This window comes from Pseudomonas lundensis (genome assembly GCF_015377145.2).
GTDB classification, from domain to species: domain Bacteria; phylum Pseudomonadota; class Gammaproteobacteria; order Pseudomonadales; family Pseudomonadaceae; genus Aquipseudomonas; species Aquipseudomonas lundensis.
Genome location: NZ_CP062158.2, coordinates 1,084,432 through 1,199,774, shown reverse-complemented (window position 1 = coordinate 1,199,774; position 115,343 = coordinate 1,084,432). Strand labels below are relative to the sequence as shown.

Sequence of the window (115,343 nt, the reverse complement as noted above, 5' to 3'; positions counted from 1 at the left end):
ATGAAATGGCTGAAGGGAACTGGGCAGGACACCACTGCAAGGTGTGTTACGAGCAAGCGATGAAGGAAAAGGCGCGTCTAGAAGCGTTATTGCGCGCAAAACGGAACCGGCAATTGGTCGAGCCACCACCACGCCCAGAGCCTCCCCCTCCAGTAAAAAAAGCTCCCTCGCCCTTACTCAAGGGCTGCGTCTTCGCCAAGTCGTGTGCGTTGCCCGATGGAATTATCAACTACAGCAACCCGAACGGATTTGTACCGGTCGAGTCGCTCAGCCAGTATGGCGCGTATTCGGTGCTGGGCATGGGGACGGCGGTTTCTACGGCCGGGACGGCGCTGGAGTGGATTGGCGGTTCTGGCAGCGCCATCGAGCTGGCCAAGCGTTTGGGGGGCAGTTTGTCGACGCTGGCCCCGCCGAATGTGAAAATAATCATTGGCATGGTGCTGCCAAACACGACCTCACCCGACAGCGCGTTCTACACGTCCGAGCAATACGCACAGCTCAGCGAAGGCAATACGCGGGTGCGAGTGAACATTAAACACCTCCCGGATGGCTCCGTGAGCGTATACGGATTCTATACCGGGACAAAACGGGAATGGCAGCGCGTGCCAGTGATCGCGGCGCAGGCGCGTGGCGAGCAACTTGTTGCGGATATGGGAGATGGGATCGAGGTCATCTGGACTCCCGCCGCCGATCCCAACGCTGTATTGGGTATTCCGGCTCTGGAAGGTGCCTCGCTGCAACCCGCTGCGTGGGTGTATCCACCGACCGAGCAGGCCGATCGTATCCTGATCAATCCGGTGCACCCGCCCGATTACCAGGACGCGATTATCTGGTTCCCAAACACCGGAATTCAGCCGATTTACATCTCGCTGAGCGTGTCAGGATCTGGCTATCATCCAAAACCTGACTCCTTGCCAGCGTTTCCGGACGCAAAATGGGCCAAATCAAAAACTTCAGTTCAAGGTGGAGGAGGCTTACGTCCACGCTGGAAGAGCAGAGACGGCACAATCTACGAATGGGATTTCCAGCATGGTGCAGTTGAGAAATACAATAAACGAGGCAAGCACCTCGGCGAGTTTGATCACAAAACGGGCACTCAAAACAAAGCAGCAGACCCGACAAGGAAAGTAGAACCATGAAGCATGTGATTATGGGAGTCCCTGAAGGTGAGGACTTCGCGTCTTTTGAAAAGGAAATTCCAGTTTCTGTCGCAGATCTTAAACTGATAATGGGCTGGGAAAAAGACGATGATTACGTATACGACTACCGGCTTACTTCGGAGCAAATTAGCGCTATAGAGCAGCTTTGTTCGTTGGAACTACCCAGAGATCTGGAGCTGTTTCTAACGTGCAACGCCTGATACTTGGTGGTCGCAAACCGTACCAACGCTCACCACAGACGCCCTTAAGAGAATCACGCGTTATCGTCGGGATTACGCAGTGGCCGCAACTCCCCACGAGCGACCTCTTCCGGTACCGCGAAGGAATAGCGGCCGAGCATGTTGATATGCTCGAAGATCAGCGGCGACAGCCGAGCCAGATCCTCGTCCAGCACCGGTTAGCCGTGCTGCTTTAGCCGTTTCACGGCTGCCGACATGTAGAGGGTGTTCCACAGCACGATAATGTTCACCACCAGACCCAGGGCACCGAGTTGATCTTCTTGGCCTTCGCGGTAGCGCTGGCGAAGCTCGCCACGTTTGCCATGGAACACGGCACGAGCCAGGCTGTGCCGGCCTTCGCCGCGATTCAACTGGGTCAGAGTAGCCCGGCGTTTGGACTCATCATCGATGTAGGTCAACGTGTGCAGGGTTTTCTCGATCCGCCCGAACTCGGCCAGTGCCTGGGCCAGGCGGGTCGGACGATCACCTGTCTGTAGAGTGCGCATGATACCGGTCGCCGGTACTCGACCGAGTTTGAGTGAGCCAGCCAGGCGCAGCAGGTCATCCCAGTGTTCGGCGATAAGGTCGAGCTTGACCGACTGCCGAGCCAGTCCGTTGAGTTTGCCGTAATCCGCATCAGGGCGTGTGCGCCAGAAGCGGGTACCACCGACATCCGCCAGACGCGGGCAGAAGTGATAACCGAGCAGACGGAACAACCCGAATACCATATCGCTGTAGGCGCCGGTATCGGTCATGATCTGTGTTGGCTGCAATTCGGTCTGTTGTTCCAGCACAACCGCTAGCAATACTAAGCTGTCACGCAAAGTGCCGGGCACCGTGATGGCGTTCAGGCCGGAGAACTGATCGGAAATCAGGTTGTACCAGATGACGCCCCGGCCGGTACCGAAATATTTCGGGTTGGGGCCAGCATGCACCGTACGTACCGGTACGACGAAACGCATGCCATCGGCGGAGGCCACTTCGCCGCCGCCCCAGATCTGAGCCAGTTCCAGTTGGCTTTGTGCAGCCACCAGAATGGTATTGGCTGCTGACAGGGTGTCGTCGCGTAGATAGTTCTGGCTAACCCAGGACAGTCGATCACGGCGTAGCGCTTGGTTGTCGTTGCGGATTAATGGTTCCAGGCCGGTGTTACAGGCTCCCCCCAGGAGTACGGCACACAGGCTGATCACCAGGTTATCGGCCCGCGCATTGCGTTCGGACACATGGGTGAAGGCCTCAGCGAAGCCGGTACGAGCGGCGATTTCCAATAGAGTTTCCGGCAGATCGACACGCGGCATCAAGTCGGCCACTGCCGCACGCAGTTGCAGTAGCGAGTTCGGTTCCTCCAGCTTGTCCAGCGCTCCGAGGGACAGCTCAGTTTCGCCATCAGCGCTCTCGCTCAGTTGGATGGCAGGGTTTTCGGGCAAGCGGGCGGCGACTGCCTGCCACGTTGCATCTAGCTCGACAGACAAGGCGTCCAAGGTGGTTTTGGCATCGATAGTCAGGCCCAGCGAGCGGCAGATGATCGGTCGTGCCATCAGCCATTCAGCACCATCGAGCAGGCCGATACGCGGGTCGGCATAGCGCCAACGGGGTGAAACAAAGACATCGCGGCGGCGTAAGGCCGTGCGCAGCGCATCAAGCGTACAGAAGACATAGGCGCCCATGTCGAGGGAGCCGTCTTCGCGAGTGATGTGCTGCTGCCAAGCCTTGGCCACGATCTCTTGCGGTGCATCATCTTCCGGTTTCCTGCGAGGTAGGTTCAGTTGCAGCCAGTCCAGACTCGCTGCCACGCCCTTGCCTGCCGGACTGAAGCCGAAGCGAACATGCTTCAATAGGTCGGGAAGGAAACGGCGCACGCTGCGGTAGCGCTCCTCCAGGGCGAGGTAATACACATCGTTGGCCGGACGGATCAACGCGGTGGCCTCTTCGAGGGCTTTCTCCAGCGTGATACGTGGTAGGTCGTTGAACAGCCGGGCACGGACGTTGTCATCACTGATTGAGCTATCCAGTACCACCTTGCATGCGGCAGCGAGCGTTGCCGCCGAGCGATCCAGGTCTTTTAGACTGCGCAACCGAGCTTTTTTGTCGGCCCTCTCTGCGTTGCTGAATAGGTCGCGCAGTAAGGCTTCCAGCACTTCTAAGGCGTCATCATGCGCAGTCGCCTCCAGACAAAGCGCAAATGCCACCAGCGTTGCCATCCGCCGTGATGCCGGCAGCCGGTTGATCGCGGTGACCTTGGCCGTGTTGGCAAAGCGTGCCAGGGCCGCGATTCGGCTGGGTGGGATATGGGCCGCTGCGTGCAAGGTGATGCCGATGCCTCGCACGTCATCGAGTCGTCGTAGCGCACGAATCAGTGCGGGCCCACTGATCATCACCGGGCCTGAGCGCAACTGATCCAGGCGGGAGTAGCGGTTACCTTCGACCACTACCAGCAATTCTTGCAGGTGCTGTCTCTGTTCATCAGTCACGCTGCGGCCTAAGGTGAGCCAGAGGCGCTCTTCGACCCGACTGCGCAGTTGGGCGATAAACCGCTCCAGTACCGTTACGCCAGGCAGTAAAACCTTATGCGTCAGCAACCAAGTCGTCGCCCGATTGAACAGCTCACCAGGACGATCTGTCCCTGGCCAGCAGAGCGCATATAACCAGCGAGCAAGTCGCAAGCCGACGCTGGAGTCAGCAAACACCCGATAGCCATAACGCTCCTGAATCTCGCCAGCATGACGTTGACGCTGGCGGGTTTCAGCATAGGCCAGGATGCACGTCGGATCATTGATGCCTAGTTGACGACTGAGCACTTGCAGAACCTCATCCGGAATGACTGAAAAGTCTTCAGGGAAGGTGCCCAAGTAACGGACGCTGGTCAGTTGCGTGGCGTAGCCGAGACGGTTGTATTCGCCGCGTAGCGGCAGGAGGGCTTTGTGGTCGTCATCGCTCAGGTGGAAATAGCGCTCCAGCTCTTCGCGGCTAGGAGGATCGACATAGCGACCAAAGCCGTCGCGTTGCTCCTGAGTCATCGTAGTGTCGATATCGGGACGTATCAGAAGAGCGAACAAACGCGGGGTCAGCAGCGCAATGTCGCGTCACCTGCAGAGTCGGCCATTGAACGGGTTGCCACCATTACGTTGCGTTTGGCGGTGGAGAACAACAGCAAGTTCGTGCGCGGTCGAAAGAGGGCCAAGGAGAACATTGAGCGCTATTGCCTAGAGCCATTCGGCGTGAAGCGCCTGGAGTCGGGAAACTATGAACTGACAGTTCCCTATCAGAGCGACGAGGAATTGGATAAGGAGGTGCATGACTTGCTCGGCGAGATCAGCCAGGAAGCCGAGATGCGCAACTGCTTTATCGAGGCGGATGCCTGGGAGGAAGCTACTGAACGACGCTGGTAGGGCTTAAGTGCACTTTCTGTTCCGTTGCTCCCCAAATCCCTTTAACACGGTTGCACAGGCGCAGCGCGGCGTTTCAGCATCGACTCCACCCGCCCCAGCCATGCCATTTATTTTTTTCGACTCATCTGTAACAAAACCCGAGGTCGCTTCTCTAGTGGGGTAAGCCGGTCGCCATAACGCGCTGGCCACACTAAAAACTCAACCTCGGAGAATCACCATGTCTAACCTAACCACTCGCACTGTGTCCGCCACCGCCTTGGCGCTGGCCCTGGGTTCAGCCTTGAGCATGGCCGCCCTGCCCTCCACCGCATTCGCGTCGGGCGACATGGAAAAATGCTTCGGTGTTGCCATGACTGGCAAGAACGATTGCGCCGCTGGCGCTGGCACCACCTGCGCGGGCACAGCCAAAACCGACCATCAGGCCAACGCGTGGAAACTCGTCCCTAAAGGCACATGCGAGCGCACTGTCAGCAGCACATCACCGACCGGCTTCGGTCAGTTGACTGCTTATATCGCCAAATCCTGACAATCGTCATCGAGCCATGATGATGCACAGCCCGACTGCTTCGCTCATCGCGCCTCGTGCGCCCCAGCTTTCGCCACGTGCGGGGCTGGGGCTCAAGGCCGAGCACTTCAAGGACGTTCTGGAGACCCGACCCGATGTCGGGTTCTTCGAAGTCCATGCCGAAAACTACATGGTCGACGGAGGCCCTTTTCACCACTACTTGAGCTTGATTCGAGAACACTACCCGCTATCAATCCACGGTGTTGGCCTGTCCATTGGCAGCGAGGGACCGCTGGATCAAGCACATGTGTTGCGCTTGCGCACCCTGCTCGACCGTTATCAGCCGGAACAATTCTCTGAACATCTGGCCTGGTCCACACACGGTCCGTGGTTTCTCAATGACCTGTTGCCTCTGCGCTATGACGACTCGACGTTGACCCGCGTCTGTGAGCATATCGATCAGGTACAAAACGCCCTGCGACGGCCCATGCTGCTGGAAAATCCGGCGACCTACGTCGAGTTCGATCAGGCCGATTACGAAGAAGCGGCGTTTATTCAACACGTGATCCAGCGCACGGGCTGTGGCCTGTTGCTGGATGTGAACAATGTGTACGTGTCCTGCATCAATCATCGCCGCGATCCCATGACCTACATCGAGGCCCTGCCATTACAAGCCGTCGCCGAACTTCATCTGGCAGGTTTTGCTGAAGATACCGACAGCCAGGGTCAGCGCCTGCTGATCGACAACCATGGTTCAGCCGTGGATGACGCCGTCTGGGCCCTTTATCAGCAGGTACTCATGCGGATCGGCCCCATGGCGACGCTGATTGAACGGGACAATCACGTCCCCGCCTTGAGCGAGCTGCTCATCGACGCGCAGCGCGCTGATCACTGTCTACAGACCTCAAAGGTGCGCTCATGACCATGCAACAAGCCTTCAGCGCCGCCCTGTTCGATCCGCAGCCGAGTTGCCCGCAGGGCGTGATCTGCCCGGAGGGCAGTGATGCGGCGAGCCGGTTTTCCGTGTACCGAAACAATGTACAGAGCGGTTTGATCAACGCGTTGGGCAGCAGTTTTCCGGTGGTCGCCCAATGGGTGGGCGAGGCGTTTTTCCATGGCATGGCCCACGTGTTTGTGCAGAAAAACCCGCCAGACCATCCGGTCATGAGCCGCTACGGTCGTGGCTTCCCGGACTTCATTCAAGGCTTTGCTCCGGCCAACAGCCAGCCGTACCTGGCAGATGTCGCACGTCTGGAATGGCTCTGCGTGCAGGCGTATCACGCCGCCGATGCCCTGCTCCTGAACCCGCACATACTCGCGCGCGCAGTAGCCACACCCGAGACGCTTGAACACCTGCGCATGACCCTGCACCCAAGCGTCGCCACCTTGCACTCTGCGTATGCCGTGGCCGCCTTGTGGATCGCCCACACACAAGACGGGCAACTTCAGGGCCTGGACCCGCGTCACCCGCAAAGTGCGTTGGTGCTGCGCCATGGTCTGAACGTGGAAGTGTTCGCCGTCAATTCAGGCTGCGTGGCGTTTATTCGACTTTTGAAAACCCGCTGCCCTCTTGGGCAAGCTGCTGACTACGCCCTGCAAGCCGACCCAGAGTTTGACTTGAGCCAGTGCCTGGCGCTGCTCATCAGCAAAGGCGCAATCACTGACGTGCAGTCCGTCCACGAGGTAAGGCCATGAGCACATTGACAGGTTATGCCTGCACGTTAGGTCATTTTGTGGCCAGAACAACGCAGGCTCTGCAACGCATTCCCCACTCCCTGATAGCGTTCATCGCGCGCTTCTCCATCGCCGCCGTGTTCTGGCAGTCCGGGCAAACCAAAGTCGAGGGCTTTGCACTGGACTTCGTGTCCGGCACGTTCGAGTGGGGCACCCCGCACCTGGCCGATTCAGCCCTGTACTTGTTCAGCCACGAGTACAAGGTGCCACTGCTGCCTGCGGAGTTCGCCGCTTACGCGGCGACCGTTTGCGAACACCTGTTCCCGGTGCTGATTTTGGTGGGCCTGGCGACCCGCTTTTCAGCGTTGGCGCTGCTGGGCATGACCCTGACCATTCAACTGTTCGTTTACCCCGATGCCTACGCCACGCACGGGACGTGGGCCACGATTTTGCTGTACCTGATGGCGCGTGGACCGGGCACCCTTTCCATCGACCACTGGCTGGCGCGCCGTTATCGTCAAGGCTGATCGCAGGTCGACGCAGTGCGTTGAAACCAACTCATGAGGTCATCCACCTATAAGTGCGTGCGCTTGAGGTCATGACGCAAACGCACGGCACAAGCGCATCAGGCCGATCGGTATTGAGCACGCTGGCATAGGGGGAGTAATAAATTACAAGCGGCCATCGAATAAATGTTGGCGGCGACAAACACCGTCCACAGGGCATAACCAAGAGCCCATGATGTCAGCAAGACGTCGACATTCACGCACAACACTTTAGGTACACGTCTATTTTTGAGACAAAAAACGCCGAGTTTTTTCTCGACTTGGGATGCAAACGGCTTGAAGCACAGCACTTATAAATGCGACCCATCGGACGATATAGTTACCTTCAATAATGACCTTGGAAGAAGGAAAGAAATAAATATAACCATGGCGCGCTACATTTAATTGAACCATCCCCCAAAGCATGGCCAGTACAAAAAACAACCAGAACCCGGCCACTTTAAACCTTCGCCCCGATATCGCTCTGGACGTCGCAAAAAAAACCAAAAAAACAACAACCGAAGCAAACAAATAGAGCATCGACACAAGGAGCGCGTTATTCATCATTATCTCTGGCACCCGGGTACATAGATTCTATTGTCACGCCATTCGATAACACTTCAAATGACAACGCCGTTTTACTCGCATTTTCATACCCTCGCACATAATCGGTGCGCACATACCTGAACAAGCGCCATGCATCAGGCTTTAATACCAACCGACCGACGCCGTAGGCGGAAAGTCCCAACTCCAAAGTCCCATAAGCTATATCACCCTCGAAAGCGCTGCCCCCCATTAGGCTAGCCAGCTTCTGATACCCCTTTCTAAGTGGCCCCTGTGTATCAGAGCGTCCTTCCCATAAATTTCGCCCGTTTTCATACACATTGTTGGCCCCATGAGCCATCAACGGTCCTCCAGCAAAGACACAGAGCGTACCAGCTGAGGCATAGCACATCCCGGCACCCGCAGCGATCTGAAGTGCCCCTGCGATTGCGGCAACACCTTTTTGAGCGACTTCCAATGATTGACTAAGGAGGCTGCTCTGTTCGTTTTTTATGTCCTGCAGACCCTCCTCAGGGCTCTTATTTCCCAAAGCAACATCGTTAACAATACCTCGTGCGTAATAGGCGACCTCCCGATTGAATTGAATACGCAGTGTGCCATCTTGAATGTGACGAGCCCCAAGTGTGCAGGCTTGTTTTGCCAAATTCGCAGCGGCCTGACTGACGATCCAGTAATCGCAACTGTCGGGAAAACAGCCATCCTTTGAAGGGCTCATTCACTCATCTCCCCATGAGCTGTACCCGCTGGTCCCTGCCAAATGGTGAGTCCAAGTAATGTAGCGGTATCGAATCGCAAGATGCTCTTGGGGCTCGAAGTCATTTTGTAAAACGGCATGGGGCATGTCGAGTGTGAGATCGACAACAACACCGCCTTTGATTTCAACGGTGTAAAATTTTTCCTGCAATCCAAATGAAGAAATGCGATAAAAGTGAATAACGCCATTTATTTCCTCTCTATTTGAGAGCGCTTGAGCGAGTAAAGGCGACGATTTATCAACGTTCTTTGTAATCAGAATGGGTTTATGTGTTGGCCTGTCAATATTCCCCAAATTAGCCATATTGTGATTGTAAGAAAGCACCATAATTTCATCGGCGTGTGCCGACTGGCATTTATTGCCAATCGATTCTTGGGTTGAACACCCCGCCGAAATAAGGCCTTGCGCCTTGCCGATAATGGTCATGTAACCTTGGTTAGCCATTCACGCCACTCCTTCAAGTAAGCTGAACAGGCTAATTCAAGGGCTTAAGGCGACTTGTAGGACTTCTCCGAAATTTAAAAAGTGGTGTATTCAAGAGCAGTGCCACCCAATAAATCCCTGTTCAGAAGGGGTCATCTGCCAAGCCCCCCCTCTACCGTGTCAAGGCGGTTCCGCAAAAGCCGCCGCTATCAACGTGTGAACTCGGTCAGCCCCACCGTACTGGAAGAAGCCATGGATCATTACGCTCCTTTCTTCCGCGGGTTCAAACCGGTTCCGGCCGCGGAGGTGGCACTGGCCTACGCAAAAAGTGTTGAAGGTTTGCACACCGGCCAGACCTATCAGGTCGGCTAAACACTTGTGATGGCAGGCGAGCCTGAGTAACGTGGCGGCACTTGTCAGGAGACCCGAAGATGCGTGCTGCCCGTTCCTTAGTTTTAGTCGCCCTGCTCCCCGTATTCGCGGGCTGCCAATTGTTCAACAGCAAACCCGTGGACAGCCATGCGGGTTTGTCGCGTCTGCAAGGCCAGTTGGTTTCGACCAACGGTGAGCTGGTCTTCCAGCCCTGTGTCGGACAACAGCGTTACGTGGTGCGTGACAGCGAAAACACCACGCTCGTACAAGATGCCGCAGACATGCCCATCAAGCCCGAGGCCCTGTTCGCGGACATTCGCGGCCAATTTATCGCCAGCAAAACCGCCGGTTCGAATGGCGAGGTCAACGTCAAACAGCTCTATCGTCTTGAGCGCAGCAGTACGGCCTGCCAAGACCCGAACTTCAAGCAATTGACCGTGCATGCCAACGGCAACGGCCCGGCGTGGGAAGTCCGTGCGGGCAGTAAGGGCCTGGAGTTGACCCGTGAAGGCCAACCGCCCCTGGCGCTGCCGTATGTGGAAGAGCAAGTCGGTGACGGGCGCTTTTACCTGTCCACCGAAGCCAACCACCAACGCATTGAGCTGTGGGTGGCCCCGCAACGTTGCACCGACAGTGTTAATGGCAGCGTGCAACATTTAGGCGCCGAGCTGCGGGTCAACGGGCAGGTGCAGCGCGGTTGCGGCTATTTCGGTGGCGCGCGCAACGACTAATCGACGACTGTTACTGAACATTGCCGTTTAAGCCTGACGGATTTACCCCGAAGCAGCCTATAATCGCCGGTCTATGGCTGCCGGGGTAAACCTGGCCCCAATACTGGACCACCGTCATGTTACGAATTACCGAACTCAAGTTGCCAATCGACCATCCCGAAGAAGACCTGCGCCCTGCCATCGTGCAGCGCCTGGGCATCGCCGATGATGACCTGCTCGATTTCACCTTGTTCAAGCGCAGCTACGACGCGCGCAAAAAAACCTCCGAACTGTGCTTTATCTACACCATCGACCTGTCGGTGCGTGATGAAGCGCCGTTGCTGCTCAAATTTGCCGATGACCGCAACGTCAACCCTGCACCGGACGTCAGCTACAAGGTAGTCGGTCAGGCCCCACAGGATCTGAGCGAACGCCCGATTGTGGTCGGCTTCGGTCCGTGCGGCATTTTTGCTGGCCTGTTGCTGGCTCAGATGGGGTTCAAGCCCATCATTCTTGAGCGTGGCCCGGAAGTGCGTCAGCGCACTAAAGACACATGGGGACTGTGGCGTAAAAACGTGCTGAACCCCGAATCCAACGTGCAGTTTGGTGAGGGCGGTGCCGGTACGTTCTCTGATGGCAAACTGTACAGCCAGATCAAAGACCCGCAGCACCACGGCCGTAAAGTGCTGCACGAGTTCGTGAAAGCCGGTGCGCCTGAAGAAATTCTCTACGTCAGCAAGCCGCATATCGGGACGTTCCGTCTGACGGGCGTCGTGGAAAACATGCGTCAGCAGATCGAGGCCTTGGGTGGCGAAGTCCGCTTCCAGCAGCGCGTAACCGACGTGTTGATCGACAACGGCCAATTGACCGGCGTGATACTGGCCGATGGCGAGCAATTGAACGCACGCCACGTCATCATGGCGCTGGGCCACAGTGCCCGTGACACCTTCCGTATGCTGCACGGACGCGGTGTGTACATGGAAGCCAAGCCGTTCTCGGTCGGTTTCCGCATCGAACACCCGCAATCGCTGATCGACAGCGCACGACTGGGCAAATATGCCGGGCACCCGAAGCTGGGTGCAGCCGACTATAAACTGGTGCACCACGCCAAAAACGGGCGTTCGGTGTACAGCTTCTGCATGTGCCCTGGCGGTACGGTCGTGGCAGCCACCAGCGAACCTGGCCGTGTGGTGACCAACGGCATGAGCCAGTACTCGCGTAACGAACGCAATGCCAACTCTGGCATCGTGGTCGGCATCACCCCCGAAGACTACCCGGGCGGACCATTGGCCGGTATCGAGCTGCAGGAGCGCCTCGAAGCCCACGCGTACGTGCTGGGCGGCAGCACGTACGAAGCACCGGCACAGCTGGTTGGCGATTTTATTGCCGGCAAACCCTCCACCGCGCTGGGCAGCGTCGAACCGTCGTACAAGCCGGGCGTTTCGCTGGGTGACCTGGCGCTGGCCTTGCCGGATTACGCCATCGAAGCCATCCGCGAAGCCTTGCCAGCGTTCGAGAAGCAAATCAAAGGCTTCTCGATGCATGACGCGATCCTGACCGGGATCGAGACTCGCACCTCATCGCCCTTGCGCATGACCCGCGACGCCTCGATGCAAAGCCTGAACGTCAAAGGCCTGTACCCGGCAGGTGAAGGCGCCGGTTATGCAGGCGGCATTCTGTCGGCAGGCGTGGACGGTATCCGCATCGCTGAAGCGGTCGCCCGCGATTTGCTGGGCATCGACGCTTAAACCAGGCATGGCTCGCACAGGACTGCCCGACCGTTCTGCGCGAGCCATCAAAAACAAGGGGCCCTGCGACCCTATCGCCGCCTGGCGATAGCATTTTCCTTCAACTGTTTGAGCCCTTTTCCTCGGGCTTTTACGGCTAATTCGCGACTCACTTTGATACACAACTGCTAGGCTTTTGAGCGGTGTGATTTCGCGCGCCGGCTTATAACAAAAAAGAATATAGTTTTTGTTTTAACAACTAACCTCTCAGGTTAGGGTGTTGCACCCTTTCACTCACCGATGGAGAGCGACCTTGCCTCTGCGTAGCACTTTCACTCGTTTCTTTCAGTTGGAAGCTGCCAGCGGTCTGCTGTTGATTGCCGCAGCCGCTCTGGCTTTGATCATTAACAACTCACCGCTTTCACACTTCTACACCGCCTTTCTGGACGCGCCCGTGGCCGTGCAAATCGGCGCCCTGCAAATTGCCAAACCTTCGCTGCTGTGGATCAACGACGGCCTCATGGCGTTGTTTTTCCTGCTGATCGGCCTGGAAGTCAAACGCGAGCTGCTGGAAGGCCAGTTGTCCAAGCCATCGCAGGTGGTGCTGCCCGGTGCCGCAGCGATTGGTGGCATGGTGGTGCCCGCGCTGATCTACTGGTTCATCAACAAGGACTACCCGGATGCGCTGGGCGGCTGGGCAATTCCCATGGCCACCGACATCGCGTTCGCGCTGGGTGTCCTGGCGCTGCTGGGCAAGCGGGTTCCGGTGTCGCTCAAGCTGTTCTTGATGACGCTGGCGATCATCGATGACTTGGGCGCGATTGTGGTGATTGCCCTGTTCTACTCCAGCGAACTGTCGGGCCTGTCCCTGATTCTGGCCGCTGCGTGCCTGCTGGTGCTCATCCTCATGAACCGCATGGGCGTGGTGAAGGTCGCGCCGTACATGATTGTCGGCCTGATTCTGTGGGTGTGTGTGCTCAAAAGCGGCGTTCACGCCACGCTGGCGGGCGTCACACTGGCGTTCTGCATCCCGTTGCGCACCAAGAACTCCGAGCCCTCGCCGCTCATGACCATTGAGCATGCATTGCACCCGTGGGTGGCATACGGGATCTTGCCGTTGTTTGCCTTCGCCAATGCGGGCGTGTCGTTGGCGGGCATTACTCTGCACAACTTCGTCAGCCACGTGCCAATGGGGATTGCCGCAGGCTTGCTGATCGGTAAAACCGTGGGTGTATTCGGCCTGACCTGGATCGCCATCAAAACCGGCATGGCAGCGCTGCCAGCAGGCGCAAACTGGGGGCAAGTGTTTGGCGTGGCCATCCTGTGTGGCATCGGCTTCACCATGAGCCTGTTTGTTGGCTCTCTGGCGTTTGTGGCCGGCAGCAGTGAGTACGTCGGCATGGACCGCATGGGGATCCTCACCGGTTCGATCCTGGCAGCGTTGATCGGTTATGCCGTGACCGCCATGGCGAGCCGCAAACCGACAGCCATCTGATCTGCATCAGCCGTTGCTGCCTGAGGCCCAACGCCTCAGGTAGCCTCCGGGCAGACACAAAAAAACCCCGGCCAGTTCGCCCTGGCCGGGGTTTTGTTTTGGCGCCGGGTCTTAGTGTGCTACGCGGCTGGTGCCATCAACGGTCATGATGCGCACGCGCTCACCGGTACGGAATATCTCGTTCGGCTGAACCTGTTGCACATAGGCACGGGTGCTGCCGTCGTCTTCACGGACAGTGATTTCAACACCCTGGGTTTTGGTCAGGCCCGATTCAGCAGCCGACCCCAGCAGACCACCTGCAACTGCGCCAATCACAGCTGTCACGATACTGCCGCGACCGCCACCAATGGCGCTACCGCCCACCCCGCCCACAACAGCACCGGTTGCGGCGCCGATCGGGGTTTTGGTGCCTTCAATTTGTACCGGACGCAGGGCAACAATGGTGCCCATGCGGACTGTCTGCACGCGACGCGCTTCTTCACGCGAGTAAGAGTCGCCGGTCAAGTTGGAGGTGCAGCCGCCCAACAGGACTGTCATGGTAGAAAAAGCAGCAATTAACAGTACGGACTTACGCATTAGATCAACTCCAAAAGATCAGGGATTCATTAAACTCCGCTGCCACCACCCTGTCACGGCCGTGTGCGGAAAAACTGGCCTTTATTCAGCGGCTGTACAGCCAGATAAATGCCTTCAATCAGGTCGAAACGTCAAGCAAGGGTAGCGGGTAATCCTTCGTCACGCTGCGTTCATCACAGGACAGATATGGACTATTTCATCATTTTCATCACCACAGCCGCCGGCCTGTATTTCCACTGGTGGCTGTATGTGCGCATCAAACGCTGGATGGACAGGGATCTGGCGTTGTCGCTGGCAGGTGACGATCCGGCCCGCAGGGCGTTTATGGTGCAACGTCTGGAAGAGGCTCGCCAGCAGAAGATCAAACGCCGCGACTTGCCCCAATGGTTGCAGGCCGCGGCGTCCGAATATGCCGTCAGGGCGCCAGACGCTCGCGCGCCCAGTCAGTCCCGCACAGCCGATAGTTGAGGCGGTCATGCAAGCGGCTGGGACGGCCTTGCCAAAACTCGATGCGCTCAGGTAACAACCTGAAACCGCCCCAATGCTCAGGGCAATGGGGCTGCGTATCCGTGAAACGCTCCTGTGTGACACGAAGCAGTTCGGTCAGTTCTTCACGCCCTGAAATGACCTGGCTTTGCGGCGACGCCCACGCCCCGATGCGGCTGCCCAGCGGACGAACCTGGTAGTAAGCGTCCGACTCTTCAGGCGTCACTTTGACCACACGCCCTTCAATGCGCACCTGACGCTCCAGGGTGGGCCAGAAAAACGTCATCGCCGCAAAAGGGCGTGCCGCCAGTTGCTGGCCCTTGGCACTGGTGTAATTAGTGAAGAACGTAAAACCTTGTGCATCCAGCCCTTTGAGCAGCAGCACCCGGCAATGCGGACGCCCGTCTTCATCCACCGTTGCCAGGGTCATGGCATTGGCTTCAACCGGCGGTTGCTCGGTTTTAACCGCGTCTGCAAACCATTGATGAAACAGCGCGAAAGGCTCCGCCGGGGCCTGAGCCTCGGCGAGTCCGTCACGGGTGTAGTCGCGTCGCATATCTGCCAGCGCTTGAGTCATGCCGCCCTCCCGTTCATCAAACCAATCAGTTTTTGGCTTGAGTGTTGCTCACGTCCTTTTTGGCTGCGGCGGTTTTGGCAACCACGGCTTTCTTGGCCGGAGCAGCTTTGACCGCTTTTTTGGCCGGGGCGGACTTCTTGGCTACAACGGCTTTTTTCGCCGGGGCCGCCGCTTTTTTAGCGGTGACGGCTTTGGAAGGCGCAACGGCGGGCTGTACCGCGACCAGTTCAGCAGGCGACAGGGCGGGCTGGCTGTATTTGCTGACCAGCGCCAGCATGGTGTTTTGTGGTGTCATCAGGATTTCGACACGGCGGTTCAATGCACGACCTTCGTTGCTGTCGTTGGCCGCACGCGGCATCACCGAACCCATGCCACGCAAGGTCAGGCGGTTAGCCTGCAAGCCGCTCATGCGGAAAATCGCCGCCACCGAACGCGCACGGTCGAGGCTCAATTTGGTGTTGGCAGCCATTGCGCCCGTGGTGTCAGCGTGGCCGAGCACCAAAACAGCGGTTTTCGGATCACCTTCAACCACTTTGGCGACGCGGGTGAACGGACCGAGCATGGACGGCTTCAACAAGTCCGGGCGCGTTGGTTTGAACGCACTGTCCGCAGACGCCACGATCACCAGCAGGCTTTCACGACGTTCAAGTTGCAGGTTGGTGTCTTTAATCGCTGCACGCAGGCGTGGCTCATATTCGTCCAGCCAGGCCTGGGTCACTTTAGGGTCAGGCATCGGCACGACATGAGCTGCAACCGGCTTGGCGTCTTTAGCAGTGCCACCAAACGGCCACCACCAGTTTTTCTCGGTGCTTGACGCTGGAGCAGCGGCGACCGTTTTTTCTTTAGCGACGGGTTCGTCTTTCTTCGCGCGGTCCGAACCAAAAGGCCACCAGCTGGAATCGCTGTCTTTTTTGGCCTCGGTCGCGGCCGGAGCCGTTTTGGCGACAACAGGCTCAGCCTTCTTTTTGTCTGCCGGCTTGGCTGCCGGGGCATCGGCTTTGTCAGCCGGGGTTGGCGCTGCGGCTTGATCGGATGAGCCCAGCTGCCACCATTTGTGGCCGCCTTCAGCGTCATTTTGTGGAGTTTGTGCGCAACCTGTGATTGCCAGACAGAGGGCCAGAGCAAGGGTCTTATTAGATGACATTGAATATCCACACAATGAATTAGAAATAATTGGACGCGATATACGTATAAAAAAGCGTATTAAGCGCATTAAAGCCACAGGCATCCGACCTACGGCCTACAAAACAGTCTTACAAACAGGTTGCTAATACCCGCACCAGCTTTTGCGCACGGGGATCCATCAAGACATAGGGCCCCAGCGTGTTGGTGACAAACCCAAACGCCACATCCCGTTCCGGGTCAGCAAACCCGATGGAACCGCCCGCTCCTGGGTGGCCAAAGGCCTTAGCGCCCAGACCAAACGTCGCGTTCGCCACTTGCGGCTGATCCAGCATGCAACCCAGTCCAAAGCGTGTTTGGGTGCGCAGGGTTTTGTCTTCCCCAACGCTGTGCTCGCGGGTCAACTCGGCGAGCATTTCGGACTCCAGCAACTGGCCGTCCAGTAATCCGTTGTAAAAGCCGGCGAGGCTGCGGGCATTGCCATGGCCATTGGCCGCAGGTTGCTCCATACGACGCCATTGCGGCTTATTGGTGCTGGTCATAATAGACGGTGGATTGGTAAATGCCCGGGTGCTCATGGACGTGGGCTCGTTCATCATCGCCTTTAGCAAGCGCTGGGCAGAGGCATCACCCACCGTGCCTTTGCTGCGAGCGATGTGCGCGACCCGGTAAAACTCGTCATCCGCCAACCCGACGTGGAAATCCAGCCCCAGCGGCAGTGCCGTACGGGCCATGATCGATTGACCCGGGCTGCGCCCATCGGCGCGGCGTATCAATTCGCCCAGCAGCCAGCCATACGTGATGGCGGCATAGCCATGACCTTCACCCGGCGTCCACCACGGCGCTTCAGCCGCCAGCGCGTCCACCATGGTTTGCCACTCATACAGCGCCTCAGGCGGCATAGGCTCACGCAACGCAGGCAAGCCTGCCCGGTGACTCAGCAGGTGACGCAAGGTGATGGACTCTTTACCGGCGGCGGCAAATTCCGGCCAATAACGCACGACCGGAGCATCCAGCGCCAGCTTGCCCTCTTCCACCAGTTGCAAGGCCGTCACGGCAGTGAAGGTTTTGGTACAGGAAAACAGATTGGCGATGGTATCGGTGTGCCATGCCTGTTCACCGTCTTTATCCGCCGTACCGCCCCACAGGTCTATGACCGTTTCACCGCCGACCTGAATACACAGTGCGGCGCCACGCTCTTGGGGATCGTTGAAAAGCTCGGCAAATGCTTCACGCACCGCCTCGAACTTGAGGTCGTGAAAACCCTGAATCTGCACCCGCCCCTCCTGGATCACGCATGGCTCTACAAGGCGTGCATTGTTCCAGTCCCGATCAAATTTTGAAACACACTAAACGGATCTAAACGCACAATTTTTGAGCATTCAAAAATCGAGGCTGAAGGTAAACGCATCAAGGTGGATTTTTTGTGAAAACACCACACGCCCGGGCAAGGCTAGAGCGAACCTGCCCTTAACAGGCAAGCTCGCTTGCGTCAGTGTTACAGCGCTGCGGCTACCGCCCTGGCCAATGCTTGCACCCGCTGATCCGAGAGAACATGCCCGCCCAGGGTATTGGTCACAAAGGCAACCGTTACGTCACGTTCTCCGTCGGCAACCCAGGTCACTCAGTGCCCTTGCCCCGAATGCCCGCCCGCATGGCCCGCACCCGAGCCGCCCTCGCTGCCCTCCTGAGGGGCGTGACGCGGTGCTTTGACGTCATTTTTAGCGTCAGCTTGTGCCTTGGCGGCTTCTTGGCCGAGTTGATCCAACGCTTGTAAATTGGCTTTGCGCACGCTTTCAACAAACCCGGTAAACGGTAAGTCGGTAATGCCGACCATCCCGAAATGACCATTTTCGCCATCCAGCAACCGCCCGGTCACGGGTTGGTCCAGGTACTGGAACCAGTGCACACCGACAATCGACGGCTCTGACACCGCCTGTTTGAGGAATTTGCTGTACGCCGGGCCACGCGCCTCTTCGTTGGCCACTTCGGTCACGCCGCCCCAGAACGGGCCGCGATCACGGGAGCCAAAGTTGAACTCGGTGATCATCACCGGCTTGTCGAGTTCTCGCAGTTTGGCGAAGTCATAGCCGTCCTGCGGTTGCAGGGTGTAGAAGTTGAAGCTCAGCACATCGCAATACTGCGCGCAGGACGCTACCGCTTCAGGGGTGCTGACGGCAAACCGGCCACCCAGCAGCAAATGGTTGGGGGCATGCCACTTGAGCGAGTCAGAGATGGTCTTGAAGTAGTTGTCGGCAAATACTTTCTGGAAGTATTGATAGTCGACTTCGATTTCCGGGTGCTCAGGGTTGGGCAACGGCGCTTCGAATCCCGGGTCTTCAAGCAGCTCCCAGGCCGGGATGTCGACACCCCAGGCTTTGGAAAGGCCTTGCTGGTTACGGTATTTGTCCCGCAGTTGCTTGAGGAACGCGCGCTTGGCAGGCACATCGGTGGTCAGGCGCAGCGTGCCGAAAGCCAGTGCGTAACGGCTTTTTGCATCGGTGCCGGGGCCCGCCCACGCCAACTCATTGTCGGCAAAATACCCGATCAGCCACGGATCATCGCGGTGATCTCGGGCGGCGATGGCAACTGCGCGCTCGGTGGCCATGGCAAAGCGCGGGTCAAACGGGTCAGGCATGCCGCCCCACCAATCGGAGCCGGTGCTGATGCTGGCGTAATCGCCCACGATCGACAGCGGTAAGGTGTATGGCACACGCTTGCTCTCGGCCAGCACCGGGTCGCTCCAGTTGCCGATGGTGTTAAAGCCCCAGGCTTGCAGGCGATCCAGCGTGTGGGCTTGCCAGCGCTGTGCATCAAAGGCTTCGGGGGCACACGGGGTCACCGCTTCAGCGCTTTGTGCCGCGTTGCCGGTGGTGCAGGGCTGACCATAAAGACGTTGCAGGTTGGCGCCATAAAAGTTGTACCAGCGCCCCGCGTCAAAGGCTCGCCCGCGGCTGGCGCCGTTGTCGCTGTTATGGTCCGAGCTGCCGTAATAGGCATGCAATGGCTCGCCCTTTTTAGGGAGTGCGCTGAACATCCATTCGCGGCCCGCCACGTAGGTTTGGCTGTCACGGGCGGTCACGGCATTCAGGCCCAAGGAATAAAACGGATGCCCTTGCGGGGTGATCAGGTTCCAGCGCCCGTCACGTTTTTCGGTGCGGAAAAAGCCCGAGGCTTCGAAGGGTGCGCCCTGGATCCAGCCTCCGTATTTATCCTGATCGCCGCGCTTGGCCAGCCAGCCCTTGAGTTGCTGGTGTTCCCGGGCGGCTGCGGCCTTGAGCTGCTCGTCATTGGCCACACGTTCGGGCCATCGGGCGCGAGTCGACTGTCCATATTCGTCCACAATCGAGCTGTAGACCGCTTTGATCACCCCGTCGCCGTCTTGCACACCAAAGCGCTCCAGCAAGATGCTTTGCGCTGCGTTGGGCTGCGGGACCGACAGCGTTACCGACACCACCTGGCTCAGGTCAATTTCGCCTTGGCTGGCAGCCAGCAAGATGCGCTGACCGTCGAGGGTCATCGGCATCGGCGGCCCGGCGCGCATTCCCTGACTGTGCGGGGTATTGGCCTTCAACGGCAGTAATAGCGTCTGTGCCGGGCCTGCCGGGAGGGCGACGCGGCTGGTCAACGTTTTGCCGTTGCTGCTTTGCAGGGTGACGTCGAGGGTCAGCGCCCAGTTCATGGCGTTTTGAATACGTAACGTCATCATGCCCGACTGCGACCAGTCCCAAACACCGGTCTGGGGCTTGAGTATCAGGCTCGGGGCTGTCGCCGGGTTGAAGGTCACACGACGCAACACCTCACCTTCGGCCGTTTGTTCCGCGTTGTACTGCGGCAAATACGCATCCACGGTCGCCACCTGCACCACATCGGCGGGGCGAACGAAGTTAAACAACGTTTGTTGTCCGGCAGGCGCCGCCAGTAGCGGGGTCGAAACCAACAACGCAAAAACAGCAGACAGGGAACGGCGAATCATAGGAATGTGGTTCTCCCTAACGACCGAAAAACGGTCTGTGAGGTGGTAAAAGTCAAAGCATAGACAGCAAAGTCGGCGAGATCGCCGACTTGCACTCAAGAAATTTCGCGCCGGAAAGGGGGCAAGGCATTCAGGATCGCCTTGCCATAGCGCTGGGTGACCAGGCGCCGGTCCAGCAAGGTGATGGTGCCGCGATCCTGCTCGGTGCGCAGCAGACGACCGCAGGCCTGCACCAGTTTGAGCGACGCGTCGGGAACGGATATTTCCATGAACGGGTTGCCGCCACGGGCTTCGATCCACTCCGCCAGCGCGGCCTCGACGGGGTCGTCAGGCACCGAGAACGGTATTTTAGCGATCACCACGTGCTCGCAGTACGCGCCGGGCAAGTCCACACCTTCGGCAAAGCTGGCCAGCCCGAACAACACGCTGGAGTCGCCACCATCCACCCGGGCCTTGTGTTTATTGAGGGTTTCCTGCTTGGACAAGTTGCCCTGGATGAACACCTGCTTGCGCCAATCACGCTCCAGACCGTCGAACACGTCCTGCATCTGTTTGCGCGACGAGAACAGCACCAGCGTGCCCTTGGACCCCTCAACCAGACCCGGCAGGTCACGAATGATCGCCGCCGTGTGCGCCATCGCGTCCCGTGGGTCGGCTTTAAGGTCGGGCACCCGCAGCACGCCCGCGTCGGCGTGGTGGAACGGGCTGGGGACGACGGCCGTCACCGCCTTTTTCGGCAACCCGGCACGCATGCGAAAACGATCGAAGGTGCCCAAAGCCGTAAGCGTGGCCGACGTGACCAACGCGCCATAGGCAACGTTCCACAAGTTACGGCGCAGCATTTCTGCCGCCAGAATCGGGCTGGCATTGACCTCGATATCAAACAGCGAACCGCTTTCAGCCAAGGTCAGCCAACGGGCCATGGGCGGGTTGTCTTCCGGGTCTTCGGTGGTAAAGGCGGTCCACAATTCCCAGTTGCCCTGGGCACGGGACAGCAAGCTGCCAAACAGCGGATACCACTCTTCGGCCTGATTGCTGGTGATGCCGATATTGACCTCACCGTCCATGCCGTCTTTGAGAATTTCAGTCAGCCGGGTAAACAAGTCTGTAAGGCGCGAGAACCCTTTTTTCAGTTCGATGCCCATTTCCCGCATGTGATCGGGAATAAGCCCACCGACAAATCGGTGCCGCGGGCGCTCGCGCCCTTCCGGTTCTTCACCGACCTTGAAGTCAGCGATCTGCTCGCACGTGGTGAACATGAACTGCTGCTGCGCCTTGATCTCCTTCGCAAGCTCCGGCACTTGCTCCAGCAAACGGCCCAGGTCACCCGGCAGCGGGTGTTGCGCCAGTAGTTTGGTGAGGTTCTTGGCGGTTTGCTCCAGCCAGTCGGCGGTGGAACGCAGGCGCGTGTAATGAGCAAAGTGGCCGATGGCCTTGTCCGGCAGGTGATGACCTTCGTCGAACACATACAAGGTGTCACGCGGATCGGGCAATACGGCGCCGCCGCCCAGCGCCAGGTCGGCCAGCACCATGTCGTGGTTGGTGACGATCACGTCTACCTTGCCCATGCCTTCGCGGGCTTTATAGAAGGCGCATTGGCCAAAATTCGGGCAATGGCGGTTGGTGCATTGGCTGTGGTCGGTGGTCAGGCGAGCCCAGTCCTGGTCTTCCAGCGCCTGGGGCCAGCTGTCACGGTCGCCATCCCACTTATTGCCTGCCAGTTTCTCGATCATGCTGGTAAACAGCTTCTGGCTGGCTTCATCGACCTCGATCTTGAACCCTTCTTCTTCGAACAACTGGGCTGTCGCGGTTTGCGCGTGGCCTTCTTGCAGCAGCATGTCGAGTTTGGACAAGCACATGTAGCGCCCACGGCCTTTGGCCAGCGCGAAGCTGAAATTCAGCCCGCTGTTGCGCATCAGGTCGGGGAGGTCTTTGTAAACAATTTGCTCCTGCAGCGCGACGGTGGCGGTGGCAATCACCAGCCGCTTGCCTGCGGCCTTGGCCGTTGGAATGGCCGCCAGGCTATAGGCCACGGTCTTACCGGTGCCGGTGCCTGCTTCGACCGCCACCACGGCCGGTTCGCCGCTGCGATGGCCTTCTTCGTCGGTGTCGATGTCGCCGAGCACCTTGGCCACTTCAGCGATCATCAATCGCTGGCCATAGCGGGGCTTGAGGCTTTTGGCTTCGAGAAAACGCGAGTAGGCGCCCTGGATCTGGGATTTGAGTTCGTTACTAATCATGGTTCTTCGGGCGCGAGAAACGCTGGATAAATTTTCAGTGGTTCGAATGGCCGCTATCATACCCCGCTAATTCATCCCGCGCCGAACGGAGTACCTCATGACCGCCTTTGCCCTTGCCTATACCCTGCATGTTTTGGCCGCCCTGATCTGGGTGGGCGGGATGTTTTTTGCCTGGATGATCCTGCGCCCGGCCAGCGTGGCCGCCCTGGAAGGCCCGGCCAGGTTGAAATTATGGGTTCAGGTATTCCCACGGTTTTTTATCTGGGTATGGTTCGCCGTGCTGATTTTGCCGATAAGCGGCATTGGCCTGCTACAGATGCGCTTTAACGGGTTTGAGACCGCGCCGCGTTATGTGCAGGTCATGATGGGGTTGTACATCGTGATGGTGGCGCTGTTCATTCGTATCCAGTCGTTACAACTACCGGAGTTGCGCAAGGCGGTCGAGGCTGAACAGTGGGCGGCCGGAGCGGCGGCCTTGGGGCGGATTCGTCGTCTGGTGGGCTGTAACTTGATCGTCGGGCTGGCAGTGGTGGCCATTGCGGCGGCACGCCCCCTGTTGTAAAGCCTTGAGCAGTGACAGGACGACGCATTGGTCGTCCTGTCACCGCTCGCAGCCTTCGCAACAGGCGTTTTTACAGGAAGGGTTACAAACGCTGGATGGTGACGGCGCCAGCAGAACCGGTTTCACCGGGTTCCCCGGCCAGCCCTGGCTTGCCTGACTTTGCACCGTCGGTGCGGTATACCAAGCATCCCTTGGATTTGCCGCCAGACCCCGCACGCCCTGCTGCGCCGGGCTTACCACCCGCGCCGCCGTCCACACGCACCTTAATCAGGTCATCGGGAAAGTCTCGCGGCAGCTCAACCCGAACCTGCGCGCCAGCAGCGCCTTGCTGACCGTTGCCACCGTTTTGCCCATTGTGGCCTGCGCTCGCGGAACCCCACGTGCAACCCGGCGCGTCACCGTTGCCGCCATCCAACCCGACAAAACCCGGCGCACCGGTTCCGCCACGGGCATCGACCGACAGCTCATTGGCTTGCAGGGCATCAAAACGCAGGGTCAGGTCACGCGCCGGTCGCGCCGGTTTTTCGTAGGTGCCCGCCGCGCCGCGGGCGTTGATCTGACTGCCTTCTTCCAAGTTGGCGTAAGCGGCGTGCAACTCAATGGCACGTTCAGCCGGGACGATGGTGATGCGCGCCTCACGCCCCAAATGCAGTTGGTCAATCTTGACCTGAGTCACACCGGGCGGGATCAGCAACGTGCCGTAGTCCGCCACGTCCAGCTGTTCGAGTTGCAAAACGCTGGTATTGGCGGGTAAACGCATCAGCGTGTTGGGATCAACCTTGACCGATTCGGCATGGACAAACGGGCTGCACAGGGCGACCAATAAACCTAACTTACGCATGGTGAGCGCCTTGTTCAGAAGTAGAGCGAAGGGTTTGCAGGTGAAAAATGCCAACCAGAAGGATATGCAGGCGATCACGCCAAGGATTGGGGCGGTCTTTGATACTGCCGTTGAACAGTAGCAGTTCAAGCAAGTGGGTCAGCAGCAGCAAACTGCCAGCGAGGTTGACCAACACATCAAACGGGTTAATCAACGGATTGAACACATTGATCACCACAACCACCCAGAACATAAGGGTCAAGACCTTCCCCAGCCCCCAAAGCACCTTCATAGCTCCCCCTGATCGTTATGTTTTTTCTTTGGATGCACCTTAACGGGTGGCAGGACAGCTGCGCCAGAGGTCCCGACAAAAATACCTGCACGCCTCATTCAGATAACTGAGGCCGCTTACGCCTGCTGAAGCTCAGTCCGGTGTACGTCCCTTTCGCCTTGCTTGAGCTGACCCACTAGGCCGCAGGGTCAGGGCAGGCTAGTCTTGGGCGCTTAGACAGAGGACTTGAGATGAACGCCGGCATTTCCACCCGCACGCCCCAGCAAGCGTTGGCAGCCTTGCTTGATCGTTACGCCCCACAGCGCCTGCTGGTGGTCGGCGCCAGTCAATTTCCGGCGCTGCACGCCTTTCAACAGGCCCACCCTGACGCCCGGATCTCACGGGCCGCCCCCGGCGCGCTTCCCGAAGACTTGGCAGGCCAACGCTTTGATTTAGCCCTGGTGGTGGATTGCCTTGAGCACATGCCCAAAAAAGCCGGGCTTGAATTGCTGGGCGGGATTCGCAACCTGAACGCCAGCCGTCTCGCGGTACTCGCGGATCTGACGGCATGCGACTGGAAAGAAACGGACTTTTTCGCTTTAGCCCTACAAAACAACGAGAGCTTTCAGCGTGACGACCAGATACTGACGCTGTTCACCTATGATCTACGCGAGTACAAAGACGTGCCCGACTGGCTGAATGCCAGGTTCTGGGCCAACCCGGAAAACTTTGGCAAGTATTGGTGGTAACACGATGAGCACATCTATTTGCCCGTGTGGCAGCGGCAACCTGCTCGACGCCTGCTGCGGGCATTATCACGCGGGGACAGTGGCCCCAAGCGCCGAAACCCTTATGCGCTCACGCTACAGCGCCTATGTGCTGGGGCAGGTGGATTATCTGGTGGCCACTACACTCCCGGTGCAGCAAGCCGGTCTGGACTGTGAGTCGATGAAGAGCTGGAGCGCGCAAAGTACCTGGCTCGGGTTAGAGGTTGAACACAGTGAAGTGTTTGGTGGTCAACCTGAACATGCGTTCGTCACCTTTACCGCGCGCTGGCATGACGCCAACGGCGAACACAGTCATCGGGAAAAGTCTTCATTCGTACAAAGTGCCGGTCGCTGGTACTTCATTGATCCAACCGTGCCGCTCAAAATGGGGCGCAATGACCCCTGCCCTTGCGCCAGCGGTTTCAAATTCAAAAAATGCTGCGCCGGCTATTTCGCCCAATAAGCTGAACTGACGTGGCTGATAAGGAGCAAGGAATGGATGTTCGGGCACTTATTAAACACACCGCCGCCCTGTTACTGATAGCGGGCCTGTCGGGGTGTGCCTCGTGGTTTGAGTCCTCGGACAAAGACCCCGAGGTGCGTCTGGAACGCGTCGAACTGGTTCAGGCCAAACTGCTGGAGCAGCGCTTCAAGCTGCATTTCAGGGTCAATAACCTCAACGATTCGACCCTCACAGTGCGCGGCATCAGCTACAAAGTGTATTTGGGGCCGGTTCTGTTGACCGAAGGCGAACACAGCCAATGGTTCAGCGTCGACCCCAACGGCACTGCCGAGTACATCGTTCCCGTGCGCACCAATATGTGGCAACACATCAAACCCCTGGTCAAATTGCTGGAGTCGCCCGACCAGCCCATCCCTTATCGGCTTGAAGGTACGCTGGAGACCGGTCTGTTCTACGGTAACGACGTGCACGTGATGCGCAAAGGCGAGATAATCCCCGGCGATTTTATTCCAGAGTGATTGAGCAATGACCCAACAACCCCACGTTCACGGCCCGGACTGCAACCACGATCATGACCAGCATGATCACGCCCATGACCACGGCAACGGCCACGTGCATGGCCCGAACTGCGGTCACGCCCATCAGGAGCCTGTGCGCAATGCGTTGAAAGACGTTGGCCGCAACGATCCTTGCCCGTGTGGCAGCAGCAAAAAATTCAAAAAGTGTCACGGCGCCTGATCCTGTCAAAAGCGCCCGACCAGCGCCGCATCTGCCTTCGGGCCGGTGCGGCGTTTGTGTTTTTATCGCCTGAAAGTTGCGACCAGATCCTGCGAGGGCACGTTTCCCCTTCACAACAGAAGGCGTAAAACTGACAACTGCGAGTGAACTGCTACCTTTGCCGGGCATCAGTTTCAACGTGAACATTCCCTTCTGGAGCCCTTCATGATCGATCTTTACTACTGGACCACCCCAAACGGCCACAAGGTTTCACTGTTTCTCGAAGAAGCTGGCCTGCCGTACAAGGTCCACCCGATCAACATCAGTAAAAATGAACAGTTCGCGCCCGCCTTCCTGAAAATCTCACCGAACAATCGCATTCCGGCCATCGTCGATAACACCCCGGCGGACGGCGGTGAGCCGCTGTCGCTGTTCGAATCGGGCGCCATCCTGCTGTACCTGGCCGAAAAAACCGGTCAGTTCCTGCCCAAGGATTTACGAGGTCGGCAAATGGCCCTGCAGTGGCTGTTCTGGCAAATGGGCGGGCTGGGGCCGATGGCGGGGCAAAACCATCACTTCAATCGTTTTGCGCCCGAGAAAATCCCCTACGCGATCAAGCGCTATACCGACGAAACGGCCCGCCTCTACGGCGTATTGAACAAGCAGCTGGAAGGCCGGCAGTTCGTAGCAGGTGACGAGTACAGCATCGCGGACATGGCGATTTACCCGTGGATCGTACCGCACGCCTGGCAAGGCCAGAATCTGGATGACTTCCCGGCGCTGAAAAGCTGGTTTGCCCGGGTCAAGGCCCGCCCGGCCACCGAACGGGCTTACGCACTGGTGGCCAAGATCAACCCGCCGCAGTAAACACGCCTCACCGCTGCAAGCGTCATAACGCTGGCGCTGCAGGCCGATCACGCGAGGCGGCGAGTCGCGCCTCGCGCCGTTCGGTCTCGATCAGACGGCACTCGCCCATTCACGCGGCTCTCGCCCTGCTATGCCCTGCAAATCCTCAACGCTCAGTCTGCGTGAATCGGCGGCCTGCAGCGCCTTGGCTTTTCGCCAGATAGCCCTTGCGTGCCCCCGTGCGCGTCACTAACGTAGCGCCTTTCGTTGACATCCCCCCTTCGCAGGAGCTTTGCCATGGCCTCGCCAGCCTTCATTCATTTTTTACCCCGGTTCGGCGTTGCCGCGGCAGTGGTCGGCGTGTTGAGCCTGACCGGTTGCCAGATGAACAACCACGCCTCACAAAGCCTTGTGCCGACGTCGGGTGTGCAACCGCTCAAAGGGCTGGCGCAGAACGTGTCGGTGCGCCGTAACGCGCAAGGCATGCCGCTGATTGAAAGCAGCAGTTTCCATGACGCGCTGTTCACCCTGGGCTATGTTCACGCCAGCGACCGCATCAGCCAAATGGTGCGCCTGCGCTTGCTCGCTCAGGGCCGTCTGGCCGAGCTGGACGGCGCCGATGCCCTGCCCACCGACCGCCTGATGCGCAGCATCAACCTGAAGAAAAACGCCGGTGAGCTGTACAAAAGTGCATCGCCGCGCCTGAAAAAACTCTTTGAAGTGTATGCGCGGGGCGTCAACGCTTACCTGTTCCGCTACCGCGACAAGTTGCCCGAAGATTTGGCCCGGGCAGGCTACAAGGCCGAGTACTGGAAACCCGAAGATTCGGCCCTGGTGTACAGCCTGCTGAGCTTCGGCATGTCGACCAACCTGCAAGAAGAGTTGAATGCGCTGGTGCTGGCGCAGAAAGTGGGCAGCGACAAACTGGCCTGGCTGATGCCGACCTACCCCGGGGAAGCGTTGCCCACCAGCGAGGCCGACAAGCTCAAGGGCTTGAACCTTGGCACTCAGTTACAAGGGCTGGACAGCGTGACGCAAGCCCTTGAACAGGTCACGCACATGAGTCTGCCGGGGGTGACGGCGTCCAGTGACTGGGCGATTGGCCCGGCACGTAGCCGTTCGGGCAAAAGCCTGTTGGCCAACGACATTCATCAGCCCATCGGCATCCCTTCGGCTTGGAGCTACGTGCAAATCCGCGCGCCCAAGTACCAGGCTGCAGGGGCCACGATTGCCGGGCTGCCGACCCTGTTTGCCGGTTTCAACGGCAACGTGGCGTGGGGCATGAGCATGGCCATGGGCGACAATCAGGACGTGTTTGTCGAGAAGCTCAAGCGCGAGGGCAATCGTCTGTATTACCTGTCCAACGGCAAATGGTTGCCCGCCAGCGTGCGCAACGAAACGTTCTTCATTAAGGGGCAGCGCCCGGTACGTGAGGCGGTGTATGAAACCCGCCACGGGCCGTTGCTCAACAACCCGCTCAACAGTCACTTGGGCCTGGCCCTGCAACTGCCGGACTTCAAGGGTGACAGCACGCTGGATGCGTTTTTCAACCTGTCCCGGGCGCAAACCAGCGAAGCCGCCTCCGACGCCAGCCGTGAAATCCGCTCGGTCGCGCTCAATTTGCTATATGCCGACGCCCGGCACATTGGCTGGCAAGTGACCGGTCTGTACCCCAACCGCCGCGAAGGGCTGGGCCTGATCCCGTCGCCGGGCTGGGACAGTCGCTACGACTGGGACGGTTATGCCGACGCCATGCTGCACCCTTACGATCAAGACCCGGCTCAGGGCTGGCTCGGCACGGCCAACCAGCGCACGGCGGCCTTTGGCTACGGCATGCAACTGTCTAACTCGTGGCTGTCGCCCGAACGCAGCGAGCGCCTCGCGCAATTGGCTGGCAGCGGCAAACAGGACGCGCGCAGCCTGATCGCCATGCAGTACGACCAGGTCACCCTGTTCGCCCCCAAACTCAAGGCCATGCTCACCGCTCCCGGTATGGCGCAGCCCCTGAAACAAGCCATTGCTGCGCTGCCCGCTGCCGAGCAGTCCAAAGCCCGCGAGGCCCTGAGCCGGTTGCTGGCCTTTGACGGCAAGCTCAATGCGACCTCCGCCGACGCGGCGCTGTATGAATTGTTCCTGCAGGCCAGTACGCAAGTGACGTTCCTCGACGCCCTTGGCCCCGAAAACAGCGCCAGCTGGAAGGCGTTTATCAGCAACGGCAACCTGTCGTACTCGGCTCAGGCCGATCACTTGCTGAGCCGCGAAGACAGCCCGTTCTGGAGTGACGCCCGCAATGGGCAACAGCGCGACAAACCGGCCGTCTTGGCCCGCAGCCTGGTGGCGGCCGTCGAGGCGGGTGAACGCCTGATGGGCAGCGATCACAAGGCCTGGCAATGGGGCACGTTGCACCATTACGTGTGGCGCAATGCCCAAGGCCAGACCGTGCGCGGGCCGATTGCGGCGGGCGGGGATCACACCACGCTGAACATGGCCGCGTATCGCCTGGGGGATTCGAACTTCGACACCACGCTGATCCCGGCCATGCGCATGATCGTCGATTTCGGGCAAACCGAGCCGATGATGGCGCAGAACAGCAGCGGGCAATCCAGCAACCCGGCCAGCCCGCATTACGCCGACGGCATCGATCCGTGGCTCAAAGGGCAGTACGTGAGCTTCCCGATGCAACCGCAACATTTCGACAAGGTGTACGGCAACACCCGCCTGACGCTGACACCGGGCAGGTAACCCCCTCAGACTGCCGCGCAGGGCGCGTTCATAGAACTCACCTTGCGCGGCCGTGTCAGCCCCGCACCTTTTTCGAACTTCCCGCCCTGCCCTCGCCTCCTACATAACAAGCCCATTGCCACGGCATGCCCATGGACCTTGTTATCGCGCGACCTGAAGGTTTGTACTGCCCGCCCGGGGATTTTTATATCGACCCGTGGCGCCCTGTCGAACGCTCGGTGATTACCCACGGCCATGGCGACCATGCGCGCACGGGCAACACCCATTACCTGGCCGCCGAACCTGGCGCGGGCATCTTGCGTGCACGGCTTGGCCAAGACATCAGCCTGCAAACCCTGGCCTACGGTCAGCCCCTGAAACACCACGGCGTCACCCTCAGCTTTCACCCGGCGGGCCATGTGCTGGGCTCGGCGCAGGTTCGGCTGGCGTACAAAGGTGAAGTGTGGGTGGCCTCCGGGGATTACAAAGTGGAGCCCGACGGCACCTGCGCGCCGTTCGAGCCCGTGCGCTGTCACACGTTCATCACTGAATCGACCTTCGGCGTGCCCATTTACCGCTGGCAGCCGCAAGCGCAGATTTTTGCCGAAATCAATCAGTGGTGGCGTGCCAATCAGCGCGTGGGCAAAGCCAGCGTGCTGTTCTGTTATGCCTTCGGCAAAGCGCAGCGCATTTTGCACGGGATCGACGCCAGTATCGGCCCGATCGTGACCCACGGGTCGGTGGAGCCGCTGAACCGGGTGTACCGCGACGCGGGCATTTACATCCCCGAAACCCTGTACGCCGGGGACCTCAAAAAGACCGACCCCTTGCTACGACAGGCCTTGATCCTCGCGCCTCCCTCTTCGGGCGGCAGCACCTGGATGCGCCGCTTTGGCGATTACAGCGATGCCTTCGCCAGCGGCTGGATGCGCCTGCGCGGCCCGAGGCGACGTCGGGGGGTGGACCGCGGATTTATTCTGTCCGACCACGCCGACTGGCCCGGATTGTTGTGGGCCATCGAGCAGACCGGCGCCGAACGGGTCATGGTGACCCATGGCTCGATCGGCACGCTGGTGCGGTTTCTGCGGGAAAAGGGCCTGGATGCCCAAGGGTTTGTCACCGAATACGGCGATGACGAAGAAGCAACGCCCCCGCCGGAGCCCGCCTCATGAAGGCCTTCGCGCAGCTCTATGGTCGACTCGACGCCACCACCTCCAGCAACGCCAAACTGGCCGCGCTGCAAGACTATTTCAGCCAGGCCCAGCCCGCCGATGCCGCCTGGGCGGTGTACTTTTTGGCAGGCGGACGCCCACGCCAACTGGTGCCCAGCCGTGTATTGCGCGAGATTGGCATGCAACAGGCCGCCCTGCCTGAATGGTTGTTTGAAGAAAGCTACCAAGCCGTCGGCGATCTGGCCGAAACCCTGTCGCTGCTGTTGCCTGAATCCCTGCACAGCAGCGAGGCCGGGCTCGCTGACTGGATTGAGCATCATCTGTTACCGCTGCGCGGAGCGTCGCCAGAAGACTTGGCGCAGCGCCTCCCGGCCCTGTGGGCGCAACTCGATCAACAAAGCCTGATGGTCTGCATCAAGTTGATTACCGGCAGTTTCCGCGTGGGCGTCTCCAAACTGCTGGTGACCCGCGCCCTCGCGGCCCTGGCCGGGGTCGACAGCAAGCGCGTGGCCCAGCGGCTGGTGGGTTATACCGAGTTGTCGCGCAAGCCTTCTGCGGCCGACTACCTGAAACTGATCGCCGAACCGTCAGCCGATGAACACGCGCAACGGGGCGGGCAACCTTATCCGTTCTTTCTCGCGCACCCGCTGCAACTGCCGGTCGAGCAATTCGAGGCCCAGCTGGGCCCACCTACCGAGTGGCAAGTGGAATGGAAATGGGATGGTATCCGCGCCCAACTGGTCAAACGCGACGGGCAAGTATGGCTGTGGTCGCGGGGCGAAGAGTTAATCAGCGAACGCTTCCCGGAGCTGCTGGAAATGGGCGCTGCCCTCCCGGACGGGAGCGTCATCGATGGCGAAATCGTGGTCTGGAATCACGCACCGCAAATCGGTCCCCGCGTGCAGCCATTCGCCTTGTTGCAGCAACGTATTGGCCGCAAGACGCTGAGTAAAAAGATCCTTCAAGAGATCCCGGTGGTGCTGCTTGCCTACGACCTGTTGGAGTGGCAAGGCCAGGATTGGCGCCAGCACCCGCAACACTACCGGCGGGCGCAACTGGAAGCCGCCGTGGATCAGGCCAACCAGCCCGCGTTGCAGCTATCCCCCCTATTGCAAGGGCGCGACTGGTCGGACTTGGCACAACAACGCACCGCGTCTCGGGCCTTGGGCGTGGAAGGGATGATGCTCAAAGCGCGCACGGCGCACTACGGCGTCGGGCGCACCAAGGACGTGGGCGTGTGGTGGAAATGGAAAGTCGACCCGTTCAGTGTCGACGCCGTGCTCATCTACGCCCAACGCGGGCATGGTCGGCGTGCCAGCCTCTACAGCGATTACACCTTTGCCGTATGGGACGGACCGCCGGAAAAATCGGATCGTCAATTGGTGCCCTTCGCCAAGGCTTATTCAGGGTTAACCGACGAAGAAATGCGCAAAGTCGACGCGATCGTGCGTAAGACCACTGTCGAGAAGTTCGGCCCGGTCAGCAGTGTGACCCCCAGCCTGGTGTTCGAGCTGGGGTTTGAAGGCATTGCTCTGTCAAAACGCCATAAAAGCGGGATCGCCGTGCGCTTTCCGCGCATGTTGCGTTGGCGACAGGACAAACCCGTGGCTGAGGCCGACAGCCTTGAAACCCTGCAAGCCTTGCTGGGCTAAAGGCCAACGCCTGTGCGGGAAACGCGGTAGGGGTGCTTTTCGCGAGCCAGCATCGCTGCCATTATTCGGACCTGTGTGACCTCATTGGCCGGAACGCTGCAGGCTGGCGCTCCCTGACCTGGCTCATCGGGACTTTTGCATGCGAACAGAGCGACATCAAACTCACACCTTGCTGGCCCCCGTGCCCGGCAGTGAACGCCAGCTTCATAGTTTTCACTATGGCCCTGAGCAGCCGCAGGGCAAGGTCTACATTCAGGCCGCGCTGCACGCGGATGAACTGCCGGGCATGCTGGTGGCGTGGCACCTCAAGCAGCGGCTGACCGAGCTGGAAAGCGAGGGCCGGTTGCGCAGTGAAATCGTGATCGTGCCGATGGCCAACCCCGCTGGCCTGGAACAAGTGCTGATGGACGTCCCCCTGGGCCGCTTTGAATTGGAAAGCGGGCAGAATTTCAATCGCCTGTTTCTCGATTTAAGCCTTGAAATAGGGGATGCCGTTGAAGGGCTTTTAACCGATGACCCCACTCATAACCTGCATCTGATTCGCCATCATTTGCGTGAAACCCTCGCTCAGCACGTGCCCGTGACCGCGCTGCAATCTCAGCGCCTGACCTTGCAAACGTTGGCCTGCGATGCCGATATCGTGCTGGACCTGCATTGCGATTTCGAAGCCGTCCCTCACCTTTACACCACCCCCGATGCCTGGCCCCGTGTCGAACCGTTGGCGCGTCGCATCGGCGCACAGGCAAGCCTGCTGGCCACCGATTCAGGCGGACTGTCCTTCGACGAATGCCTGACGCTTTTGTGGTGGGAGCTCAAGCAACGCTTCGGGCACGTCGCCGCCATCCCCCAAGGTTGTGTGTCAGTCACCGTTGAGTTGCGCGGTCAGCATGACGTCAACCACCCCATGGCCAAGGCCGACTGTGAGGCGTTGCTTGATTATTTGATCGACCTGGGGGCCATTGCTGGCGACCCGCCACCTGCCCCCGCGTTGTTGTGCCCCGCTACGCCGCTGGCCGGGGTTGAACCGGTGACGACGCCCGTCGGGGGGCTGCTGGTGTTTTGCGCCCGCCCGGGCGAGAGACTGCGCGACGGCCAACTGATCGCCCAGGTCATTGACCCGCTCAGCGACCGCGTCACGCCCATTTACAGCGCCACGCAAGGCGTGTTGTACGCCCGTTCGTTACGGCGCATGGCCACGGCCGGCATGGTCATCGCGCATGTGGCGGGGGCCGGGGAGCACCGCAGCGAGTACCTGCTGTCGCCTTGAGGCGAGCGACAATTTTTGGCACTAACCGGCAGCGCTCGCGGTCTCTGAATCAAGCCCCCTCAGAGCATTGCCCGCGCGTATGGCTGACTCCAATAACTTCGCGAAACAGTGGTTCAGTGCTCGACAGTGGGTGCCGTTCGCTTTTCAGAAAAAGGTCTGGGCGGCGGTCAAGCGCGGTGAGTCCGGTCTGCTGCATGCCAGTACCGGCGCCGGCAAAACCTATGCGGTGTGGTTTGCAGCCCTCAACCGCTTTGCCCGTGCCGCGCCAGCCAAACCGCTGACCCCGCCCAAATCACGCAAACCGGCCAGTGCACCGCTGACGGTCCTGTGGATCACCCCCATGCGCGCGCTGGCAGCGGACACTGCGCGAGCGCTGGATGCACCGCTGGCAGAGCTGGACATTCCGTGGAACGTTGGCCTGCGCACGGGCGACACCAGCAGCAGCGAACGCGCCCGACAGGGTCGACGCCTGCCCAGTGCGCTGGTGACCACCCCCGAGAGCCTGACCTTGCTGCTGACCCGTGCCGACGCAAAGGCACAGATGTCCAACCTGCGCATGCTGGTGGTGGATGAGTGGCACGAGTTGATTGGCAACAAGCGCGGGGTGCAACTGCAATTGGCGTTGGCACGATTGCGCAAGTGGAATCCACAACTGATCGTGTGGGGTATTTCTGCAACCCTCGGCAATCAGGCCCACGCCCAGGATGTGCTATTGCCGCAAGGCGGGGGCGCCAGTGTCCAAGGCAACGTCATCAAGGATTTACAGGTCGACACCCTGCTGCCGCCCTCCATCGAACGCTTTCCCTGGGCCGGGCATATCGGACTGCGCATGCTGCCCGCGGTAGTGGCCGAAGTGGACAGCAGCGCCAGTTGCCTGATTTTCACCAATACCCGCGCGCAATCCGAGATTTGGTATCAAGCGTTGCTGGAAGCACGTCCCGACTGGGCCGGATTGATTGCCCTGCATCACGGCTCCTTGGCCCGAGGCGTGCGGGACTGGGTTGAGCGCAGCCTTAAGGAAGGCACGCTCAAAGCGGTGGTTTGTACGTCGAGTCTGGATCTTGGGGTGGATTTTTTACCGGTTGAGCGGGTGCTGCAAATCGGCTCGGTCAAAGGCATCGCCCGCTTGATGCAACGTGCGGGTCGCTCGGGTCATGCGCCGGGGCGGCCTTCGCGTGTGACGCTGGTGCCGACCCACAGCCTGGAGCTGGTTGAAGCCGCTGCCGCCAAAGCCGCCGTGGCCGCCCGTTTGATTGAACCCCGCGAATCGCCCCACTGCCCGCTGGATGTGTTGGTGCAACATCTGGTCAGTATGGCGTTGGCCGGTGGCTTCACGCCTGATGAGTTGCTGGACGAAGTGCGCAGCACCTGGGCTTATCGCGACCTGAGCGAGGCTCAATGGCGCTGGGCGCTGGCGTTTGTCCATCATGGCGGCGACACGCTGACCGCGTACCCGGACTACCAGCGTGTCGAACCCGATGCCGACGGCGTGTGGAAAGTCCCCAGCGCACGCCTGGCCCGACGCCACCGCATGAGCATCGGCACCATCGTCAGTGACGCCAGTATCCAATTGAAGTACTGGCGCAAAGGCGGCGGCGGGCAATCGCTGGGCAGTGTCGAAGAAGGGTTTATTGCACGGCTCAAACCGGGTGACGGTTTTCTGTTCGGCGGGCGCTTGCTGGAATTGGTGCGCGTCGAAAACATGGTGGCGTACGTCAAACGTACCTCGGGCAAAAAAGCCGCCGTGCCGCGCTGGAACGGTGGGCGCATGCCGCTCTCCAGCGAGTTGGCGCATGCGGTTGTTGCGCAACTGGATGCCGCTCGCCAGGGTCAGTTCACAGGCCCGGAAATGCAGGCGATCAAGCCCTTGCTGGAGGTGCAACAGGCGTGGTCGGCCCTGCCCGGCACCCACACGCTGCTGGCCGAAACCCTTAAATCCCGTGAAGGGTGGCACCTGTTCCTGTATCCCTTTGCCGGGAGGCAGGTGCACCTGGGGCTGGCCAGCCTGTTGGCCTGGAGGATCAGTCAACAACAACCGCTGACGTTCTCGATCGCGGTGAATGACTATGGTTTTGAACTGCTCAGTGCGACCGCGGTGGACTGGGCGTCCCTGCTCAAGGCGGGCCTGTTTGATGAAGCCCACTTGCTGGAAGACATTCTTGCCAGCCTCAATGCCGGTGAACTGGCCTTGCGGCGCTTTAGGGAAATAGCGCGTATTTCGGGACTGGTGTTTGGCGGTTACCCCGGCGCGCAGAAAAGCACGCGCCAGGTTCAAGCCTCCAGTGGCCTGTTTTTTGAAGTCTTCAAGCAATACGACGCCAACAATCTGCTGTTGACCCAAGCCCAGGAGGAAGTATTGCGCCAGGAGTTGGATATTCAGCGCCTGGAACAGACCTTGAGTGACATGCGCTCACTGACGCTCGACGTGCATGCCATCCAACGGGCGACTCCGTTCGCGTTCCCGCTGTTGGTGGAGCGTTTTCGTGAAAGCCTCAGCTCTGAAAAACTGGCGGATCGTATCGCACGCATGGTCAAGGACCTGGAAGCCGCTGTCCTGAAAGGAACCAAATAGCATGAAAGTGGTGGTTGAACTGGCGGGTGAAGAGCTATGGCTGTTGGCAGAAAAGGCCATCTATTGGCCGCGCCGACACACCCTGTTGATTGCTGACGCGCACTTCGGCAAAGCGGCAGCCTATCGAAAACTGGGCCAGCCGGTGCCGACCGGCACGACTCAAACCAATATCGATGTACTGAATCGATTAATGCGGCGTTATCCCTGCACAGAGGTGATTTTTCTGGGGGACTTCCTGCACGCACCCGAATCCCACGCGCTCAACACCTTGGTGGCCATTGGCACGTGGCGCGAGGCGCATGCTGATGTGTCGATGAGGTTGATCAGGGGCAACCACGACCGGCGTGCCGGGGATCCGCCTGAGGCGTTGAAGATTGAGGTGGTAGCCGAACCGTGGTTGGTGGGGCCCTTTGCCCTGCAGCATGAGCCGCAGCCCCATGCCACTCACCATGTACTGGCCGGCCATGTGCATCCCACTTTCCGCTTGCGCGGTAAAGGTCGGCAAAGCGTACGTGCGCCCTGTTTCTGTCTCGGCCCAAGGATCAGTTTGCTACCGGCGTTCGGTGCATTCACAGGGGGGATGAACGTCAGCCCTGCGCCCGGTACGCGCCTGTATCTGGTAGCAGATGAAGGCGTGTGGCCACTGACGCATGACTGACTGAATATTCACGCCACTGGCGCAGGCGGTGGCTCGTCCGGAATTGTCGGGACGCCCGGTTCAGTGGGTTGCGGGGTATCGGGGTCAGGCTGGCCGGGGATGCCGCCTGCTTGCATCGGAGGGTGTGCGAGCAGCGACCAGGCCAACATACCGACCTGATTCGGTTCAAGGCTGGCCAGTTGGGCGCGGATACTCGGATCAATCTTCATAGGGGCACTCCTGAGCGTGGATCCGGCGCGCTGGGTGCATCACCGGAAATACACCCAGTAGAGTGTATTTTCGCTCAGGAATTCCCTCGGTTCGTCAGGTACGCGGCAAGGTCACGCCACGTTGGCCCTGATATTTACCGCCACGGTCCTTGTAGGAGACTTCGCATTCCTCGTCGGATTCGAAGAACAGCATCTGTGCGACGCCTTCATTGGCGTAGATTTTCGCTGGCAAGGTCGTGGTGTTGGAGAACTCCAGCGTCACGTGGCCTTCCCACTCCGGCTCAAGCGGCGTCACGTTGACGATGATGCCGCAGCGGGCGTACGTGCTTTTACCCAGGCAGATCGTCAGCACGTTGCGCGGAATACGGAAGTACTCGACGGTGCGCGCCAGCGCGAAAGAGTTGGGCGGGATGATGCACACGTCACTGGTGACATCGACAAAGCTGCCTTCATCGAAGTTTTTCGGATCGACGGTGGCGGAGTTGATGTTGGTGAACACCTTGAATTCGTTCGCGCAGCGCACGTCATAGCCGTAGCTCGACACACCATAGGAGATCAGACGGTCGGCGCCTTCGCCACGCACCTGGCGCTCAACGAAGGGTTCGATCATGCCGTGCTCTTGCGCCATGCGGCGGATCCACTTGTCTGATTTGATGCTCATGGCGGGGTGTCCTGAATAGCGAGGTGGAAAAATTCTGTTCGGCATCTTACCGGGGCGAGGTGTCAGGTTCAAAAGCCTGAGACAGATTTATTGAAAATAGCTGTAGCGACCGGGAATACAGGCTGTGAGGCCAACCGCCAGTCACGTTTTTAGAGAAACCTTCGCAAAGACCCTTTGCACGTTCCTGAAAAAGGGTTAAGGTGGCGCCACTGTGTTGCTTGTGTCACTGAGAATCTCTACACGATGTTGAATTTCGATCCAACCATCTCCAAGAATTTTTCCTGCTCTTTGCACTCAGTCTCGGCCAGGGCTTTTCCTGAGTCGCAGTTATCTTTGTCCAAGGAGTTACACCATGTCTAATCGCCAAACTGGTACCGTTAAGTGGTTCAACGATGAAAAAGGCTTCGGCTTCATCACTCCACAATCCGGTGACGACCTGTTTGTTCACTTCAAAGCAATCCAATCCGACGGCTTCAAAAGCCTGAAAGAAGGCCAACAGGTTTCTTTCATCGCTACTCGCGGTCAGAAAGGCATGCAAGCTGAGGAAGTTCAAGTTATCTAACTTGTACTGATCCAGTAAAAAACCCCGCCCTCAAAAGCGGGGTTTTTTTATGCCTGCCGTAAAAGCAACACGCGCCCCGGACTTCAAGAGGGGGCGAGCCAGCCCGCCCCGCTGCCGAATTTCAATCGTCGCTGGTGGTGATGGTCGGCATGGCTTGTGATGCGGCTTCGTGCAAGACGATGCGTGCACCCACATGCCGGGCCAATTCCTGATAAATCATTGCGATCTGGCTGTCGGGTTCGGCAATCGCCGTCGGCTTGCCGCTGTCCGCCTGCTCGCGAATGGCCATCGACAGTGGCAGTGAGGCCAACACCTCAACACCATATTGCGTCGCGAGCTTCTCACCCCCACCCTCGCCGAACAGATGCTCCGCGTGACCGCAATTGGAGCAGATGTGGACCGCCATGTTCTCGACAACCCCCAATACCGGGATATTGACCTTGCGGAACATTTCGACACCTTTACGCGCATCCAGCAATGCCAGGTCTTGAGGCGTGGTCACCACGACAGACCCGGTGACCGGAACTTTCTGCGCCAGGGTCAGCTGGATGTCCCCGGTGCCCGGCGGCATATCAATCACCAAGTAGTCCAGATCATTCCAGGCCGTCTGCGTCACCAGTTGCAACAGCGCGCCAGACACCATCGGCCCGCGCCACACCATCGGCGTGTTGTCATCGGTCAAAAAGGCCATGGACATCACTTCAACGCCGTGGGCCTCAATCGGCACAAACCATTTCTGGTCACGGATCTTCGGCCGTGTACCTTCCGGGATACCAAACATTACCCCCTGGCTCGGCCCATAAATGTCGGCATCCAGAATACCGACACGCGCACCTTCGCGCGCCAGTGCCAACGCAAGGTTTGCGGCCGTGGTGGATTTGCCCACGCCCCCCTTGCCCGAGGCCACCGCCACAATGTTTTTTACATTGGCCAGCCCCGGGATTTGCGCCTGGGCCTTGTGCGCTGCAATCACGCAGTTGACCTCAACCTTGGCAACTGACACGCCATCCATGTTTTCAATGGCCATTTGCAGCATCTGCGCCCAGCCATTTTTGAACAGACCGGCGGCGTAGCCCAATTCCAGTTGCACGCTGACGCGATCGCCCTGGACATCGACATGACGGACGCAGCCGGCAGACACAGGGTCCTGATTCAAGTAAGGGTCGGTGTACTGGCGAAGGACAGCCTCCACCGCTGCGCGATTGACGGCGCTCATGGGCAACTCCCGAAAAGATCTGATTAAAACAGGCCGCTATCCTAACCTTCTGAAGCGACCAAAGCAGGCTTTTAAAAGCCTTGAAACCACCATAAACCCTCAGATACGTGTCCACGGGGTGAAATATATCGCCCGGCGCTTTATAGTGGCCGACCACCGTCTCATCAAGTAGCCGAGCCCCATGTCCGAGCCACGCAAGATCCTCGTCACCAGCGCCCTGCCCTATGCCAATGGTTCAATCCACCTTGGCCATATGCTTGAGTACATCCAGACCGATATGTGGGTGCGCTTCCAGAAGCAACGCGGCAACCAATGCACGTATGTTTGCGCAGACGACGCCCACGGCTCGGCAATCATGTTGCGCGCTGAAAAAGAAGGCATCACGCCAGAGCAACTGATCGCCAACGTCCAGGCTGAACACAGCGCCGACTTTGCCGACTTCCTCGTTGACTTCGATAATTTCCACTCGACCCACGCCGAAGAAAACCGTGAGCTGTCGAGTGCGATCTACATCAAGCTGCGCGAAGCGGGCCATATCGCAACTCGCTCAATTACTCAGTACTTCGACCCGGAAAAGAAAATGTTCCTGGCCGACCGCTTCATCAAGGGCACCTGCCCGAAATGCGGCACTGAAGATCAATACGGCGACAACTGCGAAAAATGTGGTGCCACCTACGCACCTACGGATCTCAAGAACCCGAAATCAGCGATTTCCGGTGCCACGCCGGTTCTCAAAGAGTCGCAACACTTCTTCTTCAAGCTGCCAGACTTCGACGCCATGCTCAAAAGCTGGACCCGAAGCGGTGCCTTGCAAGATGCCGTCGCAAACAAAATTGCCGAATGGCTCGATGCGGGTCTGCAACAGTGGGACATCTCACGCGATGCGCCCTACTTCGGTTTTGAAATCCCCGATGAGCCCGGCAAATATTTCTATGTGTGGCTGGATGCACCCATCGGCTACATGGCCAGTTTCAAGAACCTCTGCGCACGCCGTCCTGATCTGGATTTCGACGCCTACTGGGCCAAAGACTCCACCGCCGAGCTGTATCACTTCATCGGCAAGGACATCGTGAACTTCCACGCCCTGTTCTGGCCCGCCATGCTCGAAGGCGCAGGTTATCGCAAGCCAACGGCCATCAACGTGCACGGCTATCTGACGGTCAACGGCCAGAAAATGTCCAAATCCCGCGGCACCTTTATCAAGGCCCGCACGTACCTGGACCACCTGTCGCCTGAATACCTGCGTTACTACTACGCCTCGAAACTGGGTCGCGGGGTCGACGACCTGGACCTCAACCTCGAAGATTTCGTGCAAAAGGTCAACTCTGACCTGGTCGGCAAAGTGGTGAACATTGCCAGCCGCTGCGCAGGCTTTGTCCACAAGGGCAATGCGGGCGTGTTGGTTGAAGGCAACGCAGCACCTGAGCTGACCGATGCATTTCTGGCGGCCGCTCCGAGCATTGCCGAAGCCTATGAAGCACGCGACTTCGCACGCGCCATGCGCGAAATCATGGCATTGGCCGACCGCGCCAACGCCTGGATTGCCGAAAAAGCCCCATGGGCCATGGCCAAGCAGGAAGGTAAACAGGACGAAGTCCAGGCGGTGTGCGCACTGGGTATCAACCTGTTCCGTCAGTTGATCATTTTCCTCAAGCCCGTGTTGCCGGTACTGGCCGCCGATGCAGAGGCATTCCTCAATGTGGCGCCGTTGACGTGGGACGATCACACCACACTGCTGAGCAATCATCAGTTGAATGCATTCAAACCACTGATGACCCGCATTGATCCGGTAAAAGTACAGGCCATGACTGACGCATCGAAAGAAGACCTGGCTGCGAGCCAGACCGACACTGGCTCTGCCGCCCCCAAAGGTAACGGCGAACTGGTCAAAGAACCTCTGGCAGCCGAGATCGACTTTGACGCTTTCGCCGCCATTGACCTGCGCGTGGCCTTGATTCTCAAGGCAGAAGCCGTGGAAGGTGCCGACAAATTGTTGCGCCTGACCCTCGACATCGGCGACGAACAGCGCAACGTGTTCTCCGGGATCAAAAGTGCCTACCCGGACCCGGCCGCACTCGAAGGTCGCCTGACGATGATGATTGCCAACCTCAAGCCGCGCAAAATGCGTTTCGGCATCTCGGAAGGCATGGTCATGGCGGCAGGCCCGGGCGGTGAAGAAATTTACCTGCTGAGCCCTGACAGTGGCGCCAAGCCGGGTCAACGCATCAAGTAAGACACCGCGCCTCACATTCGCTGACGACCTGCGGGTCGTCAGCGAACGTTCTACAGTAGCCTCCCTTCCTGCCTTGTCGGATAATCAGCACCCTCGCTTGACGGCGACCATGACTGACCTGACATTCACGCGTTACTACCAAGCCCGTTTCGATGATTCCCTGATCATGAGCGCAGCGGACGGCTTGCTGTCGTTGGAAACATCACACAATGAGCCTGATACAACAGATCGATGCCTTATTGCCGCAAACCCAGTGCGGAAAATGCGGCCACCCGGGCTGCAAACCTTATGCACAAGGGATTGCGCAGGGCGAAGCGATTAACAAATGCCCTCCTGGTGGTGAAGAAACCCTTCATGCCCTCGCACAGTTGCTCCAGGTGCCTGTCATTGCCCTCGACGCAGAGCGTGGATCTGCTGCAGCTCAAGTTGCCTACATCCGCGAAGCTGAATGCATCGGCTGCACCAAATGCATTCAGGCTTGCCCGGTTGATGCCATTCTCGGCGCTGCCAAGCTGATGCACAGCGTAATCGTGGATGAATGCACAGGCTGCGACCTGTGTGTTGCGCCCTGCCCGGTAGACTGCATTGAAATGCGCCCACTCCCCGAGAACGTCATTGCGGTGATTGGTGGGCTTGCACAGCGTACGGACGAGTACCAAGCCCGCGCACAAAAACGGCAACATGCACGTTTTCGTTATGAACAACGTGAAGCCCGCCTCAAGCGTGAAGATGACATCAGGCAAGCCGCACGCGCTGCGCGCTCCCAACCTGTTGCGGTGGGCCACCCGACAACGCGCGAATCCGACGTGCAATCCATCTCCGGCACACCCGGCAGCGATGAAGCGGCGCTTAAAAAGGCCAAAATTACCCTGGCCATGGCCCGTGCTCAATTACACAAATCACTCAAAGCCTTTGGCCATCCTCCTACAGCGCAACAGCAAGCCCAACTCAACGTGCTCGGGCAACAATTTGAATCTGCCGAACAGGCATTGGCGACACTTGAAAAAACACCTCAGCCCTTGGCGCCCACAGCCAGCAACCAGGGCGCCGATCTCAAGCGCGCAAAAATTCAATTGGCACTGCGCCGGGCAGAGCTGAACAAAGCCATCAGCCTGAATCGCTCAACCGAAGAGTTGGCGCCATTAAAAGATGCCGCGGATCGGGCAGAACGGCTGATCATTTCGTTGAACGACGCTAGCGCTTGATATTTTTCAGTTCGATACACATTTTCTACCGCGCATAAACCGACAGCCCATCAGGAAACGCCACTACTCATGAACGCCGCAAAGCGCCTTGAAATATTTCGTCGATTCCACGAAGACAATCCTGAGCCCAAAACGGAGCTGGCTTACTCATCGCCCTTCGAACTGTTGATCGCGGTTATTTTGTCCGCACAGGCAACCGACGTGAGCGTCAACAAGGCTATGGCCAAATTGTTTCCGGTCGCGAATACGCCAGAAGCCATCTACGCTCTGGGAGTGGACGGCTTATCGGCGTACATCAAGACCATCGGCTTGTATAACAGCAAGGCCAAAAACGTGATTGAGGCTTGCCGGTTACTGATCGAGCGACATGACAGCCAAGTGCCGCAGACACGGGAAGCGCTCGAAGCACTTCCGGGTGTCGGCCGCAAAACGGCGAATGTGGTGCTCAACACCGCGTTCAGGCAGGTTGCCATGGCCGTCGATACTCATATTTTTCGTGTAAGCAACCGTACCGGCTTGGCGCCGGGCAAAAATGTGGTGGAGGTCGAAAAGCAACTGATGAAGTTCGTGCCCAAGCCCTACCTGCTGGATGCGCACCATTGGCTCATCCTCCATGGGCGCTATGTGTGCCAGGCGCGTAAGCCCAGATGTGGGAGTTGCCGAATAGAAGACCTGTGCGACTTTAAGGAAAAGACGTCTGACGATTGAGCGATAGCGATTTTATTCACTGATCGATTGAGAAAATCTTTTTTACCCTGGCGATGTTTGTCGCTATAAGGGGCGCCAATAGCTGTCTTGGTCTGGAGTGAGCAGAATGAGCACTGGCAAAGAAGAACTGGATGTAGACGAAGAGCTTGTGTCAGACGAGCAGGAGGAAGAGGTCGTCCCGGCTCCGGAGGTGGCGAAGACCAATCTCGCCAAACGCAGAACCATTGATAATCTTCTGGAAGAAAGAAGACTCCAGAAGCAGCTTTCGGACTATGACTTCGATCTCTGACCAGCTGGAAAGCCTCCTGCACAAAGAGGCTTTTTTTCTGGGAGCCAGAGCGTACGGCTATCTCGCTACACACGCGAGATAGCCGTCTAAAGGTGAAACGTAATGGCGCCGCCGTTCACACCAAGCCGTTTCGCTGAGCAAGCTCAATCAGATCAACCAAGGATCGGGCATTGAGTTTCAGTAACAAGCGCGTTTTGTATGTACTGACTGTCTTGTTACTCAAGAACATCCCGTCGGCAATGTCCTTGTTACTTTTCCCTCGCGCTAATTGCTGCAGTACCATCATCTCCCTGCCCGATAACCGATTAACCATATCGGCCTCACTGGCATTGCCGAGACTGGTACGCACTGAGTGCAATGCTTGGTTAGGAAAGTAACTGTATCCCGACAACACTGCTTTTATTGCACTGAGCAACTCTGTCAGATCCTGCTGCTTGCATACATATCCCGCCGCCCCGGCTTGCATGCAACGCATGGAAAAATGTCCCGGCGCCTGTGAAGTTAAAACCAGTACTTTCACAGGCAGCGCCGGAGTTGAAAGACGAGCAATCACTTCCAGCCCGTCCAGCTTAGGTATCCCTATGTCGAGTATCACAATATCCGGCGCATGTTCACGCGCAAGTTGTAATGCATCCACACCGTTATCCGTCTCAGCAACGACTTCATAGCCATGTCGTTCCATGAGCATACGTACAGCAAGACGGATCACGGGATGATCATCCACGATCAGCACTTTATTCATGGGTAATTCCAATTTTCGCTGTTCGAATTTTTAGAGTCAGCACAATAGCCTAGTCGTAACACCCTGGGCATAGCGCCCCCCCCCGAGCACTAACAACCAAAGACATCACCTACATAAAATAACGATTTTCCCTACAAAAAACTGCTCTAAAGAAAAGCTTCCCGCTTGTCAAAGCGTGGACATCCTCACGAAATAAAAACCGTATCCCACAGCATGTACGGACACACGATTAATCAAACGAGTGTTTTATTGCAATTCCATCGCACCTACGCAAGCGACACTTTGACGTAACACCATACATGTCATTTACTTCCTGAGATCCCTCCCTTATGTGGATTGACACATGCACCTGCTGCGTTTCAAAACAGCCATACACTCATTTACTTGTGACAAACCTTATATCAATGATATTCGTTGTGACAACACGTACAGACATGAAAATTCGTCTGAAGACTGTGGATACACATAAATATCACTACAAAATATTCTTAAACTATGCAGGCGAACCACACTAGCACGCTCTTATGTGCCGCCACACAGGTTTAATCGCACCCGGTAAAATCTACTCTTATTTCTCAAGAAAGTATTTCAAATTATCACTTAAGGAAAGGTACTACAGATCATTCGGAAAAATATGCAAGAATCATTTAACTCATATTTTTACAGGACTCGCCATAACGCTGAAAACAGACACATCAATGACGCATAAAACATCAGTGCGAGAAAGGATTAATCCTCGTAAAAACTCCTTCTTCGACTTGCGATCAGGACTACATCCAAAAAAATTTCAGGCACAAAACATTCACAACCTATCGTCCACTTCAAACAACGTTAAACTTGCACATTCAAAACCCCACGTCTAAGTTTATAAATAGACACACTATTAAAAACGCCTAAGACCTCTTAATAGCATCGGAAAATAATTTCCATCCGACCACTCTTACTTTCCTTCATTAATCGAGGTCTTTTCAGACAAATAGGTTCCCTTATGCTTAAGAGCACACCCACCACCAAAAATCCGCTGACGGTGATTGCCATTTTCTCAATACTGACGCAAGCCTCAGCCTCCGTGTCCCTGCCTTACATTAACAAGGAGAATCAGGAGATCTACGTTTGGTTTTTAGTCGCTTTCCCGATTGCGCTGGTTATACTTTTCTTTATAACTTTAAATTTCAATAATAAAAGACTCTACTCGCCCTCGGATTTCTCAAATGAAGAAAACTTTATAGAATCCAACATTCACGCAATACAACCAGGCAAAGAATGTCATGACAGTCTGCCTGCACGCTCGAAATCAGCGCCAAAAAAAATAACCGATCACCCAGACATCAGGTTTAGCTTTTGCACCCCGCACAACCTCATACTGCTGCCTCAAAGCCAAACACATGCCCAACAAGCCCACCTTAAACAAAGCACCAAAAAAACGCTCACAGAGGCTGGCAAACGGCATAAAGAAATGGATTCAGCCAAACACAAAACCTTTCGAAGGGCCATTACAGAGGGGTTGCACGTTGCCAACCTGACACGTTCGGACAAACACTTGATGAACAAACATGAACTTGAAGAAGTGCTGTCATTAATTTACGAAACCATGACCTCAGCAAGAAACTCGGCCGACAAAAACAAGGTGCTTATCCTATTAATCAATAGCCACGTCAACGCACTGATAAACAAACACCCTTTACCCCCCCTGATTTATAAAAAATTTCAGCTATGGGAGACAACCACTATTTTCACTTACAACACTGAAACAGACGCATTGAGCACAACCTATTGAACATATAGTCATGCCTAAACACTCACATAAAAAAAAGCCCCGACCAGTGGCCGGGGCTTTTTTCGAAAGCCGCTCTTAATCAGAAAAAGCTACGACCCTTGTTCGCCGCAATGCGCATGCGCAGTGCGTTTAGCTTGATAAAACCAGCTGCATCGGCCTGATTGTAAGCACCACCATCTTCTTCAAAAGTTGCAATATTTGCATCAAACAACGATTGATCGGACTTGCGGCCGGTAACGATGACATTACCTTTGTAGAGTTTCAGACGAACAACACCATTCACGTGGGTTTGAGAGGCGTCAATCATCTGTTGCAACATAACGCGCTCCGGGCTCCACCAGTAGCCGGTGTAAATCAGGCTGGCGTATTTAGGCATCAACTCATCTTTCAAGTGCGCCACTTCGCGGTCCAGCGTAATCGACTCTATCGCCCGGTGAGCACGCAGCATGATGGTGCCGCCCGGGGTTTCGTAGCAACCACGGGACTTCATGCCAACGTAGCGGTTTTCAACAATATCCAGACGGCCAATGCCGTTTTCCCCACCAATGCGATTCAGAGTGGCCAAAACCGTCGCAGGCGTCATTTCAACGCCGTCCAACGCCACGATGTCGCCATTGCGATAGGTCAGTTCCAGATACGTCGGGGTGTTCGGCGCATCTTCCGGGGACTTGGTCCAGCGCCACATGTCTTCTTCGTGCTCGGTCCAGGTGTCTTCCAGCACACCGCCTTCGTACGAGATATGAAGCAGGTTGGCGTCCATGGAGTAAGGGGATTTTTTCTTACCATGACGTTCGATAGGGATTGCATGCTTTTCAGCGTAATCCATCAACTTTTCACGCGAGAGCAGATCCCATTCACGCCACGGCGCAATGACTTTTACGCCGGGTTTCAGTGCGTAGGCCCCAAGCTCGAAACGCACCTGGTCGTTACCTTTACCGGTAGCACCGTGGGAAATGGCATCAGCGCCCGTTTCGTTGGCGATTTCAATCAGGCGTTTGGCAATCAGCGGACGAGCGATGGAGGTACCCAGCAGGTACTCACCTTCGTAAACAGTATTGGCGCGGAACATCGGGAACACGAAGTCTCGAACAAACTCTTCGCGCAGGTCGTCAATATAGATTTCCTTGACGCCCATGGCTTGCGCCTTGGCACGTGCAGGTTCGACCTCTTCACCCTGACCCAGGTCAGCGGTAAAGGTTACGACTTCACAGTTATAAGTATCCTGCAGCCACTTCAGGATCACCGAAGTGTCCAGGCCGCCCGAATAAGCCAGAACGACCTTGTTTACGTCCGCCATGCCATCACTCCACGGGTTGTTCGAAAAGCCGAACAGTCTACCGCTCAAGTTGCAGAAATTACAGAGGCGCGACAGCTTAAGACGACAAAGCGACAGTTAGTTTCAATAGCGCGACGACGGTGACTGCTTTAAGAGACGCTTGCAGGGTTTGTGGTGCCTACAGGGGAAGTGGTTTTTTCCGGCGCGGGGACCCGTTCAAGCCGCACGCTGACACGGCGATTTTTTGCCCGATTCGCAGCGTTGGAATTGCGCACCAACGGGTACTGTTCTCCGTGAAACCGCAGGGTAATTTGCGACTCTTGAATCCCGTTTTCTTTGAAGAAATCCATCACGGCCAAGGCTCGGCGCCGGGACAAATCACGATTGGTCAGACGATTGCCGGAGTTGTCCGAGTGCCCATCCAGCGTGATGTGGTTTACCGAAGGATCTGCCTTCATGTATTCCACCATGACCTGCAAGTTTGCCCGCGCCTGATTGTCCAGATCGATCCCTCCCCCGGGAAAACCGATCTGGCTTTGACGTACCTGTTCAAAGTTTTTGGGTAACAGTTTGGTCGTACAGGCTTCGTAATCGCTGTACGCCTGACGAAACTTGACGGGGAGCAAACGAACCTCGGACGTTCCGCTGGTCGAGGAATAATGCCTGACCAAGGGAGTGCGCCCCTCCAGCAAACCGCGCACCAGGCTTGCGGCCTGTGCCTGGGAACTGTTGAACAATACCTGACCCCGACCAATCCGTACCGAGCCAAGGTTGATATCTCCGCGCCCCGGCTGCCAGGGAGCTGCGGCAGCCAGCAACGTGGCAGAACCCTCACCGAGCATGGCGTTGAAGGCATTCAGGCGAAAAATGGCCTGTTCACCCGCACGGCGCACGAAAACCCCGGAACCGAAGTCCGTGATGGGCTGAATCAGACGGCACTCGAATTTGTCACCTTCCACCTTCCACTCGATATTCTCCAGACGGGTCTGGAAAGTCAGGGCCATGGCAGGCAGGCTGGCAAACATACTGAGTAGGGCTAGATAACGCTGGCGCACGGGCGGCTCCACAGGCTTGTACTGCAAAAAAACAGCAAACAGATAGACGACATTCTCAAAAGATATCGGTTAAGCGCCGCAAAACTTGATAGCGAGTGCCTGACTGAGTGTTTTCCGGTAGGATTCGCCTCAGTTTGACCCGCCTGGAATCCCCAATGTCCGACCGCCTGACCCTTCTGCGTCCCGATGACTGGCACATACATCTTCGAGATGGTGCTGTGTTGCCTCACACTGTCGCGGATGTAGCGCGCACTTTTGGCCGCGCCATCATCATGCCCAACCTGGTGCCTCCGGTGCGTAACGCAGCCGAAGCTGATGCCTATCGCCAGCGCATTTTGGCCGCTCGCCCTGCGGGTAGCCGCTTCGAGCCGCTGATGGTGCTCTATCTGACCGATCGCACGCAGCCTGAAGACATTCGCACAGCCAAATCCAGTGGCTTCGTACACGCTGCAAAGTTATATCCTGCAGGCGCAACGACCAACTCCGACTCTGGCGTCACCAGTATTGACGCTATTTTCCCGGTGCTGGAAACCATGGCTGAAGTCGGTATGCCCTTGCTGATTCACGGCGAAGTGACACGCACCGATGTGGATGTATTTGATCGCGAGAAAATCTTCATCGACGAGCACATGCGCCGTGTTGTAGAGCGTTTTCCGACGCTCAAAGTGGTGTTCGAACACATCACCACTGCGGATGCCGTGCAGTTCGTCAACGAAGCGTCCAGTCAAGTCGCCGCAACGATTACTGCTCACCACCTGCTTTACAACCGCAACCATATGCTGGTGGGGGGGATACGCCCGCACTTCTATTGCTTGCCGATCCTGAAGCGCAATACTCATCAGCATGCCCTGCTCGATGCAGCAACCAGCGGTAGCGAGAAGTTCTTCCTGGGGACCGACTCCGCACCGCATGCCCAGCACGCCAAAGAAGCGGCCTGTGGCTGCGCCGGTTGCTACACCTCCTACGCAGCTATCGAGTTGTACGCCGAAGCCTTTGAACAGCGTAATGCGCTGGACAAGCTGGAGGCTTTTGCCAGCCTCAACGGACCTCGCTTCTACGGACTGGCACCCAGCACCGAACACATCACACTGGTTCGCCAGGAGTGGACTGCCCCAACCAGCCTGCCGTTCGGTGAGCTGACCGTAATCCCGCTGCGCGCCGGTGAAAAACTGCGCTGGCGCCTGCTGGAGGAACAGCTGTGAGTGACGACCATTTCGACGATGAACATGAAGGCGGGCATGGCGGCCCACGTCACCCCATGGCTGAGCGCTTTCGCGGTTACCTGCCAGTGGTAATCGATGTTGAAACCGGCGGTTTCAACAGCTCAACCGATGCATTGCTGGAAATCGCAGCGGTCACGATCGGCATGGACGAGAAAGGCTTCGTGTTCCCTGAACACACGTATTTCCACCGCGTGGAACCGTTCGAAGGCGCCAACATTGAACCGGCTGCGCTGGAGTTCACCGGTATCAAGCTGGATCACCCGTTGCGCATGGCTGTCAGCGAAGAAACAGCCCTGACTGACATCTTCCGCGGTGTGCGCAAAGCCTTGAAAGCCAATGGCTGTAAACGCGCCATCCTGGTTGGCCATAACAGCAGTTTTGATCTCGGCTTCCTGAACGCTGCCGTTGCTCGACTGGACATGAAACGCAACCCGTTCCATCCGTTCTCGAGCTTCGACACCGCCACACTGGCTGGCCTGGCGTACGGCCAGACTGTACTCGCCAAAGCCTGTCAGGCTGCTGACATCGACTTCGATGGGCGGGAAGCGCATTCGGCGCGTTATGACACAGAAAAAACAGCAGAGCTGTTCTGTGGCATCGTCAACAGCTGGAAGCAAATGGGCGGTTGGAAAGATTTCGACGACTGAGTCCGGGACTTTCTCTCCTGCATAAAAAAACCGGACATAACGTCCGGTTTTTTTATGCCCTCAACCGACGCTTACAGCTTGTCAGCATTTTCGGACAGGTAAGCCGCTACGCCCGCGGTGGAAGCCGTCATGCCTTTGTCGCCTTTTTTCCAGTTCGCAGGGCACACTTCGCCGTGCTCTTCGTGGAATTGCAGGGCGTCAACCAGACGCAGCAGCTCGTCCATGTTGCGGCCCAGAGGCAGGTCATTCACGATCTGCGAACGAACGATGCCCTTGTCATCGATCAGGAATGCGCCACGGAAAGCGACACCGCCTTCAGATTCAACATCGTAGGCTTTGCAGATTTCGTGCTTCATATCGGCTGCCATGGTGTATTGCACCTGACCGATACCGCCGTTGTTTACCGGCGTGTTGCGCCATGCGTTATGGGTGAAGTGAGAGTCGATGGAGACTGCCACCACTTCTACGTTACGGGCTTTGAACTCAGGAATGCGGTGGTCCAGAGCAATCAGCTCGGACGGGCAAACGAATGTGAAGTCCAGCGGGTAGAAGAACACCAGGCCGTATTTGCCTTTGATCGCGGTGGACAGCGTAAAGCTATCAACGATTTCGCCATTGCCCAGAACGGCGGCGACGGTGAAGTCAGGGGCTTGTTTGCCTACGAGTACGCTCATGGATATCTCCTGATGTGCAGCGTGGTAAACGGGAGCTGGCCAGTCATGGGTAATGACACGGTTAACAATCAGCTCGCGCATGAAAAAAGATCGGCCATCATACACCGCTCGTCGGGTCCGGCCTCCCCCCTTTTTTAAAGCCACCCGGGTTAGGCGTGGCACCGTTCGTCAGCATCAGGCATTAAACCTGCAATCGAGACCTAAGTTGCTTTGACAATCATTCTCGTTAACATTAAGATCCTTCGCATTGAATCCCAACCAGCGATGGTTCTTATTTATGTACGTTTGCCTCTGCACTGGCGTCACTGATGGAAAAATCCGAGACGCAATCTATGAAGGTTGCTGCAGCTACCGTGAAGTTCGCGAAGCGACCGGTGTTGCCAGTCAATGTGGCAAATGTGCGTGTCTGGCCAAGCAAGTGGTGCGCGAAACCCTGTCTTCCCTGCAAGCCAGCCAGGCAGCCATGAGTTACCCGGCAGAATTTTCAGTCGCCTGATGTAGCCATTTAAAGAGAACCGGACATGATGTCCGGTTTTTTTATGCCTTTAATTCAAGTGCTTAGGGCCTAGACGCGGAATACAAACATTCTTATTCCGATTAATTTTCATTTATTATTCAAATACTTAGGTTTGACAGGTGTAAGTGTGCAGATCAAACTCTTGCGCATATACAGTTCATTAAGGCAGGCCCTCGCGATGAAAGGCGACATTTCAGTCATTCAGCACCTCAACAAAATTCTCGGCAACGAGTTGGTCGCAATCAATCAGTACTTCTTGCATGCGCGCATGTATCAAGATTGGGGCCTGGAAAAGTTGGGTGCTCACGAATACCACGAGTCCATCGATGAGATGAAACACGCGGATAAGCTGATCAAACGCATTCTCTTCCTGGAAGGCCTGCCTAACGTGCAGGACCTGGGCAAGCTGCACATCGGCGAGCACACCAAGGAGATGCTTGAGTGCGACCTGCGCATTGAGCGCACCGGCCATGCCGATCTGAAAGCAGCCATCGCACACTGCGAAGTTGTGGGCGACTTTGGTAGCCGAGAACTTCTAGAAGACATTCTGGAGTCTGAAGAAGAACATATTGACTGGCTGGAAACTCAGCTTGGCCTGATAGATAAAGTGGGTCTTGAGAACTATCTGCAATCGCAGATGGGTGAATAAACCAAACCTCAGCCAATAAAAAACCCCGCCCTGTCTAAACAGTGGCGGGGTTTTTAATGCGCGCTAATTTATTCAAACTCGCGCGCAAAGACCCTTAGGCTTCGGTCTTGGCGGCTGCGGCTTTAGCGGCGGCATCCTTGATCAGGGTTTGCAGCTCACCATTGGCAAACATCTCCGCCATGATGTCGCTGCCGCCCACCAGCTCGCCACCTACCCACAGTTGCGGGAAGGTCGGCCAGTTAGCGTACTTGGGCAAATTGGCACGAATCTCTGGGTTCTGCAGGATGTCCACGTAAGCGAACTTTTCACCACAGCCCATTACGGCCTGAGCAGCTTTGGCCGAAAAGCCGCACTGCGGGGCATTCGGTGAGCCTTTCATGTAGAGCAGAATGGTGTTGTTGGCAATCTGTTCTTTGATCGTTTCGATGATATCCATGGAGCACCTCGGCTGAACTTTCCGACTCAGTTGTCGGCACGGTGGCGCATTGTAACGGAAACCCAGGCACCACGCTCGGTCTCCCCCACCGACGATAGTCTGCATCTGCTGCCCATCAATTGCCAACCCATGGCAGGGCAGTGTACAAATGGGTCGCTGAGGGCAGGTAATCCACCCATTAGTGCTTAAAGTGCACGCGCTCATGCCGCGTACACAGCGCCTGAAACCTCCCAAACAACACCCTTATTGGCAAGACGCGACATTTCCTTATAAGATCGCGCCTTCCCCTATTTCGTCGCCACGTGCGGCTAGCGCCGCAGGTCTCGCCCGTTTTTCTGAAAAACCTGGCTTTGAGCATCTGCAGTCGTTGCAAAAGAAGGTAGTTAATGATGAGCGCAAGGCACTTTCTCTCCCTGATGGATTGCACGCCCGAAGAGCTTAGCAGCGTGATTCGTCGAGGCATCGAGCTCAAGGACCTGCGCAATCGCGGCGTGCTTTTCGAACCGCTGAAAAACCGTGTACTGGGCATGATTTTCGAAAAATCGTCCACCCGCACCCGTTTGTCCTTTGAAGCGGGCATGATCCAGCTCGGCGGCCAGGCGATCTTCCTGTCGCCGCGTGACACCCAACTGGGGCGTGGCGAACCCATCGGCGACTGCGCAATCGTCATGTCACGCATGCTGGATGCCGTGATGATCCGTACCTTCGCCCACAGCACCCTGACCGAATTCGCAGCCAATTCTCGCGTCCCAGTGATCAATGGTCTGTCAGACGATCTGCACCCGTGCCAATTGCTGGCCGACATGCAAACGTTTCTGGAACACCGCGGCTCGATCAAAGGCAAGACCGTGGCTTGGATCGGGGACGGCAACAACATGTGCAACAGCTATATAGAAGCAGCCATCCAGTTCGACTTCCAGCTGCGCATCGCCTGCCCTGAAGGCTATGAACCGAACCCCGAGTTCGTGGCCCAGGCAGGCGAACGCGTCACCATCGTACGCGCCCCGCAAGACGCAGTAACCGGCGCCCACCTGGTCAGTACCGACGTCTGGACCTCCATGGGTCAGGAAGAAGAAACCGCCAAGCGTCTGAAGCAGTTCGCGCCTTATCAGGTCAACAAGGCACTGCTGGATCTGGCGGCCGACGATGTGCTGTTCATGCACTGCTTACCCGCGCACCGCGGGGAAGAAATCAGCGAAGACCTGCTGGACGATCCCCGCTCCGTTGCGTGGGACCAGGCTGAAAACCGTTTGCACGCGCAAAAAGCGCTGCTCGAATTCCTTGTACAACCGGCGTACCACCACGCATGAGTCAACCTCTTCTGCTGAACCTTCGTGATCTGGCCTGTGGCTATCAGGGCCAGAGCGTAGTGCAAAACCTCAACCTGCACCTCAACGCCGGCGACATCGGTTGCCTGCTGGGCTCTTCAGGCTGCGGCAAGACCACCACCCTGCGTGCAATCGCAGGCTTTGAACCTGTGCATCAAGGTGAAATCCAGCTGGGCGGCGAAATCATCTCCAGCGCAGGCTTCACCCTCGCGCCGGAGAAACGTCGCATAGGCATGGTGTTTCAGGACTACGCACTTTTCCCTCATCTGAGCGTGGCCGACAACATTGCATTTGGTATTCGCAAACTGCCGAACAAAGACCGTATCACTGAAGAACTGCTCGAACTGGTCAACCTGAAAAACCTCGGCAAGCGTTTCCCCCATGAGCTTTCGGGTGGCCAGCAGCAACGTGTGGCGCTAGCGCGCGCCTTGGCGCCTGAGCCACAGTTGCTTCTGCTGGACGAGCCGTTCTCCAATCTGGATGGCGAGTTACGTCGCAAGCTGAGCCACGAAGTGCGGGATATTTTGAAAGCCCGCGGCACCAGCGCGATTCTGGTGACACACGATCAGGAAGAAGCCTTCGCTGTTAGTGACCACGTTGGCGTGTTCAAAGAGGGCCGGTTGGAACAGTGGGATACGCCTTACAACCTCTACCACGAACCGCTGACCCCTTACGTGGCGAGCTTCATTGGTCAGGGTTACTTTATTCGCGGCCAGTTACTGAGCCCGGAGTCGGTGCAAACAGAGCTTGGCGTCCTGCAGGGCAACCGCGCCTACACATGGCCAACGGGCGGCGCCGTCGACGTGCTGCTGCGCCCCGACGATATCGTCCATGCGCCGGACAGCGACCTGAAAGCCAGAATCATCGGCAAGACCTTCCTCGGCGCATCGACGTTGTATCGCTTGCAACTACCGACCGGCAGTCAGCTGGAATCCATCTTCCCAAGCCACGTCGATCATCTTCCAGGCGCAGAAGTTGGCATCCGTGTGGCGGCTGAGCACCTGGTGATGTTTCAAACCAGCGGCAGCACCGCTGCGCAAATCCCCCACACCGACTCAGGTGTAAGACGTTTGAGCAGCGCTCACTGAACTAGGTGAAACACAAGCGACGTAAAGCCTACGTCGCCTGTGCTTCAAGCCCGCCCAATATCCGCAAAGGTCGCCCGCGTCTGCTCTGCCAGCACTGAGGGCGCCAATTCGACCTCCAGCCCGCGTCGCCCGGCGCTCACATAAATCGTCTCAAACCCCTCAGCGCTGCTGTCTATAAAGGTACGCAAGCGCTTCTTCTGCCCCAGCGGGCTGATCCCGCCCAACAAATAGCCGGTCGAGCGTTGCGCCGCTGCCGGGTCTGCCATTTCGGCTTTTTTCACTCCGGCGGCATGTGCCAGCGCTTTTAGGTCAAGACTTCCGACGACCGGTACGACAGCCACCAATAATTCACCCTTTTCACTGCTGGCCAACAACGTCTTGAACACCTGAGCGGGCGCCAGGCCAAGCTTTTCCGCCGCCTCATGGCCGTACGACGCCGCTTTGGGGTCATGTTCATAGCTGTGTATCCGATGTTCGGCGCGAACTTTTTTCAGCAGGTCCAGTGCAGGGGTCATGAGCATTCCTGTCGTTCGGTGATGGCACACTTGAGTGGGTGGATTCTAGGGCAATTCGGGCCTCAAGACGCGCTGGAACGGGCGTTCCATATGACTTTCATATGAACTGGGCGCTGAATCGTTACATCCATCCCTACCAATTTGTAGTCTTTGCTTACAGAAAAACCAATACCAAAACATCCGGCAAAAGTCAGAATGTGAATGGTCGTTCACTTTCGACCTTTGACAGCAGTGTTTCTTGTCTATATTTTTTCGATTCTGAATATATCTGCCAAAATTATGTTCCTATTTACCCGCACACGAAAAACCGGGATAAGCCATGCCCGGTATGTGTGCAGCTCCACTGCCACCTGACTGACGACGTCAAAAAACAACAAAAACGAGGTTTTACACATGACGACTGCATCGCAGCACCCCACGCTTTCAGGCCAGTGTATGGCCGAGTTTCTCGGTACCGCACTTCTCATTTTCTTTGGCACCGGTTGTGTCGCGGCGCTCAAGGTCGCGGGCGCAAGCTTCGGCTTGTGGGAGATCAGCATCATCTGGGGCATTGGCGTGAGCATGGCGATTTACCTCACGGCGGGCGTGTCAGGTGCTCACCTGAACCCGGCCGTCAGTATTGCGCTGTGCCTGTTCACCGACTTTGAAAAACGCAAACTGCCGTTCTATATCCTCGCGCAGGTCGCGGGGGCGTTTTGCGCCGCTGCACTGGTGTACACGCTGTACAGCAACCTGTTCTTCGATTACGAACAAGCCCATCAAATGGTGCGCGGCAGTAAAGAGAGCCTGGAACTGGCGTCTGTTTTCTCGACATACCCGCATCCATCCTTGTCGACGCTGCAAGCCTTTCTCGTGGAAGTGGTGATTACCGCCATCCTCATGGGCGTCATCATGGCCCTGACAGACGACAAAAATGGTCTGCCACGCGGGGCAATGGCGCCTTTACTGATCGGCCTGCTGATTGCCGTCATTGGCAGTTCGATGGGCCCGTTGACCGGTTTTGCAATGAACCCTGCACGTGATTTCGGGCCTAAGCTGATGACTTTCTTTGCGGGCTGGGGTGAAGTTTCGTTCACCGGCGCGCGCGATATTCCTTATTTCCTGGTTCCAATCTTTGCACCCATCGTGGGTGCTTGCCTCGGCGCAGCCATTTACCGCGGGATGATTGCCCGCCACCTGCCTGCCGTCGAACCTGTGGCAACGGATGCCCAAGCAAGCGCTGAAGTGAAAACCCAAGCGTCCTGATATCGACTTATGAAACGGGGCGCACGAGACTCTGCCCGTTATCTTCTCGCGCCCTGAACCCATTACTTCATTCTGCAAGGCAATCCCATGACCGACATTCAGAATAAGAACTACATCATTGCGTTGGACCAAGGCACCACCAGTTCGCGAGCGATCATCTTTGACCGTGACGCAAACGTGGTCTGTACCGCCCAACGCGAGTTCCAGCAGCATTACCCGCAAGCAGGCTGGGTCGAGCACGACCCGATGGAGATCTTCGCGACCCAAAGCGCGGTGATGGTAGAAGCCCTGGCGCAGGCCGGCTTGCATCACGATCAAGTCGCCGCCATCGGTATCACCAACCAGCGTGAAACAACCGTGGTGTGGGACAAGGTCAGCGGCCGTCCGATCTATAACGCCATCGTCTGGCAGTGCCGACGCAGCACTGAAATCTGCGAACAGCTCAAGCGCGACGGCCACGAACACTACATCAGCGAAACCACGGGCCTGGTGACTGACCCGTACTTCTCCGGCACCAAGCTGAAGTGGATCCTCGACAACGTTGAAGGCAGCCGCGAACGCGCCCGCAAAGGCGAACTGCTGTTCGGCACTGTCGACAGCTGGCTGATCTGGAAATTTACCGGCGGCAAAACCCACGTCACCGACTACACCAACGCCTCGCGCACCATGCTCTTCAACATCCACACGCTGGAGTGGGACGCGAAGATGCTGGACATCCTGGACATCCCGCGTGAAATGCTGCCGGAGGTGAAATCGTCCTCCGAGATCTATGGCCGCACCAAAAGTGGCATCGCCATTGGCGGCATCGCGGGCGACCAACAAGCCGCGCTGTTTGGCCAAATGTGCGTTGAGCCGGGCCAGGCCAAAAACACCTACGGCACCGGTTGCTTCCTGCTGATGAACACCGGCACCAACGCGGTCAAGTCCACCCACGGCATGCTGACCACCATCGCCTGCGGCCCCCGTGGCGAAGTGGCGTATGCGCTGGAAGGCGCCGTATTCAACGGTGGTTCAACCGTGCAGTGGTTGCGCGACGAATTGAAGATCATCAACGACGCCCACGACACCGAGTACTTCGCCAGCAAGGTCAAAGACAGCAATGGCGTGTACCTGGTACCCGCCTTTACCGGTCTTGGCGCACCGTATTGGGACCCGTATGCACGGGGCGCCCTGTTCGGCCTGACCCGTGGCGTACGCGTTGATCACATCATTCGTGCAGCACTTGAGTCCATTGCCTACCAAACCCGCGATGTGCTGGACGCGATGCAGCAGGACTCCGGCGAACGCCTCAAAGCCCTGCGCGTGGACGGTGGTGCTGTGGCCAACAACTTCCTGATGCAATTTCAGGCTGACATTCTGGGGACCATGGTCGAACGTCCACAAATGCGCGAAACCACTGCGCTGGGTGCGGCCTATCTGGCGGGTCTTGCGTGCGGATTCTGGAGCAGCCTGGACGAGTTGCGCGGCAAGGCCGTGATTGAACGCGAGTTCGAACCCACCCTTGAAGAAGCCAGCAAAGAGAAACTCTACGCTGGCTGGAAAAAGGCCGTGAGCCGTACCCGCGACTGGGAACCCCACGAAGAAAACAACTAAGTCCCACGCTAAATACAGCAGTTGGCGCTTCACGCGCTGGCTGCTGCATGCTGGCTTGCTCTCACCTGCGAGTAGCAGACGGCGCTTTCCTGCGGCATCATGGTCGAATTTGCTTCGCCGCCCAAAGGAAACTCCATGAATCTGCCTCCACGCCAGCAGCAGATCCTCGAACTCGTTCGCGAGCGCGGCTATGTCAGCATCGAGGAAATGGCGCAGTTATTCGTTGTCACGCCCCAGACCATTCGTCGCGATATCAACCAGTTGGCAGAAGCCGATTTGTTGCGCCGCTATCACGGTGGTGCGGCGTATGACTCCAGCGTAGAAAACACCGCCTACGCCATGCGCGCCGATCAGATGCGCGATGAAAAACGCCGCATTGGCGAAGCCATTGCCGCCCAGATACCTGACCACGCCTCTATTTTTATCAATATCGGGACGACCACCGAGTCCATTGCCCGGGCACTGCTCAATCACAACCACCTGAAAATCATCACCAACAACTTGCACGTTGCCTCGATCCTGAGCGCAAAGGACGACTTCGAAGTACTGATTGCAGGGGGCAACGTGCGCCGTGATGGCGGCATCGTCGGCCAGGCCAGCGTCGACTTCATTAATCAATTCAAGTTTGACTACGCCTTGGTGGGCATCAGCGGTATTGATTCTGACGGCAGTTTGTTGGATTTCGACTATCAAGAAGTGCGCGTATCCCAAGCCATTATTGCCAATGCCCGACAGACCATTCTGGCGGCGGACTCCAGCAAATTTGGTCGCAATGCCATGGTGCGCTTGGGGCCCATCACCCTGATTGATTGCCTGGTCACCGACCAACCGCCTGTCCCGGAGCTGGCGCAGTTGTTGGCACAGAACAAAATCCGCCTCGAAGTGGTTTAACCCCTCCTGCGCAGGATCGGGGCTCGCGCTGGCCGAGCCCCTCGGGCGCTTCGCGAGTCAGTCCTGACCTGCCCACCCATCGTAAATGTTCGAAATTCTTCCTTTATCCGGTCTTCGATGAGTTTTTTCAATCGAAGCAGGCTGGCTGTGCGCGTGTTTATCCGCTACCATTTTCGAAAATGAACATTAATGTTCGAATTCAAATATGCGTATTCAACGCGAGGCTCCTTCATGTCGCACACCACCTTGCCTGCCACGCCTCTTGCCGAGGTTTACGACGTTGCCGTGATTGGCGGCGGAATTAACGGTGTCGGCATCGCCGCAGACGCTGCTGGCCGCGGCCTGTCAGTGTTTCTCTGCGAAAAGGATGACCTCGCCAGCCACACATCCTCAGCCAGCAGCAAGCTGATCCACGGCGGCCTGCGCTATCTGGAACATTACGAGTTTCGTCTGGTGCGTGAAGCCTTGGCCGAGCGTGAAGTGCTGTTGGCCAAAGCCCCGCACATCGTCAAACCGATGCGCTTTGTATTGCCACACCGCCCGCACCTGCGTCCGGGCTGGATGATCCGTGCAGGCCTGTTCCTGTATGACCATTTGGGCAAACGTGAAAAATTGGCCGGCTCAACCAGCCTCAAATTTGGCGCCGACAGCCCGCTAAAAGCGGAAATCACCAAAGGTTTCGAATACTCGGACTGCTGGGTTGATGACGCACGCCTTGTCGTACTCAATGCCATGGCTGCGCGTGAAAAAGGCGCTCATGTCCACACCCAGACCCGTTGCGTCGGTGCACGTCGTAGCAAAGGCCTGTGGGAACTGAACCTGGAACGCGCTGACGGCAGCCTGTTCTCAATTCGCAGCAAAGCACTGGTCAATGCCGCCGGCCCGTGGGTGGCCAAGTTCATCAAGGACGACCTGAAACTGGACTCGCCTTACGGCATCCGCCTGATCCAGGGCAGTCACTTGATCGTGCCGAAGCTGTATGACGCGCCGAACGCGTTCATTCTGCAGAACGAAGACCAGCGCATCGTGTTCACCATTCCGTACATGGATCAGTTCACCATCATCGGCACCACTGATCGCGAATACACAGGCGACCCGGCCAAGGTCAGCATCACTGAGCAAGAAACGGATTACCTGCTGAATGTGGTCAACGCTCACTTCAAAAAGCAGTTGAGCCGCGACGATATCCTGCGCACTTACTCCGGGGTGCGTCCGCTGTGCAATGACGAGTCCGACAATCCGTCCGCCGTAACCCGTGACTACACGCTGGCTTTGTCTGGCGCGCCGGGCGAAGCACCTTTGTTGTCGGTGTTTGGCGGCAAGCTGACCACCTACCGCAAACTGGCAGAGTCGGCGATGGCTCAACTGACTCCGTTCTTCACCCAGATCAAACCCAGCTGGACGGCAGCCGCTACCTTGCCCGGTGGCGAAGACATGACCACCCCGGCGGCACTGAGCGCAGCCTTGGTCAGTAAACACAGCTGGCTGGATGCCGCTATCGCCAAGCGCTGGGCCATTACGTATGGCAACCGCGCCTGGACGCTGCTGGAAGGCGCGCAAGGCCTGGAAGATATGGGTGAGCACATTGGCAGCGGCTTATACAGCCGCGAAGTTGACTACCTGTGCAGTCAGGAATGGGCCCTGGACGCTCAGGACATCCTGTGGCGCCGCACCAAGCTGGGGTTGTTCACCACCGCCGAAGAACAGCAACACCTGGCCCACTACATGGCCAGCCTGAACCTCAAACACCGCAAGGTAGAAGCCGCTTAACTCTCCCTTTAACGCCCACCTCGATGTGGGCGTTTTTTTATCGCGGCTCCCCCGAATCATTCGGATTTCCGAACGCGGTCCTTCATGCAAGTTCGGCTTTCCGGGCAACCGCATGTTCACGCCTGCCTGCAACAAACCTATAACCCCATATAAATCAAAGTGTTAGCTTTATTAACAGGATCTGGCACGACTCATGCTCTACACTCTGGGCCGACTGCTTAAACAGCCTTAGCCTGTTGAGTTGTTCGAAGTACATAAAGGGTCCAGTGAACTGGCTCAATAAAAAAAACAATGTCGAGGAACCACCGATGCGCATCGTCCCGCAACTTTTGGCCGCAGCCATTACTGCAGCCCTGATTAGCACTCCAGTTTTTGCTGCCGAATTGACCGGCACACTGAAGAAAATCAAAGAATCCGGCACCATCACCCTTGGGCATCGTGACTCCTCCATCCCGTTCTCCTACATCGCGGACGCTTCCGGTAAACCGGTGGGTTACTCCCACGATGTGCAACTGGCAATTGTCGAAGGCCTGAAAAAGCAGCTCGACATGCCGGACCTCAAGGTCAAGTACAACCTGGTCACCTCCCAGACCCGCATCCCGCTCGTACAGAACGGCACCGTCGACGTTGAATGTGGCTCTACCACCAACAACGCCGAACGCGCCCAGCAAGTCGACTTCTCGGTCGGCATCTTCGAAATCGGTACCCGTCTGCTGTCCAAAAAAGACTCGCCATACAAAGATTTCGCTGACCTGAAAGGCAAAAACGTCGTGACCACCGCCGGGACCACTTCCGAGCGCATTCTCAAGGCCATGAACGCCGACAAGCAGATGGGCATGAACGTGATCTCGGCAAAAGACCACGGTGAAGCGTTCAACATGCTCGAATCGGGCCGCGCCGTCGCATTCATGATGGACGACGCCCTGCTCGCCGGTGAAATGGCCAAGGCCAAGAAGCCCACTGACTGGGCTGTAACCGGTACGCCTCAATCGTACGAAATCTACGGTTGCATGATGCGCAAAGGCGATCCTGACTTCAAAAAGGCCGTGGATGACGCCATCGTTGCGACCTACAAGTCTGGCGAAATCAACAAGATCTACGACAAGTGGTTCCAGCAGCCAATCCCGCCTAAGGGGCTGAACCTGCAGTTCCCGATGAGCGACGAGCTAAAAGCGCTGATCGCAAACCCTACCGATAAGCCTGCTGACGACAAGCCAAAAGCCTGATGCCGGTTACTACCGGGCGTGAATAATCGCGCCCGGTAGCCTTGATCACCCGCTGTACTCGCTACTGACTGCATTAGAGAGCACTCGACCCGCCGGTTGTCGAGCGGGGAGCGTGTGCCTGACGATCGTGTCAGGTGAGAACGGATTCCCTGAAGCAAGTGCTTGTGACTAGAACCATCTGAGGGGAGACCCTGCATGAATTACAACTGGGACTGGACCGTGTTTTTCAAGTCCACCGGCGTAGGCAGCGAGACGTATCTCGACTGGTTTATTTCGGGCTTGGGCTGGACCATCGCGATCGCTGTCGTCGCCTGGATCGTTGCCTTGATGCTGGGTTCGCTGCTGGGCGTGATGCGCACCCTGCCGAACCGCTTCATCGCCGGCATCGCCACCCTTTACGTTGAAATCTTCCGTAACGTACCGCTGCTGGTGCAGTTGTTCATCTGGTACTTCCTGGTGCCCGATCTGCTGCCGCCGGACTTGCAGGAGTGGTACAAGCAAGACCTCAACCCGACCACCTCGGCTTATCTGAGCGTCGTGGTGTGCCTGGGCCTGTTCACCGCCGCCCGGGTGTGCGAACAAGTGCGTACCGGTATCGAAGCGCTGCCCCGCGGTCAGGAGTCAGCCGCTCGCGCCATGGGTTTCAGCATGACGCAGATTTACTGGCACGTGCTGCTGCCTCAGGCGTACCGGATCATCATTCCGCCACTCACTTCCGAATTCCTCAACGTGTTCAAGAACTCGTCGGTGGCCTCGTTGATCGGTTTGATGGAACTGCTGGCGCAAACCAAACAGACAGCCGAATTCTCAGCCAACCTGTTTGAAGCCTTCACCTTGGCCACGTTGATTTACTTCACCTTGAACATGAGCCTGATGTTGCTCATGCGCCTGATCGAGAAGAAAGTCGCCGTACCCGGCCTCATGTCTCTGGGGGGCAAATAATGGACTTCTTTGATTTCAGCGGGATCGTCCCTGCCCTGCCGGGCCTGTGGAACGGCATGATCATGACCCTCAAGCTGATGGTGATGGGCGTGATCGGCGGCGTAGCGCTGGGGACCGTTTTGGCCCTCATGCGCCTGTCTTCAAGCAAGTGGCTGTCCAATCTGGCGGGCGCCTACGTCAACTACTTCCGCTCGATTCCGTTGCTGCTGGTCATCACCTGGTTCTACCTGGCCGTTCCCTTCGTGCTGCGCTGGATCACGGGTGAAGACACCCCGATCGGCGCCTTCGAGTCGTGCCTGGTGGCATTCGTCATGTTCGAAGCGGCGTACTTCTGCGAGATCGTGCGAGCGGGCGTACAAGCCATTCCTAAAGGCCAGATGGGCGCCGCCAAAGCGCTGGGCATGAGTTACGGCCAGGCCATGCGCCTGATCATCCTGCCTCAGGCATTCCGCAAAATGACCCCGCTGCTGCTGCAACAAAGCATCATCCTGTTCCAGGACACCTCGCTGGTTTACACCGTAGGCCTTGTGGACTTCCTCAATGCCTCGCGCTCAAGCGGCGATATCATCGGCCGCTCCAATGAGTTCCTGATCTTCGCCGGTCTGGTGTATTTCATCATCAGCTTTTCCGCCTCGCTGCTGGTCAAGCGTCTGCAAAAAAGGTTTGCCGTATGATCTCGATCAAGAACATCAACAAGTGGTACGGGGACTTTCAGGTACTGACCGATTGCAGTACTGAAGTCAAAAAAGGTGAAGTGGTGGTGGTCTGCGGGCCATCGGGCTCCGGCAAGTCGACCCTGATCAAGTGCGTCAACGCCCTTGAACCGTTCCAGAAAGGCGACATCGTAGTGGACGGCATTTCGATAGCCGACCCTAAAACCAACCTGCCGAAATTGCGTTCGCGCGTGGGCATGGTGTTCCAGCATTTCGAACTGTTCCCGCACATGACCATCACCGAAAACCTGACCATTGCTCAGGTCAAGGTACTGGGGCGCAGCAAAGCCGAAGCCACCAAAAAAGGCCTTGAGTTGCTGGAACGCGTGGGCTTGTCGGCCCACGCCCACAAACACCCTGGCCAACTGTCGGGCGGCCAGCAACAGCGTGTGGCGATTGCCCGTGCGCTGGCGATGGACCCGATTGTCATGCTGTTTGACGAACCCACTTCAGCCCTCGACCCGGAAATGGTCAACGAAGTGCTCGACGTGATGGTGCAACTGGCCCACGAAGGCATGACCATGATGTGCGTCACCCATGAAATGGGCTTTGCCCGCAAAGTGGCCGACCGGGTCATCTTCATGGATCAGGGCAAAATCGTCGAAGACTGTCAGAAAGATGAGTTCTTTGGCGATGTGAGCGCCCGCTCGCAACGCGCTCAGGACTTCTTGGGCAAGATCCTGCAGCACTGATAACTCAACCACCCGTCAGGGTGTTCGCCACACGCCTGTAACCGGGCGCAGCCTGCGCCCGGTTACAGCATTGGCCACCTCTTTATTGCGCAGTGGTTGACCCAAGGCATCTGTGATGAAATGCGACCCCACACTTTATCGCGGTGCCCCGCCCTCACTTGCCGTGAAACCTCGTCTGCTGCGCCATTGGCTGTTGCCGCCCCTGATTATCCTGCTGACTATCGGCCTCGGGTACGCGGGCTATCGCGTCAGCGAGCATTTCGGTATCCGCGCCCTCAGCGAAAACGGTGAACGCCAGCTGGAGCTGCACGCCCGCACCGTCGAAAGTGAACTCGGCAAATACACTTACCTGCCCAGCTTGCTGGAGCTTGAGTCCAGCGTATCGAAGCTGTTGGCCGACCCGAATTTGCAGAACCGCAACACCGTCAATCAATACCTAGAAGGCCTCAACCGCCGCAGCCGCAGCCGCGCCATCTATGTCCTCGACACCACGGGGCGGGTGCTGGCCACCAGCAACTGGCGAGATGCCGACAGCTACCTGGGTGAAGACCTGTCCTTTCGGGCGTACTTTCAAGACGCCGTACGCGGCCAACCGGGGCGCTTCTACGGCATCGGCAGTACCAGCGGCGAGCCCGGTTACTACCTGGCCCACGGGCTGGAAGAACAAGGCAAAATCATCGGCGTCGCAGTCATTAAAGTGCGCCTGGAAGCCCTGGAAGAACGCTGGCAGCGGGCACGGCTTGAAGCCTACGTCAGCGATGAGAACGGCATCATCATCTTGTCCAGCGACCCTACCCGGCGCCTGAAATCAGTCAGACCGCTTTCGGCCGACACCAAAGAAAAACTCGCGCGCAGCCTTCAGTACTACTGGTGGCCGCTCAACGAGCTGCAACCGTTGCAGCGCGAACAGTTGGCCGAAGGCGTCGAGAAAGTCACCTTCGCCACCAACAGCGAAGTCATCACCGATCATCAGCAAGTCAGCTATCTGGCGCAAACGCGCAACCTCAACGACACACCGTGGGACATCACCCTGCTCACGCCCCTGCAAGACCTGCGTCGCGAGGCCGCGAATCAGGGCATGCTGGTGGCGGTCGGCTTTGCCCTGCTGGCCTTCCTGCTCATCGCGTGGAACGAGCGGCGCAAGGTGATTGCCACCCGGCTGGCCGCACGCGAAGCCCTGCAAGAAGCCAACAATCAGCTGGAACGGAAAATCACCGAACGCACCACCCACCTGCGCGCCAGTAACGAACGCCTCAAAGGGCAGATACGCGAACGGCGTCAGGCCGAAGACACCCTGCGCCGCGCCCAGGACGAACTGGTGCAGGCTGGCAAACTTGCTGCGATCGGGCAAATGTCCACCAGCATTGCCCACGAACTCAACCAGCCCTTGGCCGCCTTGCGCACGCTCTCGGGCAACACGGTCCGGTTCCTGGAGCGTGGCGACTTGAAAGTGGCGGCTGAAAACCTCGGCACCATCAACAACCTGGTGGACCGCATGGGCCGTATCACCGCCAACCTGCGCTCATTTGCGCGGCGCGGCGACGACGATGGTCATGCCAGCCTGAGCCACGCCGTAGACGCCGCCTTGCAACTGCTCGATGCCCGGCTGGAAGCGTCGGGCGCAAGCGTGCACCGTGATTTCAGCGACGCCCATTTGAAAATTGACCAGACGCGGCTCGAGCAAATCCTGATCAACCTGATCGGCAACGCGCTTGATGCCATGCAGGGCCAAAGCACGCCGCCGCACGTGTGGCTCGAAGGCGCTGTCAGCGAAGGCAAATATCGCCTGCAAGTGCGCGACAACGGCCCGGGCATTGACCCCGAAACCCGCAAGCACCTGTTTGAACCGTTCTTCACCACCAAACCCGGCGAGCAAGGGCTCGGGCTCGGCCTGACCCTGTCAGCCAGCCTCGCGGCCGCCGCCGGTGGCAGCCTGAGCGTTGAATTCCCGGCCAGCGGTGGTGTTGCGTTTGTCCTTTTATTACCGTTGCTGCAACCCGTTAAGGCCGAGCCGCTATGAACCCTGAATTAAGCGTCCTGATTGTCGAAGACGACCCCCATGTCCTGCTGGGTTGCCAGCAGGCGCTGGCCCTGGAAGACATCCGCAGCGAAGGCGTAAGCAGCGCCGAACAAGCCCTGGCACTGGTGGGTGACAATTTCCCCGGCATCGTCATCAGCGATATTCGACTGCCCGGCATTGATGGCCTCGAACTGCTAAAACGCCTCAAGGCCCGCGACCACAGCCTGCCCGTGGTGTTGATTACCGGGCACGGCGACATTTCCATGGCCGTGGGCGCAATGCGCGATGGGGCCTATGACTTCATGGAAAAACCGTTTTCCCCCGAGCGCTTGGTGGACGTCGTGCGTCGCGCGCTGGAACAACGCAGCCTGGCCCGTGAAGTGTGGTCGCTGCGTCGGCAACTGGCGGAGCGCGATTCCCTGGAAGGCCGCATCATTGGGCGCTCGCCCGCCATGCAACACTTGCGCGAACTGATTGCCAACGTTGCTGATACGTCTGCCAACGTGCTGATCGAAGGCGAAACCGGCACCGGCAAGGAACTGGTCGCCCGCTGCCTGCACGACTTCAGTCGACGCCACCCCCAACAGTTCGTCGCCCTGAACTGCGGCGGCTTGCCCGAGAACTTGTTCGAAAGTGAAATCTTTGGCCACGAAGCCAATGCCTTCACGGGGGCGGGCAAACGGCGGATCGGCAAAATCGAACACGCCGACGGCGGCACGCTGTTTCTCGATGAAGTCGAAAGCATGCCCCTGAACTTGCAAATCAAACTGCTGCGGGTGCTGCAAGAACGCACACTCGAACGTCTGGGCTCGAACCAGAGCATTGATGTCGATTGCCGCGTGATTGCGGCCACCAAATCCGACCTCGACCAACTGGGCAAAGCCAACCAGTTTCGCAGCGACCTGTACTACCGGCTGAACGTGGTCACCCTCGAACTGCCGCCTTTGCGCGAGCGCCGCGAAGACATCCTGCAATTGTTCGAATATTTCTTGCAGCAATCCTCCTTGCGCTTCGACCGCGCCGCGCCCGAGCTGGACAACCAGACCCTCTCCAGCCTCATGAGCCACGACTGGCCCGGGAACGTGCGCGAGCTGCGTAACGTGGCTGAACGCTTTGCCCTGGGGCTGCCCGCGTTTAAGAAAACCGGCGGCAGTGTTGCGCAAGGGCTGGGGTTTTCAGAAGCGGTGGAAGCCTTCGAGCGCAACCTGCTCAACGACGCCCTGCAACGCAGTGGTGGCAACTTGACCCAAGCCAGCCAGGAGCTGGGCATGGCCAAGACCACCCTGTTCGATAAAGTTAAAAAATACGGTTTGGCGCACTGATGGATCTGATTTTAAAAGCGGCACTCGGGGCAGGCGTGGTCATCATTCTGGCCATGCTGGCAAAAACCAGAAACTACTACATTGCCGGGCTGGTGCCGCTGTTTCCAACCTTCGCCCTGATCGCGCATTACATCGTGGGCAAAGGCCGGTCCATCGAGGACCTGAAAACCACCATCGTGTTCGGCATGTGGTCGATCATTCCCTACTTTGTGTACCTGGCGGCCTTGTACGTGCTGGTCGACCGCATGCGCCTTGAAGCCTCGCTGGCGCTGGCAGCGGTGGCCTGGCTCATGGCCGCAACCGTATTGGTCAGCGTCTGGGTCAGGCTCCACTGACCCCAAACCGGCGGCGCCGCTCACCTCGCTGACACCTTGGCCCGTCCCTTGCATTTACCCCTTAACGCCCGCCGGGCTTGATCCGGCGGGGATTGAATGGGGTAAAGCTGACGTTGAACATTCTCGATCTCGATTCCAGCCTGACGGCGCAACCCGCCATCGCTGAACGGCTGCTGGATGGCCGTGCCACGCGCCTTGACCTGCTGGCGCTTGGCCCGCAACTGCGGTTATGGTCAACCGAGCGCACCTATCGGCGCTTCGAGCAACAGCTGAAAAAACGACCGCCGCGCCCGGCGCACCGGCCTGAACTGTTCTTTGTCGGTTCCGGCGACTATCACCACCTGACCCCGGCATTGCTCAGCGATTTGCCGGAGCCCGTCAGCCTGATCCACTTTGACAATCACCCCGACTGGGTGCGCCTGGCGCCCAAGCGCCATTGCGGTTCCTGGGTCAATCGTGCGCTCGAAATGCCCAACATTGCGCGCATCATCACCCTGGGCCCGTGCAGCGACGACCTGGAAAACCCGCAAATCAAGGGCGGCAATCTGGGCGCCCTGCAACGCGGGCACTTGCAACTGTTCCCCTGGCAGCACGCACCCACTCAAGTCTGGGGCCGCATCGGCGATGGGCCGGGCCATGAGCAACATGAAAACCTGCTGCACTGGCGCAACCTTGCGGACGAGGACTGGCCCGCGTTTATCGACGCCCTGATCGACGACCTGCCCACCGGGGCGGTGTGGATCACGATCGACAAAGACGTGCTGGCCAGCGAAGACGCCGCCACCAACTGGGATCAAGGCGGCATGCGCCTGACCCACTTGCTGCACGCCATCCGCGCCTTGGCCGCACGCACACGTGTACTGGGGATCGACGTGTGCGGCGAGTTTGCCAAGGCCCCGCACCGCAATTGGCTCAAACGCTGGGAGGCCAAATCCGACCAGCCCCCGCCGCAGCGTTGGAGCGAGCAGGACCTGCTGCGCAATGCCCACACCAACGAGGCATTGATCACACTGTTTGAGGAGCTTTTTCCGTGACCCTGATCGTGATTGCGCTGGTGGCGTTTTCCATCGTGCTCGATGTGATCGGGCAGCTGTGTTTCAAAATCGGCCTCGACCGCTTGCCTGAGCTGGAGGGCGGCTTCCGCCTCAATGCCTTCTGGGCACAAGTATTTAACGCACCGATGCTGTGGGCCGGGATCGCCGCCTACGTGATCGAGTTTTTCGTCTGGCTGGAAGCGCTGTCGCGCGCGCCCTTGAGTTTGTTGTTTCCCGCCGCAGCCCTGGCGTATTGCGGCGTAGTGTTCGCTGGCAGCGTGCTGCTCGGCGAACACGTCAGTCGGCGCCGCTGGCTGGGCACACTGGTGATTACCGTTGGCGTGATGCTGGTCTGCATCGCCGGGACCTGAGGAGTTGAACATGCAATCTGAAAACACCCTGAACACTGCCGCAGACGGTTGGCTTCACGGGCGGTTGGGCACCGTTGTGCTGTGGGCGCTGCTGATTGCGCTGGAAAGCAGTGGGCAGATCGCCACCAAAGTGGGCGGCGACCAACTGGGACAGATGGACTTCAGCCTGCAATGGCTCCACGCGGTGATGATGAACCCCGGCGTGTGGGTCGCCATTGCCTGCTACATCGGGGCGTTTTTCGTGTGGATGCTGATTCTGCGCCGCAGCAGTTTGTCGCTGGCATTCCCGTTGAGTTCGCTGGTGTTCGTCGGCGTCTTGCTCGGCTCGTGGCTCGGGCTGGGGGAACACATCAGTGTCCTGCACTGGGTGGGTGTGGCCGTGATCATGATCGGCATCGCCCTGCTGGCCGACGGTGAACCTGAGCATTGATCCGCCTGCGCACAGGGCGGCAGCGGGGTCAGAATGTATAACTGATGGCCGTCTGCACGCTGCCCTGGTTCACCTCGCCGCGTTCTTTGACGATGCTGCTGTCCGCGGCCGATCCCAGCAGGTGCATCCAGCTGGCACTGGCCACCAGCGACCAGTGCGCGGCCAGCGGGAACTCAAGGTTCTGGGTCAGGCTGATCTGCTGGAACCCGCCGCTGGCCTTGTACGCGCCGATGCCTGACGCTTGCGCTTCACGGCTGCTGACACCAAAAAACGTTGAGGTCTGACGCCCGTCTGCAAAATGAGCGGCTAACTGGCTGCTGCCGATAATCCCCCTCCCCAGCGGGTAACCCAACTCGCCACCGACTTGCCCCAGCACCCCGCCCTGACCGCCTGCGCCGCCGACCGCTTGCCCCAGCTTGGCGTACACCCGCCAGAATTCGGCCGGGCTGTACTGCACAAAACCGCCCAGTTGGGCCATGTCCGAGACATCGCGCAAACCACGCAACGAGCCGTTGGCATCACGCCCCGGCAGGTAGTTAACGAACGGCCCCACCGTCCAGTCGCCAGCCTGGAGCGCACGCCAGCTCAGGCCATCCTCGGTGTCCAGGCTGACATCGCCCCACTCCACATCGACATACGGCAACGGCACGGTTTCATAACGGCTGGCGCTCGGGTCATAAGGCTGATAACCCACGCCTGCACCGATTTCGCCAGTCGGGCCATCGGCGGCGAACACCCCCGCCGAACCGAACAGGACAAACAGCAAAACAGCAGGCAAGGGCGTTTTCATCTCAGGGGTTCCGTGGAGGTTCAGGCGCGCATCAATCCCTGTTTTGCCCACCCTGCGCAAGCACTGATGTTGTTTGTAGCAACCTACAAAAATTGTAGCTTCAACCCCCCCGCTGAACCCCCGTCTCACTCAAAGCCCCGGCCCGCCGGGCGTGCGCAGGTTGGCACAGTCAATGCAATCCCCTGTTGCAAGCGCACTGTGCGCACCTCCTCCACAGGACAACGCAGATGATGCAATGGCATATCGTGTGTGACTTCGACGGGACCATCACCCGGACTGACGTCATCGACAACATTCTTCAGCGCTTCGCCGACCCAAGCTGGCAAGCCATTGAAGCGCAATGGGTGCAGGGCGAGATTGGCTCGCGGGAATGCCTGAGCCGCCAACTGTCACTGGTCAACGCGTCACCCGCGCAATTGCTGGCCTATTTCGACAGCGTTGAGATCGACCCGGACTTCCCGGATTTCGTCGATCACGTCATGGCACGGGGCGCCTCCCTCGAAGTCGTCAGTGACGGCATCGAACAAGGCATCGCACGGATTCTGGCCCGTCACTACGTGACCTTGCTGCCGATCCTTGCCAATCGGCTGCGTCAGGTCGACCAGCACAGCTGGCGCATCGATTTCCCCTACGCCAGCGACGCATGCCGCGCGGCCTCGGGTAATTGCAAATGCGCCTCCACCCCCGCAGGCAAACGCGTGCTGGTGATCGGTGACGGTCGCTCAGACATGTGCGTGGCCGCCAAAGCCGACTTTGTGTTTGCCAAGGACAGCCTGGCCGACCATTGCGAGCGCAATGGCATTCCTTACGCGCGCTTCGATTCGTTCGCTGAACTGCCCGCCTTGCTCGCCCGCTTGCCGAACCATGCCGCCAACGCCCCCCACTTTTCTCGTGAACAGCAGGAACTCTTCAACCATGTCTGACATCCGAATCGCCACCCCTGAAGACCAGATCCTTCTGGAAAAAGAAGCCAAATACTGCTCTTACGGCGACACCGTTCACTACATTGAGCCCCCGCGTATTTTCAGCCGCTGCGAAGGTTCCTACGTTTGGGACACCGAAGATCAAGCCTACCTCGACCTGCAAATGTGGTACTCGGCGGTCAACTTCGGGTACGCCAACCCGCGCCTGAACAACGCGCTGAAACAGCAAATCGACACCCTGCCGCAAATTGCCAGCCAGTACCTGCACAAGGGCAAAATCGAGCTGTCGGAGTGCATCGCCGTCGATGCCAAAAACAAGTTCGGTCTGGACGGCCGTGTGCATTTCAACGTGGGCGGTTCGCAGTCCATCGAAGACTCGTTGAAAGTGGTGCGTAACGCCAGCAACGGCAAAAGCCTGATGTTCGCGTTCGAAGGCGGCTACCACGGGCGCACCCTCGGCGCGTCCGCGATCACGTCCAGCTACCGCTACCGTCGCCGCTATGGCCACTTTGGCGAGCGCGCCAACTTTATTCCGTTCCCGTACCACTTCCGTGGGCCGAAGGGCATGACCAAGGAAGAATACGGCAGCCATTGCGTGCAGCAATTCGCCCGTTTGTTTGAGACGGAATACAACGGCGTGTGGGACCCGAAAGTCGGCCAGAGCGAATACGCCGCGTTTTACGTCGAACCGATTCAGGGCACTGGCGGCTACGTCATTCCCCCGATGAACTTCTATAGCGAGCTCAAGCACGTGCTGGATCAGCACGGCATCTTGATGGTGGTCGATGAAATCCAGATGGGCTTTTGGCGCACCGGCAAGCTGTGGTCGATTGAACACTTCGACGTCAAACCCGACGTGATCGTATTCGGCAAAGCATTGACCAACGGCCTCAACCCGCTGGGCGGCATTTGGGCCCGCGAAGAGCTGATCAACCCGACGGTATTCCCGCCAGGCTCCACGCACTCCACCTTCGCCTCCAACCCGCTGGGCACCGCCGTGGGCCTGGAGATGTTCAAGATGACCCACGAAGTCGATTACGGCGCGATGGTCATGGCCAAGGGCAAGCACTTCCTGGCCGGGTTGCAAGACCTGCAAAAGCGCTACCCGATCATCGGGGACGTGGACGGCCTGGGGCTGGCGCTGCGCTGCGAAATCTGCGGCCCGGACGGCTTTACCCCGGACAAAGCGACCCTGGACTACATGGTGGAAGAAGGCATGAAGGGCGACATCGACATCGATGGCAAGCGTCTGGGCCTGATTCTGGACGTGGGCGGCTACTACAAAAACGTCATCACCCTGGCCCCGTCGCTGGAAATCAGCTACGCAGAAATCGACCTCGGCATCGCCCTGCTCGACCGCCTGCTGCACCGGGCCATGCAGCGGTGAACGCGGCCGTTTCACTGACAGGCGCCATCGACTTGGGTGAAGGCGACGCCGGTTTCGTGATCGGCACCGGTGAGGTCGCGGTGTTGTTAATCCACGGCCTGACCGGCACCCCGACAGAGTTGCGTCGGGTGGCCATGGGCCTGGCCAAAGAGGGCTGTACGGTGTACGTCCCGACGCTGGCCGGGCATTGCGGCGACAACGCCGATTTGCAAGCCACGGGCTGGCAAGACTGGTACGCCAGCGCCCGCAACACCTTTGTCGGCATTCGCCAAAAACACGCTCAGGTGTTTGTCGGCGGGCTGTCCATGGGCGCGGTGATGTCGATGCACCTGGCTGCCGAACACCCTGGGCAGGTCGCGGGCTTGCTGCTGTATTCCACGACCCTGCGCTACGACGGCTGGAACATGCCAAAAGCGGCGGTGTTGACACCGCTGCTGATGGCGATTCCGTTCGGCGTGCACCTGTGTCGCTTCAACGAAACACCGCCCTACGGGATCAAAGACCCGCGTTTGCGCGCCATCGTTGAACGCCAGATGAAAGCAGGCGAAAGCAGTCATGCCGGGCTGTTGACCATGTCGGGCGTCAGCGTGCGCGAGTTGCATCGCCTGATCGCGGCAGTCAAACGCGCCATGCCCAAGGTGATGACGCCCGCGCTGGTGATTCATTCCAGTGAGGACGACATCACCAGCCGCTGGAATGCCGATTATGTCGAACGTCGCCTGGGCGGCCCGGTGACCAAGGTGCTGCTCGACAACTGTTACCACATGATTACCGTCGACTTGCAATACCGGCGCGTGATCGAGTTAAGCGTTGATTTCGTGAGAAACCACAGCGCCGATTCAGAGGCTGCCGCGCCGTACGCGCAGCAGGCCTGACAACAAGGACGCCACATGATTGAAGCCCACGCCTTTTCATCGATTCAGGCCATCGAACGCGACGCCTGGAATGAGTGTTTTCCAGACGCGCTGGAGGATTGGGATTACATCGTGGCGGTAGAAAAGGCCGGCATTGAGGGGTTCAACTGGCGTTACCTGACGCTGTTTGAAGGCCCGACCCTGATTGCCGTCGCCACCGCCTTCACCACCTGCTATCGCCTTGACACCACTGTGCAAGGGGTTGGCAAGCGTTTTACCGAAGCACTCCATCGAGTGCTGCCGGGGCTGATGCAATTACCGCTGTATGCCATCGGCTCGCCGGTCACCGAACAATGCCGCGCCGGCACCGCCCGCCACATCACCCCGTCACAGCGCCCCGCGCTGTTAGGCCGCTTGCTGAGCCTCGCTCAGCAGGATGCCCGCGCGCTGGGCATCGGCCTGATGGCAGTCAAGGACGTGCCGAGCCATGACGACGATTGGGCAAACAGCTGCAAAGGCGCCGGGTTTCAGTCCATGCCCAGCTTGCCGAGCGCGCTGCTGCCTGTGCCGTTTGACTCGGTCGACGGTTACTTGGGTTCGCTGGGCAAATCCACCCGCAAAGACATGCGCCGCAAATGGCGCGCGCCGGGGCCGCAGGTCGAGTGGCGCAGCCACATTGACGACGTGCTGCCCGACGTCATGCGTTTGTACGAAGCCTCGCTGGCGCGCAGCGACCTGCAATGGGAGCGCTTACCCCCCGCGTATTTCACGGGTATCCTCCAGCAACTGGGTGACCGGGCCCTGTGCGCGCTGTACTGGATCGATGACACGCTGGTGGCCTTTAATCTGGTGCTGCTCGATGAGCACCGGTTGATCGACAAGTTTTTCGGCCACGACCTGGCGCTGACCCGCGAATACAACCTGTATTTCAGGAGCTGGCTGGTGAACGTTGACTACTGCATCCGCAATGGCATCGGGCTGTACGAATGCGGGCAAGCCGGTTACGCCAGCAAGATTCGCCTGGGCTGCACGTTTGAAGGCAACACGCTGTTTTTTCGTCATCGCAACCGGCTAATCAATAACGCGCTCAAACTGGTCAAACTGTTTATCCGCCCTGACCGCCATGACCCTGCCATGGCCGCCGCTATAAGCGAGTCCTAATGCCGACCACGCCCGACGCATCGCGCCCCCCGCAACCGTTCAAGGTCTCGCGCTGGACCGTGCAACGCAAACTGGTGCTGGCCTTCTGGCTGGTGAGCGTCATCCCGACCATGATCGCCGCCGAATTGGCCGCCACCACGCTGTCGCAGATTTTCGACAGCAACGTGCGGGTCTGGCTGCAAGAGTCGACCAAGATCGTCAAGGATGAGATCAGCGAAATCCTCGCGGACAACGCCCGAGTGGCCAAGCTGTTCTTGCAGTACACGCACCCGCAGACCGACCGAACAGTCATTCGCCACGAACGGCTGACCGCCGACATTGCCGATGCCTTGGGTATCGATGTGGTCGCCCTGATTCGCGACAGTGACCACAAAGTGGTGTTCAGCACCGCCAGCGACAACATTGTCGATCAGATCAGTCTGGCGCCGAACGCGGTGTTGCAGACCATCAAGGTAGGCGAAGTGCCGACTGGCACCGTCGTCTCGACGTTCCCTACTACTCAGGACGGTGTGGATTACCAGTTATTGGTCGCGACCTACATGGACAGCAGCTTCCTGACCAGCGTGGCCGAAGTCCACTCGCTCGACTTGCGGCTCTATCTGCACAACCCCAGCGGCTTTGCCGAGATTTTCTCCAGCCAGCGCTTTGAAGACCGTCAACCCACGGTGCCTCAGGCCATTGAGCAAACCCTGCGCGACACCAAACTGCCCAGCGAACAGTTCACCAGCCGCTACAGCGGTTTGTACTGGCCGATCCTGAACGACACTGGCGAACTGCAAGGCGTGATTTACAGCGGCCTGCTGCGCCACACCAGCCTCGTAGGGCTGGTCAACCAGACCAACCTGTTTGTGCTTATTTTCCTGCTCGGCTCGGTACTCTCGCTGACGGTTGGCTGGCTGGTTTCCGAACGCCTGACACGCCCGTTGCGGGCGCTTTCCGAAGGGGTGCGCGCCGTCACGGCGGGGGATTACAACCAGCGCGTGGCGGTGTCCGGTAACGATGAACTGGCTGAGCTCAGTAGCACCTTCAACCACATGACGGTGCGTTTGGGTCAGCTGCATCACCTAGAAGCGCAACTGCGGCGCCGCGATCGCCTGCACGCGCTGGGGGAAGTGGCCATGGGCCTGGCCCACGAAATCCGCAACCCGCTGGGCATCATCAAAACCGCCACCCAATTGCTGCACCGGCGCGCCGACCTGGGCGACAACGACAAGCGCCACCTTGAGTACGTGGTCAGCGAAGTCACGCGCATCAACGACCTGATTACCGAATTTCTCGACTTCGCCAAACCCAGTGCGCCCGTGCGCTGCGTTCAGCCCGCACGGCCTCTGGTGGAGGACATTCTGGGGTTCTGCAAACCTGAACTTGAGTCTCATCGCGTTGAAGCCCGCATCGATGACCAGGCACCCGGCGCCACCTTGTATGCCGATGCGCGGCAGTTGAAGCAGGCGTGCCTGAACCTGATCATCAACGCCATCGACGCCATGCCCGACGGCGGCCACCTCACCGTCGGCATTGCGCAGGAAGACGATTACACCGTCATCAGCATTACCGACACGGGCGAAGGCATTGCGCCCGACATGATGGAGCGGATTTTCACGCCCTTTGTGACGACAAAAGCCTCGGGCACAGGCCTGGGGCTGGCCAAGGTGTTCTCAATCATGGACAGCCACGACGGCCGCATCGAATGCGTCAGCGACAAAGGCGCCGGTGCCACCTTCAATCTGTATATTCCGGCCCACGGAGGGGATGAGTCATGAGTCATAACGTGCTGGTGGTCGACGACGAGCCGAAGCTGTGCGACCTGCTCAGTTCGGCACTCAGCCAGAACGATGTACAGGTGTTCACGGCAGGCAATGGCTTGCAGGCGCTGGCGATCCTGGAACAGCAAGACATTGATCTGGTGATCAGCGACTGGCGCATGCCGGGCATGGACGGCCCGCAATTGCTGGCGGAGGTCAAACAGCGCTACCCGCAGTTGCCCGTGATTGTGATGACCGCGTACAGCACCGTAAAAAACGCCGTCCAGTCGATGCGCAATGGCGCCTACGACTACATCGCCAAACCCTTCGACATTGACGAGCTGGACATCACCGTCAACAAGGCCCTGCAATTTCGCGACATCTTGCGCGATAACGCCCGCATGCGCGCAGAACTGGACGAACATCAGCACGTTGACAGCCTGATCGGTGACAGCCCGAGTTTTCGCCGCGTGTTGCAGGCCATCGACTCCGTGCGGGACAGCAGCGCCACCATTCTGCTGACCGGCGAAAGTGGCACCGGCAAAGAAATGGTCGCCCGCGCCATTCACAAACATGGCAACCGCGCCGACAAGCCGTTTGTCGCGGTCAACTGTGCGGCGATTCCTGAAGGTTTGCTTGAAAGCGAGATGTTCGGCCACCGCAAAGGCGCGTTTACCGGCGCCGTAGCCGACCGTGTCGGGCGTTTTCTACAGGCCGACAAAGGCACGTTGTTTCTCGATGAAGTCGGTGACATGCCGTTGGCGCTGCAAGCCAAGATTCTGCGCGCGCTGCAGGAGCGAGTCATCGAGCCGGTGGGAGATCCCCGCGAGCGCAAGGTCGACGTGCGAGTGATTGCAGCCACCAACAAAAATCTGCTGGAGGCCGTGGCCAATAAAGAGTTTCGCGAAGACTTGTACTACCGCCTGAATGTGTTCCCGATCCCACTACCCGCCTTGCGCGAGCGTGTGGAAGACATTGCCCCGCTGGCCCGCCACTTCGCCCACAGTCTGGGCGCGACGGCCGGTAAACGCATCACCGGCTTCAGCCCCGACGCCTTGCAGGCCATGGCCGAATACAACTGGCCGGGCAACATCCGCGAACTGCAAAACTGCGTTGAGCGCGCCACCATCGTGGCCACCAGCCAGACCATTGAAGACAGCGACTTGCCGCCGTACCTGTTTACCCCACAACCGAATCAACACGGCGCCGTACCGCAATCGGGCCCCAGCGTGCCGCCGGACCTTGAGGCCGCCTTGGCCGAGGTCGAGAAAGCGTACATCCTGGCAGCCTTGCAACAGGCCAACGGCGTGCAGGCGGCTGCGGCGCAATTGATCGGTATTTCAGAAAGAAGCTTTTGGTATCGACTGAAAAAGCTAAACATCCATGTCGAAAAAATAGCCCGCTAAAGTCAGGCCACTTCAGCCCGTAGCTTGCGGGCGGCGGCCACCATGTTGATCAACGCGGCTTCGGTCTCGGCCCAGGCGCGGGTTTTGAGGCCGCAATCGGGGTTGACCCACAACCGTTCTGCCGGGATGCGCTGCGCGGCCTTGCTCAGCAATTTGACCATTTGCGCCGTGTCCGGCACCCGTGGCGAGTGGATGTCATAGACCCCCGGACCAATATCGTTCGGGTAATCGAACGCTTCAAAGGCCTCCAGCAACTCCATGTCCGAGCGCGAGGTTTCGATGGTTATCACGTCGGCATCCATCGCGGCAATCGACTGGATCACGTCGTTGAATTCGCTGTAGCACATGTGGGTGTGGATCTGGGTTTGGTCACCCACGCCCGAGGCGCACAGCCGAAACGCTTCCACCGCCCAGTCCAGGTACTCCTGCCACTGCGCGCGGCGTAACGGCAAACCTTCGCGGAACGCCGCTTCGTCAATTTGCACAATCTTGATACCGGCTTTTTCCAGGTCGAGCACTTCGTCACGGATGGCCAGCGCCAATTGTCGCGCTTGCACGTGGCGCGGCACGTCTTCGCGCGGGAATGACCACATCAACATGGTCACAGGGCCGGTCAGCATGCCCTTCATGACTTTGTCGGTCAGGCCTTGGGCGTACGTGATCCACTCCACGGTCATGGCGTTGGGGCGGCTCAGGTCGCCAAAAATGATCGCCGGTTTCACGCAGCGCGAACCGTAGCTCTGCACCCAGCCATAGTGAGTGAACACGTAGCCGTCCAGTTGCTCGGCGAAGTATTCGACCATGTCATTGCGTTCGGCTTCGCCGTGAACCAGCACGTCCAGACCGAGGCGCTCCTGAGTCTCTACGGCATTGCGGATTTCACTGTGCATGGCGTCGGTGTATTCGCTGGTCGACAACTTGCCCTGTTTGTACGACTGACGCGCCAGACGAATCGAAGCGGTCTGCGGGAAGGAGCCGATAGTTGTGGTCGGAAACGCTGGCAGGTTCAAGCGCGCACGCTGCACTTCAATACGTTCGGCAAAGGGCGATTGACGCTGGCTGTCAGCAGCCGTGATGGCCTCCAGGCGCGCTTGCACCGCCGGTTTATGGATGCGCGGCGAGTGGGCACGGCTGTGCTGTAGCGCGCGGCTTTCGGCCAGCGCCAGTTGCACCTTTGGGTCTTGCGGGATGTTCAGTGCGTCACGCAGCACGGCGATTTCGCTGCATTTTTGTTTGGCGAAGGCGAGCCAGCTTTTGAGCTCCGCATCCAGTTGGGTTTCGCGATCCAGGTCCACCGGGCTGTGCAACAGCGAGCACGAACCGGCGACCCACACATTGTCCCCAAAACGTTCTTCGGCCAGTTGCAATTGCGCCAAGGCGTTTTCCAGGTCGCAGCGCCACACGTTGCGACCGTTGACCAGTCCCAGCGACAGCACTTTGTAGGTCGGCAAGCGATCCAGAATCCCGTGCAACTGGTCCTGAGCACGCACCAGATCAACGTGCAGCCCTTCCACCGGCAGGCTGACCGCCAGACCGAGGTTGTCTTCCAGCCCGCTGAAGTAAGTCGCCACCAGTTTTTTCAGGGGCGAGTACTGAAGAATGTGATACGCGCGTTCGAAGGCGTTTTTCCAGGCTTGCGGCAAGTCCAGCGACAGGATCGGCTCGTCGATCTGCACCCACTCCACCCCTTGCTCAGCCAGGCGCGAAAGGATCTGTGCGTACACCGGCAGCAGGTTTTCCAGCAGGTCGAGTTTGTCGAACGCGTTGCCTTTGGCCTTGCCCAGCCACAGATACGTCAGCGGACCGATGATGACGGGCTTGACCTTGTGGCCCAACGCCAGCGCTTCATCGACTTCCTCAAACAGTTCGTTCCAGCTCAGCTCGAAGCGCTGAGCCGGCGTGAATTCCGGGACCAGGTAGTGATAGTTGGTGTCGAACCACTTGGTCAGTTCCTGAGCGTACTGGCCTTGGCTGTGTTCGCCGCCGCAGCAGCTGTGGCTGGCGCCACGGGCCATGGCGAACAGGGTGTCCAGGGTCGGGCGGCCGTTGTTGTCCAGCGTGTTGGCGAAACGCGCCGGGATCGCCCCGAAGGTCAGCGAGTGGGTCAGTACCTGGTCGTACCAGGCGAAGTCGCCCACGGGCAGCAGATCAATACCCGCGTCTTTTTGCAGTTGCCAGTGTTTGGCGCGCAATTCACGGCCCACGGCTTGCAGCGCGGCGTGGTCGATGTCGCCTTTCCAATAGGCTTCAAGGGCTTTTTTAAGTTCGCGATCCGCGCCGATGCGTGGGAAACCAAGATTGTGGGCCAGGGCCATGACGGCATTCCTCCATGTCAGTAATGGCCCAATTATCGACAGACGGTGCAACATGAGACAAACTCAACGTTTTCGTGTTCATCATCAAAATTACTCATGGAGCACCCGTGCTGGAAATTCGTCACCTCAAAACCCTGCACGCCTTGCGCGAATCCGACAGCCTGGTGGAAGCGGCAGAACGCCTGCACCTGACCCAGTCGGCGTTGTCTCATCAATTCAAAGAGTTGGAAGAACGCATGGGCATGCCGTTGTTCGTGCGCAAAACCAAACCCGTGCGCTTCACCAGTGCCGGTTTACGCCTGTTGCAACTGGCCGACGCCATGTTGCCGCTGATGCGCAGCGCGGAGCGTGATATCGCGCGCCTGGTGGGCGGCACTGCCGGACGCCTGCACATGGCCATCGAATGCCACAGCTGCTTTCAGTGGCTGATGCCGACCATCGACCAGTTCCGCGATGCATGGCCCGAGGTGGAGCTCGATCTGGCCTCGGGGTTTGCCTTCGCCCCGCTCCCGGCGCTGGCCCGAGGCGACCTGGACCTGGTGGTGACTTCCGACCCGCAGGAGATTGCGGGCCTGACGTATGTGCCGTTGTTCACCTATGAAGCCATGTTGGCGGTGGCCAATCAGCACCCGTTGGCCAGCAAGCCGTTTATCGTGCCCGACGACCTGAAAAGCGAAACGTTGATTACCTATCCGGTGGAACGTGATCGCCTCGATATCTTCACCCGCTTTCTGGAACCCGCCGACGTGGAGCCCGCGCAAGTGCGCACCTCGGAGCTGACCGTCATGATGATGCAACTGGTCGCCAGCGGGCGCGGGGTCTGCGGCATGCCGCACTGGGCGCTGCATGAATACAGCTCGCGGGGCTATGTAAAGGCCAAGCGTCTGGGGGAAAAAGGCTTGTTCGCCACGCTGTACGCAGCCATTCGGGCAGACATGCTGGATGCGCCCTACATGCGTGACTTCCTGCTGACCGCCAAGGACACCTCGTTCTCGACGCTGGACGGTGTCAGCGCGGTGCGCTGAAACCCGTTCTGCACCTGTCGACGCCGGGCGCAGCTATGCAGCTGCGCCTGCCGGGTCATCCGGTCGATTGACCTTCCGGCGCATGTGCACACGGTCGTAATAGTCCTCGCCCACCCTGATCGCGCAGTCTTCCAGGCCCGACTGTTGAAACCCGCAACGGGTGTACAGCGCCAATGCCGGGAGGCTGTTCGCACTCACCGTCAGCTCAATCACGTTGAGATCGGGTTCTTCTTCAGCCAGTGACAGCACGGCCTGCACCAACTGCTCGCCCAGCCCCTGCCCCCGGCAGTGTTCACCCACGTACAAGCCAAACAAGGTGGCCTTGTGCTGCATGTCTTCCCAGGGCTCGAACGCCAGACCGACAACCCCCACCAGCTGCCCCTCCACAAACGCGCCATACAGCGTGCTCAGATCGTCGTCCAGCTGCGATTCCCACCAGCTCAGCGGCATTGTTTCGCGACGGGTAATGCGGGAGACAAAGGCCTCGGGGTGGTGTGCGAACGCCGCAAGCATTAACTGGCGATACGCCCTGGCGTGTGAAGGATTAAGCAGTTCTATAGCCATTACAGGTCCACGTCATACGGTTTTTCGTTGCTCCAGCATCAGTCTCACGGCCAGCGCAGCCAGCACCCCGCCCATCACATAACGCTGCACGGCCAACCACAGCGGGTTACGCACGAACCAGACGGCAATGCCGGAAGCGAACAATGCAATCAACAGATTCACGGTGAAACTGACGCTGATTTGCGTCAGGCCCAACAGGATACTTTGGATAAACAGCGAACCGTGCTCCGGACTGATGAACTGCGGAAAAATCGACAGGTAAAACATCGCCACCTTGGGGTTCAGCACACTGGTCAAGAACCCCATCAAAACGAGCCTTGACGGGGCATCCGGCAGCAACTCCCGGGCCTCGAACGGCGAGCGCGCGCCAGGCCGCACCGCTTGCCAGGCCATCCATAACAGGTACAGCGCGCCTGCCCACTTCAAGGCTTCATAGGCCAGTGGAACCGCGAGGAACACGGCCGTAAGCCCGATCGCAGCCGCCAGCATGTGCACGAAAAAGCCGGCCACCACGCCTAGCAGCGACGTCACGCCCGCCTTACGACCCTGACAGATCGAACGTGAGATCAGATAAATCATGTTCGGCCCGGGCGTCAGTACCATCAGCAGACACGCGGCGGCAAACATCAGCACATCATGGGCAGGCATCAGGGACAGTCCTTGTCAGCAGTCAGTCGGGATCAGGCAGGAATAATCTGGCGGTAGAACGGCAAAATCACATCACGGGTCAAAGGGGCCAGGGTCAGGCCACCGTCCCCGCGCGGGTCAATCCACTGCACTTCCTCGATCTCCGCAGCCGGGGCCACGACCGCATCGATGTGCAGCAAAAACAGTTCGGCCTGCACTTCAAACCCCGGTTCATTCACCGCTGGCGCGCAAAAATGCCCCAAATAGGTGGCACGGGCCGGGTCGATCGTGAGCGCCAGCTCTTCTTCCAGCTCTCGGGCCAACGCGTCGATGGGTTGCTCATGGGCATCGATTTTGCCACCCGGCTGCATGAACGCCTGCGTGCCGCGCTTGCGCACCAGCAAGGTTTGACCGTCAGGGCCGATCAGCACGGCCGCCGCGATTCGAATGGTATTGGGAGGGATAGCGCAGGAAATATCTGAAGAACTCACAAGCATCAGCCAACTAACCAGAAAGAGCGCGAAGGATCACATGACTGCCCCCTGACGAAAAGACACAGATAGCGCGCTGCCAGCTTCAGTCTGTATGGTGAGGCCCTTGAAAGCCCCGTCATTGATGCGGTGTGCGTTCACGCCACGACTTTCGTCGGGATGCTGCGCCCTGCGAAATCTCGTTCAATGGCGAGTCTGCTTTCTGTACTGGCGCTTGCTTGATACAGGGCAAGCACCTCCCCGGGGAAACCTCCAGGCTAAAGAGAGGGTCCCAAGGGTCAGAACGCCATGTTTCAACGCCGCCTGAGCGAGCGCAGATTCATGTCGTACCGGGCCTGACCGCACCGTGAGTCCCCGCTCGTGCTAAAGACGAGCCCTTCAGGCGCAATGGCCTGACTGAACAAATAAGCCTGAAACAGGAAACCGTATGAGCCTGTCACTGTTGAGCCGTTATGCGTTTTTTGCCTTTTGCGTGATTTTCACGCTTGCCAGCCTGCCGTTCATGCACCACGAGTGGTTGTGGCCGTTTACCGCGGTCACTCTGGTGTTGAGCCTGATCGGTATTTTCGACCTTATGCAAACCCCCCATGCGGTGCGCCGCAACTACCCGATTCTGGGCAACATCCGCTACATGGTTGAAACCATCCGCCCGGAGATTCGCCAGTATTTGCTGGAGTCCGACAGCGATGCGCTGCCCTTCTCCCGCGCCCAACGCTCGCTGGTCTATTCCCGCGCCAAAAATGAAAGCGCTGATAAACCGTTCGGCACGCTGATTGACGTGTACCAGTCGGGCTTCGAGTTCATCGGCCACTCCATGCGCCCTGCGCCGCTGAGCGACCCGGCCAGTTTTCGGGTGATGGTGGGCGGCCCGCAGTGCACCCAGCCGTACTCCGCGTCGGTGTTCAACATCTCGGCCATGAGCTTTGGCTCCCTCAGCGCCAACGCGATCCGCGCGTTGAACCAGGGCGCCAAGCTGGGCAATTTTGCCCACGACACGGGCGAAGGCAGCATCAGCCCTTACCACCGGGAAAACGGCGGCGACCTGACCTGGGAACTGGGCAGCGGTTATTTTGGGTGCCGCACCGCCGACGGGCGCTTCGACCCGGAGCGCTTCGCCGTCCAGGCGCAAAACCCGCAAGTGCGCATGATCGAAATCAAGATGAGCCAAGGCGCCAAACCCGGCCATGGCGGGATCTTGCCTAAAGACAAAGTGACGCAAGAGATCGCAGAAACACGCGGCATCATGATGGGTGAAGACTGCATTTCGCCGTCGCGGCACAGCGCGTTTTCGACCCCTATCGAGCTGATGCACTGGATTGCCCAATTGCGCGAGTTGTCCGGCGGCAAACCCGTGGGCTTCAAGTTCTGCCTGGGTCATCCGTGGGAGTTCATGGGGATCGCCAAGGCGATGCTTGAAACCGGCATCCTCCCGGACTTTATCGTGATCGACGGCAAGGAAGGCGGCACAGGCGCCGCCCCGGTGGAATTCACTGACCACATGGGTGCGCCCATGCGCGAAGGGCTGCTGTTCGTACACAACACGCTGGTAGGGCTGAACCTGCGCAGCAAGATCAAACTGGGCGCCAGCGGCAAAATCGTCAGCGCCTTCGACATCGCCAGCGTGCTGGCCATCGGCGCGGATTGGGCCAACTCCGCGCGGGGCTTCATGTTCGCCATCGGCTGCATTCAGTCGCAGTCGTGCCACACCAACCGATGCCCCACCGGCGTTGCCACCCAAGACCCCTTGCGCCAACGCGCACTGGTGGTGCCCGATAAAGCGCAGCGGGTGTTCCACTTCCACCGCAACACGCTTAAAGGGCTGGCAGAGATGCTGGCAGCGGCGGGCCTTGAGCACCCGTCACAGCTCCAGGCCAAGCACTTGGTACGTCGTGTATCGGCAACCGAGATCAAGCTGTTCTCCCAATTGCATGTATTTCTCAAACCCGGTGAATTGCTCACCGGCGAAGTGAATGGCGAATTTTATTCGCGCATGTGGCAAATGGCGCGCGCAGACAGTTTTGAGCCCAATGTGATTGCCGCCGCGTAAAGGTATATTCAACGACGCCGGGGCATATTAAACACATACCCCGGCCACCGAATGCCATTACACCTAACCCCCTAACAGCGGGCAGTAAATAACTACTTTTGAATACTAAATACAGGTTCAAATTGTTACTTATCCGATCAGCCATTTAGACTTTTTACTCACCCTTAAACTTCCTAGACTCAAGGTCTTTTCACGCCATGGAAGTTTATACATGCCCACCTCTTCAGCCACCCCAGTGCCCGACCTTCAACAACTTGGCATTCATCACGATTTCATTAAAAACGCAGTCCACGAGCCGGTCAGACAAGCCCCCCAACAAGTCTTATCCCAACTGCCCGATCATGCCCTTGATATCCCGCGCTGGTACAGCGACGCGTCTGACGCTCAACGTGAAGCCTTAAAAGAGATACAGGCGCTTAATAATGTGTCACTCACGGCCCTCAATACGTACCTCAATCAAATAAGCTCCGTTGAAGCCTTCGCCAAACCTTTATTGACCACTGCGCTGTTCACGCGTTTCGGCATCGAGTGCGATGTCGACATCAACATCATTACCCAGACCACGCTTAATTACTTCACCCAGGAAGTCACCAGCACGACCACGCAAACTTTGTTGCAAGCGGCGTTGCATAACTTCGAAGACAGTCAGGCCCAGGCGGGCGGTATCGCCAAAGGCTCGCACCTGTGGAGTCATAAATCTCAGGGCTATGACACCTCGGCGCCGCGCCTGATTGATATACCCCCTGTTGAATTCGCGCAGTTGTGCCGAGAACTGGATATTGGCGGTCAATATCAGACGCACTTGACGACCCTCTTCAATCCCGCCGACAACGCCGCGAAGAACCAGCTGTTTCATACGTTCGAGCGCCATGAGCGCAACGTCATGATGTTGCAGGCACAAATTGCCCTGATGAAAGGTGACATCAGCGCCTCGACACACTCGATGTTGCTGAGTTATTGCCGAGGGGATAACAACCCCGTCTTCCATGGTTTGCCATTAACCTGTAACGCCCTGCAAATGGACGACATTCCCTTCAACTCGATGATCCTGTCCCATGGCGACCCGCTTGAGCGTGATCGCCGCTGCGTACTGTATATCCCCGGCGATCCGATCAGTTGCATCAAGGAATATGCATCTGTGCGTCTGGCTGCGACCGATTGGTTATATAAAATGCAGGACCCGGAATACCGGCGTTTCTTTATTCATCTCGCACCCCAACACCAAAAACTGCAACTGAACAAACGCTTGAATGCGCGTTTTATCGACAAGAACAACGACCCGCTGGAGATGACGCGCAACCCGATCAGCACGAACCTGTTCAGTTATCTGTTTGAACTTAAAAAATTCCAGCTCATGAACGACGCACGCTTTATTGCCGTGCCCACGGCAGAAATAAATCGGCTCTCGTTACTTAACCGCATCGAACATTATTTCGATGTCGGCCTGAATGTTTTAAATATCGCCGCACTGTTTGTTCCCGGCCTTGGGGAAGTGATGACCGTGGTGTTTGCCGCGCAGATCATGACCGACATTTACCACGGCATCGAGGCGTGGGAACAAGGCGATCAGGCGCAAGCCTGGTCTTACACCCGTAGCGTATTGCTGAACGTGGCTTTTATCGCTGCCGCTGGAAAGTTGGCCAAGGAATTCAAAGCCGCCCCGGCCATTGAACGGTCGCCCCTTGTGGAAGAACTCGACACCGTTGAAATGCCGGACGGCAAAACACAGCTATGGATGCCCGACCTCGCCCCCTTTGAGCATGATGTACCGCCCCACGCCGCTGCCAAGGTTGATCAGCGCGGTCTCTATACCCATGAGGGCAACAGTTATCTGGAACTCGAAGGCAAGCAGTATCAGGTTCAATACCAGGCCAACAACACCTATCGCTTGAAGCACCCCACCCGGACGAATGCGTATTCACCATTAATCACGTCCAATGGCCAGGGTGCCTGGACACACGAGATTGACGAGATTCAAACGTGGGAGCCGGCCACATTTGTGCGCCGCCTCGATGTTGCCCTTCAGGGACTGAGCGATGAGCAAGCGCTCAACTTTTTAAAGGTGTCTGGCACAGACGAATCAGCCGTCAGGCAGAGTTTTATCGATCAGCAACCTCCCCCCGCGTTACTGAGTGATTGCATCCAGCGCTTTAAGGCACGTCAGGACCTCAATGAATTCATCACACGCATGCACGCCGGGGACGTGCAGGCCGACCCGTTGTCACAGCTTCAAGTGCTGACCCATCCCGAGATCTGGCCTGCCAACAAACGCCTGCGTTGCATCGACAGCGCGGGCAACACACTGATCGAATATGGGCCGGTTCAAGCAGGCAAAGTGCCTGTGATCCAAGTGCTCGACAGCCAGGTGCGCCAAGGCCAGTTGTTTAAAACGGTGCTCATGTCGCTGGACACGGCAGAAATCATGGACCTGATCGGGGTAGATCCCCTGACAGGCACCTTTGAATCGGATATCAACGAACAGGTCAGGTTGTTGGGCTCCAGGGTTGCCAAACACACTGAATATCTGCGCGAAGACCTGCTCGATGTGCAATACCGGCAGTCTCAGGAATCGGATGATCCACTGATTCAAACGCTGACCCGCAACGCCCCGACGTTACCGCTCTCAGCGGCCAACGAAATCATTGGCGCGGCCACATCCAGTGAAATCGTTCACCTTGAAGAGGGACGCGTTCCCTTGCGTTTGAAAGAAGAAGCCCGGCTTTTCGAGCAGGAAAACCGCTTGATGCGTGCCTATGAGGGACTGTACTTCGAGCACGCGCCCTCCCTGGACACCCAAAAACTGATCCTGCACAGCCTGGCCGAGATGCCGGGTTGGCCGAAGGATTTGCGACTGGAAGTGCACGACAGCACGCTTTCCGGGACCGTGATCGATGAAATCGGTGCCCCGGATGCTTCCATTCGTAAAGTGCTGGTCAAACAGGGCACTCGCTACATCACCTACAACGGCGAGCATCAAGAGCTGCACGGGCTGGATAACCTGTACGCCTCAGTGCTGCACGCCTTGCCTGACGCGCAACGGGCCGCGCTGGGTTTTCCATCCACCGCTCAGGGGAAATTGCTGGAAGAAGCACTGCTGGAGCGCCCCATTCTTACCCGCGCCAAGGCCAGAAAATTACTGAACTTACCCCCACAAACCACGGCGCCTCACTCTCCGTTACGGCGGGTCAAAGGGCGCATGGGCTACCCTCGGCTTGAAGCCGAAGGCGCGCGTTGTGTTCGGGCCCCCTTTGCCTGTATGTCGATGCACCCGCGACGGATCAGGCATTTAACAACAAAGCTGTTCCCGGCGCACAGCACGGAGAACATCCAGGGGTTTATCGGCGTTGACAGCCTGTTCAGCCGTGCGGGGTTGAGCCGGCTTGAGGCCTTGAACAAAGAGTTCAAGGCGTTGAAGAACAGCCTGGCCGATTGGCAAAACGAACCCCTGGAGTTTGTACAGTTCAGCGATGAGCATATTCGGCCGGTGCACATACGGGACAAGGCGCGTTTTGCCGACAAGCTGATCAAATGCTGGCAGCGCCATCCCGAATCCGGTGCGCTGATGCATGGCTCACGTTTGGACTTCAGCAATATTCAGCTCGGCAAACTGCCCACGCTGGAGGCTGATTTCAGTCATGTCACGTCCCTGAAAATGAATAACCAGTACTTGCATTCCAGTTATGACGCCTTTTTAAAACGCTTCCCCAATCTGAAAGAACTCAGCTTTGAATCGACCCATCTGCGCGAACTCCCTGAATCACTCTTCACGCTGCAAGGGCTGACCACACTCAAGTTGCACAAAAACAAGTTGGCGCTCACCCCGGCAGCGGCCAGCAAACTCGCCACCTTAAAGAACCTCAAGGTGCTGGACCTCAGCCATAACAAGCTGGAACACCTGCCTGACTTCAGCCAGATGACAGAGTTACGCAGCCTGAATGTCAGCCAAAACCGACTCACGCAATGGCCTGCGGGCGTTGACGATTTACCTTTTTTAACCCAGCTCGACCTGCGCGGGAACAGGATCACGACCCTGCCAGAAGGGTATTTCCAGCTACCCGCGGACAGGCTCAGGGGCACGTTCTTGCATGACAACCCGTTAAACGCCCGTACCCATGATTCCGTCAACGAACTCAGAAGCCGTTTCGGGCTTGCGCTGGAGTCGCGGGTGCATGCCCCTGACACGCCGCACCCGGCCAATCTGTGGATGGCCCCGGACTTGCCTGCTGCCGACGTCAGTTTGAAAAATGACCTGTGGGACGCTTTGAGTGCAGAACCCGGCTCTGAGAGCTTCTTCAAGGTCATTCGAGACCTGGTGGCCAGTGCTGATTTTGAGCGTGATCGCGCACTGTTGACCGACAGGGTCTGGCGCGTCCTCGAAGCTGCTGCCATCGACAGCGACTACCGCGCCAGCGTGTTTGCCCACTCGATTGAAAACGAGACCTGCGTTGACCGGGTGGCGACTATTTTCAGCCGCTTCGGGTACAGGGTCTTATTGCGCGAAGCCTTGTTATCGGAGGGCGCCGAAAAAGAGCTCAAACTGCTGAAACTGATGAAAAGCGAAGTTCGACTCATTGAGCTCAACGACATCGCTGAGACCCAGATCGCGTTGCAGCAAGAGGCCTATAACGCCGCGTTACGCCAGGCTGTATTGCCCACATCGGACATTGCACAGCTCAAGCCTGACCCGCTTGAAGTCAAACTGATTTACCAGGTTGACCTGGCCAAACGGCTTGAGCTGCTTTGGCAGCCTGCGCATATGAAGTTCAGGAATGTGTCGAAGATAACGCCAGCGCAAATTGAGGACGCTTACCAGATCATCGTCAACAAAGAGGCCTCCCCCGGTTTTATGGCCAATCAGCTGCTTGAACTGGAGCCCTGGAAAAACCACATTGAAGCGGCCTACAAAGGCAATATCAAAACCAGTAACGCGTTGCTCGACCAGCGCTATCTCAACCTTGAAACCTTGAGTGAAAAACACAAGGCATGGGTCGATGCCGTGGCGGCGAACAATCAGGACGCCGTGGCCATGCTGGAAGGCGAACTCAAGGAACTGGCGCAGACGTTAGTCATTGATGAAAGCAAGGTGTTCACGCAGACCACTGCGTTTGAGGGTCTCTACAATGGCGAATTGACCACACTGGCCAACATGAAGAAAAAAAACCTGGTGCAGATCACCCAAGGCATTTTGGATAAAAAGCCCCTCGAAACGATTAAAGAGGAGTGAGTGAGCAACTTTAGCCGCCCCGTCTGTAGCAATTAGAGACAATGCGTCATATCAAGACTTTGCATTTACCGCTAATTGCCTTCACCCTGCGCGCCGCCGTTGTGCGGCGCGCAACCTCTGCCGCGCCTGCGGGTCTTTTTATAACCTTTGTCTGAGTACTGCCGTGATGACGACCGGACGCGACCACCGCATCGATTTCTTCCGCGGGCTGGCGCTGATTTTTATTTTCTGGGATCACATTCCGCACAACCCGCTGGCCGAACTGACCGTGCGCAATTTCGGTTTCAGCGATGCGGCGGAAATTTTTGTTTTTCTGGCCGGATACGCCGCCGTACTGGCTTACGGCAAGATCGCACAACGTGACGGCTTCGTTCGGGCAGGGATCAAAATCCTGCGCCGTGCCTGGGTGCTGTACGTGGTGCACATTTTTTTGCTGGCAGTGCTGATGGGCATCGTGTTCTTCGCCAACAGCCACGTCGAAACCCGTGATCTGGTGCAAGAAATGGGCTTGCAGTACTTCTTGAGCAACCCGCAGCAGGCGCTCACCGATGAGCTGTTACTGCGCTTCAAACCCAACCTGATGGACCCGTTGCCGCTCTACATTCTGCTGTTACTGGGGTTACCGCTGGTGTTGCCCCTGCTGCTGCGCGGGTGCGCCGTGGTGGTGGGCGTTTCGTTTCTGGTGTACCTCACAGCCCCCTACTGGAACTTGGCCGCACAGGAAGGCGGCGTGTGGTTTTTCAACCCGCTGGCGTGGCAGTTCCTGTTTGTCCTCGGGGGCGCTGCGTCCCTGTGGGCGCAACGCGACAAGGCGCCAGATCTGCGTCCCCTGACGCGCCAACCGATGTTCATTGGCGCTGCGTTGTACCTGCTGTTGACCGGGCTGCTGGCGTTGTCCTGGAAATGGCCTCAGGTACACGATGCAATTATCCCGCTGTGGCTGGGCGAACAGCTCTACCCGATCAGCAAGACCAACTTGTCCCCTGTGCGTTTATTGCACTTTCTGGCGTTGGCGTATGTGGCGGCAAAACTGGTGCCCCACAGCCATTGGCTCAACCTCTGGGTGGCACGGCAAACCTGTCGGATGGGGCGGTATTCGCTGGAAGTGTTTTGTCTGGGGGTGGTGCTGGCGCCGCTGGCTGACATGCTCAATGCACTGGGCGGTGACACGCTGGCGATCAAACTGATCAGCGCCGTGTTGGGCGTGGGGATGATGGCGGTACTGGCAGCGTGGCTGGACTGGAACAAACAGTTGAATGCCACTGCAAAATAACCGTGCCGCAATGAGTTCACTCGCTCCGGCACGGTGTGTCACTGGGTCAGTGCATCAGCTTTTTTTCAGCTGCGCGCCCGGGTTCGGCTCGCTCACCTGAGTCGGCTGCAACTTGAACACGTAAAACAGCACGGTCAGCAGGATCAGAAACGCAGGCCCTACAAACAGCGCCACGCGTGTCTCCACGAAGTACGCCATCAGCCCGACCACCAACAGCAAGAACGCCAAAGCGGCATAGGAGCTGTACGGGTACAGCCACATGCGGTATTTGAGGGCGGCGGCTTCTTCCGGGCTCAGGTTTTTGCGGAAGCGCAGTTGCGCCAGCAGAATCATCAACCAGGTCCAGATCGCGCCGAAGGTGGCGATGGCCGTCACCCACACAAACACTTTTTCCGGGGCCAGGTAGTTCAACACCACGCCCAACAGCAACATCGCAATCGACAGCAGCAACGCCTGACGCGGCACGCCGTTCTTGGAGGTTGTACCGAAATTGGCAGGCGCCTGACCATTCTGCGCCAGGCTATAGAGCATGCGCCCGGTGCTGAAAATGCCGCCGTTGCACGACGACAATGCCGCCGTAATGACCACGAAGTTGATGATACCGGCAGCGGTCTTGATGCCCAGACGCTCAAAGGTCATCACGAACGGGCTGCCCTGGGTGCCGATTTCGTTCCATGGATAAATCGACAGGATCACGAACAGCGCGCCCACGTAGAACAACAGAATGCGCCAGAACACCGAGCCAATCGCGCTCGGAATGGTTTTTTGCGGGTTTTTCGCTTCACCGGCGGTGAGGCCGATCATCTCAACGCCCAGGTACGCAAACATCACCATTTGCAGGGACATCAGCACGCCCTGCACGCCATTGGGCATGAAGCCGCCGTGGGTCCACAGGTTGGAAATACCCAGCGCGACGCCATCGTTGCCAAAACCGAAGGCGATGATACCGATGCCACCGAGCACCATCGCAATGATGGTCACGATCTTGATCAGGGCAAACCAGAACTCGAACTCACCGAACGCCTTGACCGCGATCAGGTTGATCGAGCCCATGCTGATCAGCGCCGCGAGCGCCCAGATCCAGCGCGGGACATCCGGGAACCAGATCCCCATGTACACCGCCACCGCCGTGATTTCCGCGACGCAGGTCACCAGCCACAGGAACCAGTAGTTCCAGCCCGTCAAAAAGCCCGCCAACGGGCCCAGATAATCTTGTGCGTAGCGGCTGAACGAGCCGGCTACCGGGTTGTGCACGGCCATTTCGCCGAGCGCGCGCATGATCACCAGAATGGCCAGGCCACCGATGATGTACGACAGCATGATGGCAGGGCCTGCCATTTCAATTGCCTTGGCCGAGCCCAGGAACAGGCCGACGCCGATACAGGCGCCAAGCGCCATCAAGCGAATGTGACGCTCGCCCAGTTCACGCTTGAGCGGACCGCCCTGAGCGGTGTCGCTGTGGGGCTGGTGGTTGCCGACTGGCATAAAAGTACAACCTCATATTGTTATTGGATGTGGCATCAATCGGGCGCTCTATCAAGCCGGGCGTGTGGCCCGGCTCCCCTCTTGATCGGCCCGGACCTCGTGGGTCGGCAGGTCAAAAGGGAAATGCCCTACTGAGATCGGCGGCGAGTATTGCACAGCGTTGGTGCACAGTCATGCCCCTACCTAGGACGTATTTACCTTACTTGAAGGCTCTATCCCTACACTCTTGGGACAAACGCCTTACAGCCGCAAGTGGGGCAACGGGTGGAAATCCCACGCGAAGAACGGCACACAAAGTTCTCGTGCCCGTGGCCCACCGTCTACGCTTGATTCAAGCGCAGCCAAAATGCGCACGTGGATCGGTCAACTATGGGCGCACTGTGGCATTCAACCTCCAGCAAACTCGCAGTGCCTGATACGGCAGTGGAGGACGCCCCGTCCCCGGCCCCACGGCACCGCGGGCGGCGTTATGGCTGGATGGCGTTGGGCGTGCTGCTGTTGATCGCGCTGGTGGTTCTGGGGTTCGCCATCGAAAAAGAAGTGCGCACTTCCCGGCTACAGGCGCAAGCGTTCAGTCGCTTTGCCGCAGCCCTGAACTATTCGATGCACGCGGGCGCCAGCGACTCCATGCTGTATCCCGGCGCAGGGCCGTTCGACAAGCGCTTGGGTTACAGCTCGCTGGGCGACTTTTTGCCGCGCCTGTTAAAACGCGATTACGTGATTGCCGAGCAAACTCGCTTCTCGCCAGAACTGTTGAGCTACAGCAAGAAAGGGTTTTTCGTCCCCTACTCGGAAAAAATTCAGGCCGGGCTCTCCATTACGGATTGCTCGGGCGCGCCGCTGTACCACTACAACTACCCGCAGCAGCTGTATTCCGACTTCGCCAGTATCCCGCCCGTGGTGGTGCAGAGCTTGCTGTTCATTGAAAACCGCGACTTGCTCGACCCCGCCCAGCCGTTGGCCAACCCGGCGGTGGACTGGCCGCGCTTCGCCATGGCCGCCTGGTCACAGGTGGCCAAATTACTCCACTTGCCCGGCCAGTCAGCGGGTGGCAGCACGCTAGCCACCCAGCTTGAAAAGTACCGGCACTCCCCCGATGGGCTGACCGTGTCGGGCAGTGAAAAACTGCGGCAGATGGTTTCTGCCAGCGTGCGCGCATATCAGGATGGCCCCGACACCTTAAAAGCACGCCAGACGATTGTGCGTGACTACCTCAACAGTGTGCCGTTGTCGGCGGTGCCCGGGCATGGCGAGGTGCACGGTATGGCCGAGGGCTTGCGCGTCTGGTACGGCGCCGATTTCAACCAGGTCAATCAGCACCTGGCCAGCACCGCCAGCGACCCGCAAAGCCTGGCGCAACGCGGGTTGGCGCTGCGCGAAGTGCTGTCACTGATGATTGCCCAACGCCGACCTTCGCATTATTTGGCCAAAGGCCGCGACGAGCTGGCGGTGCTGACTGACAGCCATATCCGCCTGCTGGCCCAGAATCAGGTGATCAACCCTGCACTGACCACTGCGGCATTGGCCAGCCGTGTGGCTTACCGGGACTGGAACACCGCCCCGACGATCCAGCCGATCGAAACCAACAAAGGCATCAGCGTGGCCCGCGGTCGTTTGTCGGCCCTGCTCCAACGCCCGCTGTATGACCTTGACCGCCTCGACCTGTCAGCCACCAGCACCTTGCAGTACGACTTGCAGCGCCAGGTCAGCGAATACTTGCGCAAACTGGCCGACCCCGCTGTTGCCGGCAAACTCGGACTGCTGGGCGAGCGGTTGCTGACCCCCAGCAGCACGGCGCAGGTGCGTTACAGCTTCACCTTGTTTAAGCTGACGCCCGATGGCGCCCGCGCACGGGTGCAAACCGACAGCACGGACCAGCCGTTCGACATCAATGAAGGCAGCAAACTGGAGCTGGGCTCGACCGCCAAGCTGCGGGTGATGACCACTTACCTGCAAATCATCGCCGAGTTGCATGAGCGTTACGGGGGCCAGTCCAGCGCCAACCTGAAGAAAGTCCAGATCAATGAGCAAGACCGCTTGAGCCGCTGGGCCGTGGACTACTTGATCCGCGACCCGAACGCGAGCCTTGCCGGCATGCTCGATGCAGCGCTCAACCGCACCTATTCGGCAAATCCGGGGGAGCGTTTTTTCACCGGCGGCGGCATGCATCACTTCAATAACTTCCGCGTTCAGGACAATGGCCGCAACCCGACCCTGCGCGACGCGATCCGTGAATCCATCAACCTGCCGTTTGTGCGCCTGATGCGCGACGTGGTGCGTTACACGACGTATCAGGCGCCGAGCAACAGCGCAGAACTGCTCAAGGACGACCTCAACCCCCGTCGGCAGGAATACCTGGCGCGCTTTGCGGACCGTGAAGGCACCACCTACATGCTCAAGTTCTGGAAAAAGTATAAGGGCAAGGACACGCAGGCACGCCTCGATACGTTTCTGGACAGCATGCACCCCACTCCCATTCGCATGGCGGCGGTCCACCGGTATCTGTTTCCGCGCGCCGATCAGGCAACCTTCAACAGCTTCGTGCGTTCGCATTTACGCAGTGACAAGGTCCCTGACGAGCGCCTGGCCAAGCTCTATCAAAGCTACGGCCCTGGCGCGTATGACCTGCCGGATCAAGGCTACATTGCCAAGGTCCACCCGCTGGACCTGTGGCTGATGGGCTATTTGCTGAACAACCCGCAAGCCACCTTCCAGCAAGCCGTCGCCGCCAGCCAGTTTGAGCGTCAGGAGGTTTACAGCTGGCTGTTCAAAAGCCGACACAAGAGTGCCCGTGACAGCCGGATTCGCACGATGCTGGAGATTGAAGCGTTCCTCGATATCCACCAGCGCTGGCAGAAAGTCGGCTACCCGTTTGATCACTTGGTGCCTTCGCTGGCCACCGCGCTGGGCAGCTCGGGGGATCGCCCGGCAGCGCTCTCCGAGCTAATGGGGATTATCTTGAACGATGGCGTGCGTTTGCCGGTGTTGCGCATCGATACCCTGCATTTCGCCGCCGACACCCCCTACGAAACCCGCCTGATCAATGACCCGGACAAAGGCGAGCGGGTCATGCCCAGTGAAGTGGCCAACGCACTGCGCGAGGCCCTGTCACAGGTGGTGGACGCCGGTACGGCACGCCGTGTGTCCGGCAGCTTTAAACAACCCGACGGCGCTGTGCTGGCCATGGGCGGCAAAACCGGCACCGGCGATAACCGCATCGAAAGCATGGGCGCTGGCGGGCGCCTTATCAGCTCCAAGTCGATCAACCGCACGGCGACCTTTGTGTTCTACATCGGTGAACAGCACTTTGGCACCCTGACAGCGTTTGTGCCGGGCCGCTCGGCCGAAGCCTTCAAATTCACCTCCGCGTTGCCGGTGCAAGTGCTCAAAGGCATGGCGCCCATCCTCACGCCCTATCTGCAACCCGCCACCCACACGTTGTGTCATCCGCCCACCGCGCAGTTGTAACGCCTGCCCAAACACCCGCATCTGAAAAAACGCCGGCGCTCACTTGAGAATCGTTACCGTTCATCCTTTCGGCTTGAACACTCTTAAGATATATCTTAAGTTGTATCTAACTTATACAGAGAGCGAAGAGAACATGAGCGAACATCATCACCCCCACCACCGAGAGCAGGGCGTGCACGCGGATGGTTTCGAGAAGCGCCCCGGCCGTGAACGCGGTGGACGAGGCCCTCGTGTGTTTGCCCCGGGCGATCTGAAATTGCTGCTGCTGGCCCTGATCGCTGAACAGCCTTGCCACGGCTATGACCTGATCCGCCAGATCGAAACCCTGTTCGAGGGCGCGTACAGCCCAAGCCCCGGCGTGATTTACCCAACCCTGACGTTCCTTGAAGAAAGCGAGATGATTCAGGGCGAAACCGAAGGCGGTAAAAAGCGTTATGCCATCACCGAGGCGGGTCGCCAGTCGTTGACTGAACAGGCGATTGCGCTGGACGGCGTGCGGATGCGCATTGACGTGAGCAAGCGCTCGCTGCGCGGCCATGACCGGCCGGAAGAAATCCACGAGGCCGTGCACAACCTGCGCCACGCCCTGCAAATGCACCACGGCCGCTGGAACCCGGAAGAAATCCTGCGCGTTCGCGACCTGCTCAACACCACCGCCAAAGCCATCGTCGACGGCCCCGTGACTCCCCGGCCCACGCAGGAGAATGCCCAATGAATGCCGCAACGCCGCAGACCATTCACCGCGTCATGCATGAAATCAAACGCCGAAAACTGACGGTACTGCGTCTCGTCGACCTGACCCCGCGCATGCGCCGCATCACCGTCGGCGGGCCTGAGCTGGCCGGTTTTATCAGCCTGGGCAGCGATGACCACGTGAAGCTGTTCTTCCCGCAAACCGCTGAAGAACAGGCGTCACTTGAAGGGCTGGAGCTGAGCGCCGGCCTGAAAAGCAGCAGCCTGCCACCGATGCGCGACTACACGCCGCGTCGCTTTGATCTGAAGACAGGCGAACTGGACATCGATTTCGTGCTGCACGGCGACGGCCCTGCGTCCACTTGGGCGGCGCAGGCGCAACCCGGCCAAACCCTGCACATCGGCGGCCCGCGGGGCTCAATGGTGGTGCCGGATATGTTCGACAGTTATCTACTGATCGGCGACGAAACGGCCCTGCCCGCCATCGCCCGCCGTTTGGAAGAGTTGCCGGCCAACTGCCGGGCCACGGTGGTGGTTGAGGTCGAAAATGCGGCAGAAGAACAACCGCTCCAAAGCGCCGCGAGCGTTGAGGTGATCTGGGTCCACCGCGATCAGGCCACTGAAGACCTGCTCAAAACGGTCGAGCAATTGAAGATGCCCGAAGGCCAGTTGTACGCATGGGTGGCGACCGAAAGCGCACTGTCGCGCAAAGTGCGCAGAGTGTTGCTCGACACCCATGGTTTGAATGACGAGTGGGTGAAAGCCGCTGGCTACTGGCGGCTGGACACCAGCGCCGAAGAATAAGCCGCCTGGCGGATCGCTGGCACAGCGCCATGATTCACCGGCGCTCATCTCCTACTTCCAGCGATCCAGCCCCACCACAATGACGGCCACGACGATAAACCCCGCCAATATGCCGCTGGCATTCATGATCGTCAGCGCGTAGCCCAGCTTGTCTACATCCACAAACGGATACGGGTAGACGCCTAACAGATGCCCGCGTAGCAGGATGTAGCCGAAGTACACGAGCGGGTACAGCACCCACAGCCCGATGTGACGGATACGCAGTGCCCCTTTAGGCACGCACCACCACCAATACAGCGCGTACAGCACCGGCATCACATCGTGCAGCAGCTCATTGGCGAGCCATTGCAGCCCCTCGGGTTGCCAAAGGTTGCGCAACAACAGGCTGTAGGCAACGCCCACCACGATCATGCTCACGCAAATTCCGCTGCTGACCTTGGGTTGCAGGAAAAACCGCCTGCCCGCCGAGTCACGCCGTGTGGCTTGGCAGGTCAACACCGCTGCGGCCAGGGTGTTGGTGAGGATGGTGAAGAAACCGAAGTAATTCACCAGCCCGCCCAACAGGCTGGCGCCTGACGTCCAGCGCGCCATCAGGATCAGGTCGAGCTGAATCGCCAAGCCGCTCCAGCCGAGGATCGCCAGCCAGGAGCACAGCGTGCGTACAGTGGCTGCGCTGAATGTCGTCGGGCGAGCAGTCATCGGGCCGTCAAATATCGCGCTTGGTGCGGGCGTATTTCACATACAGCTTCTCGACCTTTTCCCGCGCCCAAGGGGTTTTACGCAAGAAGGTCAGGCTCGACTTGATGCTCGGGTCACTCTTGAAGCAGCGAATATCAATGCGTTGCGCCAGCCCTTCCCACCCGTAGTGCGCCACCAGCGCGGTCAGGATGTATTCGAGCGTCACGCCGTGCAGGGGATCGTTGTTGGGTTCAGTCATGCCGAGCCTTAAGTAAGCAAAAGAAGGAAAGCCGCGCACCTTAGCCGAGCGCTGCCTCAGGGGGAAGTGCGCGTGCCCTGCCGCAGTTTAGCCCTGAGTGGGCATACGGGATGAAAGTTCCCCTTGGCGACCATTAAAGCGATGTTATATTGTAACCATTGTTATCACGAAAGCGCGTACGCCGCGTCCGTTTTTCCCCGCCCACCTTGCCAAGGAACTTGCAATGTCGTCCCCTGCTTTGCCCCGCCCTCTTCGCCGTTTACCCCTCACCCCGTTGGCCGCCGCTCTGCTCATCGCCTCTCCCGCCTACGCTTTGGAACTGCAACCCCAAGTGATTACCGGCAACCCGCTGGGCAGCAGTCAACTGGCGTCCCCGACCACCGTGCTCGAAGGTGACGACCTGACCCTGCAACAGCAAGGCAGCCTGGGCGAAACCCTGAACAAGCAACCTGGTGTGTCGTCGTCCTACTTTGGGCCGGGCGCCAGCCGCCCGATCATTCGCGGCCTCGATGGCGACCGTATCCGCCTACTGCGCAATGGGGTGGGCGCGCTGGATGCCTCGTCACTGTCCTATGACCACGCCGTGCCGCTGGACCCGGTTAACGTCGAACGGATTGAAATAGTGCGCGGCCCCGCTGCCCTGCTGTACGGCGGCAACGCGATTGGCGGGGTGGTCAACACTTTTGACAATCGCATCCCCACCGAGGCCATTGAGGGCATTCAGGGTGCCGGGGAACTGCGTTATGGCGGAGCAGCCACAACGCGCAGCAGCGCAGGCAAACTCGAAGCCGGCGATGGCAGCTTCGCCTTGCACCTGGACGCGAATGCACGGACCTTCAATGACCTGAAAATCCCCGGCTACGCACGCAGCCGTCATGCACCGCAAAGCGAAGACGGCGACGAGAAGAAAGGCCGTCTGGGCAACAGCAATGGCCGACAGGATGGCGGTGCTGTCGGCGGTTCCTACACGTGGGACGACGGATACGCGGGCCTGTCCTACAGCAACTACGACGCCAACTACGGTTCGCCAGCGGAGCAGGATGTGCGCATCCGCATGAAACAGGATCACTACGCGTTCGCCTCAGAGTTGCGCAACCTGCAAGGCCCCTTCAGCTCACTGAAATTCAACGCGGGCTACACCGACTATGAGCACCGTGAAATCGAAGACGGCGAAGTCGGCACCACCTTTAAGAACAAGGGGTATGAAGCCCGGATAGAGGCCAGGCACGTACCCCTGGGCCCTCTTAATGGAGTGGTGGGTGCACAGGTCAATCGCAATGAGTTTTCTGCCTTGGGCGAAGAAGCGTTCGTCCCGCACACCGACACCCACAGCGGCGCGCTATTCATTCTCGAAGCGCTTCAGGCCACCGACCGCCTCACACTCAGCCTGGGCGGGCGACTGGAGCGCACGGTGGTTGACCCGGACGCCAAAGGCAATGAGCGCTTCGGCACAGCGGACAGCTCAAAAAACTTCACCGCTGGCAGCGTCTCTTCAGGCGCGGTCTTTAGCCTGACACCGGTCTGGTCGCTGGCAGCCACGCTGGGCTACACCGAGCGCGCCCCGACGTTCTACGAGCTGTACGCCAACGGGGCACACGTGGCCACCGGCACCTATGAAGTGGGCAACGCCAACCTGTCGAAAGAAAAAGCCGTCTCCAGCGACTTGGCACTGCGTTTTGACAACGGCACCCACACAGGCAGCGCTGGCGTGTTCTACAGCCATTTCTCCCATTACATCGGCCTTCTGGGCACAGGTCGCACGCTCAATGACGAAGGCGAACCTGACGCTGATGGCATGCCCGAATACACCTACTCCGGGGTTCGCGCACGTTTCACCGGGTTTGAAGCGAAAGATCATTGGAAGCTGGGCGAAAGCGCCTACGGTAAATTTGCACTAGAACTGGCGGGCGATTACACCCGCGCCACCAACCTCGACACCGGCCAAGCCCTGCCGCGGATTGCCCCTTTGCGCCTGAGCAGCGGTTTGCTCTGGGAGCTGGACCGCTGGCAGGCGCGGGTGGACGTCGAACACGCCAGCAATCAGGGGCGCGTCCCGGACAACGAGTCCGGCACCGACGGCTACACCACGTTGGGCGCCAGCGCCGGTTATCACTTTGATGTGGGCGGCAGCCAATGGCTGGCATTCGTCAAGGGCGAGAACCTGACCAACCAGACCGTGCGTTATGCGAGCTCGATTCTGCGAGACATCGCGCCAGCCCCCGGCCGCAGCATTGAAGTGGGCTTGCGTACGACGTTTTAACGCAAGCGGCTAGCAAAAACGCCTGCGGCCCACGCCCGCAGGCGCTCGGCAACAGCTCTGGATCGGGCATGAGGTCATGACCTGAGCAAAAAAATAAAAGCAAACACCCGCAGAATCGCTACGCTCCCACTCCGTTCTCACTGTGTCACTGTTACATCCATGGAGCGTCAGGAGTCCCTATGAACGGAAGCTATTGCCACACCACTGCCTCAAAAATTCTGCATGAAATCCTGCACTACAGACGTCGTTTTTCAGGTAGCGATCAAGATATTTCCCTTGAAAACGAACTCGTCATCCTCACCCAATTGCCGCGCATTCAGACATTTGTCAGCGCCAATCTGCCGATTCACTTCATCCTCCCGGCATTCCCCGCCAAATCCCCGAACCCCAACAAAGTGCTCGGCACCGTGCCGGACATGGCTGAAAAACTGGCGCTGACGTTTCTCAACGCGCTGTGCGAGAACATCAAGGCCCACTATGCGCCAGGCGCGAGGCTGACCATCTGTTCGGATGGGCACGTCTTTTCTGACCTGATCAACGTTAATGACGACACGATCAACACCTATCAAGGCAAGATCAAAGCATTGATTCACGATGAGCAGTTGAACTGCCTGGACGTCTTGAACCTGGGGGATATCGACGAGTTCGCCGCCTTGACCGATGACTATGACGTGCTGCGCAGCACCTTGTTGCAAGGCTATGCAGACCCGCTGGAAGACATCCGCACGTTCCTGATCAACGATGAAGACGGCACCCGCCTGTACCGGGCCATTACGCGGTTTATGTTTGAAGACGGCTTGATGCCCGACTACCAGGGCTCCAAAACGGCACTGCAGCGGGACGCTCGACAGCGCGCCTATGGGGTGATTCAAAGCAGTTGGGCCTGGGGCAATTTACTGGCGCAGTGCTTCCCGGATGCCATCCGCCTGTCCATTCATCCGCAACCGGCATCGAGCCTGAAAATGGGCATTCACATGCTGCCCACCAAAGATGACTGGCTAACCCCGTGGCACGGCACGGCTGTCGAAGTGGACGGGACATTCTTGCTGATGAAAAAGACCGAAGCCGTGGAGTTGAACGCCGAACCGGTCTGGGTGGATGGCAAGCACAGCCACTACACGCTGGACTCGCGAAAGTCCGTCGCACACGCGTGAGCCACCCCCCTGCGTCTGAACGTTCACCCACTGACTCCGGTAACCCGTTATGGAAAACACACACGCTTTCAAGGCCAGCCTTCACGCACCCTTTGGTTTACTGATCAACCCCGGCTTTGCGGGGCAAACGGCTGAACAACTGGACGTTGAAGTACTCAAACAGCTGGCGCGCGAGCACCACTTACTGATCCTGCGCGGATTTGCTCCGACCTTCGTCGATTCAGCCAGCTTCACCCGCTTTGCCGAGCAATGGGGTGAGATCAAGATGTGGCCCTTTGGCGCCGTGCTTGACGTCAAGGAACACCCGGACGCCACCGACCATATTTTTGATCACAGCCTGGTTCCGCTGCATTGGGATGGCATGTATAAGCCGACAATTCCTGAGTTTCAGTTGTTCAATTGCCTCTTTGCACCCGGCGAAGATGAAGGAGGCCGTACGACGTTTCTGGATACCCAAGGATTGCTGGCGCGCACGCCCAAAGCCGTGATCGAACGTTGGCGCCGCATCAGCGTGACCTACCGTATTCGGCAAGTGGTGCATTACGGCGGACAAGTGTGCTCGCCCTTGCTGGTGGAGCATCCGCGTACCGGCCGAACCGTCTTGCGTTACAACGAACCGGCTCAGGATGGCGTACGGTTCCTCAACCGCCATGCATTGCACTACCACGGCCTCAGCCCTGAACAGGTGCAAGGGTTCGAGGAGGACTTGCAGGCCCGGCTGCATGACCCGCGCGTTTACTACCGGCATGCGTGGCAACAAAGCGACGTGGTGATCGCCGACAACTTTTCCCTGTTGCACGGGCGCGAAGCCTTCACCGCGCGCTCCGCACGGCATCTGCAACGCGTGCATATTCACGCCAATCCCGTTTGCCATAACAGCGCCCTGCAACCACAGGGCTAAGCCGCAACCTCGCTCATCGTCGCGTGTGGCGATGAGCGAGGTCGGGCCCTGGCGCGCTACCCGGCGACGCAGTCATTAACCCAAGACGTGTAAAAAACACTGCCTGCGCCCCATTTCGTCTCCGTGCGAGGGAGATCGACGAAGTTTTTTTCACCCCGCATGCGTTCGCCGCCCTGACCCGGCAAAGCCAGCAAATACAGGGCCGTAAAGCCCTGAGACGATCGGTCGCAGCACACTGTTACCAATTACGAAATGATCCATGTCATTTAAAGTGCTGTTTCAAAACGTTACAGCACTTTATCATTCCATTTTTAGAGGCTGAACCGATTCATTCCGCCTCCAAATCCAGAAGGGCTAGCACCGTTTTTCTCAAGACAGCGCTACCACAGCCACAGCCATACCTACAAAGACTCGCAACCTCAACCTATGTCCAAATTTCAGATTTTGCGCAAACACAGTGCGTTGTTTCCTATTGCCGGGCAAAAAGCCGTGAACCTGATGGGCGGACTCACCGCTCTGGGGCTGGCCACCTGCGTCAACGCGGCCCCTGCTTTCGACAGCGATTCCAAATGGATGCTCGGTGACTGGAATGGCACCCGTAGCGAGCTGGAGCAAAAAGGCTACGCCTTCTCCCTCGATTACGTGGGCGAGGTAGGCTCCAACCTGCATGGCGGTTATGACCACGACCGCACCGCGCGCTACAGCGACCAGTTCGGCCTGGGCACGCACCTGGACCTGCAAAAGATTCTGGGGTGGAGCGATGCCGAGTTTCAGCTGACGATCACCCATCGCAGCGGCAACAACATCAGCAACGACCGCATCAATGACCCGCGCGTGGGCGGGTTCACCTCCGCTCAGGAAGTCTGGGGCCGCGGCCAGACCACTCGCCTGACGCAGATGTGGTATCAGCAGAAATTCTTTGACCAGAAGCTCGACATCAAAGTCGGCCGCTTTGGTCAGGGCGAAGATTTCAACAGCTTCCCGTGCGACTTCCAGAACCTCGCGTTCTGTGGCTCGCAAGTCGGTAACTGGGCTGGCAGCATCTGGTACAACTGGCCCGTCAGCCAGTGGGCGTTGCGCGTCAAATATCACCTGACCCCTGAGCTGTATGCGCAGGTCGGTGCTTACGAGCAGAACCCGTCCAACCTCGATCGCGGCAATGGTTTCAAGCTCAGCGGCAGCGGCACCCAAGGTGCGGTGTTGCCGGTTGAGTTGGTGTGGACGCCAAAAATCAACGGCCTGCCAGGGGAATATCGTGCCGGTTACTACTACAGTAGTGCCAAGGCAACAGATGTTTACAAAGATGCCAATGGCCAGCCGGCAGCCTTGAGCGGCGAAGCCTATCGCAGCAGTTCGAGCAAGCACGGCATGTGGTTGGGTGTGCAGCAGCAACTCACCAGCCGCGCCAGCGATCAGTCGAGGGGCTTGAGTGTGTTCGCCAATGCCACCGTGCACGACAAGAAAACCAACCCTATCGATAACTATGTTCAGGCGGGCATCGTTTACAAAGGCGTATTCGATTCACGCGCCAAAGACGATATCGGCTTTGCCATGGCACGGGTTCACGTCAACCCGGCGTACCGCAAGAACGCCCAGGCGACCAATCAGGCCCGTGCTGTCTACGATTTCGACAACGCCGATTACCTGCCACCCCAGGACACTGAATACAGCGCCGAACTCTACTACGGCGTGCACGTGACCAACTGGCTGACCGTTCGACCGAACCTGCAATACATCCGGCACCCCGGCGGCGTGAGCCACCTGGACGACGCGTTGATCGGCGGTCTGAAGATTCAAAGCTCGTTCTGATTCTGGGACGGACTCTCGCGACGAGCACGAAGCTTGAAGCTGACTCACAAGGACTTATTTCACTGATTCGCACCCGCCTGGCGCTGCGTTCTGCAGGGCCTGCGCGGGGACACTATCAACGTAACGGAGAACCACACTATGAGCACTGAAGGTGCTTCAAGTCGTAGCCGCCTGTTACCGACGTTGCTCGGTATCCTGCTGCTGCTAATGGGCCTGGCCATGCTGGTCGGGGGTATCAAGCTGGTCACGCTGGGCGGGTCGTTGTACTACCTGCTGGCAGGTATCGGCTTCGGTCTGTCGGGCGCATTGCTGATGGCGGGACGCCGCGCGGCGCTTGGCTTGTACGCAATCGTGCTGTTCGCCAGCACGGTGTGGGCACTGATGGAAGTAGGCCTGGACTGGTGGCAATTGGTACCGCGCCTGGCCCTGTGGTTTGCGATCGGTATCGTACTGCTACTGCCTTGGTTCCGTCGTCCGCTGACGGGCAGCCAATCGGCGCCGGTCACGACGGGCGCACTGAGCGTCGCCGTGGTACTGGCAGGCCTGGCTGCACTGGCCAGCCAATTCACCAGCCCCGGCGAAATCAAAGGCGAACTGGACCGCGATGCCGTTCCAGGCATGACCAACACCGCACCGGCCATGCCGGACGGTGACTGGCAGTCCTACGGGCGTACTGCCCATGGCGACCGCTACTCGCCGCTGAAAGAAATCACCCCGGAAAACGCCCACAAGCTGGTACCAGCGTGGACATTCCGTACCGGTGACATCCCGGGCGAAGGCGATCCGGGCGAAACCACGGCCGAGAACACCCCGCTGAAAGTCAACGGCATGCTGTACGTGTGTACCCCACACAGTCAGGTGATTGCCCTTGATCCGGACACCGGCAAGGAAATCTGGCGTTACGACCCGAAGATCAGCACGCAGAACGCTGAAAACTTCAAAGGTTGGGCCCACATGACCTGCCGTGGCGTGAGCTATCACGACGAAGCGGCCTATGCCAACACCGCCACCGAGCAGAGCGCTGCCGAGCCAGCGGCTGAAGCAGCCACGGCGACCGCCAGCAACTCGTGCCCGCGTCGCCTGTTCCTGCCGACTGCCGACACCCGTCTGATCGCGCTGAACGCCGACACCGGTAAAGTGTGCGAAGAGTTCGGTGACCACGGTGCCGTCGATCTGCGCCACAACATCGGTAGCTTTGCACCGGGCGGTTACTACTCCACGTCGCCACCTGCCGTGACCAAAGATCTGGTCGTGATCGGCGGCCACGTGACCGACAACATCTCCACTGACGAGCCGTCGGGCGTGATCCGTGCGTACGACGTACGGACCGGCAAGCTGGTATGGAACTGGGACAGCGGCAATCCGCAAGACACCACGCCGATTGCTGAAGGCCAGACCTACACCCGCAACTCGCCTAACATGTGGTCGATGTTCGCGGTCGATGAAAACCTCGGCATGCTGTACCTGCCGATGGGCAACCAGATGCCTGACCAATATGGCGGCGACCGTACCGAAGACTCCGAGCGTTACAGCGCTGGCGTGACCGCGCTGGACATCAACACCGGTAAAGTCCGTTGGTATCGTCAGTTCACGCACCATGACCTGTGGGACATGGACGTGGGCGGTCAACCGACCCTGATGGACCTGAAAACAGCTGATGGCGTGAAACCGGCTCTGCTGGCGTCCACCAAACAAGGCAGCATCTACGTTGTTGACCGTCGTACCGGCGAAGACATCGTACCGATCCGTGAACTGCCGGCTCCGGGCGGCGCTGTAGAAGGCGACCACACCGCACCGACCCAGCCACGTTCGGACCTGAACATGATTCCGCCGGAACTGACCGAGCGTGACATGTGGGGCGTGACACCGTTTGACCAAATGCTGTGCCGGATCAACTTCAAATCCCTGCGTTACGACGGCATGTACACCCCGCCATCGCTGCAAGGTTCGATCGTTTATCCGGGCAACTTTGGCGTGTTCGACTGGGGCGGCATCTCGGTTGACCCGATCCGTCAAATTGCCTTCTTGAACCCGAGCTACATGGCCTTCACCTCCAAACTGGTTCCCCAGGCGGAAGTGGCGGCAATGGGCCCGCGTAAAGGCGAGACCTCCGGCGTACAACCGAACAAAGGCGCGCCCTACGGCGTCATCCTTGAGCCTCTGTTGTCCCCGTTGGGCCTGCCTTGCCAGGCACCGGCATGGGGTTACGTTGCAGCGGTCGACCTGACCAACAACAACGTGATCTGGAAACACAAAAACGGCACCGTGCGTGACAGCTCGCCGGTACCGATCCCATTGTCGATGGGCGTTCCAAGCCTGGGCGGGACCTTCACCACCGCAGGTGGCGTAGCCTTCCTGAGCGGCACCCTCGACCAGTACCTGCGTGCCTACGACGTCCGTAACGGCAAGCAGCTGTGGGAAGGTCGCCTGCCAGCAGGCGGTCAGACCACCCCGATGACCTACACCGGCAAGGACGGCACGCAATACGTCGTCGTCATGGCGGGCGGTCACGGCGGTCTGGGCACCAAAAAAGGTGACTACATCATGGCGTTCAAACTGGCCGACTAAGTAACACGGCTCGTTAAAAGAGAAGCGGCTATCGAGAGATAGCCGCTTTTTTTGTGGGTGATTCCACCTCTTTCAGGCCGTTTCTTCCAACCGTGACAGCCATGCTTCTAACGCCGACGCCTCCAGCGGGCGGCTGATGAGGTAGCCTTGGGCCGTGTCGCATTGCCAACGCGCCAGCAGGTCAAGGGTGTGCGGGTACTCCACGCCTTCGGCCACGACCTTCAACCCCAGGTTATGGCTCATCTCCAGGGTCGAGCGCACGATGACTGCGTCTTCGCTGGTCTCGTCCAGGTTACGGATAAACGACTGGTCGATTTTCAGTTCTTGCACCGGTAGCCGCTTGAGGTGCGCCAGTGACGAGTAGCCCGTGCCGAAATCGTCCACGGACAGGCCAATGCCACCCTCGCGCAGTTTTTCCAGCACGCTGAGGGAGTGCTCCGGGTCGCGCATGACCGCACTTTCGGTGATTTCGAAGATCAATTGCCCGGCCGATACTTGATAGCGCGAGAGCAAGGCGTCGACGCTCAACAGCAAGTCTTCGCCCTGTAAATCCGCCGCCGAGATGTTGAGGGACAGTTGCAGGTGCAGCCCCTTGCGGTTCCACTCGGCCAGTTGGCGCACGCCCTCTTCGATGACCCAGTGCGTGAGCAACGGCATGCTGCCGGTGCGTTCGGCCAGCGGGATGAATTCGGCTGGCGACACCACGCCCAATTCGGGGTGACGCCAACGCAGCAGGGCTTCAGCCTGATGCACGTGGCCGCTTCTGATGTCGAGTTTGGGCTGGTACAGCAAAAACAGTTCGCCCTCGCTCGCTGCGCTGCGCACGTCGCGTATCAGCTGGATTTGCCGTTGATGGGCCAGGTCGCGGTCTTGCTGGTACACCTGCAAGTAACCCGGCAGCGCAGCGGCATCGCGTCGGGCAAGGGCAGCGCGACTGATCAGTTCTTCGACGCTTTGCCCGTTGATCGGGTAGGCCGCAATGCCCATGCAGATTTCCAGCGACACCTCATGCCCATCGATGCTCAGGGGTCGATTCAACAGCCGGTAGAGCCTGTCGGCCATGGCCACGGCGGCATCGATCTGGGTGCTTTCCAGAAGCAATAAGAACTCATTGCCGGTGATGCGCGCGGCGGTGTCCCGTTCGTGCAAGGTGTCGAGCATGACGCGGCTGATTTCGCGCATGATCAATTCCAGGCCGTCCTGGCCGAAGCTTTCGTTGATCACCCGGTAGTTTTCGACCCCCAGATAAATCAGCACCACTCCCCTTCTCGCACTGATGGCGCTGCCCAGTCGCTCCATGGCCAGCGCGCGGTTGGGCAAACCGGTCAGCGCGTCGTGCAGCGCGTTATGCGCCAGTTGCTGTTCGCGCAGGGCGATGCCGCTTTGCATCGCGTTGATTGCCTTGGCCAAAAAACCCAACTCATCCTTGCGCTTGAGTTCAACCGGGACCTGATAATTGCCGCGTCCGATTCGCTGGGCGGCCTCGGCCAGCAAGCTGACCGGGCGCGACACCGCACGCGCCAGCCACAGGGCGCCGAGCAACGACAGCAACAACGCGCCGAGGGATATCCACAAGAACTTGCGATCCAGTGAGTTGAACGCCTGCATCGTCTGGTCCAGCGGGCTTTGCAAGAAAGCCATCACGTGCCCGTTTTGCGGATCGTTTGAGGTGGTCAGTTGCAGCAACTGACCGAGAAAGCGTTTGTCCTGAAACTCGTTGAAATAGACCTGGGTGCCGACCGGGCGGTCCCTCATGAAGGTGGCGATGCTGGTGTTCATGGCGTCAGGCAGGGTGCTGCTGAGTACGCCACTTTCGCCCTGTTTGAGGGCCATGAATGACACTTCCAGGTTGCTCAACGAGCGCAGCTCGTGGGCAAACACGTCGTCCATCGGCATCCCCGACACCACCCGCACGACGGGCAAGGGGGTGAGCACCACGCCCTGGACCATCATGTAGGGGCGATTGTCCAAAACGCCGATCAACATGGATTGCGCGTGGCGGCGTGCGAGCCTCAAGTCTTTGGCGTAAGGAAAGCGCTGTCCGGGGGGCAGGCCTTTGAGGGTGCTGGTGATGATGCGACCGTTGAGGTCGAGTACGAATAACTCACTGCCGCGAATGCTCGGTTCGAATTCTTGCAGGGCGGCTTCGATTTGTGAGGGGCTGCCGTTGAGTGCCGCCTGGCGAAAGTCCGAGTCATTGGTCAGCCAGTTGAGGCCGTACTGGATCCGCCGCCAGCGTAAATCCATGAAGCGCTCGAACACTCGCGTGCCTGTGTGCAGCTGCTCTTCGGCCTGGTCTCTGGCAACGGTGATGGTCACGGTCTTAACCGCGAAATACACCACCCCCATGAGCAACAGCAGGAGCAACGCCAGAAACAGGCTGATACGGGCCTGAAAACTGTTGCGCAGCTTCATGGCGCGGCCTCGATCCACTGAGTCAATGCCTGCACCCACCTTGCGATGATTCCCTGAGGCATACGCGCTCCTTGTGCGCCCTGAAGGCAGCCACGGAAGCGGCCGCCCACTCCATCTTTATTGTTATGAATCGTAACTGTCGCCCAACAGAAGATCGCCTAATAATTTCGGGCCGTCTACCGTCAAGTTGTTGGCGACAAAGGCCTAGCGAATACGCGGGTGTACCCAGGTTTTATCAATCACCGGCAGAGGTTTTGCGCTGGCTGCCGGGCCCTTGCAAAAAGCCGTCCGGGCGCCATCGGCTACGCTACCGGCGCAGTCTTCGGCAGCGGCTAGAGGATGAAAAACGTTTCACCATTGAAACCACTGACACCGCGCCCCATCTAACCCCCATACCCCATTGCGCAGGTGCCCCATGAGCGACCAGCAAGATTTCCCGGATAACACCACTGAATACGCAGACATAGAACACACCGAATCCGTACACAAACCCCACTCGGTCGGGACTGAACTGGCATTGCCGGAGCAGAATCTGCCGGACAAGGTGTACATCATCCCGATTCACAATCGCCCGTTCTTCCCGGCGCAAGTATTGCCGGTCATCGTCAATGAAGAACCGTGGGCCGAAACACTGGAACTGGTCAGCAAATCACCTCATCACTCGCTGGCCCTGTTTTTTGTCGATACGCCACCTGATGACCCTCGCCATTTCGACACTTCCAGCCTCCCGGAATACGGCACGCTGGTGAAAGTGCATCACGCCAGCCGCGAAAACGGCAAATTGCAATTCGTGGCCCAGGGCCTGACCCGTGTGCGCATCAGCATGTGGCTCAAACACCACCGCCCGCCTTATCTGGTGGAAGTCGAATACCCACAGCAGCCCAAAGAGCCCACCGATGAGGTGAAGGCTTACGGCATGGCGCTGATCAATGCCATCAAGGAGCTGCTGCCGCTCAACCCGCTGTACAGCGAAGAGCTGAAAAACTACCTCAATCGCTTCAGCCCCAACGACCCGTCGCCGCTGACCGATTTCGCGGCCGCACTGACCTCGGCAACCGGCAACGAGCTGCAAGAAGTGCTCGATTGCGTGCCCATGCTCAAACGCATGGAGAAAGTTCTGCCGATGCTGCGCAAGGAAGTCGAAGTCGCGCGCCTGCAAAAAGAAATTTCCGCCGAAGTGAACCTGAAAATCGGCGAGCATCAACGCGAGTTCTTCCTCAAAGAACAGCTCAAGGTGATCCAGCAGGAACTGGGCCTGACCAAAGACGACCGCAGCGCGGACATCGAGCAGTTCAAGCAGCGCCTTGACGGCAAAACCCTCACGGCTCAGGCGCAGAAACGCATCGATGAGGAAATGAACAAACTGTCGATCCTGGAAACCGGGTCGCCAGAGTACGCAGTCACCCGCAACTACCTGGACTGGGCAACGTCACTGCCCTGGGGTGTGTTCGGGCAAGACAAACTCGACCTCAAGCATGCCCGCAAGGTGCTCGACGCCCACCATTCAGGGCTCGACGACATCAAAAACCGCATCCTCGAATTTCTGGCAGTCGGCGCCTACAAGGGGTCGGTAAGCGGTTCGATCGTGTTGCTGGTCGGCCCGCCGGGCGTGGGTAAAACCAGCGTCGGCAAGTCGATCGCCGAGTCCCTGGGACGACCGTTCTACCGCTTCAGTGTCGGCGGCATGCGTGACGAAGCCGAGATCAAGGGCCATCGTCGCACGTACATCGGCGCCCAGCCGGGCAAGCTGGTGCAGGCCCTCAAAGACGTCGAAGTGATGAACCCGGTCATCATGCTCGACGAGATCGACAAGATGGGTCAGAGCTTCCAGGGCGACCCTGCCTCTGCCCTGCTCGAAACCCTTGATCCGGAACAGAACGTCGATTTCCTCGACCATTACCTGGATTTGCGCCTGGACCTGTCCAAAGTGCTGTTCGTCTGCACGGCCAACACGCTGGACTCGATTCCGGGGCCTTTGCTCGACCGTATGGAGGTGATTCGCCTGTCGGGTTACATCACCGAAGAAAAGATCGCGATTGCCAAGCGTCACCTGTGGCCTAAGCAGTTGGAGAAAGCCGGGGTGTCCAAAAACAGCCTGAGCATCAGCGACAGCGCATTGCGGGCCGTGATCGATGGCTACGCCCGCGAAGCCGGTGTGCGTCAGCTGGAGAAGCAACTCGGCAAACTGGTGCGCAAAGCCGTGGTCAAGTTGCTGGAAGACCCCAAGGCGGTGATCAAGATCGGCCCCAAAGACCTCGAAGCGTCATTGGGCATGCCGGTGTTCCGCAATGAGCAGGTCATCAGCGGGACGGGCGTGATCACCGGGTTGGCGTGGACCAGCATGGGCGGCGCGACCCTGCCGATTGAGGCTACCCGTATCCACACCCTCAACCGCGGGTTCAAGCTGACCGGGCAATTGGGTGATGTGATGAAGGAGTCTGCCGAGATTGCATACAGCTATGTCAGCTCCAACCTCAAGCAGTTTGGCGGTGATCCCAAGTTCTTCGATGAGGCGTTTGTGCATTTGCACGTGCCCGAAGGCGCCACGCCCAAAGACGGCCCGAGCGCCGGTGTGACCATGGCCAGCGCGCTGCTGTCACTGGCGCGCAACCAGCCACCGAAAAAGGGCATCGCCATGACCGGCGAGCTGACCTTGACCGGGCATGTGCTGCCCATTGGCGGCGTCCGTGAGAAAGTCATCGCGGCACGCAGGCAGAAGATTCACGAGTTGATCCTTCCCGAAGCCAACCGCGGCCACTTTGAAGAACTGCCTGACTATTTAAAAGAAGGCATTACCGTACACTTTGCCAAACGCTTCAATGACGTGGCCAAAGTGCTGTTCTAAACCGCTGAAAGCCACGGGCTACAGCGCCGCCATGCAAACATGACGGCGCGGTAGCACCGCCCGTGCAAGACTACCCCTGTCATTTCTGTCAGTAGACACAACACCCGTTCCCGACACTAATAGGCCCCAGAACCGTTAGCGTTGGATGGGCTTTGATCATGCCACTGCAACACCCTGCATATGGAAACCCTGCCGTTATATGGCACAAACTTCTGGGCAAGCCGGTGTTCAACCCGCGAACAACGGGCGAGCTAAGGGCTGAGGTGGCCTGCCGGCATCTATTCGAAGCGCAAGAAATTACCTTTGCCAGCAGCAAAAAAAAGATAGTGATCACCGCTGAGATCGAAGACTTCGGGTCGCCGCAATATCGCAGCTTGGCTTTGACCCTGGACGTCAATATCCAGTCCGGCATTTACCTGTACAAACGCGGGCAACCCGGCCCAATACGCGACATGTCCCACATTGAATGCATCGAGAAGGATGGCGATCTGGTGTATCACCTGACCCAGGCTGATATTGGCACCCTGCACCTGTCCGTCATCGAAAGTTGCTACAGCGCACGCCTGTTCACCTTTGAAGGCACTGATCACCTCAGCGACCCGTTCGAGGTCTGCGGCGAATTCACGGTGACCCCGCCTCACGCCGCAATGAGTTATTGAGCACCACGGGCAACTTTAGCCGCGTGGCATAGCCCGATTGCCGTCTTGGGTTATGCTGCGCGCTTGTTCTTGTCCCGATGGAGCCTTCAATGTCCCCCGCGCGTCTCATCCCCTTGCTCACCTTGACCTTGCTGACGGCTTGCGCCCAGCAACCGGCGCACAACGTGATTGTGGAAGAACAGAGTGACTGCCCGATGCAATTGCACACCGGGCAAAATCTGACGCTGACGCTGCCCAGCAACCCCACGACCGGTTACCGCTGGGCCATTCAGGATTCGGCAGGCGGCGTGTTGCGCAGCCTCGGCCCTGAAGTCTACAAAAGCGCCGACAGTGGCCAGTTGCTGGGCAGTGGCGGGCAATCCACCTGGCGCTTTCAGGCCTTTGCGCCGGGCACCGGTCGCCTGCGCCTGACCTATCAGCAGCCCTGGGAGCCTGAAGCAGAGCCCGCCCACGTGTTTGACTGCCCTGTCACGGTGAACTGACATGCCGTGGCTGATCCTCGCGGTCATGGGCGCCGCCGCCTACCTGTATGGCGTGCACATGCAGTCCACGCTGTTGTGCCTGCTGAGCAAACCCTTGCCCGTGCTGGCCTTGCTCGGTTGGCTACAAGACGCGCCGCCCAGCCTTTATCGGCGCTGGATCAGTATCGGCTTACTGTTTTCGTTGCTCGGTGACGTGCTCCTGGCCTGGCCCGTAGACCTGTTCGTGTTTGGCCTCGGGGCTTTTCTGCTGGCCCATTTGGCGTACCTCAAGGCCTACCTGGCCGATTGCCGACGCATCGCAGCGCTGCCTCTGCTACTGGCGCTGGTCGCCGGCGGCGGGTTGTTGAGCGTTATGGCCAGCCATGGCCTGGGGGATTTGCTGATCCCGGTCATCGTCTACGCCCTCACGATCAGCGCCATGCTGTGGCGCGCCCTCGCC

At 58.5% G+C, this 115,343-nt stretch carries 100 protein-coding genes and 2 pseudogenes (1 of these 102 running past the window's edge); 72 read left to right on the top strand and 30 right to left on the bottom strand.

Features of this window, described 5'->3' with window-relative positions:
• Positions 1-5 precede the first annotated feature (5 nt).
• Together IF654_RS05920 and IF654_RS05915 are read left to right on the top strand one after the other, a co-directional pair.
• Positions 6-1,139, top strand: coding sequence for a colicin E3/pyocin S6 family cytotoxin (locus IF654_RS05920; protein WP_230683761.1), 1,134 nt, complete (start codon positions 6-8; stop codon positions 1,137-1,139).
• On the top strand, positions 1,136-1,360 hold the full coding sequence (locus IF654_RS05915) for a DUF7683 domain-containing protein (RefSeq protein ID WP_047274089.1): 225 nt from the start codon (positions 1,136-1,138) through the stop codon (positions 1,358-1,360). The genes IF654_RS05920 and IF654_RS05915 overlap by 4 nt, the downstream gene beginning before the upstream one ends.
• Before the next feature lie 53 nt (positions 1,361-1,413).
• Here IF654_RS05915 and IF654_RS05910 read toward each other — a convergent pair.
• A pseudogene (locus IF654_RS05910) lies at positions 1,414-4,395 on the bottom strand (Tn3 family transposase).
• On the opposite strand from IF654_RS05910, the gene IF654_RS05905 reads away from it, so the two are divergent.
• The 5 genes from IF654_RS05905 (at position 4,381) to IF654_RS05885 (ending at position 7,473) form a co-directional block, all read left to right on the top strand.
• On the top strand, positions 4,381-4,767 hold the full coding sequence (locus tag IF654_RS05905) for a transposase (protein ID WP_230683760.1): 387 nt from the start codon (positions 4,381-4,383) through the stop codon (positions 4,765-4,767). The pseudogene IF654_RS05910 and the gene IF654_RS05905 overlap by 15 nt on opposite strands.
• A 217-nt stretch (positions 4,768-4,984) precedes the next feature.
• Entirely contained in the window at positions 4,985-5,293 is a 309-nt protein-coding gene (locus IF654_RS05900; RefSeq protein ID WP_194862670.1) for a BufA1 family periplasmic bufferin-type metallophore, read from the top strand.
• 16 nt (positions 5,294-5,309) lie between these two features.
• Complete coding sequence (gene bufB, locus IF654_RS05895) at positions 5,310-6,194, top strand: MNIO family bufferin maturase (protein WP_194862671.1); 885 nt, start codon at positions 5,310-5,312, stop codon at positions 6,192-6,194.
• Positions 6,191-6,967 carry an HvfC/BufC N-terminal domain-containing protein gene (locus IF654_RS05890; RefSeq protein WP_194862672.1) on the top strand — a complete coding sequence of 259 codons (777 nt, stop codon included), beginning with the start codon at positions 6,191-6,193 and terminating at the stop codon, positions 6,965-6,967. Before bufB ends, IF654_RS05890 begins: the two co-directional genes overlap by 4 nt.
• The gene (locus tag IF654_RS05885; protein WP_194862673.1) at positions 6,964-7,473 is read left to right on the top strand and encodes a DoxX family protein; all 510 of its coding nucleotides are present in this window, start codon (positions 6,964-6,966) and stop codon (positions 7,471-7,473) included. Before IF654_RS05890 ends, IF654_RS05885 begins: the two co-directional genes overlap by 4 nt.
• 261 nt (positions 7,474-7,734) lie before the next feature.
• On the opposite strand, the gene IF654_RS05880 is transcribed toward IF654_RS05885, so the two are convergent.
• Genes IF654_RS05880 through IF654_RS05870 form a run of 3 tightly spaced genes read right to left on the bottom strand, consistent with a single transcriptional unit; the run spans position 7,735 to position 9,253 of the window.
• Positions 7,735-8,055, bottom strand: coding sequence for a hypothetical protein (locus tag IF654_RS05880; protein ID WP_194862674.1), 321 nt, complete (start codon positions 8,053-8,055; stop codon positions 7,735-7,737).
• Positions 8,048-8,770 carry a DUF4225 domain-containing protein gene (locus tag IF654_RS05875; protein WP_194862675.1) on the bottom strand — a complete coding sequence of 241 codons (723 nt, stop codon included), beginning with the start codon at positions 8,768-8,770 and terminating at the stop codon, positions 8,048-8,050. Before IF654_RS05875 ends, IF654_RS05880 begins: the two co-directional genes overlap by 8 nt.
• Positions 8,771-9,253 (bottom strand): Hcp family type VI secretion system effector, encoded by a 483-nt coding sequence (locus tag IF654_RS05870; RefSeq protein WP_194862676.1) that lies wholly within the window; start codon positions 9,251-9,253, stop codon positions 8,771-8,773.
• A gap of 192 nt (positions 9,254-9,445) precedes the next feature.
• On the opposite strand from IF654_RS05870, the pseudogene IF654_RS05865 reads away from it, so the two are divergent.
• The 4 genes and pseudogenes from IF654_RS05865 to nhaA form a co-directional block, all read left to right on the top strand.
• Positions 9,446-9,604, top strand: a pseudogene (locus IF654_RS05865) (short chain dehydrogenase); the annotation flags it as partial.
• A 59-nt stretch (positions 9,605-9,663) separates the two neighbouring features.
• Positions 9,664-10,335 carry a COG3650 family protein gene (locus tag IF654_RS05860; protein WP_047278684.1) on the top strand — a complete coding sequence of 224 codons (672 nt, stop codon included), beginning with the start codon at positions 9,664-9,666 and terminating at the stop codon, positions 10,333-10,335.
• A 116-nt stretch (positions 10,336-10,451) separates the two neighbouring features.
• A complete protein-coding gene (locus IF654_RS05855; protein ID WP_047274074.1) occupies positions 10,452-12,062 on the top strand; it encodes an NAD(P)/FAD-dependent oxidoreductase in 1,611 nt (536 codons plus the stop codon).
• A gap of 292 nt (positions 12,063-12,354) precedes the next feature.
• Positions 12,355-13,536 carry a Na+/H+ antiporter NhaA gene (gene nhaA / locus IF654_RS05850; protein WP_047274072.1) on the top strand — a complete coding sequence of 394 codons (1,182 nt, stop codon included), beginning with the start codon at positions 12,355-12,357 and terminating at the stop codon, positions 13,534-13,536.
• A 111-nt stretch (positions 13,537-13,647) separates the two neighbouring features.
• Here the strand turns inward: nhaA and IF654_RS05845 are convergent, their stop codons facing one another.
• The gene (locus tag IF654_RS05845; protein ID WP_047274071.1) at positions 13,648-14,112 is read right to left on the bottom strand and encodes an outer membrane lipoprotein; all 465 of its coding nucleotides are present in this window, start codon (positions 14,110-14,112) and stop codon (positions 13,648-13,650) included.
• 186 nt (positions 14,113-14,298) lie between these two features.
• Between IF654_RS05845 and IF654_RS05840 the strand changes: the two genes are divergently transcribed.
• Positions 14,299-14,580, top strand: coding sequence for a hypothetical protein (locus IF654_RS05840; protein WP_047274068.1), 282 nt, complete (start codon positions 14,299-14,301; stop codon positions 14,578-14,580).
• Here the strand turns inward: IF654_RS05840 and pdxH are convergent.
• The 5 genes from pdxH to dinG form a co-directional block, all read right to left on the bottom strand.
• A complete protein-coding gene (gene pdxH, locus IF654_RS05835) occupies positions 14,528-15,175 on the bottom strand; it encodes a pyridoxamine 5'-phosphate oxidase (RefSeq protein ID WP_047274067.1) in 648 nt (215 codons plus the stop codon). The two genes, IF654_RS05840 and pdxH, sit on opposite strands and share 53 nt — an antisense overlap.
• A gap of 25 nt (positions 15,176-15,200) precedes the next feature.
• A complete protein-coding gene (locus IF654_RS05830; RefSeq protein ID WP_047274065.1) occupies positions 15,201-16,319 on the bottom strand; it encodes an OmpA family protein in 1,119 nt (372 codons plus the stop codon).
• A gap of 109 nt (positions 16,320-16,428) precedes the next feature.
• The gene (locus IF654_RS05825) at positions 16,429-17,574 is read right to left on the bottom strand and encodes a serine hydrolase domain-containing protein (RefSeq protein ID WP_047274063.1); all 1,146 of its coding nucleotides are present in this window, start codon (positions 17,572-17,574) and stop codon (positions 16,429-16,431) included.
• A 347-nt stretch (positions 17,575-17,921) separates the two neighbouring features.
• On the bottom strand, positions 17,922-20,273 hold the full coding sequence (locus tag IF654_RS05820; protein ID WP_194862677.1) for a beta-galactosidase: 2,352 nt from the start codon (positions 20,271-20,273) through the stop codon (positions 17,922-17,924).
• Positions 20,274-20,368: 95 nt separating this feature from the next.
• On the bottom strand, positions 20,369-22,513 hold the full coding sequence (gene dinG / locus IF654_RS05815; protein WP_047278693.1) for an ATP-dependent DNA helicase DinG: 2,145 nt from the start codon (positions 22,511-22,513) through the stop codon (positions 20,369-20,371).
• Between the two features lie 97 nt (positions 22,514-22,610).
• Here dinG and IF654_RS05810 point away from each other — a divergent pair, with 97 nt between their 5' ends.
• Complete coding sequence (locus IF654_RS05810; RefSeq protein WP_047274057.1) at positions 22,611-23,075, top strand: CopD family protein; 465 nt, start codon at positions 22,611-22,613, stop codon at positions 23,073-23,075.
• 82 nt (positions 23,076-23,157) lie between these two features.
• On the opposite strand, the gene IF654_RS05805 is transcribed toward IF654_RS05810, so the two are convergent.
• Both IF654_RS05805 and IF654_RS05800 read right to left on the bottom strand, forming a co-directional pair.
• Positions 23,158-23,916 carry a hypothetical protein gene (locus tag IF654_RS05805; RefSeq protein ID WP_047280094.1) on the bottom strand — a complete coding sequence of 253 codons (759 nt, stop codon included), beginning with the start codon at positions 23,914-23,916 and terminating at the stop codon, positions 23,158-23,160.
• Entirely contained in the window at positions 23,909-24,187 is a 279-nt protein-coding gene (locus IF654_RS05800; protein WP_047274054.1) for a DUF1145 domain-containing protein, read from the bottom strand. The genes IF654_RS05805 and IF654_RS05800 overlap by 8 nt, the downstream gene beginning before the upstream one ends.
• Before the next feature lie 230 nt (positions 24,188-24,417).
• Between IF654_RS05800 and IF654_RS05795 the strand changes: the two genes are divergently transcribed.
• From IF654_RS05795 to pdeM, 11 genes are all read left to right on the top strand, one after another.
• Positions 24,418-24,915: a DUF6231 family protein gene (locus IF654_RS05795; RefSeq protein WP_047280092.1), complete on the top strand. Its 498-nt coding sequence runs from the start codon at positions 24,418-24,420 to the stop codon at positions 24,913-24,915.
• 4 nt (positions 24,916-24,919) lie between these two features.
• A complete protein-coding gene (locus IF654_RS05790) occupies positions 24,920-25,396 on the top strand; it encodes a YchJ family protein (RefSeq protein WP_094987363.1) in 477 nt (158 codons plus the stop codon).
• 32 nt (positions 25,397-25,428) lie between these two features.
• Positions 25,429-25,914: an LEA/WHy family protein gene (locus tag IF654_RS05785; protein WP_047274048.1), complete on the top strand. Its 486-nt coding sequence runs from the start codon at positions 25,429-25,431 to the stop codon at positions 25,912-25,914.
• A gap of 7 nt (positions 25,915-25,921) precedes the next feature.
• Complete coding sequence (locus IF654_RS05780; protein ID WP_080960307.1) at positions 25,922-26,134, top strand: SEC-C metal-binding domain-containing protein; 213 nt, start codon at positions 25,922-25,924, stop codon at positions 26,132-26,134.
• A gap of 204 nt (positions 26,135-26,338) precedes the next feature.
• Positions 26,339-26,980, top strand: coding sequence for a glutathione S-transferase N-terminal domain-containing protein (locus tag IF654_RS05775; RefSeq protein WP_047278705.1), 642 nt, complete (start codon positions 26,339-26,341; stop codon positions 26,978-26,980).
• A gap of 276 nt (positions 26,981-27,256) precedes the next feature.
• Complete coding sequence (locus tag IF654_RS05770) at positions 27,257-29,701, top strand: penicillin acylase family protein (protein ID WP_194862678.1); 2,445 nt, start codon at positions 27,257-27,259, stop codon at positions 29,699-29,701.
• Positions 29,702-29,832: 131 nt separating this feature from the next.
• Positions 29,833-30,852: a ligase-associated DNA damage response exonuclease gene (locus tag IF654_RS05765; RefSeq protein WP_047280089.1), complete on the top strand. Its 1,020-nt coding sequence runs from the start codon at positions 29,833-29,835 to the stop codon at positions 30,850-30,852.
• The gene (locus IF654_RS05760; protein WP_083334124.1) at positions 30,849-32,504 is read left to right on the top strand and encodes an ATP-dependent DNA ligase; all 1,656 of its coding nucleotides are present in this window, start codon (positions 30,849-30,851) and stop codon (positions 32,502-32,504) included. Before IF654_RS05765 ends, IF654_RS05760 begins: the two co-directional genes overlap by 4 nt.
• 139 nt (positions 32,505-32,643) lie before the next feature.
• Complete coding sequence (locus tag IF654_RS05755) at positions 32,644-33,771, top strand: succinylglutamate desuccinylase/aspartoacylase family protein (RefSeq protein WP_047274034.1); 1,128 nt, start codon at positions 32,644-32,646, stop codon at positions 33,769-33,771.
• A 79-nt stretch (positions 33,772-33,850) separates the two neighbouring features.
• The gene (locus tag IF654_RS05750; protein WP_047282289.1) at positions 33,851-36,343 is read left to right on the top strand and encodes a ligase-associated DNA damage response DEXH box helicase; all 2,493 of its coding nucleotides are present in this window, start codon (positions 33,851-33,853) and stop codon (positions 36,341-36,343) included.
• A 1-nt stretch (position 36,344) separates the two neighbouring features.
• Positions 36,345-37,001 carry a ligase-associated DNA damage response endonuclease PdeM gene (pdeM, locus tag IF654_RS05745; RefSeq protein ID WP_047280085.1) on the top strand — a complete coding sequence of 219 codons (657 nt, stop codon included), beginning with the start codon at positions 36,345-36,347 and terminating at the stop codon, positions 36,999-37,001.
• Positions 37,002-37,009: 8 nt separating this feature from the next.
• Here pdeM and IF654_RS05740 read toward each other — a convergent pair whose 3' ends face one another.
• Entirely contained in the window at positions 37,010-37,210 is a 201-nt protein-coding gene (locus tag IF654_RS05740) for a hypothetical protein (RefSeq protein WP_047274028.1), read from the bottom strand.
• Positions 37,211-37,304: 94 nt separating this feature from the next.
• On the bottom strand, positions 37,305-37,871 hold the full coding sequence (gene dcd / locus IF654_RS05735; protein WP_019411020.1) for a dCTP deaminase: 567 nt from the start codon (positions 37,869-37,871) through the stop codon (positions 37,305-37,307).
• 352 nt (positions 37,872-38,223) lie between these two features.
• Here dcd and IF654_RS05730 point away from each other — a divergent pair, with 352 nt between their 5' ends.
• Positions 38,224-38,433: a cold-shock protein gene (locus tag IF654_RS05730; protein WP_002554837.1), complete on the top strand. Its 210-nt coding sequence runs from the start codon at positions 38,224-38,226 to the stop codon at positions 38,431-38,433.
• Positions 38,434-38,554: 121 nt separating this feature from the next.
• On the opposite strand, the gene apbC is transcribed toward IF654_RS05730, so the two are convergent.
• Entirely contained in the window at positions 38,555-39,649 is a 1,095-nt protein-coding gene (gene apbC, locus IF654_RS05725; RefSeq protein ID WP_047274024.1) for an iron-sulfur cluster carrier protein ApbC, read from the bottom strand.
• A gap of 181 nt (positions 39,650-39,830) precedes the next feature.
• Between apbC and metG the strand changes: the two genes are divergently transcribed.
• The 4 genes from metG (at position 39,831) to IF654_RS05705 (ending at position 44,084) form a co-directional block, all read left to right on the top strand.
• The gene (gene metG, locus IF654_RS05720) at positions 39,831-41,882 is read left to right on the top strand and encodes a methionine--tRNA ligase (RefSeq protein ID WP_094987371.1); all 2,052 of its coding nucleotides are present in this window, start codon (positions 39,831-39,833) and stop codon (positions 41,880-41,882) included.
• A 209-nt stretch (positions 41,883-42,091) separates the two neighbouring features.
• Positions 42,092-43,087, top strand: a complete 996-nt coding sequence (gene rsxB, locus IF654_RS05715; protein WP_047282288.1) for an electron transport complex subunit RsxB — start codon at positions 42,092-42,094, stop codon at positions 43,085-43,087.
• A 69-nt stretch (positions 43,088-43,156) separates the two neighbouring features.
• Entirely contained in the window at positions 43,157-43,795 is a 639-nt protein-coding gene (gene nth / locus IF654_RS05710) for an endonuclease III (RefSeq protein ID WP_083334131.1), read from the top strand.
• A 106-nt stretch (positions 43,796-43,901) separates the two neighbouring features.
• Positions 43,902-44,084 carry a PA3496 family putative envelope integrity protein gene (locus tag IF654_RS05705; protein ID WP_047274016.1) on the top strand — a complete coding sequence of 61 codons (183 nt, stop codon included), beginning with the start codon at positions 43,902-43,904 and terminating at the stop codon, positions 44,082-44,084.
• A gap of 115 nt (positions 44,085-44,199) precedes the next feature.
• On the opposite strand, the gene IF654_RS05700 is transcribed toward IF654_RS05705, so the two are convergent.
• On the bottom strand, positions 44,200-44,826 hold the full coding sequence (locus IF654_RS05700) for a response regulator transcription factor (protein ID WP_047274014.1): 627 nt from the start codon (positions 44,824-44,826) through the stop codon (positions 44,200-44,202).
• A gap of 988 nt (positions 44,827-45,814) precedes the next feature.
• On the opposite strand from IF654_RS05700, the gene IF654_RS05695 reads away from it, so the two are divergent.
• Positions 45,815-46,603 (top strand): hypothetical protein, encoded by a 789-nt coding sequence (locus tag IF654_RS05695; RefSeq protein WP_194862679.1) that lies wholly within the window; start codon positions 45,815-45,817, stop codon positions 46,601-46,603.
• 79 nt (positions 46,604-46,682) lie between these two features.
• On the opposite strand, the gene IF654_RS05690 is transcribed toward IF654_RS05695, so the two are convergent.
• On the bottom strand, positions 46,683-47,900 hold the full coding sequence (locus IF654_RS05690; protein ID WP_194862680.1) for an argininosuccinate synthase: 1,218 nt from the start codon (positions 47,898-47,900) through the stop codon (positions 46,683-46,685).
• 128 nt (positions 47,901-48,028) lie between these two features.
• Positions 48,029-48,934, bottom strand: a complete 906-nt coding sequence (locus IF654_RS05685) for a flagellar protein MotY (protein WP_169879328.1) — start codon at positions 48,932-48,934, stop codon at positions 48,029-48,031.
• A 155-nt stretch (positions 48,935-49,089) separates the two neighbouring features.
• Between IF654_RS05685 and pyrC the strand changes: the two genes are divergently transcribed.
• Entirely contained in the window at positions 49,090-50,136 is a 1,047-nt protein-coding gene (pyrC, locus tag IF654_RS05680; protein ID WP_047274008.1) for a dihydroorotase, read from the top strand.
• Positions 50,133-50,804, top strand: coding sequence for a ribonuclease T (gene rnt, locus IF654_RS05675; RefSeq protein WP_047274006.1), 672 nt, complete (start codon positions 50,133-50,135; stop codon positions 50,802-50,804). Before pyrC ends, rnt begins: the two co-directional genes overlap by 4 nt.
• Before the next feature lie 71 nt (positions 50,805-50,875).
• Here rnt and IF654_RS05670 read toward each other — a convergent pair whose 3' ends face one another.
• Complete coding sequence (locus IF654_RS05670; protein WP_047274004.1) at positions 50,876-51,478, bottom strand: peroxiredoxin; 603 nt, start codon at positions 51,476-51,478, stop codon at positions 50,876-50,878.
• Between the two features lie 277 nt (positions 51,479-51,755).
• On the opposite strand from IF654_RS05670, the gene IF654_RS05665 reads away from it, so the two are divergent.
• Both IF654_RS05665 and bfr read left to right on the top strand, forming a co-directional pair.
• On the top strand, positions 51,756-51,974 hold the full coding sequence (locus tag IF654_RS05665) for a bacterioferritin-associated ferredoxin (RefSeq protein WP_047274002.1): 219 nt from the start codon (positions 51,756-51,758) through the stop codon (positions 51,972-51,974).
• 199 nt (positions 51,975-52,173) lie between these two features.
• Entirely contained in the window at positions 52,174-52,644 is a 471-nt protein-coding gene (gene bfr / locus IF654_RS05660; RefSeq protein ID WP_047274000.1) for a bacterioferritin, read from the top strand.
• Positions 52,645-52,738: 94 nt separating this feature from the next.
• Here the strand turns inward: bfr and grxD are convergent, their stop codons facing one another.
• Complete coding sequence (gene grxD, locus IF654_RS05655; protein ID WP_047273998.1) at positions 52,739-53,080, bottom strand: Grx4 family monothiol glutaredoxin; 342 nt, start codon at positions 53,078-53,080, stop codon at positions 52,739-52,741.
• 389 nt (positions 53,081-53,469) lie between these two features.
• Here grxD and argF point away from each other — a divergent pair, with 389 nt between their 5' ends.
• Both argF and IF654_RS05645 read left to right on the top strand, forming a co-directional pair.
• On the top strand, positions 53,470-54,390 hold the full coding sequence (gene argF, locus IF654_RS05650) for an ornithine carbamoyltransferase (protein WP_047279237.1): 921 nt from the start codon (positions 53,470-53,472) through the stop codon (positions 54,388-54,390).
• Positions 54,387-55,496 carry an ABC transporter ATP-binding protein gene (locus IF654_RS05645; RefSeq protein WP_194862681.1) on the top strand — a complete coding sequence of 370 codons (1,110 nt, stop codon included), beginning with the start codon at positions 54,387-54,389 and terminating at the stop codon, positions 55,494-55,496. Before argF ends, IF654_RS05645 begins: the two co-directional genes overlap by 4 nt.
• 44 nt (positions 55,497-55,540) lie before the next feature.
• On the opposite strand, the gene ybaK is transcribed toward IF654_RS05645, so the two are convergent.
• Complete coding sequence (ybaK, locus tag IF654_RS05640; RefSeq protein ID WP_047280081.1) at positions 55,541-56,011, bottom strand: Cys-tRNA(Pro) deacylase; 471 nt, start codon at positions 56,009-56,011, stop codon at positions 55,541-55,543.
• 393 nt (positions 56,012-56,404) lie between these two features.
• On the opposite strand from ybaK, the gene IF654_RS05635 reads away from it, so the two are divergent.
• The 14 genes from IF654_RS05635 to IF654_RS05570 all read left to right on the top strand — a co-directional run bounded on the left by IF654_RS05635 (position 56,405) and on the right by IF654_RS05570 (position 70,595).
• Entirely contained in the window at positions 56,405-57,256 is an 852-nt protein-coding gene (locus IF654_RS05635) for an MIP/aquaporin family protein (protein WP_047273992.1), read from the top strand.
• Positions 57,257-57,343: 87 nt separating this feature from the next.
• On the top strand, positions 57,344-58,849 hold the full coding sequence (glpK, locus tag IF654_RS05630; protein WP_047280080.1) for a glycerol kinase GlpK: 1,506 nt from the start codon (positions 57,344-57,346) through the stop codon (positions 58,847-58,849).
• A gap of 135 nt (positions 58,850-58,984) precedes the next feature.
• Complete coding sequence (locus IF654_RS05625) at positions 58,985-59,740, top strand: DeoR family transcriptional regulator (protein WP_047273988.1); 756 nt, start codon at positions 58,985-58,987, stop codon at positions 59,738-59,740.
• A gap of 231 nt (positions 59,741-59,971) precedes the next feature.
• The gene (gene glpD, locus IF654_RS05620; RefSeq protein WP_047279240.1) at positions 59,972-61,510 is read left to right on the top strand and encodes a glycerol-3-phosphate dehydrogenase; all 1,539 of its coding nucleotides are present in this window, start codon (positions 59,972-59,974) and stop codon (positions 61,508-61,510) included.
• A gap of 308 nt (positions 61,511-61,818) precedes the next feature.
• The gene (locus IF654_RS05615; RefSeq protein ID WP_047273986.1) at positions 61,819-62,736 is read left to right on the top strand and encodes a glutamate/aspartate ABC transporter substrate-binding protein; all 918 of its coding nucleotides are present in this window, start codon (positions 61,819-61,821) and stop codon (positions 62,734-62,736) included.
• 195 nt (positions 62,737-62,931) lie between these two features.
• Positions 62,932-63,678, top strand: a complete 747-nt coding sequence (locus IF654_RS05610) for an amino acid ABC transporter permease (RefSeq protein WP_047273983.1) — start codon at positions 62,932-62,934, stop codon at positions 63,676-63,678.
• Positions 63,678-64,352 (top strand): amino acid ABC transporter permease, encoded by a 675-nt coding sequence (locus IF654_RS05605; RefSeq protein ID WP_047273982.1) that lies wholly within the window; start codon positions 63,678-63,680, stop codon positions 64,350-64,352. Before IF654_RS05610 ends, IF654_RS05605 begins: the two co-directional genes overlap by 1 nt.
• Positions 64,349-65,083 (top strand): amino acid ABC transporter ATP-binding protein, encoded by a 735-nt coding sequence (locus IF654_RS05600; RefSeq protein WP_047273980.1) that lies wholly within the window; start codon positions 64,349-64,351, stop codon positions 65,081-65,083. The genes IF654_RS05605 and IF654_RS05600 overlap by 4 nt, the downstream gene beginning before the upstream one ends.
• 115 nt (positions 65,084-65,198) lie before the next feature.
• Positions 65,199-67,103 carry a two-component sensor histidine kinase AauS gene (aauS, locus tag IF654_RS05595; protein WP_047280079.1) on the top strand — a complete coding sequence of 635 codons (1,905 nt, stop codon included), beginning with the start codon at positions 65,199-65,201 and terminating at the stop codon, positions 67,101-67,103.
• Positions 67,100-68,425, top strand: coding sequence for a two-component response regulator AauR (aauR, locus tag IF654_RS05590; RefSeq protein ID WP_070413737.1), 1,326 nt, complete (start codon positions 67,100-67,102; stop codon positions 68,423-68,425). The genes aauS and aauR overlap by 4 nt, the downstream gene beginning before the upstream one ends.
• An 8-nt stretch (positions 68,426-68,433) precedes the next feature.
• Entirely contained in the window at positions 68,434-68,760 is a 327-nt protein-coding gene (locus IF654_RS05585; RefSeq protein ID WP_169835823.1) for a GlpM family protein, read from the top strand.
• 113 nt (positions 68,761-68,873) lie between these two features.
• Positions 68,874-69,794: an arginase family protein gene (locus IF654_RS05580; RefSeq protein WP_047282334.1), complete on the top strand. Its 921-nt coding sequence runs from the start codon at positions 68,874-68,876 to the stop codon at positions 69,792-69,794.
• Entirely contained in the window at positions 69,791-70,165 is a 375-nt protein-coding gene (locus IF654_RS05575; protein ID WP_047273972.1) for a DMT family transporter, read from the top strand. Before IF654_RS05580 ends, IF654_RS05575 begins: the two co-directional genes overlap by 4 nt.
• A gap of 10 nt (positions 70,166-70,175) precedes the next feature.
• A complete protein-coding gene (locus tag IF654_RS05570; RefSeq protein ID WP_194862682.1) occupies positions 70,176-70,595 on the top strand; it encodes a DMT family transporter in 420 nt (139 codons plus the stop codon).
• 28 nt (positions 70,596-70,623) lie between these two features.
• Here IF654_RS05570 and IF654_RS05565 read toward each other — a convergent pair whose 3' ends face one another.
• Positions 70,624-71,385 carry a MipA/OmpV family protein gene (locus tag IF654_RS05565; RefSeq protein ID WP_047273968.1) on the bottom strand — a complete coding sequence of 254 codons (762 nt, stop codon included), beginning with the start codon at positions 71,383-71,385 and terminating at the stop codon, positions 70,624-70,626.
• A gap of 227 nt (positions 71,386-71,612) precedes the next feature.
• Here IF654_RS05565 and IF654_RS05560 point away from each other — a divergent pair, with 227 nt between their 5' ends.
• Genes IF654_RS05560 through IF654_RS05535 form a run of 6 tightly spaced genes read left to right on the top strand, consistent with a single transcriptional unit; the run spans position 71,613 to position 78,858 of the window.
• Entirely contained in the window at positions 71,613-72,308 is a 696-nt protein-coding gene (locus tag IF654_RS05560; RefSeq protein WP_194862683.1) for an MtnX-like HAD-IB family phosphatase, read from the top strand.
• Positions 72,301-73,695 carry an aspartate aminotransferase family protein gene (locus IF654_RS05555; RefSeq protein ID WP_194862684.1) on the top strand — a complete coding sequence of 465 codons (1,395 nt, stop codon included), beginning with the start codon at positions 72,301-72,303 and terminating at the stop codon, positions 73,693-73,695. The genes IF654_RS05560 and IF654_RS05555 overlap by 8 nt, the downstream gene beginning before the upstream one ends.
• Positions 73,692-74,570: an alpha/beta hydrolase gene (locus IF654_RS05550; protein WP_094987373.1), complete on the top strand. Its 879-nt coding sequence runs from the start codon at positions 73,692-73,694 to the stop codon at positions 74,568-74,570. Before IF654_RS05555 ends, IF654_RS05550 begins: the two co-directional genes overlap by 4 nt.
• A gap of 15 nt (positions 74,571-74,585) precedes the next feature.
• The gene (locus IF654_RS05545) at positions 74,586-75,710 is read left to right on the top strand and encodes a GNAT family N-acetyltransferase (protein ID WP_047273959.1); all 1,125 of its coding nucleotides are present in this window, start codon (positions 74,586-74,588) and stop codon (positions 75,708-75,710) included.
• Positions 75,710-77,470 (top strand): sensor histidine kinase, encoded by a 1,761-nt coding sequence (locus tag IF654_RS05540; protein ID WP_194862685.1) that lies wholly within the window; start codon positions 75,710-75,712, stop codon positions 77,468-77,470. The genes IF654_RS05545 and IF654_RS05540 overlap by 1 nt, the downstream gene beginning before the upstream one ends.
• On the top strand, positions 77,467-78,858 hold the full coding sequence (locus tag IF654_RS05535) for a sigma-54-dependent transcriptional regulator (RefSeq protein WP_194862686.1): 1,392 nt from the start codon (positions 77,467-77,469) through the stop codon (positions 78,856-78,858). The genes IF654_RS05540 and IF654_RS05535 overlap by 4 nt, the downstream gene beginning before the upstream one ends.
• Positions 78,859-78,860: 2 nt before the next feature.
• Here IF654_RS05535 and metE read toward each other — a convergent pair whose 3' ends face one another.
• A complete protein-coding gene (gene metE, locus IF654_RS05530; protein WP_194862687.1) occupies positions 78,861-81,173 on the bottom strand; it encodes a 5-methyltetrahydropteroyltriglutamate--homocysteine S-methyltransferase in 2,313 nt (770 codons plus the stop codon).
• Positions 81,174-81,280: 107 nt separating this feature from the next.
• Here metE and metR point away from each other — a divergent pair, with 107 nt between their 5' ends.
• Positions 81,281-82,198: a transcriptional regulator MetR gene (metR, locus tag IF654_RS05525; protein WP_047273951.1), complete on the top strand. Its 918-nt coding sequence runs from the start codon at positions 81,281-81,283 to the stop codon at positions 82,196-82,198.
• Positions 82,199-82,231: 33 nt separating this feature from the next.
• Here the strand turns inward: metR and IF654_RS05520 are convergent, their stop codons facing one another.
• From IF654_RS05520 to IF654_RS05510, 3 genes are read right to left on the bottom strand one after another with little or no spacing between them, the layout of a single operon-like run.
• Complete coding sequence (locus IF654_RS05520; RefSeq protein WP_047280073.1) at positions 82,232-82,762, bottom strand: GNAT family N-acetyltransferase; 531 nt, start codon at positions 82,760-82,762, stop codon at positions 82,232-82,234.
• A gap of 12 nt (positions 82,763-82,774) precedes the next feature.
• Positions 82,775-83,410: a LysE family translocator gene (locus tag IF654_RS05515; RefSeq protein ID WP_371058089.1), complete on the bottom strand. Its 636-nt coding sequence runs from the start codon at positions 83,408-83,410 to the stop codon at positions 82,775-82,777.
• A gap of 32 nt (positions 83,411-83,442) precedes the next feature.
• Positions 83,443-83,886, bottom strand: coding sequence for an NUDIX hydrolase (locus tag IF654_RS05510; RefSeq protein WP_047278748.1), 444 nt, complete (start codon positions 83,884-83,886; stop codon positions 83,443-83,445).
• Between the two features lie 421 nt (positions 83,887-84,307).
• Between IF654_RS05510 and IF654_RS05505 the strand changes: the two genes are divergently transcribed.
• The 3 genes from IF654_RS05505 (at position 84,308) to IF654_RS05495 (ending at position 92,424) form a co-directional block, all read left to right on the top strand.
• A complete protein-coding gene (locus tag IF654_RS05505) occupies positions 84,308-85,927 on the top strand; it encodes an FMN-binding glutamate synthase family protein (RefSeq protein WP_047273942.1) in 1,620 nt (539 codons plus the stop codon).
• A 211-nt stretch (positions 85,928-86,138) separates the two neighbouring features.
• Positions 86,139-91,151 (top strand): dermonecrotic toxin domain-containing protein, encoded by a 5,013-nt coding sequence (locus IF654_RS23090; protein WP_269059464.1) that lies wholly within the window; start codon positions 86,139-86,141, stop codon positions 91,149-91,151.
• 166 nt (positions 91,152-91,317) lie between these two features.
• Entirely contained in the window at positions 91,318-92,424 is a 1,107-nt protein-coding gene (locus tag IF654_RS05495) for an OpgC domain-containing protein (protein WP_047273938.1), read from the top strand.
• 54 nt (positions 92,425-92,478) lie between these two features.
• Here the strand turns inward: IF654_RS05495 and IF654_RS05490 are convergent, their stop codons facing one another.
• Entirely contained in the window at positions 92,479-93,909 is a 1,431-nt protein-coding gene (locus IF654_RS05490; protein ID WP_047273936.1) for an amino acid permease, read from the bottom strand.
• A gap of 369 nt (positions 93,910-94,278) precedes the next feature.
• Between IF654_RS05490 and IF654_RS05485 the strand changes: the two genes are divergently transcribed.
• The 3 genes from IF654_RS05485 to IF654_RS05475 all read left to right on the top strand — a co-directional run bounded on the left by IF654_RS05485 (position 94,279) and on the right by IF654_RS05475 (position 98,874).
• Positions 94,279-97,377: a transglycosylase domain-containing protein gene (locus tag IF654_RS05485; RefSeq protein WP_194862688.1), complete on the top strand. Its 3,099-nt coding sequence runs from the start codon at positions 94,279-94,281 to the stop codon at positions 97,375-97,377.
• A gap of 133 nt (positions 97,378-97,510) precedes the next feature.
• Positions 97,511-98,092 (top strand): PadR family transcriptional regulator, encoded by a 582-nt coding sequence (locus tag IF654_RS05480; protein WP_047278758.1) that lies wholly within the window; start codon positions 97,511-97,513, stop codon positions 98,090-98,092.
• Positions 98,089-98,874, top strand: coding sequence for a siderophore-interacting protein (locus IF654_RS05475; RefSeq protein WP_194862689.1), 786 nt, complete (start codon positions 98,089-98,091; stop codon positions 98,872-98,874). Before IF654_RS05480 ends, IF654_RS05475 begins: the two co-directional genes overlap by 4 nt.
• A gap of 51 nt (positions 98,875-98,925) precedes the next feature.
• On the opposite strand, the gene IF654_RS05470 is transcribed toward IF654_RS05475, so the two are convergent.
• Both IF654_RS05470 and IF654_RS05465 read right to left on the bottom strand, forming a co-directional pair.
• Positions 98,926-99,573, bottom strand: a complete 648-nt coding sequence (locus tag IF654_RS05470; RefSeq protein ID WP_194862690.1) for a Pr6Pr family membrane protein — start codon at positions 99,571-99,573, stop codon at positions 98,926-98,928.
• A 7-nt stretch (positions 99,574-99,580) separates the two neighbouring features.
• On the bottom strand, positions 99,581-99,811 hold the full coding sequence (locus tag IF654_RS05465) for a VF530 family protein (protein WP_047273926.1): 231 nt from the start codon (positions 99,809-99,811) through the stop codon (positions 99,581-99,583).
• A 223-nt stretch (positions 99,812-100,034) separates the two neighbouring features.
• On the opposite strand from IF654_RS05465, the gene IF654_RS05460 reads away from it, so the two are divergent.
• From IF654_RS05460 to IF654_RS05440, 5 genes are all read left to right on the top strand, one after another.
• On the top strand, positions 100,035-102,071 hold the full coding sequence (locus tag IF654_RS05460) for a TonB-dependent receptor (RefSeq protein ID WP_194862691.1): 2,037 nt from the start codon (positions 100,035-100,037) through the stop codon (positions 102,069-102,071).
• A 179-nt stretch (positions 102,072-102,250) separates the two neighbouring features.
• Positions 102,251-103,225 carry an L-tyrosine/L-tryptophan isonitrile synthase family protein gene (locus IF654_RS05455; RefSeq protein ID WP_194862692.1) on the top strand — a complete coding sequence of 325 codons (975 nt, stop codon included), beginning with the start codon at positions 102,251-102,253 and terminating at the stop codon, positions 103,223-103,225.
• A gap of 49 nt (positions 103,226-103,274) precedes the next feature.
• On the top strand, positions 103,275-104,126 hold the full coding sequence (locus IF654_RS05450; RefSeq protein WP_094987385.1) for a TauD/TfdA dioxygenase family protein: 852 nt from the start codon (positions 103,275-103,277) through the stop codon (positions 104,124-104,126).
• Positions 104,127-104,552: 426 nt separating this feature from the next.
• On the top strand, positions 104,553-105,935 hold the full coding sequence (locus tag IF654_RS05445) for a carbohydrate porin (RefSeq protein WP_047273917.1): 1,383 nt from the start codon (positions 104,553-104,555) through the stop codon (positions 105,933-105,935).
• Positions 105,936-106,073: 138 nt separating this feature from the next.
• On the top strand, positions 106,074-108,503 hold the full coding sequence (locus tag IF654_RS05440) for a glucose/quinate/shikimate family membrane-bound PQQ-dependent dehydrogenase (protein WP_047278769.1): 2,430 nt from the start codon (positions 106,074-106,076) through the stop codon (positions 108,501-108,503).
• A gap of 72 nt (positions 108,504-108,575) precedes the next feature.
• On the opposite strand, the gene IF654_RS05435 is transcribed toward IF654_RS05440, so the two are convergent.
• A complete protein-coding gene (locus tag IF654_RS05435; protein WP_194862693.1) occupies positions 108,576-110,918 on the bottom strand; it encodes a bifunctional diguanylate cyclase/phosphodiesterase in 2,343 nt (780 codons plus the stop codon).
• Positions 110,919-111,333: 415 nt separating this feature from the next.
• Between IF654_RS05435 and lon the strand changes: the two genes are divergently transcribed.
• The 4 genes from lon to IF654_RS05415 all read left to right on the top strand — a co-directional run.
• Positions 111,334-113,763 (top strand): endopeptidase La, encoded by a 2,430-nt coding sequence (lon, locus tag IF654_RS05430; protein ID WP_070413751.1) that lies wholly within the window; start codon positions 111,334-111,336, stop codon positions 113,761-113,763.
• A gap of 158 nt (positions 113,764-113,921) precedes the next feature.
• On the top strand, positions 113,922-114,422 hold the full coding sequence (locus tag IF654_RS05425; protein WP_194862694.1) for a hypothetical protein: 501 nt from the start codon (positions 113,922-113,924) through the stop codon (positions 114,420-114,422).
• A gap of 89 nt (positions 114,423-114,511) precedes the next feature.
• Entirely contained in the window at positions 114,512-114,904 is a 393-nt protein-coding gene (locus IF654_RS05420; protein WP_047273905.1) for a protease inhibitor I42 family protein, read from the top strand.
• A gap of 1 nt (position 114,905) precedes the next feature.
• On the top strand, positions 114,906-115,343 hold the 5' portion of the coding sequence (locus tag IF654_RS05415; protein ID WP_047273903.1) for a lysoplasmalogenase. 198 nt of this gene lie beyond the right edge of the window; the window shows 438 of its 636 coding nt (coding positions 1-438); it begins with the start codon at positions 114,906-114,908; its stop codon lies off the right edge, out of view.

Coding starts and splice junctions, on each gene's coding strand:
- IF654_RS05770 (WP_194862678.1), top strand. CDS start 27,257: ATGGCCTCGCCAGCCTTCATTCATTTTTTACCCCGGTTCGGCGTTGCC.
- IF654_RS05780 (WP_080960307.1), top strand. CDS start 25,922: ATGACCCAACAACCCCACGTTCACGGCCCGGACTGCAACCACGATCAT.
- IF654_RS05455 (WP_194862692.1), top strand. CDS start 102,251: ATGAACGGAAGCTATTGCCACACCACTGCCTCAAAAATTCTGCATGAA.
- metE (WP_194862687.1), bottom strand. CDS start 81,173: ATGGCCCTGGCCCACAATCTTGGTTTCCCACGCATCGGCGCGGATCGC.
- IF654_RS05450 (WP_094987385.1), top strand. CDS start 103,275: ATGGAAAACACACACGCTTTCAAGGCCAGCCTTCACGCACCCTTTGGT.
- IF654_RS05555 (WP_194862684.1), top strand. CDS start 72,301: ATGTCTGACATCCGAATCGCCACCCCTGAAGACCAGATCCTTCTGGAA.
- IF654_RS05845 (WP_047274071.1), bottom strand. CDS start 14,112: ATGCGTAAGTCCGTACTGTTAATTGCTGCTTTTTCTACCATGACAGTC.
- IF654_RS05750 (WP_047282289.1), top strand. CDS start 33,851: ATGGCTGACTCCAATAACTTCGCGAAACAGTGGTTCAGTGCTCGACAG.
- lon (WP_070413751.1), top strand. CDS start 111,334: ATGAGCGACCAGCAAGATTTCCCGGATAACACCACTGAATACGCAGAC.
- IF654_RS05665 (WP_047274002.1), top strand. CDS start 51,756: ATGTACGTTTGCCTCTGCACTGGCGTCACTGATGGAAAAATCCGAGAC.
- IF654_RS05740 (WP_047274028.1), bottom strand. CDS start 37,210: ATGAAGATTGATCCGAGTATCCGCGCCCAACTGGCCAGCCTTGAACCG.
- IF654_RS05515 (WP_371058089.1), bottom strand. CDS start 83,410: ATGCCTGCCCATGATGTGCTGATGTTTGCCGCCGCGTGTCTGCTGATG.
- IF654_RS05465 (WP_047273926.1), bottom strand. CDS start 99,811: ATGACTGAACCCAACAACGATCCCCTGCACGGCGTGACGCTCGAATAC.
- IF654_RS05600 (WP_047273980.1), top strand. CDS start 64,349: ATGATCTCGATCAAGAACATCAACAAGTGGTACGGGGACTTTCAGGTA.
- aauS (WP_047280079.1), top strand. CDS start 65,199: ATGAAATGCGACCCCACACTTTATCGCGGTGCCCCGCCCTCACTTGCC.
- IF654_RS05645 (WP_194862681.1), top strand. CDS start 54,387: ATGAGTCAACCTCTTCTGCTGAACCTTCGTGATCTGGCCTGTGGCTAT.
- IF654_RS05470 (WP_194862690.1), bottom strand. CDS start 99,573: ATGACTGCTCGCCCGACGACATTCAGCGCAGCCACTGTACGCACGCTG.
- IF654_RS05505 (WP_047273942.1), top strand. CDS start 84,308: ATGAGCCTGTCACTGTTGAGCCGTTATGCGTTTTTTGCCTTTTGCGTG.
- IF654_RS05485 (WP_194862688.1), top strand. CDS start 94,279: ATGGGCGCACTGTGGCATTCAACCTCCAGCAAACTCGCAGTGCCTGAT.
- IF654_RS05810 (WP_047274057.1), top strand. CDS start 22,611: ATGACCGCCTTTGCCCTTGCCTATACCCTGCATGTTTTGGCCGCCCTG.
- IF654_RS05510 (WP_047278748.1), bottom strand. CDS start 83,886: ATGCTTGTGAGTTCTTCAGATATTTCCTGCGCTATCCCTCCCAATACC.
- pyrC (WP_047274008.1), top strand. CDS start 49,090: ATGTCCGACCGCCTGACCCTTCTGCGTCCCGATGACTGGCACATACAT.
- IF654_RS05760 (WP_083334124.1), top strand. CDS start 30,849: ATGAAGGCCTTCGCGCAGCTCTATGGTCGACTCGACGCCACCACCTCC.
- IF654_RS05875 (WP_194862675.1), bottom strand. CDS start 8,770: ATGAGCCCTTCAAAGGATGGCTGTTTTCCCGACAGTTGCGATTACTGG.
- IF654_RS05730 (WP_002554837.1), top strand. CDS start 38,224: ATGTCTAATCGCCAAACTGGTACCGTTAAGTGGTTCAACGATGAAAAA.
- IF654_RS05625 (WP_047273988.1), top strand. CDS start 58,985: ATGAATCTGCCTCCACGCCAGCAGCAGATCCTCGAACTCGTTCGCGAG.
- glpD (WP_047279240.1), top strand. CDS start 59,972: ATGTCGCACACCACCTTGCCTGCCACGCCTCTTGCCGAGGTTTACGAC.
- IF654_RS05695 (WP_194862679.1), top strand. CDS start 45,815: ATGCTTAAGAGCACACCCACCACCAAAAATCCGCTGACGGTGATTGCC.
- dcd (WP_019411020.1), bottom strand. CDS start 37,871: ATGAGCATCAAATCAGACAAGTGGATCCGCCGCATGGCGCAAGAGCAC.
- IF654_RS05840 (WP_047274068.1), top strand. CDS start 14,299: ATGGACTATTTCATCATTTTCATCACCACAGCCGCCGGCCTGTATTTC.
- IF654_RS05420 (WP_047273905.1), top strand. CDS start 114,512: ATGTCCCCCGCGCGTCTCATCCCCTTGCTCACCTTGACCTTGCTGACG.
- nth (WP_083334131.1), top strand. CDS start 43,157: ATGAACGCCGCAAAGCGCCTTGAAATATTTCGTCGATTCCACGAAGAC.
- IF654_RS05870 (WP_194862676.1), bottom strand. CDS start 9,253: ATGGCTAACCAAGGTTACATGACCATTATCGGCAAGGCGCAAGGCCTT.
- IF654_RS05880 (WP_194862674.1), bottom strand. CDS start 8,055: ATGAATAACGCGCTCCTTGTGTCGATGCTCTATTTGTTTGCTTCGGTT.
- IF654_RS05690 (WP_194862680.1), bottom strand. CDS start 47,900: ATGGCGGACGTAAACAAGGTCGTTCTGGCTTATTCGGGCGGCCTGGAC.
- IF654_RS05495 (WP_047273938.1), top strand. CDS start 91,318: ATGACGACCGGACGCGACCACCGCATCGATTTCTTCCGCGGGCTGGCG.
- IF654_RS05915 (WP_047274089.1), top strand. CDS start 1,136: ATGAAGCATGTGATTATGGGAGTCCCTGAAGGTGAGGACTTCGCGTCT.
- pdeM (WP_047280085.1), top strand. CDS start 36,345: ATGAAAGTGGTGGTTGAACTGGCGGGTGAAGAGCTATGGCTGTTGGCA.
- IF654_RS05830 (WP_047274065.1), bottom strand. CDS start 16,319: ATGTCATCTAATAAGACCCTTGCTCTGGCCCTCTGTCTGGCAATCACA.
- bfr (WP_047274000.1), top strand. CDS start 52,174: ATGAAAGGCGACATTTCAGTCATTCAGCACCTCAACAAAATTCTCGGC.
- IF654_RS05480 (WP_047278758.1), top strand. CDS start 97,511: ATGAGCGAACATCATCACCCCCACCACCGAGAGCAGGGCGTGCACGCG.
- IF654_RS05855 (WP_047274074.1), top strand. CDS start 10,452: ATGTTACGAATTACCGAACTCAAGTTGCCAATCGACCATCCCGAAGAA.
- apbC (WP_047274024.1), bottom strand. CDS start 39,649: ATGAGCGCCGTCAATCGCGCAGCGGTGGAGGCTGTCCTTCGCCAGTAC.
- IF654_RS05795 (WP_047280092.1), top strand. CDS start 24,418: ATGAACGCCGGCATTTCCACCCGCACGCCCCAGCAAGCGTTGGCAGCC.
- argF (WP_047279237.1), top strand. CDS start 53,470: ATGAGCGCAAGGCACTTTCTCTCCCTGATGGATTGCACGCCCGAAGAG.
- metG (WP_094987371.1), top strand. CDS start 39,831: ATGTCCGAGCCACGCAAGATCCTCGTCACCAGCGCCCTGCCCTATGCC.
- IF654_RS05890 (WP_194862672.1), top strand. CDS start 6,191: ATGACCATGCAACAAGCCTTCAGCGCCGCCCTGTTCGATCCGCAGCCG.
- IF654_RS05535 (WP_194862686.1), top strand. CDS start 77,467: ATGAGTCATAACGTGCTGGTGGTCGACGACGAGCCGAAGCTGTGCGAC.
- IF654_RS05790 (WP_094987363.1), top strand. CDS start 24,920: ATGAGCACATCTATTTGCCCGTGTGGCAGCGGCAACCTGCTCGACGCC.
- IF654_RS05885 (WP_194862673.1), top strand. CDS start 6,964: ATGAGCACATTGACAGGTTATGCCTGCACGTTAGGTCATTTTGTGGCC.
- IF654_RS05435 (WP_194862693.1), bottom strand. CDS start 110,918: ATGAAGCTGCGCAACAGTTTTCAGGCCCGTATCAGCCTGTTTCTGGCG.
- IF654_RS05565 (WP_047273968.1), bottom strand. CDS start 71,385: ATGAAAACGCCCTTGCCTGCTGTTTTGCTGTTTGTCCTGTTCGGTTCG.
- IF654_RS05440 (WP_047278769.1), top strand. CDS start 106,074: ATGAGCACTGAAGGTGCTTCAAGTCGTAGCCGCCTGTTACCGACGTTG.
- IF654_RS05545 (WP_047273959.1), top strand. CDS start 74,586: ATGATTGAAGCCCACGCCTTTTCATCGATTCAGGCCATCGAACGCGAC.
- IF654_RS05900 (WP_194862670.1), top strand. CDS start 4,985: ATGTCTAACCTAACCACTCGCACTGTGTCCGCCACCGCCTTGGCGCTG.
- IF654_RS05610 (WP_047273983.1), top strand. CDS start 62,932: ATGAATTACAACTGGGACTGGACCGTGTTTTTCAAGTCCACCGGCGTA.
- IF654_RS05800 (WP_047274054.1), bottom strand. CDS start 24,187: ATGAAGGTGCTTTGGGGGCTGGGGAAGGTCTTGACCCTTATGTTCTGG.
- IF654_RS05785 (WP_047274048.1), top strand. CDS start 25,429: ATGGATGTTCGGGCACTTATTAAACACACCGCCGCCCTGTTACTGATA.
- rsxB (WP_047282288.1), top strand. CDS start 42,092: ATGAGCCTGATACAACAGATCGATGCCTTATTGCCGCAAACCCAGTGC.
- grxD (WP_047273998.1), bottom strand. CDS start 53,080: ATGGATATCATCGAAACGATCAAAGAACAGATTGCCAACAACACCATT.
- bufB (WP_194862671.1), top strand. CDS start 5,310: ATGATGATGCACAGCCCGACTGCTTCGCTCATCGCGCCTCGTGCGCCC.
- IF654_RS05490 (WP_047273936.1), bottom strand. CDS start 93,909: ATGCCAGTCGGCAACCACCAGCCCCACAGCGACACCGCTCAGGGCGGT.
- IF654_RS05570 (WP_194862682.1), top strand. CDS start 70,176: ATGCAATCTGAAAACACCCTGAACACTGCCGCAGACGGTTGGCTTCAC.
- IF654_RS05520 (WP_047280073.1), bottom strand. CDS start 82,762: ATGGCTATAGAACTGCTTAATCCTTCACACGCCAGGGCGTATCGCCAG.
- IF654_RS05860 (WP_047278684.1), top strand. CDS start 9,664: ATGCGTGCTGCCCGTTCCTTAGTTTTAGTCGCCCTGCTCCCCGTATTC.
- IF654_RS05805 (WP_047280094.1), bottom strand. CDS start 23,916: ATGCGTAAGTTAGGTTTATTGGTCGCCCTGTGCAGCCCGTTTGTCCAT.
- IF654_RS05540 (WP_194862685.1), top strand. CDS start 75,710: ATGCCGACCACGCCCGACGCATCGCGCCCCCCGCAACCGTTCAAGGTC.
- pdxH (WP_047274067.1), bottom strand. CDS start 15,175: ATGACTCAAGCGCTGGCAGATATGCGACGCGACTACACCCGTGACGGA.
- IF654_RS05775 (WP_047278705.1), top strand. CDS start 26,339: ATGATCGATCTTTACTACTGGACCACCCCAAACGGCCACAAGGTTTCA.
- glpK (WP_047280080.1), top strand. CDS start 57,344: ATGACCGACATTCAGAATAAGAACTACATCATTGCGTTGGACCAAGGC.
- IF654_RS05560 (WP_194862683.1), top strand. CDS start 71,613: ATGATGCAATGGCATATCGTGTGTGACTTCGACGGGACCATCACCCGG.
- IF654_RS05605 (WP_047273982.1), top strand. CDS start 63,678: ATGGACTTCTTTGATTTCAGCGGGATCGTCCCTGCCCTGCCGGGCCTG.
- IF654_RS05475 (WP_194862689.1), top strand. CDS start 98,089: ATGAATGCCGCAACGCCGCAGACCATTCACCGCGTCATGCATGAAATC.
- IF654_RS05615 (WP_047273986.1), top strand. CDS start 61,819: ATGCGCATCGTCCCGCAACTTTTGGCCGCAGCCATTACTGCAGCCCTG.
- IF654_RS05820 (WP_194862677.1), bottom strand. CDS start 20,273: ATGATTCGCCGTTCCCTGTCTGCTGTTTTTGCGTTGTTGGTTTCGACC.
- IF654_RS23090 (WP_269059464.1), top strand. CDS start 86,139: ATGCCCACCTCTTCAGCCACCCCAGTGCCCGACCTTCAACAACTTGGC.
- aauR (WP_070413737.1), top strand. CDS start 67,100: ATGAACCCTGAATTAAGCGTCCTGATTGTCGAAGACGACCCCCATGTC.
- IF654_RS05765 (WP_047280089.1), top strand. CDS start 29,833: ATGGACCTTGTTATCGCGCGACCTGAAGGTTTGTACTGCCCGCCCGGG.
- IF654_RS05700 (WP_047274014.1), bottom strand. CDS start 44,826: ATGAATAAAGTGCTGATCGTGGATGATCATCCCGTGATCCGTCTTGCT.
- IF654_RS05635 (WP_047273992.1), top strand. CDS start 56,405: ATGACGACTGCATCGCAGCACCCCACGCTTTCAGGCCAGTGTATGGCC.
- IF654_RS05705 (WP_047274016.1), top strand. CDS start 43,902: ATGAGCACTGGCAAAGAAGAACTGGATGTAGACGAAGAGCTTGTGTCA.
- IF654_RS05460 (WP_194862691.1), top strand. CDS start 100,035: ATGTCGTCCCCTGCTTTGCCCCGCCCTCTTCGCCGTTTACCCCTCACC.
- ybaK (WP_047280081.1), bottom strand. CDS start 56,011: ATGACCCCTGCACTGGACCTGCTGAAAAAAGTTCGCGCCGAACATCGG.
- IF654_RS05920 (WP_230683761.1), top strand. CDS start 6: ATGGCTGAAGGGAACTGGGCAGGACACCACTGCAAGGTGTGTTACGAG.
- IF654_RS05670 (WP_047274004.1), bottom strand. CDS start 51,478: ATGAGCGTACTCGTAGGCAAACAAGCCCCTGACTTCACCGTCGCCGCC.
- IF654_RS05755 (WP_047274034.1), top strand. CDS start 32,644: ATGCGAACAGAGCGACATCAAACTCACACCTTGCTGGCCCCCGTGCCC.
- dinG (WP_047278693.1), bottom strand. CDS start 22,513: ATGATTAGTAACGAACTCAAATCCCAGATCCAGGGCGCCTACTCGCGT.
- IF654_RS05445 (WP_047273917.1), top strand. CDS start 104,553: ATGTCCAAATTTCAGATTTTGCGCAAACACAGTGCGTTGTTTCCTATT.
- IF654_RS05425 (WP_194862694.1), top strand. CDS start 113,922: ATGCCACTGCAACACCCTGCATATGGAAACCCTGCCGTTATATGGCAC.